This window comes from Pseudomonas putida (genome assembly GCF_028682455.1).
Taxonomy (GTDB): Bacteria; Pseudomonadota; Gammaproteobacteria; order Pseudomonadales; family Pseudomonadaceae; genus Aquipseudomonas; species Aquipseudomonas putida_AA.
Genome location: NZ_JANHLD010000001.1, coordinates 56,327 through 170,471, shown reverse-complemented (window position 1 = coordinate 170,471; position 114,145 = coordinate 56,327). Strand labels below are relative to the sequence as shown.

111 protein-coding genes and 1 tRNA gene (2 of these 112 cut by a window edge) are annotated in these 114,145 nt (G+C 59.5%); 44 read left to right on the top strand and 68 right to left on the bottom strand.

What is annotated here, in order from left to right; translation table 11 throughout:
• A protein-coding gene (locus NPS58_RS00820; protein ID WP_274112785.1) for a 3-oxoacyl-ACP reductase family protein crosses the window boundary here: on the top strand, nt 1-546 show its 3' portion. The gene continues 204 nt to the left of window position 1, outside the view; the window shows 546 of its 750 coding nt (coding positions 205-750); its start codon lies off the left edge, out of view; the stop codon is at nt 544-546.
• A gap of 5 nt (nt 547-551) precedes the next feature.
• Here NPS58_RS00820 and NPS58_RS00815 read toward each other — a convergent pair whose 3' ends face one another.
• On the bottom strand, nt 552-1,439 hold the full coding sequence (locus NPS58_RS00815) for a LysR family transcriptional regulator (RefSeq protein ID WP_274112783.1): 888 nt from the start codon (nt 1,437-1,439) through the stop codon (nt 552-554).
• 106 nt (nt 1,440-1,545) lie between these two features.
• Between NPS58_RS00815 and NPS58_RS00810 the strand changes: the two genes are divergently transcribed.
• The 3 genes from NPS58_RS00810 to NPS58_RS00800 all read left to right on the top strand — a co-directional run bounded on the left by NPS58_RS00810 (nt 1,546) and on the right by NPS58_RS00800 (nt 5,559).
• Nucleotides 1,546-2,739: an MFS transporter gene (locus NPS58_RS00810; RefSeq protein WP_274112781.1), complete on the top strand. Its 1,194-nt coding sequence runs from the start codon at nt 1,546-1,548 to the stop codon at nt 2,737-2,739.
• 103 nt (nt 2,740-2,842) lie between these two features.
• On the top strand, nt 2,843-3,223 hold the full coding sequence (locus NPS58_RS00805) for a hypothetical protein (RefSeq protein ID WP_274112779.1): 381 nt from the start codon (nt 2,843-2,845) through the stop codon (nt 3,221-3,223).
• Nucleotides 3,224-3,429: 206 nt separating this feature from the next.
• A complete protein-coding gene (locus NPS58_RS00800) occupies nt 3,430-5,559 on the top strand; it encodes a TonB-dependent siderophore receptor (protein ID WP_274112777.1) in 2,130 nt (709 codons plus the stop codon).
• 157 nt (nt 5,560-5,716) lie between these two features.
• On the opposite strand, the gene ltrA (NPS58_RS00795) is transcribed toward NPS58_RS00800, so the two are convergent.
• Both ltrA (NPS58_RS00795) and NPS58_RS00790 read right to left on the bottom strand, forming a co-directional pair.
• Complete coding sequence (gene ltrA, locus NPS58_RS00795; RefSeq protein ID WP_003253430.1) at nt 5,717-7,138, bottom strand: group II intron reverse transcriptase/maturase; 1,422 nt, start codon at nt 7,136-7,138, stop codon at nt 5,717-5,719.
• 471 nt (nt 7,139-7,609) lie between these two features.
• Nucleotides 7,610-7,699: transfer RNA gene (locus tag NPS58_RS00790), tRNA-Ser, on the bottom strand.
• Between the two features lie 288 nt (nt 7,700-7,987).
• On the opposite strand from NPS58_RS00790, the gene NPS58_RS00785 reads away from it, so the two are divergent.
• The 3 genes from NPS58_RS00785 (at nt 7,988) to NPS58_RS00775 (ending at nt 10,560) form a co-directional block, all read left to right on the top strand.
• The gene (locus tag NPS58_RS00785) at nt 7,988-8,677 is read left to right on the top strand and encodes a crotonase/enoyl-CoA hydratase family protein (RefSeq protein ID WP_274112775.1); all 690 of its coding nucleotides are present in this window, start codon (nt 7,988-7,990) and stop codon (nt 8,675-8,677) included.
• Nucleotides 8,678-8,800: 123 nt separating this feature from the next.
• A complete protein-coding gene (locus NPS58_RS00780) occupies nt 8,801-9,523 on the top strand; it encodes a lysophospholipid acyltransferase family protein (protein ID WP_274112773.1) in 723 nt (240 codons plus the stop codon).
• Between the two features lie 65 nt (nt 9,524-9,588).
• Entirely contained in the window at nt 9,589-10,560 is a 972-nt protein-coding gene (locus NPS58_RS00775) for a magnesium and cobalt transport protein CorA (RefSeq protein ID WP_274112771.1), read from the top strand.
• A 9-nt stretch (nt 10,561-10,569) separates the two neighbouring features.
• On the opposite strand, the gene NPS58_RS00770 is transcribed toward NPS58_RS00775, so the two are convergent.
• The gene (locus tag NPS58_RS00770) at nt 10,570-11,298 is read right to left on the bottom strand and encodes an amidotransferase (protein WP_274112769.1); all 729 of its coding nucleotides are present in this window, start codon (nt 11,296-11,298) and stop codon (nt 10,570-10,572) included.
• Nucleotides 11,299-11,822: 524 nt separating this feature from the next.
• Between NPS58_RS00770 and NPS58_RS00765 the strand changes: the two genes are divergently transcribed.
• Entirely contained in the window at nt 11,823-12,626 is an 804-nt protein-coding gene (locus NPS58_RS00765; protein WP_274112767.1) for a cytochrome c, read from the top strand.
• A 3-nt stretch (nt 12,627-12,629) separates the two neighbouring features.
• Here the strand turns inward: NPS58_RS00765 and NPS58_RS00760 are convergent, their stop codons facing one another.
• The 6 genes from NPS58_RS00760 to NPS58_RS00735 all read right to left on the bottom strand — a co-directional run bounded on the left by NPS58_RS00760 (nt 12,630) and on the right by NPS58_RS00735 (nt 18,937).
• A complete protein-coding gene (locus NPS58_RS00760) occupies nt 12,630-13,427 on the bottom strand; it encodes a transglutaminase family protein (protein WP_274112765.1) in 798 nt (265 codons plus the stop codon).
• Entirely contained in the window at nt 13,424-14,374 is a 951-nt protein-coding gene (locus NPS58_RS00755) for an alpha-E domain-containing protein (protein ID WP_274112763.1), read from the bottom strand. Before NPS58_RS00755 ends, NPS58_RS00760 begins: the two co-directional genes overlap by 4 nt.
• Nucleotides 14,375-14,377: 3 nt before the next feature.
• The gene (locus tag NPS58_RS00750) at nt 14,378-15,787 is read right to left on the bottom strand and encodes a circularly permuted type 2 ATP-grasp protein (protein ID WP_274112761.1); all 1,410 of its coding nucleotides are present in this window, start codon (nt 15,785-15,787) and stop codon (nt 14,378-14,380) included.
• A 164-nt stretch (nt 15,788-15,951) separates the two neighbouring features.
• On the bottom strand, nt 15,952-16,284 hold the full coding sequence (locus tag NPS58_RS00745; protein WP_274112759.1) for a ribonuclease E inhibitor RraB: 333 nt from the start codon (nt 16,282-16,284) through the stop codon (nt 15,952-15,954).
• Nucleotides 16,285-16,473: 189 nt separating this feature from the next.
• Complete coding sequence (locus NPS58_RS00740; protein ID WP_274112757.1) at nt 16,474-16,710, bottom strand: hypothetical protein; 237 nt, start codon at nt 16,708-16,710, stop codon at nt 16,474-16,476.
• Between the two features lie 142 nt (nt 16,711-16,852).
• The gene (locus tag NPS58_RS00735) at nt 16,853-18,937 is read right to left on the bottom strand and encodes an LTA synthase family protein (RefSeq protein ID WP_274112755.1); all 2,085 of its coding nucleotides are present in this window, start codon (nt 18,935-18,937) and stop codon (nt 16,853-16,855) included.
• Between the two features lie 231 nt (nt 18,938-19,168).
• On the opposite strand from NPS58_RS00735, the gene NPS58_RS00730 reads away from it, so the two are divergent.
• Nucleotides 19,169-19,642, top strand: coding sequence for a methylated-DNA--[protein]-cysteine S-methyltransferase (locus NPS58_RS00730; protein WP_274112753.1), 474 nt, complete (start codon nt 19,169-19,171; stop codon nt 19,640-19,642).
• Nucleotides 19,643-19,710: 68 nt separating this feature from the next.
• Here NPS58_RS00730 and NPS58_RS00725 read toward each other — a convergent pair whose 3' ends face one another.
• Nucleotides 19,711-19,902: a PLDc N-terminal domain-containing protein gene (locus NPS58_RS00725; RefSeq protein ID WP_274112751.1), complete on the bottom strand. Its 192-nt coding sequence runs from the start codon at nt 19,900-19,902 to the stop codon at nt 19,711-19,713.
• Nucleotides 19,903-20,032: 130 nt separating this feature from the next.
• Between NPS58_RS00725 and NPS58_RS00720 the strand changes: the two genes are divergently transcribed.
• A complete protein-coding gene (locus NPS58_RS00720; protein WP_274112749.1) occupies nt 20,033-20,974 on the top strand; it encodes a ZIP family metal transporter in 942 nt (313 codons plus the stop codon).
• Here NPS58_RS00720 and NPS58_RS00715 read toward each other — a convergent pair.
• Nucleotides 20,971-21,501 (bottom strand): hypothetical protein, encoded by a 531-nt coding sequence (locus NPS58_RS00715; protein WP_274112747.1) that lies wholly within the window; start codon nt 21,499-21,501, stop codon nt 20,971-20,973. The two genes, NPS58_RS00720 and NPS58_RS00715, sit on opposite strands and share 4 nt — an antisense overlap.
• Nucleotides 21,502-21,559: 58 nt before the next feature.
• Entirely contained in the window at nt 21,560-22,084 is a 525-nt protein-coding gene (locus tag NPS58_RS00710) for an ankyrin repeat domain-containing protein (protein ID WP_274112745.1), read from the bottom strand.
• A 274-nt stretch (nt 22,085-22,358) separates the two neighbouring features.
• Between NPS58_RS00710 and NPS58_RS00705 the strand changes: the two genes are divergently transcribed.
• Nucleotides 22,359-22,631 carry a DUF3509 domain-containing protein gene (locus NPS58_RS00705; protein ID WP_274112743.1) on the top strand — a complete coding sequence of 91 codons (273 nt, stop codon included), beginning with the start codon at nt 22,359-22,361 and terminating at the stop codon, nt 22,629-22,631.
• A 66-nt stretch (nt 22,632-22,697) separates the two neighbouring features.
• On the opposite strand, the gene NPS58_RS00700 is transcribed toward NPS58_RS00705, so the two are convergent.
• From NPS58_RS00700 to aroC, 3 genes are read right to left on the bottom strand one after another with little or no spacing between them, the layout of a single operon-like run.
• On the bottom strand, nt 22,698-23,216 hold the full coding sequence (locus tag NPS58_RS00700; protein WP_274112741.1) for a 1,2-dihydroxy-3-keto-5-methylthiopentene dioxygenase: 519 nt from the start codon (nt 23,214-23,216) through the stop codon (nt 22,698-22,700).
• Between the two features lie 41 nt (nt 23,217-23,257).
• Nucleotides 23,258-24,406: an MFS transporter gene (locus NPS58_RS00695; protein WP_274112739.1), complete on the bottom strand. Its 1,149-nt coding sequence runs from the start codon at nt 24,404-24,406 to the stop codon at nt 23,258-23,260.
• 38 nt (nt 24,407-24,444) lie between these two features.
• Entirely contained in the window at nt 24,445-25,536 is a 1,092-nt protein-coding gene (aroC, locus tag NPS58_RS00690) for a chorismate synthase (RefSeq protein ID WP_274112737.1), read from the bottom strand.
• 133 nt (nt 25,537-25,669) lie between these two features.
• On the opposite strand from aroC, the gene NPS58_RS00685 reads away from it, so the two are divergent.
• Nucleotides 25,670-26,632 (top strand): alpha/beta hydrolase, encoded by a 963-nt coding sequence (locus NPS58_RS00685; protein ID WP_274112735.1) that lies wholly within the window; start codon nt 25,670-25,672, stop codon nt 26,630-26,632.
• A 107-nt stretch (nt 26,633-26,739) separates the two neighbouring features.
• Nucleotides 26,740-27,531, top strand: coding sequence for a hypothetical protein (locus NPS58_RS00680; RefSeq protein ID WP_274112734.1), 792 nt, complete (start codon nt 26,740-26,742; stop codon nt 27,529-27,531).
• Between the two features lie 66 nt (nt 27,532-27,597).
• Here NPS58_RS00680 and prmB read toward each other — a convergent pair whose 3' ends face one another.
• Nucleotides 27,598-28,506 carry a 50S ribosomal protein L3 N(5)-glutamine methyltransferase gene (gene prmB / locus NPS58_RS00675; protein ID WP_274112733.1) on the bottom strand — a complete coding sequence of 303 codons (909 nt, stop codon included), beginning with the start codon at nt 28,504-28,506 and terminating at the stop codon, nt 27,598-27,600.
• Nucleotides 28,507-28,695: 189 nt separating this feature from the next.
• Here prmB and NPS58_RS00670 point away from each other — a divergent pair, with 189 nt between their 5' ends.
• The 5 genes from NPS58_RS00670 to NPS58_RS00650 all read left to right on the top strand — a co-directional run bounded on the left by NPS58_RS00670 (nt 28,696) and on the right by NPS58_RS00650 (nt 31,335).
• Nucleotides 28,696-29,286, top strand: coding sequence for a cysteine hydrolase family protein (locus NPS58_RS00670; RefSeq protein ID WP_028943704.1), 591 nt, complete (start codon nt 28,696-28,698; stop codon nt 29,284-29,286).
• 75 nt (nt 29,287-29,361) lie between these two features.
• Nucleotides 29,362-29,682 (top strand): hypothetical protein, encoded by a 321-nt coding sequence (locus NPS58_RS00665; RefSeq protein WP_274112732.1) that lies wholly within the window; start codon nt 29,362-29,364, stop codon nt 29,680-29,682.
• Nucleotides 29,683-29,734: 52 nt separating this feature from the next.
• Nucleotides 29,735-30,292, top strand: coding sequence for a Smr/MutS family protein (locus tag NPS58_RS00660; protein ID WP_274112730.1), 558 nt, complete (start codon nt 29,735-29,737; stop codon nt 30,290-30,292).
• A gap of 69 nt (nt 30,293-30,361) precedes the next feature.
• Nucleotides 30,362-30,907 (top strand): GTP cyclohydrolase I FolE, encoded by a 546-nt coding sequence (gene folE, locus NPS58_RS00655; protein ID WP_028943701.1) that lies wholly within the window; start codon nt 30,362-30,364, stop codon nt 30,905-30,907.
• Between the two features lie 59 nt (nt 30,908-30,966).
• Nucleotides 30,967-31,335 (top strand): glutathione S-transferase N-terminal domain-containing protein, encoded by a 369-nt coding sequence (locus NPS58_RS00650; protein WP_274112728.1) that lies wholly within the window; start codon nt 30,967-30,969, stop codon nt 31,333-31,335.
• A 4-nt stretch (nt 31,336-31,339) separates the two neighbouring features.
• On the opposite strand, the gene NPS58_RS00645 is transcribed toward NPS58_RS00650, so the two are convergent.
• Nucleotides 31,340-31,942: a glutathione S-transferase family protein gene (locus NPS58_RS00645; protein ID WP_274112726.1), complete on the bottom strand. Its 603-nt coding sequence runs from the start codon at nt 31,940-31,942 to the stop codon at nt 31,340-31,342.
• Between the two features lie 145 nt (nt 31,943-32,087).
• On the opposite strand from NPS58_RS00645, the gene NPS58_RS00640 reads away from it, so the two are divergent.
• On the top strand, nt 32,088-33,281 hold the full coding sequence (locus tag NPS58_RS00640; RefSeq protein WP_274112724.1) for a benzoate/H(+) symporter BenE family transporter: 1,194 nt from the start codon (nt 32,088-32,090) through the stop codon (nt 33,279-33,281).
• Between the two features lie 60 nt (nt 33,282-33,341).
• On the opposite strand, the gene NPS58_RS00635 is transcribed toward NPS58_RS00640, so the two are convergent.
• Nucleotides 33,342-34,730: a PLP-dependent aminotransferase family protein gene (locus NPS58_RS00635; RefSeq protein WP_274112722.1), complete on the bottom strand. Its 1,389-nt coding sequence runs from the start codon at nt 34,728-34,730 to the stop codon at nt 33,342-33,344.
• A gap of 74 nt (nt 34,731-34,804) precedes the next feature.
• On the opposite strand from NPS58_RS00635, the gene NPS58_RS00630 reads away from it, so the two are divergent.
• On the top strand, nt 34,805-36,013 hold the full coding sequence (locus NPS58_RS00630; protein ID WP_337994253.1) for an MFS transporter: 1,209 nt from the start codon (nt 34,805-34,807) through the stop codon (nt 36,011-36,013).
• Here NPS58_RS00630 and NPS58_RS00625 read toward each other — a convergent pair.
• Nucleotides 36,006-36,767, bottom strand: coding sequence for an SDR family oxidoreductase (locus NPS58_RS00625; RefSeq protein ID WP_274112718.1), 762 nt, complete (start codon nt 36,765-36,767; stop codon nt 36,006-36,008). The two genes, NPS58_RS00630 and NPS58_RS00625, sit on opposite strands and share 8 nt — an antisense overlap.
• Before the next feature lie 229 nt (nt 36,768-36,996).
• Here NPS58_RS00625 and NPS58_RS00620 point away from each other — a divergent pair, with 229 nt between their 5' ends.
• Nucleotides 36,997-38,001 (top strand): NADP-dependent oxidoreductase, encoded by a 1,005-nt coding sequence (locus tag NPS58_RS00620; protein WP_274112717.1) that lies wholly within the window; start codon nt 36,997-36,999, stop codon nt 37,999-38,001.
• Here NPS58_RS00620 and pyrF read toward each other — a convergent pair.
• The gene (gene pyrF / locus NPS58_RS00615; RefSeq protein WP_274112715.1) at nt 37,991-38,692 is read right to left on the bottom strand and encodes an orotidine-5'-phosphate decarboxylase; all 702 of its coding nucleotides are present in this window, start codon (nt 38,690-38,692) and stop codon (nt 37,991-37,993) included. The two genes, NPS58_RS00620 and pyrF, sit on opposite strands and share 11 nt — an antisense overlap.
• Before the next feature lie 178 nt (nt 38,693-38,870).
• On the opposite strand from pyrF, the gene NPS58_RS00610 reads away from it, so the two are divergent.
• The gene (locus tag NPS58_RS00610) at nt 38,871-39,038 is read left to right on the top strand and encodes a DUF2897 family protein (protein ID WP_010224101.1); all 168 of its coding nucleotides are present in this window, start codon (nt 38,871-38,873) and stop codon (nt 39,036-39,038) included.
• 24 nt (nt 39,039-39,062) lie between these two features.
• Here NPS58_RS00610 and NPS58_RS00605 read toward each other — a convergent pair whose 3' ends face one another.
• From NPS58_RS00605 to rfbC, 6 genes are all read right to left on the bottom strand, one after another.
• Entirely contained in the window at nt 39,063-39,860 is a 798-nt protein-coding gene (locus NPS58_RS00605) for an SDR family NAD(P)-dependent oxidoreductase (protein ID WP_274115330.1), read from the bottom strand.
• A 143-nt stretch (nt 39,861-40,003) separates the two neighbouring features.
• Entirely contained in the window at nt 40,004-40,330 is a 327-nt protein-coding gene (locus NPS58_RS00600; protein ID WP_274112713.1) for a ComEA family DNA-binding protein, read from the bottom strand.
• A gap of 216 nt (nt 40,331-40,546) precedes the next feature.
• Nucleotides 40,547-41,428 carry a glucose-1-phosphate thymidylyltransferase RfbA gene (gene rfbA, locus NPS58_RS00595; RefSeq protein ID WP_274112711.1) on the bottom strand — a complete coding sequence of 294 codons (882 nt, stop codon included), beginning with the start codon at nt 41,426-41,428 and terminating at the stop codon, nt 40,547-40,549.
• 5 nt (nt 41,429-41,433) lie between these two features.
• Complete coding sequence (gene rfbD / locus NPS58_RS00590; protein ID WP_274112709.1) at nt 41,434-42,330, bottom strand: dTDP-4-dehydrorhamnose reductase; 897 nt, start codon at nt 42,328-42,330, stop codon at nt 41,434-41,436.
• Entirely contained in the window at nt 42,330-43,400 is a 1,071-nt protein-coding gene (gene rfbB, locus NPS58_RS00585) for a dTDP-glucose 4,6-dehydratase (RefSeq protein ID WP_274112707.1), read from the bottom strand. The genes rfbD and rfbB overlap by 1 nt, the downstream gene beginning before the upstream one ends.
• Before the next feature lie 198 nt (nt 43,401-43,598).
• Nucleotides 43,599-44,144, bottom strand: coding sequence for a dTDP-4-dehydrorhamnose 3,5-epimerase (gene rfbC, locus NPS58_RS00580; protein WP_274112705.1), 546 nt, complete (start codon nt 44,142-44,144; stop codon nt 43,599-43,601).
• A gap of 443 nt (nt 44,145-44,587) precedes the next feature.
• Between rfbC and NPS58_RS00575 the strand changes: the two genes are divergently transcribed.
• Nucleotides 44,588-46,294 carry an LTA synthase family protein gene (locus NPS58_RS00575; RefSeq protein ID WP_274112704.1) on the top strand — a complete coding sequence of 569 codons (1,707 nt, stop codon included), beginning with the start codon at nt 44,588-44,590 and terminating at the stop codon, nt 46,292-46,294.
• Nucleotides 46,295-46,765: 471 nt separating this feature from the next.
• Here NPS58_RS00575 and NPS58_RS00570 read toward each other — a convergent pair whose 3' ends face one another.
• The 22 genes from NPS58_RS00570 to mtnA all read right to left on the bottom strand — a co-directional run bounded on the left by NPS58_RS00570 (nt 46,766) and on the right by mtnA (nt 72,783).
• Entirely contained in the window at nt 46,766-47,983 is a 1,218-nt protein-coding gene (locus NPS58_RS00570) for an O-antigen ligase family protein (protein ID WP_274112702.1), read from the bottom strand.
• Nucleotides 47,984-48,016: 33 nt separating this feature from the next.
• Entirely contained in the window at nt 48,017-49,396 is a 1,380-nt protein-coding gene (locus tag NPS58_RS00565) for an undecaprenyl-phosphate glucose phosphotransferase (protein ID WP_274112700.1), read from the bottom strand.
• 194 nt (nt 49,397-49,590) lie between these two features.
• Nucleotides 49,591-50,505, bottom strand: a complete 915-nt coding sequence (locus tag NPS58_RS00560; protein WP_274112698.1) for a glycosyltransferase — start codon at nt 50,503-50,505, stop codon at nt 49,591-49,593.
• Between the two features lie 78 nt (nt 50,506-50,583).
• Nucleotides 50,584-51,663: an acyltransferase family protein gene (locus NPS58_RS00555; protein WP_274112697.1), complete on the bottom strand. Its 1,080-nt coding sequence runs from the start codon at nt 51,661-51,663 to the stop codon at nt 50,584-50,586.
• A 37-nt stretch (nt 51,664-51,700) separates the two neighbouring features.
• A complete protein-coding gene (locus NPS58_RS00550; RefSeq protein WP_274112695.1) occupies nt 51,701-52,870 on the bottom strand; it encodes a hypothetical protein in 1,170 nt (389 codons plus the stop codon).
• Nucleotides 52,867-53,997, bottom strand: coding sequence for a glycosyltransferase (locus tag NPS58_RS00545; RefSeq protein ID WP_274112692.1), 1,131 nt, complete (start codon nt 53,995-53,997; stop codon nt 52,867-52,869). The genes NPS58_RS00550 and NPS58_RS00545 overlap by 4 nt, the downstream gene beginning before the upstream one ends.
• Before the next feature lie 72 nt (nt 53,998-54,069).
• Nucleotides 54,070-55,302 (bottom strand): oligosaccharide flippase family protein, encoded by a 1,233-nt coding sequence (locus NPS58_RS00540; RefSeq protein WP_274112690.1) that lies wholly within the window; start codon nt 55,300-55,302, stop codon nt 54,070-54,072.
• An 18-nt stretch (nt 55,303-55,320) separates the two neighbouring features.
• Complete coding sequence (wecB, locus tag NPS58_RS00535; protein ID WP_274112688.1) at nt 55,321-56,490, bottom strand: non-hydrolyzing UDP-N-acetylglucosamine 2-epimerase; 1,170 nt, start codon at nt 56,488-56,490, stop codon at nt 55,321-55,323.
• A 277-nt stretch (nt 56,491-56,767) separates the two neighbouring features.
• Nucleotides 56,768-57,463, bottom strand: coding sequence for a hypothetical protein (locus NPS58_RS00530; protein ID WP_274112686.1), 696 nt, complete (start codon nt 57,461-57,463; stop codon nt 56,768-56,770).
• Nucleotides 57,464-57,607: 144 nt separating this feature from the next.
• Nucleotides 57,608-58,978 (bottom strand): ISL3 family transposase, encoded by a 1,371-nt coding sequence (locus NPS58_RS00525; protein WP_274112684.1) that lies wholly within the window; start codon nt 58,976-58,978, stop codon nt 57,608-57,610.
• Nucleotides 58,975-59,340, bottom strand: coding sequence for a hypothetical protein (locus tag NPS58_RS00520; protein WP_274112682.1), 366 nt, complete (start codon nt 59,338-59,340; stop codon nt 58,975-58,977). The genes NPS58_RS00525 and NPS58_RS00520 overlap by 4 nt, the downstream gene beginning before the upstream one ends.
• A gap of 14 nt (nt 59,341-59,354) precedes the next feature.
• The gene (locus NPS58_RS00515) at nt 59,355-59,750 is read right to left on the bottom strand and encodes a BRO-N domain-containing protein (RefSeq protein WP_274112680.1); all 396 of its coding nucleotides are present in this window, start codon (nt 59,748-59,750) and stop codon (nt 59,355-59,357) included.
• Nucleotides 59,751-60,075: 325 nt separating this feature from the next.
• Complete coding sequence (locus NPS58_RS00510) at nt 60,076-60,501, bottom strand: Wzz/FepE/Etk N-terminal domain-containing protein (RefSeq protein WP_274112678.1); 426 nt, start codon at nt 60,499-60,501, stop codon at nt 60,076-60,078.
• Nucleotides 60,502-60,944: 443 nt separating this feature from the next.
• Nucleotides 60,945-61,166, bottom strand: a complete 222-nt coding sequence (locus NPS58_RS00505) for a lipopolysaccharide assembly protein LapA domain-containing protein (RefSeq protein ID WP_274112676.1) — start codon at nt 61,164-61,166, stop codon at nt 60,945-60,947.
• Between the two features lie 24 nt (nt 61,167-61,190).
• Entirely contained in the window at nt 61,191-61,487 is a 297-nt protein-coding gene (ihfB, locus tag NPS58_RS00500; RefSeq protein ID WP_274112674.1) for an integration host factor subunit beta, read from the bottom strand.
• Nucleotides 61,488-61,746: 259 nt separating this feature from the next.
• Nucleotides 61,747-63,426: a 30S ribosomal protein S1 gene (gene rpsA / locus NPS58_RS00495; RefSeq protein ID WP_028943677.1), complete on the bottom strand. Its 1,680-nt coding sequence runs from the start codon at nt 63,424-63,426 to the stop codon at nt 61,747-61,749.
• Nucleotides 63,427-63,552: 126 nt separating this feature from the next.
• A complete protein-coding gene (gene cmk, locus NPS58_RS00490; protein ID WP_274112671.1) occupies nt 63,553-64,239 on the bottom strand; it encodes a (d)CMP kinase in 687 nt (228 codons plus the stop codon).
• A complete protein-coding gene (locus NPS58_RS00485; RefSeq protein WP_274112670.1) occupies nt 64,236-66,476 on the bottom strand; it encodes a bifunctional prephenate dehydrogenase/3-phosphoshikimate 1-carboxyvinyltransferase in 2,241 nt (746 codons plus the stop codon). The genes cmk and NPS58_RS00485 overlap by 4 nt, the downstream gene beginning before the upstream one ends.
• Nucleotides 66,477-66,520: 44 nt before the next feature.
• On the bottom strand, nt 66,521-67,615 hold the full coding sequence (gene pheA, locus NPS58_RS00480) for a prephenate dehydratase (protein WP_274112669.1): 1,095 nt from the start codon (nt 67,613-67,615) through the stop codon (nt 66,521-66,523).
• Nucleotides 67,615-68,700 carry a 3-phosphoserine/phosphohydroxythreonine transaminase gene (gene serC / locus NPS58_RS00475; RefSeq protein ID WP_274112668.1) on the bottom strand — a complete coding sequence of 362 codons (1,086 nt, stop codon included), beginning with the start codon at nt 68,698-68,700 and terminating at the stop codon, nt 67,615-67,617. Before serC ends, pheA begins: the two co-directional genes overlap by 1 nt.
• A 99-nt stretch (nt 68,701-68,799) precedes the next feature.
• Complete coding sequence (gene gyrA / locus NPS58_RS00470) at nt 68,800-71,427, bottom strand: DNA gyrase subunit A (RefSeq protein WP_274112667.1); 2,628 nt, start codon at nt 71,425-71,427, stop codon at nt 68,800-68,802.
• 279 nt (nt 71,428-71,706) lie between these two features.
• The gene (gene mtnA, locus NPS58_RS00465; protein ID WP_274112666.1) at nt 71,707-72,783 is read right to left on the bottom strand and encodes an S-methyl-5-thioribose-1-phosphate isomerase; all 1,077 of its coding nucleotides are present in this window, start codon (nt 72,781-72,783) and stop codon (nt 71,707-71,709) included.
• A 109-nt stretch (nt 72,784-72,892) separates the two neighbouring features.
• Between mtnA and NPS58_RS00460 the strand changes: the two genes are divergently transcribed.
• The 4 genes from NPS58_RS00460 to NPS58_RS00445 all read left to right on the top strand — a co-directional run bounded on the left by NPS58_RS00460 (nt 72,893) and on the right by NPS58_RS00445 (nt 76,487).
• Nucleotides 72,893-74,224 (top strand): TRZ/ATZ family hydrolase, encoded by a 1,332-nt coding sequence (locus tag NPS58_RS00460; protein WP_274112664.1) that lies wholly within the window; start codon nt 72,893-72,895, stop codon nt 74,222-74,224.
• A 61-nt stretch (nt 74,225-74,285) separates the two neighbouring features.
• Nucleotides 74,286-74,984, top strand: coding sequence for a bifunctional 2-polyprenyl-6-hydroxyphenol methylase/3-demethylubiquinol 3-O-methyltransferase UbiG (ubiG, locus tag NPS58_RS00455; protein ID WP_274112663.1), 699 nt, complete (start codon nt 74,286-74,288; stop codon nt 74,982-74,984).
• A 2-nt stretch (nt 74,985-74,986) separates the two neighbouring features.
• Nucleotides 74,987-75,658 carry an N-acetylmuramic acid 6-phosphate phosphatase MupP gene (gene mupP / locus NPS58_RS00450; RefSeq protein WP_274112661.1) on the top strand — a complete coding sequence of 224 codons (672 nt, stop codon included), beginning with the start codon at nt 74,987-74,989 and terminating at the stop codon, nt 75,656-75,658.
• A gap of 88 nt (nt 75,659-75,746) precedes the next feature.
• Nucleotides 75,747-76,487, top strand: a complete 741-nt coding sequence (locus tag NPS58_RS00445) for a YciK family oxidoreductase (RefSeq protein WP_274112659.1) — start codon at nt 75,747-75,749, stop codon at nt 76,485-76,487.
• Nucleotides 76,488-76,489: 2 nt separating this feature from the next.
• Here the strand turns inward: NPS58_RS00445 and NPS58_RS00440 are convergent, their stop codons facing one another.
• The 8 genes from NPS58_RS00440 to NPS58_RS00405 form a co-directional block, all read right to left on the bottom strand.
• The gene (locus tag NPS58_RS00440; protein ID WP_425313042.1) at nt 76,490-77,242 is read right to left on the bottom strand and encodes a TenA family transcriptional regulator; all 753 of its coding nucleotides are present in this window, start codon (nt 77,240-77,242) and stop codon (nt 76,490-76,492) included.
• A 70-nt stretch (nt 77,243-77,312) separates the two neighbouring features.
• Nucleotides 77,313-79,769, bottom strand: a complete 2,457-nt coding sequence (locus NPS58_RS00435) for an EAL domain-containing protein (protein WP_274112655.1) — start codon at nt 79,767-79,769, stop codon at nt 77,313-77,315.
• A gap of 107 nt (nt 79,770-79,876) precedes the next feature.
• Complete coding sequence (locus tag NPS58_RS00430) at nt 79,877-81,709, bottom strand: ABC transporter ATP-binding protein (protein WP_274112653.1); 1,833 nt, start codon at nt 81,707-81,709, stop codon at nt 79,877-79,879.
• Nucleotides 81,702-82,334 (bottom strand): DsbA family protein, encoded by a 633-nt coding sequence (locus tag NPS58_RS00425; RefSeq protein ID WP_274112651.1) that lies wholly within the window; start codon nt 82,332-82,334, stop codon nt 81,702-81,704. Before NPS58_RS00425 ends, NPS58_RS00430 begins: the two co-directional genes overlap by 8 nt.
• A gap of 3 nt (nt 82,335-82,337) precedes the next feature.
• On the bottom strand, nt 82,338-83,276 hold the full coding sequence (locus NPS58_RS00420) for a rhodanese-related sulfurtransferase (protein WP_274112649.1): 939 nt from the start codon (nt 83,274-83,276) through the stop codon (nt 82,338-82,340).
• 117 nt (nt 83,277-83,393) lie between these two features.
• Nucleotides 83,394-84,815, bottom strand: coding sequence for a group II intron reverse transcriptase/maturase (gene ltrA / locus NPS58_RS00415; protein WP_003253430.1), 1,422 nt, complete (start codon nt 84,813-84,815; stop codon nt 83,394-83,396).
• Between the two features lie 488 nt (nt 84,816-85,303).
• Nucleotides 85,304-85,603 carry a BolA family protein gene (locus NPS58_RS00410; RefSeq protein WP_274112646.1) on the bottom strand — a complete coding sequence of 100 codons (300 nt, stop codon included), beginning with the start codon at nt 85,601-85,603 and terminating at the stop codon, nt 85,304-85,306.
• Between the two features lie 15 nt (nt 85,604-85,618).
• Nucleotides 85,619-86,143: a DUF2059 domain-containing protein gene (locus tag NPS58_RS00405; protein ID WP_274112644.1), complete on the bottom strand. Its 525-nt coding sequence runs from the start codon at nt 86,141-86,143 to the stop codon at nt 85,619-85,621.
• Between the two features lie 155 nt (nt 86,144-86,298).
• Between NPS58_RS00405 and NPS58_RS00400 the strand changes: the two genes are divergently transcribed.
• Nucleotides 86,299-87,693, top strand: coding sequence for a class II fumarate hydratase (locus NPS58_RS00400; protein WP_274112642.1), 1,395 nt, complete (start codon nt 86,299-86,301; stop codon nt 87,691-87,693).
• Nucleotide 87,694: 1 nt separating this feature from the next.
• Here NPS58_RS00400 and NPS58_RS00395 read toward each other — a convergent pair whose 3' ends face one another.
• On the bottom strand, nt 87,695-88,651 hold the full coding sequence (locus NPS58_RS00395) for a DMT family transporter (protein ID WP_274112640.1): 957 nt from the start codon (nt 88,649-88,651) through the stop codon (nt 87,695-87,697).
• Nucleotides 88,652-88,823: 172 nt separating this feature from the next.
• The gene (gene pap / locus NPS58_RS00390) at nt 88,824-90,317 is read right to left on the bottom strand and encodes a polyphosphate:AMP phosphotransferase (RefSeq protein ID WP_274112638.1); all 1,494 of its coding nucleotides are present in this window, start codon (nt 90,315-90,317) and stop codon (nt 88,824-88,826) included.
• Nucleotides 90,318-90,455: 138 nt separating this feature from the next.
• On the opposite strand from pap, the gene mnmC reads away from it, so the two are divergent.
• The 5 genes from mnmC (at nt 90,456) to NPS58_RS00365 (ending at nt 97,646) form a co-directional block, all read left to right on the top strand.
• Nucleotides 90,456-92,456, top strand: a complete 2,001-nt coding sequence (gene mnmC, locus NPS58_RS00385; RefSeq protein ID WP_274112636.1) for a bifunctional tRNA (5-methylaminomethyl-2-thiouridine)(34)-methyltransferase MnmD/FAD-dependent 5-carboxymethylaminomethyl-2-thiouridine(34) oxidoreductase MnmC — start codon at nt 90,456-90,458, stop codon at nt 92,454-92,456.
• A gap of 161 nt (nt 92,457-92,617) precedes the next feature.
• Nucleotides 92,618-94,405: an N-acetylglutaminylglutamine amidotransferase gene (locus tag NPS58_RS00380; protein WP_274112634.1), complete on the top strand. Its 1,788-nt coding sequence runs from the start codon at nt 92,618-92,620 to the stop codon at nt 94,403-94,405.
• Nucleotides 94,406-94,408: 3 nt separating this feature from the next.
• Nucleotides 94,409-96,154, top strand: coding sequence for an N-acetylglutaminylglutamine synthetase (gene ngg / locus NPS58_RS00375; RefSeq protein ID WP_274112632.1), 1,746 nt, complete (start codon nt 94,409-94,411; stop codon nt 96,152-96,154).
• A 14-nt stretch (nt 96,155-96,168) separates the two neighbouring features.
• Nucleotides 96,169-97,353, top strand: a complete 1,185-nt coding sequence (locus tag NPS58_RS00370) for an osmoprotectant NAGGN system M42 family peptidase (protein WP_274112630.1) — start codon at nt 96,169-96,171, stop codon at nt 97,351-97,353.
• A gap of 65 nt (nt 97,354-97,418) precedes the next feature.
• Nucleotides 97,419-97,646 carry a YheU family protein gene (locus NPS58_RS00365; protein WP_028943652.1) on the top strand — a complete coding sequence of 76 codons (228 nt, stop codon included), beginning with the start codon at nt 97,419-97,421 and terminating at the stop codon, nt 97,644-97,646.
• On the opposite strand, the gene csrA is transcribed toward NPS58_RS00365, so the two are convergent.
• From csrA to NPS58_RS00350, 3 genes are all read right to left on the bottom strand, one after another.
• Nucleotides 97,647-97,829, bottom strand: a complete 183-nt coding sequence (gene csrA, locus NPS58_RS00360; protein ID WP_274112627.1) for a carbon storage regulator CsrA — start codon at nt 97,827-97,829, stop codon at nt 97,647-97,649. It abuts the gene before it with no gap.
• 135 nt (nt 97,830-97,964) lie between these two features.
• Nucleotides 97,965-98,297 carry a YnfA family protein gene (locus NPS58_RS00355; protein WP_274112625.1) on the bottom strand — a complete coding sequence of 111 codons (333 nt, stop codon included), beginning with the start codon at nt 98,295-98,297 and terminating at the stop codon, nt 97,965-97,967.
• Nucleotides 98,298-98,350: 53 nt separating this feature from the next.
• Entirely contained in the window at nt 98,351-99,160 is an 810-nt protein-coding gene (locus NPS58_RS00350) for an SDR family oxidoreductase (RefSeq protein ID WP_274112623.1), read from the bottom strand.
• A 231-nt stretch (nt 99,161-99,391) separates the two neighbouring features.
• On the opposite strand from NPS58_RS00350, the gene NPS58_RS00345 reads away from it, so the two are divergent.
• Nucleotides 99,392-99,544, top strand: a complete 153-nt coding sequence (locus NPS58_RS00345) for a DUF3309 family protein (RefSeq protein WP_010224169.1) — start codon at nt 99,392-99,394, stop codon at nt 99,542-99,544.
• 51 nt (nt 99,545-99,595) lie between these two features.
• Here NPS58_RS00345 and NPS58_RS00340 read toward each other — a convergent pair whose 3' ends face one another.
• The 3 genes from NPS58_RS00340 to NPS58_RS00330 form a co-directional block, all read right to left on the bottom strand.
• Nucleotides 99,596-101,254: a cation acetate symporter gene (locus tag NPS58_RS00340; RefSeq protein WP_274112621.1), complete on the bottom strand. Its 1,659-nt coding sequence runs from the start codon at nt 101,252-101,254 to the stop codon at nt 99,596-99,598.
• Nucleotides 101,251-101,562, bottom strand: coding sequence for a DUF485 domain-containing protein (locus NPS58_RS00335; protein WP_274112619.1), 312 nt, complete (start codon nt 101,560-101,562; stop codon nt 101,251-101,253). Before NPS58_RS00335 ends, NPS58_RS00340 begins: the two co-directional genes overlap by 4 nt.
• Before the next feature lie 192 nt (nt 101,563-101,754).
• Nucleotides 101,755-102,603, bottom strand: coding sequence for a glycine betaine ABC transporter substrate-binding protein (locus tag NPS58_RS00330; RefSeq protein WP_274112618.1), 849 nt, complete (start codon nt 102,601-102,603; stop codon nt 101,755-101,757).
• Nucleotides 102,604-102,826: 223 nt separating this feature from the next.
• Here NPS58_RS00330 and NPS58_RS00325 point away from each other — a divergent pair, with 223 nt between their 5' ends.
• Nucleotides 102,827-104,383, top strand: a complete 1,557-nt coding sequence (locus NPS58_RS00325) for a beta (1-6) glucans synthase (RefSeq protein WP_274112616.1) — start codon at nt 102,827-102,829, stop codon at nt 104,381-104,383.
• A gap of 29 nt (nt 104,384-104,412) precedes the next feature.
• On the opposite strand, the gene NPS58_RS00320 is transcribed toward NPS58_RS00325, so the two are convergent.
• A complete protein-coding gene (locus NPS58_RS00320; protein WP_274112614.1) occupies nt 104,413-104,769 on the bottom strand; it encodes a hypothetical protein in 357 nt (118 codons plus the stop codon).
• A 243-nt stretch (nt 104,770-105,012) separates the two neighbouring features.
• Here NPS58_RS00320 and NPS58_RS00315 point away from each other — a divergent pair, with 243 nt between their 5' ends.
• Both NPS58_RS00315 and NPS58_RS00310 read left to right on the top strand, forming a co-directional pair.
• A complete protein-coding gene (locus tag NPS58_RS00315) occupies nt 105,013-106,311 on the top strand; it encodes a serine/threonine protein kinase (RefSeq protein WP_274112612.1) in 1,299 nt (432 codons plus the stop codon).
• A complete protein-coding gene (locus tag NPS58_RS00310) occupies nt 106,304-107,089 on the top strand; it encodes an MlaA family lipoprotein (protein WP_274112611.1) in 786 nt (261 codons plus the stop codon). Before NPS58_RS00315 ends, NPS58_RS00310 begins: the two co-directional genes overlap by 8 nt.
• 54 nt (nt 107,090-107,143) lie before the next feature.
• Here NPS58_RS00310 and NPS58_RS00305 read toward each other — a convergent pair whose 3' ends face one another.
• Complete coding sequence (locus tag NPS58_RS00305; protein ID WP_274112608.1) at nt 107,144-108,289, bottom strand: patatin-like phospholipase family protein; 1,146 nt, start codon at nt 108,287-108,289, stop codon at nt 107,144-107,146.
• Nucleotides 108,290-108,383: 94 nt separating this feature from the next.
• A complete protein-coding gene (locus tag NPS58_RS00300) occupies nt 108,384-109,316 on the bottom strand; it encodes a lipid A biosynthesis lauroyl acyltransferase (protein WP_274112606.1) in 933 nt (310 codons plus the stop codon).
• A gap of 111 nt (nt 109,317-109,427) precedes the next feature.
• Between NPS58_RS00300 and minC the strand changes: the two genes are divergently transcribed.
• From minC to NPS58_RS00265, 7 genes are all read left to right on the top strand, one after another.
• Entirely contained in the window at nt 109,428-110,186 is a 759-nt protein-coding gene (gene minC / locus NPS58_RS00295) for a septum site-determining protein MinC (RefSeq protein WP_274112604.1), read from the top strand.
• 95 nt (nt 110,187-110,281) lie between these two features.
• Nucleotides 110,282-111,094 (top strand): septum site-determining protein MinD, encoded by an 813-nt coding sequence (gene minD, locus NPS58_RS00290; RefSeq protein WP_028943638.1) that lies wholly within the window; start codon nt 110,282-110,284, stop codon nt 111,092-111,094.
• A 3-nt stretch (nt 111,095-111,097) separates the two neighbouring features.
• On the top strand, nt 111,098-111,352 hold the full coding sequence (minE, locus tag NPS58_RS00285; RefSeq protein WP_010224188.1) for a cell division topological specificity factor MinE: 255 nt from the start codon (nt 111,098-111,100) through the stop codon (nt 111,350-111,352).
• Between the two features lie 104 nt (nt 111,353-111,456).
• Nucleotides 111,457-112,092: an RluA family pseudouridine synthase gene (locus tag NPS58_RS00280; protein WP_274112600.1), complete on the top strand. Its 636-nt coding sequence runs from the start codon at nt 111,457-111,459 to the stop codon at nt 112,090-112,092.
• Nucleotides 112,093-112,200: 108 nt separating this feature from the next.
• Nucleotides 112,201-113,490, top strand: a complete 1,290-nt coding sequence (locus NPS58_RS00275; protein ID WP_274112598.1) for a M18 family aminopeptidase — start codon at nt 112,201-112,203, stop codon at nt 113,488-113,490.
• 164 nt (nt 113,491-113,654) lie between these two features.
• A complete protein-coding gene (locus NPS58_RS00270) occupies nt 113,655-113,819 on the top strand; it encodes a hypothetical protein (RefSeq protein WP_167332108.1) in 165 nt (54 codons plus the stop codon).
• 47 nt (nt 113,820-113,866) lie between these two features.
• On the top strand, nt 113,867-114,145 hold the 5' end (the start) of the coding sequence (locus NPS58_RS00265; protein ID WP_274112596.1) for a mechanosensitive ion channel family protein. It continues 1,878 nt past the right edge of the window; only the first 279 of its 2,157 coding nucleotides appear in the window; the start codon lies at nt 113,867-113,869; its stop codon lies beyond the right edge, outside the window.

Sequence of the window (114,145 nt, the reverse complement as noted above, 5' to 3'; positions counted from 1 at the left end):
GCCGATGCCAGCGCCGTGCAACACGCGGTGCAAACCACGGTCGATGCCTTTGGCGGGCTGGACATCCTGGTCAACAACGCGGGTGTGCTGGCCGTCGCCCCCCTGCTGGAGTTCGACCTGGATGACTTCGACCGCACCTTGGCGGTAAACGTACGCAGTGTGTTCGTTGCCACGCAAGCTGCGGCCCGGCACATGGGCCAAGGCGGTCGCATCATCAATATCGGCAGCACCAACGCCGAACGCATGCCCTTTGCCGGCGGCGGCCCCTATGCCATGAGCAAGTCCGCCCTGGTCGGCCTGACCCGTGGCCTGGCAAGGGACCTCGGCCCGCTGGGCATCACCATCAACAATGTGCAACCCGGCCCTGTGGACACCGAGATGAACCCGGCCAAGGGCGAGTTCGCCGAAAGCCTGATGGGCTACATGGCCGTGGGACGCTACGGTGAAGTCGAAGAGATCGCCAGCTTCGTTGCCTACCTGGCCAGCCCGGAAGCCGCCTACATCACGGGTGCCAGCCTGACCATCGACGGCGGTTTCGCGGCCTGATGCGATCAGTCTGCTGCCCTGGCGTCCAGGTTGTGTTCAATCATCTGAACGAATGCCCTGGCCGCCGGGGTCGGGTTTTTCGACCAGATCGCATAGAGGTGACGTCGCGGCGCATCACGCACGGCCACCACGGCAACCTCAGTGAACCCGCAGGCAATACGCGCGGGCACCAGTCCAACGGCCAGCTCACGCTGGACGAATTTCTCGACCAGGCGAATGTTGGTGACCTCGAACTGCACCCGATGGCGCAAGCCTGCCGCGGCAAACGCCTCGTCGGTCTGGCGCCGGGCGCCGGTGCCGGCCGGAAAATCCACCAGCGGCTGGTTTTCCAGGTGCGCCAGCGACAGCTCCTCGACCGCCACCAGTGGATGGCCCAGAGGCAGCACCGCCACCAGTTCCTCTTCGGCCAGGAGGCGGCATTCGACGCCTTCCGGACGGCCTCCGGGCCATACCCCGATGAAGCCCACATCCAGTCGCCGCTCAAGCACGTCGGCGATCAACAGCTCACTCTTGGCCATCAGCCAGCGGATATCCACGTGCGGATACCGGCGATGAAAGCCGGCCAGCAAGTCGACCAGGTCCAGCTCGGTCAGCGAGGTGATCTCGCCAATGGACAACTGCCCACGCACTTCGCCACAGGCGGCCGCTACGTCCTCGGCAATGCGCCGGGTGGCTTCCAGCGCAGGCCGCGCACTCTGCACGAACGCCTCACCCGCAGCGGTCAGGCGCACTCGCCGCGAGCTACGTTCGAACAGGCTGACCCCCAGAGTTTCCTCCAACCGGGCAATCTGGTGACTGAGCGCCGACTGAACGACGTGGCAACGTTCCGCAGCCCGAGTGAAACTACCGGTATCGACGACCGCCAGGGCATATTCGATTTGCTTGAGGTTCATGGATCAATCTGTTTTCAAGATGGATAGAATGAAAACGATACATTGGCGTCATGCTAGCGCATTTCCGATACTGTCACTTCCCATCTGCCACTGATCGAGACGGTCCATGACCACCTCCACCTCCCCCTTGAGTCGCGGCCTGATCCTGCTGATGGCGATAGCCACCGGTCTCGCCGTAGCCAGCAACTATTACGCGCAGCCGCTGTTGCACAGCATCGCCGAACACTTCGGCCTGACCACCGCCAGCGCCGGCGCCATCGTGATTGCCGCGCAGTTGAGTTATGGCGCGGGCCTGCTGTTGCTGGCACCCTTGGGCGACCTGTTCGAACAACGCCGGCTGATTGTCAGCATGATCGGCATCAGTACCCTCGGGCTGTTGATCAGCGCCTTCTCTGCGAGCCTGCCGTGGTTGCTGCTGGGCACCACGCTGACCGGCCTGTTCTCGGTGGTAGCCCAGGTCCTTGTGCCCATGGCGGCCGGCCTGAGCGACCCGAGCCAGCGCGGTCGGGTGGTCGGCACACTGATGAGTGGGCTGCTGCTGGGCATCCTGCTGGCGCGAACCGCCGCAGGCTTCATGGCCGAGCTCGGCGGCTGGCGCAGCATCTACCTGCTGGCGGCCGCCTTGATGGCGGTGTGTGCCATTGCGTTGTATCGCGCCCTGCCCGAACGCCACCAGCACGCCGGGCTCAACTATCCGGCGCTGATCGGCTCGGTGTTCCGCTTGTTCGTCGATGAGCCGGTGCTGCGCCTGCGCTCGCTGCTCGGCCTGCTGGCCTTCAGCTTGTTCGCCTTGTTCTGGACACCACTGGCGTTTCTCCTGGCTGCCGAGCCCTATCACTACTCCGACGCGATAATCGGCCTCTTCGGCCTGGCCGGTGCCGCCGGTGCGCTCTCGGCCAACTGGGCCGGCCGCCTGGCCGACCGCGGCAAGGGGCCGCTGGGGACGACGGTCGGGCTGCTGGCCTTGTTGTTGTCGTGGATTCCCCTGGGCTTTGCCCAATCCTCCCTGCTGGCCTTGCTGGCTGGCGTGCTGCTGCTGGACCTCGCCGTGCAACTGGTACATGTGAGCAACCAGAACGCAGTCATTGCGCTGCGCCCGGAGGCGCGCAACCGTCTGAATGCCGGCTACATCACCTGCTATTTCATCGGCGGGGCGTTGGGTTCGCTGCTCGGCACCCAACTGTTCCAGTCCCACGGCTGGAACGCCATCGTCATCGCCGGCCTTGCCATCGGCAGCCTGGCCTTGCTGGTCTGGAGCCTGGCGGAGCGCCAGCGCAGCCTGCGCGCACGCACGGTTTGACTTGCGCCGCCCAGGCGACCCTCCGTCGCCTGGGCATTGACTTGCAGTAGCCCGAGCGTTGAGTACGGGTTGGTCGAAAGCCCCTTCAAATTGGATTGACACAATGACAAGACTCACGGTCCAGTCCGGCGATTTCTTGCAAGGTGAGGGCGAATATCGCAATGGATCGCTCACACTCAAGACCTGCCGCAGCCCCAACCCTGGGGAAAAAATCGCCCTTACCCGCATCAGCGACCTGATCGTCGCCAACCAGGAGTCCAGCCGCAGCCTAGGCAGTGCCTTGGGTTGGGGCATGGCAGGCGCGCTCGTCGCAGGCCCCGTCGGCCTGATTGCCGGCCTGTGGCTGGGTGGCAAGGAAGAGGAGGTGACCTTTCTCGCCACCTTCAAGGATGGCCGCAAGCTGATGGCCGTCACCGACAGCAAGACCTGGTCGAAAATCAATGGCCATTGGCGTCGACAGGCGTTGCCCGCCGCCAATCGCTGAACCGGCTTTCGTACCTCCCTCGCTCATTGCTGTTAAGCGGTCAAAACAGGTGCTCCGCAATCCGGCGCCCCCTGCTAAGATGCGCGCCCGCCTGCCCGGCGCAATGCCGGCAGGCCTGTCCCCTCTTCAACTCATCAGATCCACGCCCCCGGACCGCGACGGTGCATAACGGCGCGTCTGCTGCATGCCTTCAAGGAGCTTTCTGCATGTCCCTGCCCCGCCCCCACCTGCCCCTGGGCCTGCTCGGCTTGAGCCTGGCCTTGCCCGCCGCCCACAGCCTGGCGCAGGACAGCATCACACTGGCACCAGTGAAGGTGTCCGAGGTGTACAGCGAGGGCTATAAGGTCGATGAAGCGTCGGTGACAGGTTTTATGCCCGCCCCATTGCTGGAGACCCCCGCGTCGGTTGCCGTATTCAGCGAGCAGTTGATCGCCGATCGGCAGGTGCGAAAGCTCAGCGAACTGCTGCAAAGCGATGCCTCGGTGGGCGAAAGCTATGCGCCGATCGGCTACTACGAGAACTTCAACGTGCGCGGCTTCGAGCTCAATGCCGCCAGCAGTTACAAGATCAACGGCCAGACCATTGCTGGCGAGCAGAACGTGGCGCTGGAGAACAAGCAGCAGGTCGAATTGCTCAAGGGCCTGTCCGGCTTGCAAAGCGGCGTCGCCGAACCCGGAGGGCTGATCAACTACGTCACCAAGCGGCCTGAAGACGTGCGCTCGGTGACGGTGTCGAGCAACGAGCAAGGTGAGCGCTACATCGCCACCGACCTGGGCGGCTGGTTCGGCAGCGAGCGGCAGTTCGGCCTGCGCGCCAACCTAGCCCATGAAGATATCCGCTCTTATGTCGAGCATGCCGATGGCAAGCGCGATTTCGCCGCCCTGGCCTTCGACTGGCAGATAAACCCCGACGCGTTGCTGCAAGTGGATGCCGAGTACCAACACCGTGAACAGCGTTCGGTGCCGGGCTATCAACTGCTCGGGGGCAACAGCCTGCCCCATGACATCGACCCTCACGACCGCCTTGCCTATCAGCAGTGGGCGAACCCGGTGAGCATCGACTCGCTGAACCTGGGCACACGGTTCGAGTACCGATTCAACGACACCTGGACCGGCAGCCTCAGCGCCTCGCACAGCAAGGTAGTGATCGACGACTACAGCTCATTTGCCTGGGGTTCCAGCGAAGGCGCGTACTTCAGCAGTGCGGGTGACTATGACATCTACGACTACCGCAGCCCCGACGATACCCGCCGCACCGATGAAGCACAGGCAGCGCTCAATGGCCGCTTCGATACCCTGGGCCTGGGCCACGAACTGACCATGGGTGCCAGCGCCCAACGGCGCACCCTGGATCAGCGCCCGTATTTCAACGAATGGATCGGCAGCGGCAATATCTACCAGGAAACACCGGCGCTCCAACCCTCCGACAAAACGCCAGGCCACAGCACCCGCCGCCTGGACAGCCGCCAGTACGGACTGTTTGCCAGCGATCGGATCAGCTTCAACGAACAGTGGCAGACCGTGCTCGGCGCACGCCTGGTGCGGCTGGATGAAAAGACCTTCGCCGAAGATGGCACCCCCGGCAGACATACCCGCGACTATCAGTTGCTGCCCAACGCGGCACTGATCTACAAGCCACGCCCGGACATTTCCCTGTACACCAGCTACAGCAAGGGCATTTCCTCGGGCGGCACCGCCCCGTGGTTTGCCGGCAACAGTGGCGAAATCCTTGCCCCGACCCTGTCCCATCAACTGGAAGTGGGCGTCAAGCGCGACTGGCAGCGCCTGAGCCTGAGCGCCGCGCTGTTCCAGCTGCGCCAGGCTTATCAATACTCACGACCGGAGGGCGACGGCAACTTCACCTACGTGCAACAAGGGCAACAGAAAAACGTGGGCCTGGAGCTGGGCGCCAGCGGCTGGCTGACCGAGCGCCTGCAGATCAACGCCAGCGCTGCGGCGATCCGCGCGCGGGTGAAAAACAGCGACACGGCCGACTTCGAAGGTCACCAGGCGATCAACGTGCCCAACTTTCGCGCCGCCGTACAGGCCGACTACAGTCTGCCGGTGCAGGGCCTGGCCCTGCTGGGCGGGGCACGCTACAGCGCCAGCAAGTACGCCAACCAGGCCGGTACGGTGGAAGTGGGCAGCTACGCGGTGTTCGACCTGGGCAGCCGATACAGCACGCGGATCGCAGGCTACGACACTGTGGTGCGCCTGATGGTGGATAACGTCTTCGACAAGCGCTACTGGCGGGACGCCGGGGAATACCTGGGCGATGGCTATCTGTTCCAGGGCGCGCCGAGGACGGCGCGGGTATCGGCGACGGTAAGCTTTTAAACACGCATGTAGGAGCGGGCTTGCCCCGCGATAGCGGTGTGTCAGCCACACTGCATCGCGGGGCAAGCCCGCTCCTACAGCTGAAAATCGAGTAGGAGGCGGATTCACACCCGCCGTCCTCTCACACCACCGTGCGTACGGTTCCGTACACGGCGGTTCAGGTTACGCGGCTAAGCCGGTTAATCGTATCCAGTATCGAGACCAGCCCGAGCCGGTCCCACAGTTTCTTTGGCAGCGCGTAGTTCATATGTTGCGCTCCCGAATTCCACCATGGACCTCGGCCATTGAAGGCTGACTTGTTGGCACGCTCCTCGCTCAACCCCAGGCGCATCAAGTTTCTCAGCCTCGTGGGAGGCTGCTTCCATTGACGCCAGATGACGCAGCGGAGTTTGTGCCTGACCCAACCATCCAGTTCCTCAAGCGGCCGCTTGCTCTGGCTGAGCTTGAAGTAGCTAGCCCAGCCTCTCAGGACGGGGTTGATCCGCTCGATGACAGTCGCCATTTTGCGAGCCCGTACGCTGCGCAGCAGCATTCTGAGCCGGTCGCGTAAGCGGTCTAGGCTCATCCTTGCCACGCGCAGCCTTGGCTGCTGGTGCCAGCTTATCCCATAGCCTAGGTAGTCGCACTTCCACGCCCTTGCCACTTGGCTTTTCTTCCTGTTCACCGTCAGCTTCAGACGTTCTCTCAGGAAGCGCTCGACGCTGACCAACACCCGTTCGCCGGCCCGGGGACTGCGTACATAGATGTTCGCATCATCGGCATAACGTACGAAGCGATGGCCCCGTCGCTCCAGCTCGCGGTCGAGTTCGTCGAGCAGGATGTTCGACAGCAACGGCGAAAGCGGGCCGCCTTGCGGCGTCCCCTCCTGCCGTGGGCTGACGACACCGCCCGACATGATCCCGGCTTCAAGGTAGCGGCGGATAAGCCTGAGTACGCACTTGTCTTTGATCCGACGTTCGATGCAGGCCATGAGGATGTCGTGATTGACCCGATCGAAAAACTTCTCCAGATCGAGTTCCACGCACCAGCGGTGTCCCGCTGTCACATGAGCACGAGCCATCTCGATGGCTTGATGCGTACTTCTGCCCGGACGAAAACCATAGCTGTAGTCCGAGAACAGTGGGTCGAAGATAGGTGTGAGCTGCTGCTGCAGTGCTTGCTGGATCAGGCGATCCACGACGCTGGGGATTCCCAGTTGCCGTGTGCCGCCCTGCGGCTTGGGAATTTCAACCGCTCGCACTGCTTGGGGCTGGTATTCACCGGCCAGTAACCTGGCCTTGAGGGTTGGCCAATACTGTCTCACGTAGCCCGCCAAGTCAGCAACCGTCATGCCATCGGCACCCGGTGCTCCCTTGTTGCTGACCACGCGTTGATACGCACGTCTGAGGTTGGCCGGTGCAAGCACCCGCTCCATCAGCGTGTCCGGCTCCGCGTTCGTCCACGTCACGGACGCCGTCGATACCTTTGCACTGTCAGGCGTCACCCTCGGCTTCTGGCCGGAGCTCGGGATGACAGTTTCCGCTGTGGGAAATTTCTGCATTACGGTTACCAACGAGACGGCGACGCCTACTGGCGGCATAACCTGTTCGGCCCTTGGTGGCGCGGTTAACCGCCACTTACTACGGCTTCGGCTGACTTCTGCACGCTCATCCCGTCGCCTTTCGACGCGCGGTAGCACAATGGCAAACGTACAGATCTCCCAGGGTAATTCGCGCGACCTTCCTGCTTATGCCTGTCGGATCTACGTCACAGCGTTCCGTGCAAGTATTGGGCTTTGGCGATTTGTGCCACCTCACCCCGCTGTGCCGCCTCTATCCGCTTCCTGTTCGTCAGGCCAGCATTTTGCCTCGGGCTTCCTTCAGATTCGCGGTCACCCGCGACACCCTTGCCTCCGGCTAACACTTCCCCTTGCCGGGTGTGTAGAGGACTTTCACCTCCAAGTCACCCGCTTGGCCACCACAGCCAAGCGGGTTGCGCTTACGCGCAACGCGCCATGCCTGGCGCACACAAAAAGCCCCCGGTCTTTTCAGACCGGGGGCTTTTCTAAAAGTGGCGGTGAAGAAGGGATTCGAACCCTTGATACAGTTTCCTGTATACACACTTTCCAGGCGTGCTCCTTCAACCGCTCGGACACTTCACCGGGTATCTTCAGGCCGTTCAGCCCGTCGAGGTGCGCTAATGTAGTCGAAAGTGCTGCGCTTGGCAAAGGTTTTTTTCAGAATATTCATGCGCTTAAGCCGGATAACCAAAAAGCCCGAGGCAGATGGCATAGCTGCCAATCTCTGGCGTGCTTCGGCATCCCTTGCCTTGGCCCTCCCGCAGCTCAAGGCAACCGGCAGCATGGCTGACTGGTCAGTCAGTCACGGCGCTTTACCTCGCTGCCCGGCCTGAGTAACGTCTGCCCCACTCCCCCTTTAGGAACCCTGTCATGAGTGAGCTGATTTCCTACCACCTCGAAGACGGTATCGCGACCCTGACCTTGAACAACGGCAAGGTCAACGCCATCTCGCCTGATGTCATCGCCGCCTTCAACAGTGCCCTGGACCAGGCTGTACAAGACCGCGCAGTGGTGATCATCACCGGCCAGCCCGGCATTCTCTCCGGTGGCTATGACCTCAAGGTGATGACAGCCGGTCCCAAGCAAGCCGTCAGCCTGGTGACCGCAGGCTCTACACTGGCCCGTCGCATGCTTTCGCACCCGTTCCCGATCATCGTCGCCTGCCCTGGCCACGCCGTGGCCAAAGGGGCTTTCCTGCTGCTGTCGGCCGACTACCGTATCGGCGTCGAAGGCCCCTTCAGCATCGGCCTGAACGAAGTGCAGATCGGCATGACCATGCACCATGCCGGCATCGAACTGGCCCGCGACCGCCTGCGTCGCTCGGCATTCCACCGCTCGGTCATCAACGCCGAGATGTTCGACCCCGCCAGCGCCGTGGATGCCGGCTTCCTCGATAAAGTCGTTCCGGCCGAACAACTGCAGGAGGCTGCCCTGAGCGCCGCGCGCCAGTTGAAGAAAATCAACATGAATGCGCACAAGCACACCAAACTCAAGGTGCGCAAGGCGTTGCTCGACAGCCTCGACGACGCGATCATCCGCGATCAGGAGCACATGGGCTAAGCCCCCTACCAAGGCCTGATTGCATTTGGTTACGCAATCAGGCCGTCACGACTTCATTGAGCGTTTGCCCGCGCAAGTGCACACCCGTACACTGCGCCGCGTTTGCCTGGTGTGAGTCGTAAAATGCTTTTTCTTGTACGCATGCTCCTGTTGGGGCTGCATTTTGTTGTCATTGGAATTGTCGGTGTACTGATCGGCCTGTGCCGGCCATTCAACCCGGACAACAGCCGTATCTATGCACGCCTGTACGGGCTGCCCGCCACCTGGCTGATGCACCTTGATGTCAAGGCAGAGGTCGGCCCGCTGTTCGACCAGCCGCCTGGCTGTGTGATCATTGCCAACCACCAATCCAACCATGACCTGTTCGTGCTCGGTCACGTGGTGCCGCCGCGTACCGTGTGCATCGGCAAGAAAAGCCTGAAATGGGTTCCGCTGTTCGGCCAATTGTTCTGGCTGGGCGGCAACGTCCTGATCGATCGCGGCAACGCCTACCAGGCCCGCCGCGCCATGCAGACCACCACCCGCACCTTGTGCGAGAACAACACATCTATCTGGGTATTCCCCGAAGGCACTCGCAACGCCGACGATCAGTTGATCCCGTTCAAGAAAGGCGCCTTCCACATGGCCGTGGAAGCCGGTGTGCCGATCGTGCCTGTCTGCGTCAGCCGATATGCCCGGCGCCTGAGCCTGAACAGCTGGCGCCGCAGCAAAGTCATCATCCGCTCCCTGCCGCCCATCGCCACCAGTGGCCTGACCCAGCAGGACGTACCTGCCCTGGCCGAGCAGTGCCGGATGCAGATGCAGCGCTGCATCGACCTGATGGAAGCTGAATTGCAAAAGGCCTGAGTGGTTGCTCAATTCTGTGTGTCAGACCAAGCTACTGGCACGAAAATCAGAAGAAGCGAACCACCATGGGACGAGTCGTTGCGGCGGCGGTGTACAGCGCCGGCAGAAAGGTCACCAACATCAGCCTTGATGAAGGCAGTCAGTGGGCCAGCAAACCTGGGCACTTCGTCTGGATCGGACTGGAGGAGCCCAACGCCCAGGAGCTGGCCAACCTGCAATGCCAGTTCAACCTGCATGAACTGGCAATCGAGGACGCGCTGGAGAAACACAGCCGCCCCAAGCTCGAGACCTTCGGCGATGCGCTGTTCATCGTCACCTACTCGCCCGTGCGCCACGAAGGCAAGCTGGAGTTCATCGAAACCCATATCTTCGCCGGCAACGGCTACATCATCACCTGCCGCAATGGCCATTCAAAATCCTACGCCCTGGTTCGCCAACGCTGCGAAGCGCGACCGCTGCTGCTGGAGCATGGCGAGGATTTCGTGCTCTACGCCCTGCTCGACTTCGTCACCGAGAACTATCAACCGATCGGCGAAGCCATCCACGGCGAGATTGAAGAGCTGGAACAGAACGTACTGAGCAATTCGCTCCAGGAAGAAGACATCCGCCGCCTGCACAGCTTGCGTCGCGACATTCTTCGCCTGCGTCGCTACGTGGCGCCCATGGTTGAAGTCAGCGAAGAATTGCAGCGCCTGACCTTCCCGTTCATCGACAAGAACATGCGCCCGTATTTTCGCGATGTGCAGATTCACGTCACCCGGCAGATGGAAGACCTGGCCGGGATTCGTGATATCGCCAGCCAGACCATCGAGATCGGCATGCTGCTGGAGTCATCGCGCCAGAGCATCGTGCAACGCAAGTTCGCCGCCTGGGCAGCGATCCTGGCGTTTCCCACCGCTGTGGCGGGCATCTACGGGATGAACTTCCAGAACATGCCGGAACTGAGCTGGCACTACGGCTATTTCGCCGTACTGGGCGGGATCGCCGTGGGCTGCACGGCGCTGTTTGCCAGCTTCAAACGTTCCGGCTGGTTGTAACGGACAGCCTCAGGCCGAGGTGCCCTGGGGCTTGTGGGCAACGAAACGCATCATCCATTCGGCGACCGTGCTGCCCTGGTGCTCGTACGCCAGGCTGTCGATGCCCTTGCGGTACACCTCCTGGCCGAGGTTGTCCTGGCGCAGCTCCAGCAACGCTCGCGAATAGTCGTGGATGAACTCCGGGTGGCCCTGGAAACACAGCACCTGGTCGCCGATGTGATAGGCCGCGTTCGGACAGAAATCGCTGGAGGCGATCACCGTGGCGTTCTCCGGCAGGCGCGTCACCTGGTCCTGGTGGCTGATCAGCAGGGTCAGCTCTTCGACCTGCGGGCTCATCCACGGCGCCTTGGCGTTCATGACATAGCGATGGGTGCCCACGCCCCAGCCCTGCACGGCACGTTCGCTATTGCCGCCCAGCAGCAGGGCCAGCAACTGATGGCCAAAACACACACCCAGCAACTTGTCGCCACGCTGATAGCGATCGAGCAGGAACGTCTTGAGTTTTTCGATCCAGGGATCATCGCCGAACGAGTCGGCCTTGCTGCCCGTCACCAGGTAGGCATCAAATACCTGGTCATCTTCCGGGTATTCGCCGTTCAACACGTTATAGACGCGAAACTCTGCGGCGATCGGCTGGCGGGTGAACAGTTGCTCGAACATCCGTCCGTAGCCCTGATACTGATCGACCAGCTCGGGTCGCAGGACGTCGGTTTCCAGGATGCAGATGCGTAACGACATAGATTTAGTCCTGAACGACAAAAGGCGGGATTGCCCCCTAGAGCCTGCCCCGAATAAGGCCTGCAAGCAAGTAGGATGCACTGACGAACGGTCACCGGTGGTGGATCCAGGCGCTGACTGCTCGCAGGCGTCTAGCAAGGGCAAATGTTGCTGGATGGCACTTGGCCTCATAGCCAAAAGAAACAGTAATTTATAAAAACATATGAAAGCGTTCTAAAACACAACTGACGTTGACCCTAAGGTTAGTTGTATACCCATCAGCAAAGGTTCGCGTCTGGACGTCAAACCGCGTTACCCGTTTGCCGGATCGACGACAAGGAAGCCACTGGGCACTCAGGAATAACAACAAGAAGGCGGTCAGCCATGTTCAAACAACCCAAAGTACGCCAAGCCGGGCTCATTCTCTTCGCCACGACATTACTGTTGATTCTGCCGAACTTGTCACGCCTGTTCGGCTGACCTCTCTATGGCCTTTTGCGGTGGCGCGCAGGTACTCTGCCAGCCCTGATGGTTGGAGTCTGCCCATGCGCCGCTGCCTCGTCCTGCTGTTGACCCTGCTCTGCCTGCCGCTGCAGGCGGCGCAATTGACCCTGGAGCTGGGTAACGGTACTCGCCAGTGGCAAAGCGCCGAACTGCTCGCCCATCCCCAGGCGCAGAACATCGAGATCCCGGACGATGTGTCCTACAAGAAAACCATGCACTACCGTGCCGTGCCGCTGGCAGCGCTGCTTGAAGGCATAGCCCCCGAAGATCACCTGCAAGCCGTGGCCGATGACGGCTTTGCCGCCGAAATGCCCGCCGCGCCCCTGCTGAAAAAAGGGCCCGCGCGTGCCTGGCTGGCCATTGAAGACCCCGCCCACCCCTGGCCCCCGCTGGGCAAGGACAAACACAGCGCAGGCCCTTTCTACCTGGTCTGGACCCAACCACAAGCCGGGCGTATCAGCCCGGAACAGTGGCCCTTCCGGGTTGCCAGCATTCGGCGCTTGGCCCCGGTGGTCGAGCGCTTCCCCGCTTTGTTGCCTGCAAAGGATCTCGCCAGTAACGACCCGATCAACCTGGGATTCACCCTGTTCCAGAAAAACTGCCTGGCCTGTCACCGCCTCAACGGTGCGGGCGACGCGCAGTTCGGTCCCGACCTCAACGTGCCCCACAACCCCACCGAATACTTCCAGCCAGCATTCCTGCGTCGCTACATCCGCGATCCACAGAGCCTGCGCCAATGGCCACAGGCAAAAATGCCCGGATTCGGCAGCGCGGTGCTCAGCGACGCCGAGCTGGACGCCCTGCTCGCCTACCTCTCACACATGGCCACGCGCAAGCACCCCTGACGCTCATTGTTGCTGGGCAGTAAAGCTCGGCGTCACCAGCACCTTGGCGTGCATCTGCTCGCAACCTCCACCCCGGCGCATGCCACGCACCGGGCAGGCGTCCAGGTAGTCCAGGCCGACCGCCAGCTTCAGATGCCGCTCGGGGCGGGCCAGCTGGTTCGTCACATCAAAGCTGTACCAGGCATCATCGAGCCAGGCTTCGGCCCAGGCATGGCTGGCCATCTGTTGGCTCTCGCTGTCGAACAGGTAGCCCGAGACATAGCGCGCCGGCACCCCCAGGCTGCGTGCACAGGCCAGAAAAGCATGGGTATGGTCCTGGCACACACCGGCACCGCCGGCAAAAGCCTGCGCAGCACTGGTATCCACCGCAGTACTGCCAGGTCGATAGGCCATGCGCTGGTTCAGCGCATTCATCAGGTCGATCAGGGCCGAACGGTCCCGGCGCTTGCGACATTGCTGGCTGGCGAACGCGCGCATGGCGTCATCGGCTTCGGTCAGGCGAGTGAAGCGCAGAAACGGCAAAGGTGACTGCTCTTCATGCTCGGCTTCGCGACTTTCGTCGATTTCCACGAGGCCGCGTGCGCCGATGATCAGGTCCGAATGCGGTTCTTCCAGGCTCAATACGTGGAGGATATTGCCGAAGGGATCGAGCTGCGCCCGCACCGGGCGCGGCAGGTCCAACTGCCAGGCGAGCACCTGCTGGCGCTCGCTGTCGTGGGGTGTCAGGCGCAAATACTGGATGCTGGCACGCACCTGATCTTCATAGTGATAGGCGGTTTCGTGGCTTATGGTCAGTCTCATACGGCCTCCAGGTACGCGCTGTGAATGGCATTGCCCAACTGGCGCACCAGCGGGATGTAATGGCTCAGCCAGGGGTGCAGACCTTCGGCGAGGATCTCGTCGATGCCGGTGTAGCGCAGCCGTGCATCCACTTCGGCGGCCAGACGCTGTGCCGCACGGCCGTTGCTGCCCGGCAGGCTGGCCAGGATCAGATCGATCTCCTCGGTGCAGGCGCGCAGCGAACGCGGTACATCGGCGCGCAGCAGCAACAGTTCGGCCACATGCCGTGCCGCCGGGGCATCGCGGTAGATCTCGGTGTAGGCCTCGAATGAAGACAGCGCCCGCAACAAGGCACTCCACTGGTAGTAGCCCCGTGCGGAGCTGTCGCTGACCGCCTCGGCCTCCTCGCCGAGCATCTCGTAGCGAGCGTCCAGCAGGCGCAGGGTGTTGTCGGCGCGTTCGATGAAGGTACCCAGGCGGATGAAGCGGAACGCGTCATTACGCATGATGGTGCCGTAGGTGGCACCGCGAAACAGGTGCGAGCGCTCCTTGATCCACTCGCAGAAGCGGCTCAGGCCATAGCGCCCCAGGCCCTGCTCGGCAACGCCGCGAATCTCGAGCCAGGTGGCATTGATGTTTTCCCACATGTCGGCGGTGATCCGCCCCCGCACGGCATGGGCAGACGCCCGGGCCGCCCCCAGGCAACTGTAGATGCTGGCCGGATTGTCCGGGTCCAGGGCGAAGAAGTGCAGTAGGCGTTCGGCATGCAACTGGCCATGGCGCTCCAGGTAGTCGTCCAGTGTGCCGGTGATCAAAAGCGGCATGGCCACTTCATCCAGGCCATCGCCACGGCCATCCTGGGGCATCAGCGACAGCGAATAGCTCACATCGAGCATCCGCGCGAGGTTTTCCGCGCGTTCCAGGTAACGCGACATCCAGTACAAATCAGAGGCAGTTCTACTCAACATGACTTAATCCTCGACCACCCAGGTGTCCTTGGTACCGCCGCCCTGGGACGAGTTGACCACCAGCGACCCTTCACGCAGCGCGACCCGGGTCAGGCCGCCGGGCACCACGCGGGTTTCCCGGCCCGACAGCACGAAGGGACGCAGGTCGATATGGCGCGGCGCAATGCCGTTCTCGACGAAGGTCGGGCAAGTCGACAACGACAGGGTTGGCTGGGCGATATAGGCCGCGGGCCGTGCCTTGATCCGCGCGGCGAAGGCCTCGATCTCGGCCCGGGTCGCCGCAGGCCCCACCAGCATGCCGTAGCCACCCGACCCCTGGGTTTCCTTGACCACCAGCTCCGGCAGATGCGCCAGCACATGGGACAGTTCTTCGGGTTTGCGGCACTGCCAGGTCGGTACGTTCTTGAGGATGGGCTCTTCATCCAGGTAGAAGCGGATCATGTCGGTGACATAGGGGTAGATCGACTTGTCGTCAGCCACCCCGGTGCCGATGGCATTGGCCAGCACCACGTTGCCGCAGCGATAGGCCGAGAGCAGCCCGGGCACCCCGAGCATCGACTCGGGGTTGAAAGCCAGCGGATCCAGGAAGGCGTCGTCCAGGCGCCGGTAGATCACGTCCACCGCCTTTGGGCCGTCGGTGGTACGCATGAACACGCGCTCGTCGCGCACGAACAGATCCGCCCCTTCGACCAGTTCGACGCCCATTTCCCGGGCAAGGAAGGCATGCTCGAAGAATGCGCTGTTGAATCGCCCTGGCGTGAGCACCACAACGCTTGGGTTGTCCAGCGGACTGGCGCTCTTGAGGGTATCGAGCAACAGGTTGGGATAGTGGTCGATTGGCGCGATGCGTTGGGCTGCGAACAGCTCGGGGAACAGCCGCATCATCATCTTGCGGTCTTCGAGCATGTAGCTGACGCCACTGGGAGTGCGCAGGTTGTCTTCAAGTACGTAGTAACTGCCGTCGCCATCACGCACCAGGTCGACCCCGGAGATGTGCGCATATATGTCGCGATGCAGGTCCAGCCCCTGCATTGCCAGTTGGTATTGCTCGTTGGCGAGCACCTGCTCGGCAGGAATGATCCCGGCGCGCAGGATCCGCTGGCCATGATAGAGGTCGGCCAGGAACAGGTTCAGGGCCTTGACCCGCTGGATACAGCCACGCTCCACCACCCGCCACTCACTGGCCGGGATACTGCGGGGAATCGTGTCGAAGGGAATCAGGCGCTCGGTACCCTGCTCGTCGCCATACAGGGTGAAAGTGATGCCGGCGCGATGAAACAACAGGTCGGCCTCGCGCCGACGTTGCGCCAGCAGTTCAGGCGGGGTGTCGGCCAACCAACGGGCGAATTCCCGGTAGTGCGGACGGACCTGACCGTCTGCGCTGTACATCTCGTCATAAAAGGTGCGGATCATGCCGAACTCCTTGTCACCCGTGCACCCGAGCCATCGCAAGCCTCGTGCCAGCGGCATAATTCCTTACATTTCAATAGGTTGTATTTAAAACGCAAAGCGGTTGCACCAGATGCGTGCAACCGCTTCGTTTACGTTGCGTTCAACGCTCCATTGCGAAGCGTCGTTCAGGCCAGCGGGCGCTCATGTTTCACGCCCCAGCCTTCGATTTCCCCACCCAACGGCGCAATCACCGCTTCGAAATCCTGTTCGAATTCGCCGATACCGCCATAGGTGGCATACATCACTTTGCTCAATTCCAGGTGCCAGGCACCATCATCGCGCTCGCGCACCTGCGCACTGAGCGACTCCCCACGAAACTGTCCTGCTGCCCGTCGTGCCCGTGCCTCATCGGGAAAAACCGCATAAAACTCGATGGGATGAATCTGGGCGAAGTTGAAGCCGCCCTCTTTCATCTGTCGCAATACGGTGCTGCTGATGTCCTCGTATTGGCTGCTCATGAATCGTCCTCCTAACTACCGATGGATAGACTTTCAGTGCAAAACGCACCTGCCCGCCACACAAGCCGTGCGGGGGCAATTCGAGCTGATGCATGACGTGGATCGGCAAGTCCGGACTGTCGCAAAAAACGGCCCGAGCTTGATTGCAGCGTAGCGGCAAGTTGACCGCCGTGCCAGAAAACAGCGGATTCAGGGCTTTTCCGTGATCGCGGTGATCTCGACACCACTCTGCTCTTTCAGCCATTTGGCCGTGGGAGAACTGGCGCGATCCTGGAAATCATTGAGGTCCAGCTCGTCCATGACCGGATAGAGGTGGGAGCGAATCAGCCGCGCGGCCTCTTCGACACTGGGCTGTTGCTCGCAAGTGACAGGCAGCGAAGTACGCTCGCCTTTTTGATCGACAAAGGTAATTTCCCACGCTTTCATTGGATTCTCCTCAGTACGGACACTCAGGGTGAATCGGCCTACCTTCCGTTGACCCACTGCGCAGGTGAATGTTCAGCCGCAGCGCGCCACCGGCAAAAAAAAGAGGCCCGACGGGCCTCTTTTTCCAGCACATGGCTACCGCTTATTGCGGCGTGCCATGGACGACACCTGCCGTGTTGTCCAGCAAGCTCTTGGTTGCGGTCTGGATGAACGACTCGAGCTTGTGGGTCAGGTCCTTCTGGTCCGGGCTCTCGATCAGCTCGGCCTTGAAGTCGGCACCCAACTGGTAGCGATACATCCGCGGCGACATGTCCTTGGACTCGATCAGGATGCGATCACCCTTGACCAGGCCGACAATCTGCTCGCTACCCGATGGCTTGATCATGCCGAAGCCCTCGTCGCCCGCCGGCAGGTTGAGCAGGTCGCGGCCCCAGCACTGGTGACGGGTTTCGCCGCCCAGGCGCCCCATGATGGTCGGTACGATGTCGATCTGGGTGCCCACGGTGTGGTTCACCGCGCCGAACTTCTCCTGAATGCCGGGGGCAATCAGCAGCAGCGGCACGTTGAAACGGCCCAGGTCCAACTCGGTGACCTGCTGGTGGTTACCGAAGCCGTGGTCGCCGACGATGACGAACAGGGTTTCGTTGAAGTACGGCTCCTTGCGCGCCTTCTCGAAGAACTGGCCCAGGGCCCAGTCGGAGTAGCGCATGGCGGTCAGGTGCTGGTCCAGGCGCCCCTGGCCGGTCACAGGCTCTACCGGCAGATCCTTGGGCAGCGCGTACGGGGTGTGGTTGGACAAGGTCTGCAGCAGCGCATAGAACGGCTTCTTGCCATAGTTCTTGGCCAACTCTTCGGCGCCACGGTCGAACATGTCCTGATCGGACACACCCCAGGTCGGGTCGGAGAACACCGGATTGACGAAGTCGTTGCGGCCGATGAACGTGGTCATGCCCTGGTTGCCGAAGAAGCCCGACTGGTTGTCCCAGGCAAAGTCGCCGTTGTAGACATAGACGTCGTCATAGTCGCGGGCACTGAGCAATGCCGGCAGGCCGGAGAGCTTGTGGCCGCCCTCGGGGGTCTGCATCAAGTACTCGAAACCTGGCAGGTTCGGGTAGCAGGCCATGGTGGCGAACATGCCCTGGTGGGTATGGGTGCCGTTGGAGAAGAAGCGGTCGAACAGCAGGCCTTCTTTGGCCAGCTTGTCGAAGTACGGGGTGATGTTGTTCGGACTGCCCAGAGCGCCCACCGAGTGACCGGCGAAGCTCTCCATCAGGATCACCACGACGTTCTTGATCGGCAGGGTGTTGTCGGCTGGCGGGGTGAAGTCACGGCGAACGGCGGCGCTGTCGGCATCGACCAGTTTGTCGTTGTCGGTCAGCAGCATGTCGCGCACGGTCTGGGTGGCCAGGCCTTGCTCGATGGTCGACTTCCAGATATTGGCGCGGTCTTCGCCGAAACGGCTCTTGGCAGCATCGATCAGGGTCAGGGTGCCATTGAGGCCCAACTGGTTGACGAAGTTCGAGTCGGTGGTGAAGGCATCGCCCCAACGCATGGGCGGGCCCTGGCGCAGGGTGCCGCGGGCTGCGATGACGGCGACCAGCAGAATCATGAAGAACACCACGCCACGCACATACCAAGGCGCCACGCTGCGACTTCCGGCAACTTTGTTCTCATAGCTGCCACGCGGACGGGTCAGGCGGTCGATGCCCTTGAACACAAGGCTCAGCAACCAGGTACCGAAAATCCACGCCAACAGGTAGCGCACCACCGGGAAGCCGTACCAGAGCATGCTCAATACGGTCTTGGGATCTTCCTTCACGTACTGGAACACCAGGCCGTTGAGGCGCTGGTGGAACTCACGGTAGAAGTCCAGTTCCATCAGGCCCAGGAACATCACGATGCTCGAGGCGATGGTCAGCCACGCCCGGAACAGGCCGCGCGCGGCCATGGCACGGGCACTGAGAATGGCCAGCAACAGCGGGATACTCAGGTAGACCACGACCCGCAGGTCGAAGCGCAAACCATTGAGAAAGCCCTCGGCGACGGTCGACATCGGCGTGTCGCCTATCATGTCGCTGTTGTAGATCAGCAGCGCCAGGCGTACCAGGCTGAGCATCAGCATGATCACCAGGCCGCACAGCAGCGTGTAGGCCAGGTGCGATTTTAGCGTTGGTTGCAGCGGGCGCGACGCAGCCCGCTGATCACTCAAGGCGTCCGTGTTAGCCATGGATTGGAAGATCCCTAGGATTGATTCAAGAAGGCGAAAAAACGAATCGGCAAATGTGCACTAAACCCGAGGGCAATGCACGGCCATTCGGCGAACGGATAATTGCGCGCGCGGATTTTCCATAATCGAATGTGAAAATTTCGTTGTCCGCCAGGTTGCCGACATGATCGGTGATGACCTGCGCAGGGTGCGGTATCTTTGCCTATCACTTACCGACCAGAGCCTCCTGTCATGTATTACCGCTACCTGCCCAGCCCGCTCGGCCCTCTGTTGCTGGCGGGTGACGAACATGGGCTGCACCTTGTCCACATGGACGCTGCACAGCCTTGGGAACTGCCCACCCAATGGCAGCCTGCAGGCAGTCAGCTGGATGAGGTGGCGCGTCAGTTGGATGAGTACTTTGCCGGTACGCGCGAGCAATTCCAGCTCAAGCTGGCACCGCAGGGCACGGCGTTTCAGCGCGAGGTGTGGGCGGCATTGCAGCGTATTCCCTATGGTACGACCTGCAGCTACGGCGACCTGGCGCAGCAGATCAACCGTCCGCGGGCCGTTCGCGCGGTGGGTACTGCCAATGGCGCCAATCCGATTTCGATCATCGTGCCGTGCCACCGGGTGATCGGCAGCAACGGAACGTTGACGGGGTATGCCGGGGGAGTGGAGCGCAAGCAATTGTTGCTGGAGCTTGAAGGGGCGTGGTTGATTTGAAGGATAGGAATCGCGGGGCAAACTCGCTCCCACCAGCTCTGTGTGAGCGGGCTTGCCCCGCAAATTCGTTACAGCCGCACATTCCCCCGCGGCCCGGCAATCGCCCAGATAATCAAGCCCAGCACCGGCAGCAGCAGGATCAACAGGATCCAGAGGATCTTGGCGCCCATGCCGGCACTGCTTTTGACCACATTGATGATCGCCCAGATATCCAGTGCGAGGATAATCAGGCCTACCAGGCCGTTGAAGGTGGAACCCATGATGTCGCTCCCTTTGTTCGCGTTTGCCCAGAAGGATAGCTGGCTATAAGCCTCATAGACGCGAATCGTTGGCTGCGCCGCCGCCACGCTGGTTACACTCGCTCCATCGATTTGTTTCAGAGAGGTCTTTATGCCCCCCGCCCAAAGCTCCAGCAGCCCTTCTCCAGTCTCCCTCTGGAGCGCCTGGGTGCAACAGGCGCAATCCACGCCCTGGCTGAGCGCCGGATTGGGCATGAGCCTGCTGGCGGTGCTTGGCCTGTTGATGGCCAGCGCCTGGAACGCCGTGCACGGTGATCACCAGGAAAACCTTCACATGGCCATGCTCGGCGGATTGGCCGGGTTTGCCGCTACCGCCCTGGGCGCGATCATGGCTGTGGTACTGCGTGACGTGAGTGCCCGCAGCCAGGACGTGATGCTTGGCTTTGCCGCCGGCATGATGCTCGCGGCCAGTTCGTTCTCATTGATTTTGCCGGGCCTGGACGCCGCGCGCGAAATCACCGGCAACGGCCCCTATGCGGCCCTGACCGTCGTGGTGGGCATGGGCCTTGGGGTGCTGCTCATGCTGGGGCTGGACCGCTTCACCCCGCACGAACACGAAAGCACCGGCCCCTGCGGGCCGCAAGCCGAACGGATCAACCGGGTATGGCTGTTCGTGCTGGCAATCACCCTGCACAACTTGCCCGAAGGCATGGCCATCGGGGTGAGTTTTGCCAATGGGGATCTGAATGTCGGCCTGCCGCTGACCAGCGCCATCGCCATCCAGGACATTCCCGAAGGCCTCGCCGTAGCCCTGGCCCTGCGCGCCACCGGGCTTTCGAACCTGAAGGCGGCGCTGGTAGCCATCGGTTCCGGCCTCATGGAGCCCATTGGCGCGGTCATTGGCCTGGGCATTTCCACCGGCTTTGCCATTGCCTACCCCGTGAGCATGGGCCTGGCTGCCGGGGCGATGATCTTCGTGGTGTCCCACGAGGTGATTCCGGAAACCCACCGCAATGGCCATCAGACCTCAGCCACCCTCGGCCTGATGGGCGGCTTTGCAGTGATGATGTTCCTCGATACCGCGCTGGGTTAAACGTGTACCGCCACCCGCAGCGCCTCCAGTGCAGGCGCTGCGGCAATCCCCACCTCGGCGCACAGCTCCAGCACCCGCGCCAGATCTTCATTGCCGACCATCACCATCTGCAGCTCATCATCGAGCAACTGGCTGAAGTTCATCAGCACATAGCCGCCCGCCTCCTTGTTCATCGCGCCCATCTGCACCTGGATGCGGTTGAGTGCTGTCAACGGTTCGACCTTGGCCAGTTGCTTGGGCTTGAGGTTGAACGGGACGCTCTTGTCGAAGGAGTCGACGATCTGGGCGAACAGGTCCTGGTAGGTGTCGGCCTGGAACAACACGGTATCTGGCAGGCTGCCGACGATGATCCATTCACCCAGGGGGAAGGGAAAACTATCGTCGTAGTTGATATCCGGGTTGGCGGCGAGGAAGGCGTGGGGGTCGGCGTAGGCCTGGGCGGCTTCGTCGGCGATACGCTCGATATCGTCTTCGCGCATGCAGCCAGCGCTGATTTTGCCGATGAGTTCGACCAGTTGGGATTTCATGAGGGGCCCTGCGACGATAAAAAAGTCGCCAAGGATAGCCGCAAAAGGCCCCTGGGGGTTAGCCGGCCAGCGCCTGCAGCTGCGCGGCGGTATCGGCGGCGCCCATGGTCTGGGCCGCTGCGAGTGCCGTGGTGCCCTGGGCATCGCGGTGCGCAGGGTTGGCGCCTTTGCCCAGCAGGTACTCGACGATACTTGTGCGGTTGAACATGGCGGCCAGCATCAAGGCGGTACGGCCGTCAGCAGAGGTTGCATCAACCTGTGCGCCCTGCTCCAGCAACAGCTGGATCATTTCCAGATTGCCCTTGAATGCCGCGCCAGCAATAGGCAGCTGCCCTTTGTCGTTGGCGATCTGCGGGTCGGCGCCATGCTTCAGCAGCACCCGCACCGCATCCAGGTGGCCGTGATAACTGGCGAGCATCAGCAAGGTATCGCCGTTGCCATTGCGCAGGTTCACCGGCAGGTCTTTTTCCAGCAGGCGGTCGAGCATGGTGGCGTCACCCTGCCGGGCACGATCGAATACCTGCTCGGCAAATTCCACAGCTTCGTCATCATTCATCTGCACGGGTGTACGTGGGTCGGACATGGGGAACCTCCTGGTAGCCGGTAAAGCCCAAGTCTTTGTCACAGGCGGCCCCAGGTCAATGTCAGATAAGTCATTGCCCCGACAGCGTAAATCTATTGGCCAGGGCATCATGCAAAATGCACTGTGCAAACTGCACGACCCTGCAGAATGCACGGCACGGTGCACCAAGAATTATTTTAACTAGTTGTTTTTAAAGGATTTTTTGATAACTGCAAATCTGGCACAGTCGCTGCACTCATCACTCCATGTCTGCCATCTACAGTCAGGAGCTGATATGGACCTCATCCAGGAAAAATTCGCCTCGGTATTCTCCGCCTACGACGTCTCCACCCAGGCGCGCCCCGATGGCGGCATTCTGCTGACATTGCGTGCAGCCGATGGCAAGCAAATCAAGCGCTCGCTCTCCTACGGCCAGTTGCACTGCGCAGAGCAATTGTCCTGGGCGATCAGTGCGATTCGCCGCGACCTGGCCGAGCAGGCCAGTGAGTTGCCGGTGATTTCCATGCTGCAGAGCCAGCAGCGGTTTGCGTTGCCGACTTATCGGTGAATGAATGCATCGCGGGGCAAGCCCGCTCCTACACGATGTGCAGGAGCGGGCTTGCCCCGCGAACGCTCAATCGTCAAGGCGCGGGAACTGTTCTGCAATCTTCTCACCCGTCGATGTGACCACCCCAGCCTCGCGGCTGGTGCCCAGCCCAATCGCGACAAATCGCGGGTCATCCCCCATATCGACCCAATGGCGTACGCCCGCAGGCACACAAATCAGGTCGTTTTTCTCACACAGCACCGCATAGAGGTAGTCGTCGATATGCAGGCTGAACAGGCCACGGCCTGCGGCGAAAAATCGCACCAGGTCTTGGTCCCGCGTGTGCTCGTCGAGCAAGCGGGTATCCGTCGCGCGGATAACATCGACGCAGGTGTACCCGCGTTCGCTCATCACGCTGTCGATGTCTTGCCGATAGGCCGCAATCACCTCTTCATCGCTTGCCCCCGACTGGAGCGGCGCCAGGGCGTGCCAGCGCTCGAAGCGCACGCCCTGCTCGGCCAAGGTGGCAGCGATATCTTCCAGATGGGTCAGGACTTTGTTGGGGATATCCGGGGTGGACTGGTGATACACGGTCAGGCTGCTCATCAGGGCAACTCCTTATTCCGGCCAATGGTCACGGCCAAGGCTCAAGCCCTGTCCTCTTTCATTCGAGTCGCAATGATAACGGCTGCCGCCAGGGCGGCGACGCTGGCAATACTAAAGGTGGTAGCCGCGCCCAGCAGGTTCCAGCTGTAGCCCGCATACAATGCACCCAGCGCGCCACCGGTACCGGCCAGGGCGGCATACAAGGCCTGCCCCTGCCCCTGCTGGCGCGCGCCAAAACTGCGCTGCACAAAGGCGATAGCGGCGGCATGAAAACTGCCGAACGTGGCCGCGTGAAGTACCTGGGCAAACAGCAGCACGCCCAGGTGTTCGGCAAAATTGCCCAGTAGCAGCCAGCGCAGGGCGGCCAGGGCAAAGCTCGCCATCAGTACCCGGCGCAGCGACATGCGGGCCAGGATCCAGCTCATGGCCAGGAACATCAGTACCTCGGCCACTACCCCCAGCGCCCAGAGCATGCCGATGATGCCGCGACTGTAGCCCAGATGTTCAAGGTGCAAGGTCAGGAAGGTGTAGTACGGGCCGTGACTGAGCTGCATCAGCGCCACACACACATAAAATGCCGCCACACCGGGACTGGCCAATTGCTTGAGGAAGCCTCCCCCGCTGCTGCGCTCGTTCTGGCCAGGTGGCTGGGCGTTGGGCACCCAGAGACTGGCCAGCACAATGCCGGCCATGATGATCACCAGCGCCAGCGGATAGACATCCAGGCTCAAACCCTCGAACAAGCGCCCCAAACCGACCACGGTGAGGATGAAGCCGATCGAGCCCCACAACCGGACCTGGCTGTAGCGCGCGGTCTGGCCCTGGAGGTGGGCCAGGGTTATCACTTCGAACTGCGGCAACACCGCATGCCAGAAAAAGGCATGCAACGCCATCACCAGCGCCAGCCAGGCATAGCTCTTGTCGAAGAAGATCAGCGAGAACGTCGCCAGCGTCGCCAGCGCTCCCAGGCGCACGATCAGCAGGCGTTGGCCAGTGCGATCGCCGAGCCAGCCCCAGAGGTTTGGCGCAATGCAGCGCATCAGCATGGGAATGGCCACCAGCTCACCGATACGCGCACTGGAAAAACCCAGGTGATCGAAATACAGCGCCAGAAAAGGCGCTGTAGAACCGAGCAAGGCGAAATAGAACAGGTAGAAACTGGACAACCGCCAGTAGGGAATCGGCGCCACGGCTCAGCAGGCCGCAGCGCGCTTGGCAGATGCCAGCATTACAGCTGGCCCAGCACCGGAGTGGTGACTTTCACGTCGGCGTTCTGTCCGCGATGACGCAGCAGGTGATCCACCAGCACGATGGCCATCATCGCTTCAGCGATGGGCGTGGCACGGATACCGACGCACGGGTCGTGACGGCCCTTGGTGATCACCTCGACCGGATTGCCATGGATGTCGATGGAGCGGCCGGGCGTGGTGATGCTCGACGTCGGCTTCAAGGCCAGGTGGGCGACAATCGGCTGGCCGGATGAAATCCCGCCGAGAATGCCGCCGGCATTGTTGCTGAGAAAACCTTCAGGGGTCATCTCGTCACGGTGCTCGGTGCCACGCTGGGCGACACTGGCGAAACCGGCGCCGATCTCCACGCCCTTGACCGCGTTGATGCTCATCAGGGCATGGGCGAGCTCGGCGTCCAGGCGGTCGAAGATCGGCTCGCCCAGGCCTGGCATGACGCCTTCGGCTACCACGGTGATCTTGGCACCGACGGAATCCTGGTCACGGCGCAGCTGGTCCATGTACGCCTCCAGCTCCGGAACCTTGTCGGGGTCCGGGCTGAAGAAGGCATTCTGCTCGACCGAATCCCAGGTCTTGAACGGGATTTCGATCGGGCCGAGCTGGCTCATGTAGCCGCGAATCTGGATGCCCTGGGTCGCCAGGTATTTCTTGGCGATGGCACCGGCCGCGACACGCATGGCCGTTTCTCGCGCCGAACTGCGACCGCCACCACGGTAGTCGCGCTCACCGTATTTGTGGTGGTAGGTGTAGTCGGCGTGGGCCGGGCGGAACAAGTCCTTGATCGCCGAGTAATCCTTGGACTTCTGGTCGGTGTTGCGGATCAACAGGCCGATGGAGCAACCCGTGGTACGCCCCTCGAACACGCCCGACAGGATCTCGACCTCATCGGCTTCCTGGCGCTGGGTGGTGTGCCGGCTGGTGCCCGGCTTGCGCCGGTCGAGGTCGTGCTGCAGATCGGCGAGCGAGATTTCCAGGCCCGGCGGACAGCCGTCGACTATGGCGACCAACGCCGGACCATGGCTCTCGCCAGCGGTGGTGACAGTGAACAGCTTGCCGTAGGTATTGCCGGACATGCAGGACGCTCCGCGAATCAGCCTGATTTGAACAAGGACGCCAGTATACGCAGGCTAACCATTCAGTTCATCCCTGACGGCGAACCTTCTGCCGCGCCCCCGGTCCAAACTCCACCTTCCCGATAGTGGCCTCATGATGTTGCGCGTTCTCGCGGTAGTCGCTCTGTTGTTCGGCGGTCTGGTCCAGGCCGCTACCCCCACGGTGCTGCAACGCCCGATCAGCCTTGATACCGGTAGCGGTACGCTGTATGGCAGCTTGCTGCTGCCGCGCACCGAACAACCGCCGCCGGTGGTGTTGATCATCGCCGGCTCCGGCCCCACCGATCGCAATGGCAACAACCCCGACGGCGCCAATACCGACAACCTCAGGCAACTGGCCCTGGTGCTGGCGAACAACCGCATCGCCAGTGTTCGCTACGATAAACGCGGCGTAGCTGCCAGCCAGGCGGCGGCGCCGGACGAGCGCACCCTCACGGTTGAAGGCTATGTGGCCGACGCCGTGGCCTGGAGTCGCAAGCTCAGCGCCGACCCTCGTTTCGGCCCCTTGATCCTGCTCGGTCACAGCGAAGGTGCGTTGATCGCCAGCCTGGCGGCGGAACCCGGTGGTGCCAGCGCCCTGATCAGCGTGGCGGGCAGCGGCCGGCCGGTTGACGAAGTGATGCGCGCGCAACTGGTTGACCGGCTGGCTGCCCGTTACAAACCCGGCGCAGCACAGGCACTGGATGCACTCAAGGCCGGCCTTACCCCCCCCAATGTCCCGCCGCCCTTGCGCAACCTGTTGCGGCCTTCGGTACAGCCTTACTTGATCTCACTCTTCCACCAGGATCCTGCCGCGGCGTTCGCGAAGGTCGAAGTCCCGGCATTGATCGTCCAGGGTACCCATGATGTCCAGGTCGATGTCAGCAATGCCGAACGCCTCAAGGCCGCCAAGCCGGATGCCGAACTGGCACTGATCCAGGGCATGAACCACATGCTGCGCATTGCCCCGGCAGACGCCAGCCAGCAACGTGACAGCTACCTGAATCCGAAATTGCCACAGGCCAGCGAACTGGGAGAGCGGATCGTCGACTTTATCCACAGGCTGCCCGCGGCCTGAGCGGCGTTCACCGAAATTGTGCCTCCAGTCCCGAAGAATCCTGCCGATAAAGCCGATGCTGGCATCGTGATTGTGTCCAGCCTGCTGTGCACAAGAGGATCGCCGTGATGACTGAAGCCGCCCACCAGGACGCCCCCGACACCCAAGAGGACGCGCCGGAACCCGCCCCACTGCCTTGGGCAGAAGTTACCCCGGAGCATTTCCAGATGCTGCGCCTGGCACCCCTGCCGACCGACCGCAACAGCGGCGCCCGGCCGCTGCGCTTCGTGCAGTACGGGTATGCCGAGCGGCACAACAAGGACATCAGCCTGTTGCGCATGGCAATCCAGTTGCCCGGGCAAAAAGTGCGCAAGGAGCAGAACCACCTGGACATCTGGGTCGACCACCAGGAAAAGAGCGTGCGCATTGGCCCTGACAGCGGCCTGCAGATCGAACCGCTCAACCGTGGCCTGGGTCGTTTTCTACTGGCCCACGCGGTGAGCTGGGCCCAACGCAAGTGGTCGCACTACCGGGTCGAAGGCGGCGCGCTGGCGAACAAGGATGCGCTGAACGAAGACACTCGCCTGCGCCGCGATCACGTGCTCGACAGCCATGGCCTGGAAGTGGAATATGCCGACGCCCAGCACCTGAAGGGGCGCTACGTCGAACTGCAGGTCGGTGAACTCAAGGGCGGCTGGAACACCGAAAAGGTGCAGCGGGTGGAGATACTCGAGGCCGCGCAGATGCTTCAGCAGGCCGAGCAGACCCTGCAGGAAAAAGAAGCGCAATTGCGCGAACGCGATGAGCGGGTAAACAAGTACCGTCGTGAAGACAGCGGCCTGCGATTTACCATTACTTGCCTGGTGGCGTTCGCTGTGTTCCAGGCCGGGCTGCTGATCTGGATTGCGACGCACCGCTGAATGTAGCGCGGGGCAAGTCCACTCCCACAGACAACCTGCAGGAGCGGGCTTGCCCCGCGAAAAATCCTACACCTTGGAAGCAAACAGCTTCTGATGCTGCCGGCACTGATCCGCCGTGAGCATGAACACCCCGTGCCCACCACGCTCGAACTCCAGCCAGGCAAAATCCACTTCCGGGTAAAGCGCCTCGACGTGAACCTGGCTGTTGCCCACTTCAACGATCAGCAGGCCTTTTTCAGTCAGATGGTCGGCGGCCTCGGCCAGCATGCGCCGCACCAGGTCCAGGCCATCGTTGCCACAGGCCAGGCCCAGCTCCGGCTCGTGGTGGTACTCCTCCGGCATGTCGGCGAAATCCTCGGCATCGACATACGGCGGGTTGGACAGGATCAGGTCGAAACGCTGCCCCGGCAAACCTTCGAAGCCATCGCCCTGGACGGTGAACACCCGTTCCTCGAGACCATGGCGCTCGATGTTCTGATTGGCCACTTCCAGCGCTTCGAACGACAAGTCGGCCAGCACCACTTCGGCGTCCGGGAACACTTCGGCACTGACGATACCAATGCAGCCGGAGCCGGTGCACAAGTCGAGAATGCGCGCAGGCTCGCTGGCCAGCCACGGTTCGAAGCGCTTTTCGATCAGCTCACCAATGGGCGAGCGCGGAATCAACACACGCTCGTCGACGATGAAGGACATGCCACAGAACCACGCCTCCCCCAACAGGTAGGCAGTAGGCACACGGTCTTCGATCCGGCGCTTGAGCAGACGCTGCAGGTGCACCAACTCGTCGTCCTCCAACTGGCAGTCCAGGTAGCTGTCGGCGACTTCCCAGGGCAAGTGGACCGAACCCAGCACCAGCAGCCGCGCCTCGTCCCAGGCGTTGTCGGCACCATGCCCGAAAAACAGGCCACGCTCATGGAAACGGCTGACAGCCCAACGGATATGATCGCGCAGGGTGCGCAGGCGAGAAGTGATCACGACAGACTCCTTGAAAGACGACCCGCAATTCTAACAGCCCGGTCGCAGAAAAGGTCGCCCAAAACGCCGCGTAAGAGAATTGCCGGGGTGGCTGCAGGCCACTAACCACGCCGCTTGTACGCGAAGCGATTCACATAAGTGCTCAGGCAGGGGACAATAGGTGAAAAGCCCTATCCAAAGGAGCCCTTGATGTCTGTTCCAACGACGATGTTCCACCTCAGCGGCCGCGGCTATCCGCCAGCCAAACTGAGCAATGCCAGCCTGGTCATTATCGACGCGCAAAAAGAGTACCTCAGCGGTCCGCTGGCACTCTCCGGCATGGACGAGGCTGTGAAGAACATCGCTAAAATGCTCGAGGCTGCCCGCAAGGCCGGTCGTCCGATCATCCACGTGCGCCACCTGGGTACCGTCGGTGGCCTGTTCGACCCTCAAGGTTCGCGCGGCGAATTCATCCCGGGCCTTGAGCCCCAGGGTGACGAGGTGATCATCGAGAAGCGCATGCCCAACGCCTTCAAGAACACCAAGCTGCACGAAACCCTGCAGAGTTACGGCCACCTGGACCTGATCGTCTGTGGTTTCATGAGCCATTCGAGCGTCAGCACCACCGTGCGCCGGGCGAAGGACTATGGTTACCGTTGCACCCTGATCGAGGATGCATGTGCCACCCGCGACCTGCCGTTCAAGGACGGTGTCATTGCTGCTGCGCAAATCCAGCAGAGCGAGATGGCGATCATGGCCGACAACTTCGCCTGCGTGGCGCCGACCAGCAGCCTGATCTGACAGGTCGGCCGACGGGCTGGCGGAACCACCCGGCGGCGTTTCAGTCCAACTGCGGATATCCATAGAGGAATCGGCATGAAGTTGAACGACGGTTTCGATGCCAAGCGCTTGCGCCAGCGTCAACCACGTAACTGGGGCGCTCGCCTGGCGGCGGCATTCTCGGCGCTGCTGGCCACCGCAGGTATTCTGCTGGCCATGGCTGGCGCCGCCAGCCTGCTGGGCAACCCTGAAGCGCTGGCCGAGCTCAATGCCAATCGGGCCGGTGCCGCGGTGATTCTCGCCGCGGGCCTGGTGCTGCTGTACCTGGGTATCTGGTTCTGGCGCCGCAGCCGTCTTCGTCTGCGGCGCAGCCGCGAACTGAACCTGTCGCCCCACCTGATGAAAAAACACGATTGACTGCAACCTGCGGGGGAGTCGCGTAAACTACGCCGCCCAGGCGGAGGCTTACATGCAAGACGACGATTTTTCCCTGTTCAAAAGCGAAATGCGCGGCGTCAAGCCGATCAAGCATGATCGCGCCGAAGTCGGCAAACCCAAGGCCGACCGCAAGCAGTTGGCCGGCCTGCGTCAGGCCGCCACCGTGCGCAGCGACCAGACTGTGGTCGACGGCCTTTCTGACCAGTTTGTCATCGATGTTGGCCCCGAGGATGACCTGCACTGGAGCCGTGACGGTGTCCAGGAAAGCCAGATGCGCAAGCTCAAGCTTGGCCAGGTCGGTTTTGAAGGCAGTCTCGACCTGCACGGCATGAACGTTGAAAAAGCCCGTGAAACCCTGTGGGCGTTTCTCGCCGAGGCGACCCGCTTCGAAGTCCGTTGCGTGCGCGTCACCCACGGCAAGGCTGTACGCCTGGATGGCAAGAGGCCGATGATCAAGAGCCACGTCAACACCTGGCTGCGCCAGCACCCTCAGGTACTGGGCTTTACCTCCTGCCAGGCCCGCCATGGCGGCACCGGAGCAGTGTATGTGATGCTCAAACGAACCATGCTCGAAGGCCGTGACGAGTAACGCCGTACTTGCAGCGCCGCCACAGCCGCCGTACCCTTCGCGTTTGCGATAATTCCCACAGGTAGATCCATGTCCCTGGAACAGAACTACACCGCTATCCTCGGCCAGCTCGGCGAGGACGTCTCCCGCGAGGGCCTGCTCGACACGCCCAAGCGGGCTGCGAAGGCCATGCAGTACCTTTGCCGCGGTTATGAACAAACGCTCGAAGAAGTGACCAACGGCGCCCTGTTCAGCTCCGACAACAGCGAAATGGTCCTGGTCAAGGACATCGAGCTGTACTCGCTGTGCGAGCACCATATGCTGCCGTTCATCGGCAAGGCCCATGTGGCCTACATTCCCGATGGCAAGGTCCTGGGTTTGTCGAAGGTAGCGCGTATCGTCGATATGTACGCCCGTCGTCTGCAGATCCAGGAAAACCTCAGCCGCCAGGTCGCCGAAGCGATCCAGAAGGTCACTGGCGCACTGGGCGTGGCTGTGGTTATCGAAGCCAAGCACATGTGCATGATGATGCGCGGTGTGGAAAAACAGAATTCGACCATGATCACTTCGGTGATGCTCGGCGAATTCCGCGAAAACGCCGCGACCCGCAGCGAGTTTCTCAGCCTGATCAAGTAATCGGGCGTGCCTGCGAGCCGACCCTCGGGGGTCGGCTTTTTTCATTCCGAGGAGTTGCCATGATCGTCAAAGCACTGCGTGTGGGCCTTGGCCAGTTAATTGTATTCGCCGACTGGATCAGCCGCCCGGCCAAGCTCAAGCGTGACCCGGCTGCCCAGGCCCTGATCGAGCAACAGGCCAAGGGCCTTAGCCTGTATCAGTTCCACGCCTGCCCATTCTGCGTGAAAACCCGTCGCACCCTGCATCGCCTGAACGTGCCGGTGAGCCTGCGCGATGCCAAGAACAACGAACAGGATCGCCAGACCCTGCTCAGCGAAGGTGGCAAAATCAAAGTGCCGTGCCTGCGCATCGAAGAAGACGGTAAGACCACCTGGATGTACGAATCCAAGGTGATCATCGACTACCTCAACAAGCGTTTCGCCGCCTGATCGATCAACCGATCATGGTCACATGACGGGGATGGCTGGCCACGCGTTCCAGCCATGCCTGGATGCCCGGGTACGCATCCAGGTCAAACCCGCCCTGATGGGCGACATGGGTGTACGCATACAAGGCAACGTCGGCGATCGAGTAGCGATCACCCACCAGATACGGCGTTAGTTGCAGCTGTTTCTCCATGACCCGCAGGGCCTTGTAGCCGCCCTTGTGCAAGGTCTTGTATTCCTCCAGGCGCTCTTGTGGCAACCCCAGGTAATACTGGATGAAGCGCGCCACGGCTATGTACGGCTCATGGCTGTACTGCTCGAAGAACTGCCACTGCAGCACCTGGGTACGCAGACGCGGCTCGGTGGGCAGGTACTCGCTGCCATCGGCGAGGAAGTTCAGGATCGCGTTGGATTCCCACAGGTAAGTGCCGTCCTCGAGCTCAAGCACGGGCACTTTGCCATTGGGGTTCATGGCCAGGAACGCCGGGGTTTCTGTCTCACCCTTGAGGATATCCACCGAGTGCCATTCGTAGGGCAGGTCAAGCAAATGCAGCATCAACTTGACCTTGTAGCAGTTGCCCGACTGGTAATCACCGTAAACCTTGTACATCACTTCCCCCATTCAATGGCTGAAACGTGCCCGCCCACATAGTTGGCGACTGTACGGCTAAATGCAATGGTTGCTGTATGGCAAAGATCAAGGAGCTGCACGGTAGTCTGAAAAATCTGCTTACACCCAGAACAAGGATTGCCCCATGCCCGACGCCACCTCCGCGCAATTGCGCCCGCTGGCCGACTCCTCCCCCTCGGCCGTGGTCGCAGGTTTCATCGCCATGATGACCGGCTACACCAGCTCCCTGGTGCTGATGTTCCAGGCTGGACAAGCTGCCGGCCTGACCAGCGCCCAGATTTCCTCGTGGATCTGGGCCCTGTCGATCGGCATGGCCGTGTGCAGCATCGGCCTCTCGTTGCGATATCGCACCCCCATCACCGTCGCCTGGTCGACCCCGGGTGCCGCCCTGTTGATCACAAGCCTGGGCGGTGTCAGTTATGGCGAAGCCATCGGGGCTTACATCACCTGCGCCGTGCTGGTCGTGATCTGCGGTCTCACCGGTAGCTTCGAGCGCCTGGTCAAGCGTATCCCCGCCTCACTGGCGTCCGCATTGCTGGCGGGTATCCTGTTCAAGATCGGCAGTGAAATCTTCATTGCCGCCCAGCATCGCACCACGCTGGTACTGGGAATGTTCTTCAGCTACCTGATCATCAAGCGCCTGTCGCCGCGTTATGCCGTGCTCGCCGCATTGCTGGTCGGCACTGCATTGTCGGGGGCGATGGGCCTGCTCGACTTCAGCGGCTTCAGCCTGGAGGTGGCCACGCCGGTGTGGACCACACCGAGCTTTTCCCTGGCAGCCACCATCAGCATCGGTATCCCCTTGTTCGTGGTCGCCATGACCTCGCAGAACATGCCCGGCGTGGCCGTACTGCGCGCCGACGGCTACCAGGTACCCGCCTCGCCACTCATCTCGGTGACGGGCCTGGCCTCACTGGTACTGGCGCCCTTCGGCTCCCACGGGATCAACCTGGCCGCCATCAGCGCGGCGATCTGCACCGGCCCCCACGCCCACGAAGACCCGAGCAAGCGCTACACAGCAGCCGTCTGGTGCGGAATTTTCTATGGTATTGCCGGCATCTTTGGCGCCACCCTCGCCGCCCTGTTCGCCGCCCTGCCCAAGGAACTGGTGCTCTCGATCGCCGCGCTGGCCCTGTTCGGTTCGATCATGAACGGCCTGACGGTAGCCATGAACGAGGCCAAGGAACGAGAAGCGGCGCTGATCACCTTCATGGTGACCGCATCGGGCTTTACCTTGTTCTCGATTGGCTCGGCGTTCTGGGGAATCGTGGCGGGCGTACTGACGCTGCTGATACTCAACTGGCGCAAAGCCGCGTAGGCGGGCTTGCCTCGCGATAGCGATCTAGCTGTCACATCGCATCGCGGGGCAAACCCACTCCTACAAGGGGCGTCCTGCACGCAGAAGGAACGCCTGCGCCCGCTGGTCCTGAGCGTAGGCGACGTTTATCCGCAACCAGTCACTGGCAGCACCCTGGGGGTCGAATGCACTGCCCGACGCCAGCAGCACCGAACAGGCCTGCGCCTCACGGGCAAGCGAAGCAAAATCACGGCCCGGGCAGCGGGCCCAGACGAACATGCCGCCATAAGGCTCGGTGAATACCTCCCACCCATACGCCTCCAGTTGCGCCAGCGCCTTGGCCATGTGCTGGGCCAGGCGCAGGCGCAGGCGTGCCACACTTTTTCGGTAAGTTCCGGTGGCCAGCATCTGCGCTACTACCTGCTCAGCAAAACGGGAGGTTCCAAGCCCGGTGACCATCTTGAGCTCTGCCAGCCGGGCGATCAGCGCAGGGGGCGCCACCAGGTAACCGACCCGCAGCGAACTGCTCAATGTCTTGGAGAAACTGGCCAGGTAAATCACCCGTTGCTCGGCGTCCAAGGTAGCCAGGCGTGTCACCGTGCCTTCCTGGAAGTCGGCATAAATATCGTCCTCGATAATCTGTACATCGTATTCACGGGCCAGCTCCAGCAGGCGATAGGCAACCTTGGGCGCCAGGCTGCTGCCGGTAGGGTTTTGATACAAGCTGTTGATATACAGGCAGCGTGGGCGATGATGCTTGAGCAGCGCTTCGAGCACCTGCAAGTCCGGGCCACTGGTGGTACGTGGCATCTCCAGCATTTCGACCTGGTGCTGGCGTAACAGTCGATACAGGTTGTAATAACCCGGGCTTTCCACCAACACCTTGTCACCCGGCTTGAGCAAGGTCCTGACCAACAGGTCGAGGGCATGACTGGCGCCCAGGGTCGTCAGTATCTGCTCCGGGCCAACTTGAATCCCGATCTGGGCAAGCCCCTTGTGCAATTGCATGCGCAGGCTGGCCAGACCCATTGGCGGGCAATAGTCGATCAGCTCTTCAACAGCGCCTCGGCTTACCTGCCGTACGGCTTGAGCAATGGCTTCGCTGGCACGCCACGTGGACGGCACCCAGCCACAGCAGAGGTTGAGCAACACGGCGTCATCACTGAACTGCTGCCAGCGGCTGTCGAACATTTCATCGCGCAATGGCTGGTCGAGCAGCGGCTCATGGAGCTTGTGCTCGGCGACAAAAAAGCCCGCGCCGTGACGCGCCTGTAGCCAGCCGGCCGCCACCAGCCGGTCATAGGCCTCGATCACGCACGACTGGCTAAGCCCCTGCTCGCGTGCCAACTGGCGGATCGACGGCAAGCGACTGCCAGGACGCAGCCGCTTGTGCTCGATCCATGCCTGCAGTTGATCAGCCACCTGTTGCACCAGAGGCGTGGATGAGTGGCGGTCGAGGGTAAGGTGCATAGGCAAAGTGTTCGTTTATTTTGTCCGAACAGTTAATCACAAAACCCCATGCGGTGTGCCTTGTGAGGGAACAGTTGCCAGCGGATAGTCGCCTCGACAACAAGGAGTTGCCCATGTCCACCTCGCGTTCCCCGGCCCTGCTGGCCTTTGCCCTGTGCCTTATCACCTTTGCAGTCAACCTGCAGGCCCCGCTGTACACCGCCTATGCCGAACTCTCCGGCTATGGTGCCGGCGCCACCGCGATTGCGTTCTCTGGATATGTGCTGGGTGTTTTGCCTGTGCTGCTGTTACTCGGCGGCCTTGCCGACCGCGTCGGTCGGCGACCGCTGATCCTCGCCGCCCTGGGACTTTCCATGCTTGCCACCCTGACGATGTTGATCGCGCCCAGCCTGCAAACCCTGGGCTTTGCCAGGCTGCTGCTCGGCATCGGTACAGCACTGGCATCAGCCACCGGTACCGCCTACATGAGCGAGCTGATACACAGCCACGACAACCAGCGCGCCGCAACCTGGGTCACGGCCAGCACTTCGCTGGGATTCGGCCTGGGTGCGGCGCTGACGAGCGTGTTCCTGCTTGACGGCCCAAGCCTGCGGCCGGGCAGTTTCTACCTGCACTTGCTGCTCGCATTGCTGGCCTTGCTGGCAGTCTGGCGCTTACCCGATCAACGCCCGGGGCAGTCGGCGCAACTGCTGCGTTTGCCCTTCTACCCCACCGGCAGCCTGGCTTATGGCCTGGCCATCCTGTTGGCATGGGCCTGCGTGGGCCTGGTGATCGCGTTGCTGCCATCGATCCTCAAGCAGCACGGCTTGGCCAACTGGTCGGGGTTCTCGACCTTTTGCGTGATCAGTTGCGGCTTACTGTTCCAACCCTTTGCGCGTCGACTGTCGCCAGCCAGGGCCACCGCAATCGGCTTGATCGTATTGCCCTGCAGCTATGCGCTACTGGCCTGGGGCGCGGATAGCGGCGCCTTGAGCGCGGTGCTGTTCGGCTCCGTCGCCGCCAGCAGTGCCTGCTACGGCTTCATCTATCTGGGCGGCCTGTCAGCGGTGAATAACCTGGCCGGCGCAGAAAAAACCCGCGCAAGCGCGGGCTTTTTCCTGTTGGCTTACCTGGGGTTCAGCCTGCCGGTGATCTTGACCGGCATGCTGGTTGACCGACTTGGCGCAAGCACTGCCCTGCTGGTGTTCGGCCTGGCGCTACTGGGCGGCTGCCTGATGGTCGGCGTGGCCCTGCTACGCAGCCCAAAAGGCCAGCTGGCCGCGATTACTGCGTCCGTCAAATAGCGGTGGCGCCACCGTCGACCGCCAACGCCTGGCCCGTTGTAAACGCCGCGCCATCGCTGCACAGGTACAACACTGCGCTGGCAATCTCCTCGACCTTGCCGATCCGGCCCACCGGGTGCATGGCCGCGGCAAACTCGCCCTTGCGAGGGTCTGCCTCGTAGGCGCGGCGGAACATATCGGTATCAATCACCGCCGGGCACACGGCGTTGACGCGGACTTTCTTCTTGGCGTACTCGATAGCAGCAGATTTGGTCAGGCCGATCACCGCATGCTTGGAGGCGCTGTAGATGCTCATCCTCGGTGCCGCACCAAGACCAGCCACCGATGCCGTGTTGACAATAGCGCCGCCGCCCTGGGCGAGCATCAGCGGCAGTTGATACTTCATGCACAGCCAGACACCTTTAACATTGACCCCCATGATCGCATCGAACTCGGCCTCGCTACCTTCAGCGAGTCGCCCCTGCTCGATCTCGATACCGGCGTTGTTGAAGGCGTAGTCCAGCCGCCCGTACACCTCGACCGTACGCGCCAGCAACTGCTGGACATCGGCGTCGCGCGTTACATTGCACGTCACGAACAGCGCCTCGCCCCCAGCTGCGCGTATCAATTGGACCGTACCTTCGCCACCTTCGCGGTCCAGGTCAGCCACGACCACCTTCAAGCCTTCGGCGGCGAACGCCAGTGCTGTCGCCCGGCCGATACCTGCAGCGCCACCGGTGACCAGGGCAACCTGGCCGGTAAAAGTCATGCTCATCGCTCGCTCCTGCAACAAATTGGGTCAGTGGCCAGGAGTCTAGTCAGCGACAGGCCTCGTTTGGCAGCATCATCAGGGCGCCGGTTGAAGGGTTATCTGCACGGGTGATTATCGAGAGAAACTGGAATCACTCCGGTGGATCACAATGCATTCGCCAAGCGGAAATACCTTGCCGCAATGGCGGTCAGGGTCTATCAACAAACTTTGCCCTTCACGCGAGAACCCTGCCATGACCTCCCAGACCAATCGCCGTTTCCTGCTTGCCAAGCGCCCTGTCGGCGCAGTCAGCCGTGACGACTTCACTTTCGAGCAGGTTCCGGTCGGTGAACCCGGCGAAGGCCAGGTTCTGGTCAAGAACCTCTACCTGTCGCTGGATCCGGCCATGCGTGGCTGGATGAACGAAGGCAAGTCTTACATTCCACCGGTGGCACTCGGTCAGGTCATGCGCGCGCTGGGCGTGGGCGAAGTGATCGCCTCCAAACATCCAGGCTTTGCCGTTGGCGATCACGTCAATGGTCCGCTGGGGGTGCAGGATTACTTCCTCGGTGAACCTCAAGGCTTCTACAAGATCGATCCGAAGCTGGCGCCGCTGCCCCGCTACCTCTCGGCCCTGGGCATGACTGGTATGACTGCCTATTTCGCCCTGCTAGACGTCGGCGCTCCGAAAGCCGGTGAAACCGTGGTGGTCTCCGGGGCTGCCGGTGCAGTGGGGAGCATTGCCGGACAAATCGCCAAGATCAAAGGCTGCCGTGTGGTCGGCATCGCTGGCGGAGAACAAAAATGCCAGTACCTGAAGGACGAGTTGGGCTTTGACGGCGTGATCGACTACAAGGCGGAGGACGTGCTGGAGGGCCTCAAGCGCGAGTGCCCGAAAGGCGTGGATGTCTACTTCGACAACGTTGGCGGCGACATCCTCGATGCCGTTCTCAGCCGCCTGAACTTCAAGGCGCGAGTAGTGATCTGCGGCGCGATCAGCCAATACAACAACAAGCAGGCCGTCAAAGGACCGGCCAATTACCTGTCACTACTGGTGAACCGTGCACGAATGGAAGGCTTTGTGGTGATGGATCATGCCGCCAACTACGGCAAGGCGGCACAAGAGATTGCCGGCTGGCTCGCAACCGGCAAACTGAAAAGCAAGGAAGATGTGATCGAAGGCCTGGAAACCTTCCCCGAAACACTGCTCAAGCTGTTCAGCGGGGAAAACTTCGGCAAGCTGGTACTCAAGCCCTGATCTGGGCAACCACGTCAGCCAAGGCCTGAGCCGGATTCGCTGCCTGGCTGATCGGGCGACCGATCACCAGGTAGTCGGAGCCCGCGTCCAGTGCCTGGCGCGGCGTAAGAATACGGCGCTGGTCATCCTGGGCGCTGCCAGCCGGGCGAATACCTGGGGTCACCAACTGCAGCGATGGGTGCGCCGCCTTCAGCGCTGGCGCTTCCAGGGCCGAGCACACCAACCCGTCCATACCGGCTTTTTCGGCCAGGGCAGCCAGGCGTAATACCTGCTCCTGCGGCTCGATATCCAGACCGATACCGGCCAGATCCTCACGTTCCATGCTGGTCAGTACGGTCACGCCAATCAACAACGGCTGCGGCCCGCTACGCTTGGCCAACTCTTCACGACAGGCTGCCATCATGCGCAGGCCACCGGAACAGTGCACATTGACCATCCAAACGCCCATCTCCGCGGCGGCTTTGACGGCCATCGCGGTGGTGTTGGGAATGTCGTGGAATTTAAGGTCGAGGAAAACCTCGAAGCCCTTTGCGCACAGTGTTTCGACGATACCCGATGCGCTGCTGGTGAACAGCTCTTTACCGACCTTTACCCGGCACAAAGCAGGATCAAGTTGGTCGGCCAACTTCAGGGCGGCTTCACGGGTAGGGAAATCCAGGGCGACAATGATGGGCGTCTGGCAGGCGGACATGGGCTGGTCTCTTGGCAAGTCTTGAACGGCGCGCATTGTAAACGAAGCGACGCGCCATAGGGGGCCGATGATCGCTAATTGGCCCGGTTGCGGACATCTCCCTATAATTGAACCAATGAATGATGCATTCGCTCATACGTGAAGGAGCGGCGTCATTCGCCGCTCATAGGAGAACTACATGCCCTGGTATGCCTGGTTGATTCTGGTACTGGCAATCGGCTCCATCGTCGGTGGCTTGATGCTACTGCGCGACACCGCCAAAAAGCTGCCCCTTACCGAGGAACAGCTCAAGCGCGTGCATGAGCGCAACGCCGAAATGGACGCAAAGGATGCACAGGACCGCTGAGCCAACGCGCGGACCCGACACGCCTCACTGCAGATAGCGCGCTGCGGCAGAACTGCGCGACAAATTTGGCCGCAGCGCATCACGGGCCTTGATGAACGCCTGCCACTGGGCGACATCAGGTAACGAAGGAATCGTCACCGACTCCTGGCTGTCCAGGCCGCTCAACGCGGCATCGACCATGTCCCCGACTTCCATCACCATCTGTGGGTCGATATGGGCAACATCCAGCCCGGAGCGCTCCCAGATTTCCGTGCGGGTGATCCCGGGCAGCACGGCCTGAACCTGCACACCCTTGTCCTTGAGCTCGCCATTGAGCGTCTGAGTCAGACTCAATACATACGCCTTGCTGGCGCTGTAGACGGCGTTGAACATCTCGGGGGCCAAGGCGACGACCGAGGCAAGATTGATGATAGTGCCGCGACCGGCATTGCCAAATTGAACCGCAGCCGCGGATGCCAGGCGCGTCAGCGCAACAATATTGAGTGCGACCAGCGACTCGATCTGCGCGGCTGTCGCTTCGGCCAAGGTACCGTGCATGGCTATGCCCGCATTATTGACCAATACACCGATGGCCTTGTCGATACGCAAGCGTTCATCGACCCGATCGACGTCCGCTGATTTCGCAAGGTCCGCCGGTAAAACCTCAACATTCACACCATGACGGGCCTGCAAATCTGCGGCCAGCGCCTCGAGTCGCTGCCGGTCCCGAGCGACCAGGATCAAGTCATGGCCACGGGCAGCGATTCGTTCGGCGTAAACCGCGCCGATACCTGAAGAAGCGCCCGTAACAAGGGCGGTGGGCAAATTCGAAAGACCTGACATAGCGGTGATCTCCAAGGCTTGCGGAGGAAGAACTGGCCTGCGAAGACAAAATATTATTACCATAATATTTATACAAGCCCGGCCGACCAAAGGTGCCCCTCACAAACAAGAAGGCCGGTCACTGACCGGCCTTTCTGGAGACGCTAGTTGATGGTGAGCTTGTCGCGATTGCGGTCGAGCAGCGCCTTGCCGATCCCTTTGATCTCAAGCAACTCATCCACCGAGGCAAACGCACCATGCTCTTCGCGATAGGCGACGATGGCTTCGGCCTTGGTTTTTCCGATACCGGAGAGGTTGGTTTGTAGGGTGAGGGCGTCGGCGGTGTTCAGATTGATTAGAGCGGCAACCGGCTGGGTTGCGACAACTGGCACCGGCGTGTTGGCTGGAGTTGCGACCGACGCAGCGCTGGACGAAAAGGAAATGCTCGCGAACAACGGAAGTAGCAGGTAGGACAGAACGGTATTACGCATACTTTAATACTCCTTGGTAGTTTCAGAGGCAGCGTTTCCTTGGCTGCTTCTGAAATCTAGACCCAAGGCCCGAAGATTCAAACCAGTCAGGGTAGAAAGTCGTTTCCAAATCAATCTGATACCACTTTATGAAGATTTGTTACAACCCCTGATCCCTGACTCATATTAAGCTGGGCAGAACCGCCGCCCTATTCAACAGAGTACCGATCGCGCCAATCAGTAAACTTTGTCTTGCAACAAACGCTTCAGATACTGCCCATAGCCGTTCTTCGAGAGCGGTGCTGCAAGTCTCTCGAGTTGCTCAGCACTTATCCAGCCCTGGCGAAACGAAACCTCTTCCGGGCACGCAACCTTCAACCCTTGACGGCGCTCAATAGTAGCAATGTACTGGCTCGCTTCAAGTAACGAGTCATGAGTGCCGGTATCCAGCCATGCATACCCGCGCCCCATGATTTCGACTGATAGGCTGTTGTTCTCAAGGTAGGCCTGATTCACATCGGTTATTTCTAGTTCACCCCGTGCCGATGGTTTAATGCCTTTAGCAATTTCGACCACATCCTGGTCGTAAAAATAAAGTCCGGTTACTGCATAGCTGGACTTCGGTTGTACTGGCTTCTCTTCCAAGCTAATTGCTGAACCTTGTGCATTGAATTCGACTACGCCATAACGCTCAGGATCGTGCACGTGGTACGCAAATACGCTTGCCCCTACAGTCCGGCTATTTGCATTGCTCAGCAACAATTGGAAATCGTGGCCGTAGAAGATGTTATCGCCTAGCACCAGCGCTGAAGGATCGTTGCCAATAAATTGCTCGCCAATGATGAAAGCTTGTGCCAAACCGTCGGGAGACGGCTGAACGGCGTAGGAAATATTCAGACCCCACTGGTGACCATCTCCCAGCAACTGCTCGAAACGTGGCGTGTCCTGCGGAGTTGAAATGATCAGGATATCGCGGATACCTGACAGCATGAGCGTCGTCAGAGGGTAGTAAATCATCGGCTTGTCGTAAACCGGCAAGAGCTGTTTGGAGATCGCCAACGTTGCAGGATGCAGCCGGGTACCCGAGCCACCTGCCAGAATAATGCCTTTACGTTTCATTGCCGTTATTTCCCTTGTATTTCCGTCAGCATCCTTGCGACGCCCAAGCGCCAGTTCGGAAGCTGTAGCCCGAAAACCTGTTCAAGTTTATGGGTGTCTAATCGTGAGTTCGCCGGGCGGCTCGCCGGAGTTGGGTAGTCGTCAGTAGTCAACGCCTTGATTGCGTCGGCCTTCACCTTAAGAGACACACCCGCTTCCTCTGCCAGCTCAAGGACGAAACGAGCATATCCACACCACGTGGTTTCTCCCCCTGCCGCAAGATTATAAAGCCCACTTAACTCTGGCTTGGCACACCATGCAACAATTGCATGAGCGGTGACGTCAGCAATCAGTTCTGCGCCTGTCGGCGCACCAAACTGATCATTTATCACCCCTAGCGTGTCACGCTCGGTCGCTAAACGCAGCATGGTTTTAGCGAAGTTATTGCCGCGTGCCGCGTATACCCAGGAAGTGCGAAATATAAGGTGTGGGCATCCGGATGACTGGACAGCACGCTCACCGGCCAGTTTTGTCCGACCGTAGACATTCAACGGTCCAACAACGTCCTCTTCCCGCCAAGGGGCACAACCGTTACCAGGGAAAACGTAGTCTGTGGAGTAATGGACCAACAGCGCACCAGAGCGTGCCGCTGCTTGTGCCAGCACTTCAACCGCTTGCGCATTGACTCTTTCGGCTTGATGTTGCTCGGACTCAGCCTTGTCGACCGCAGTATAAGCGGCTGCATTGACAATTACATCGGGCTCCCAAGACCGGACCGTCTCAGCCAATCCTTGTAGATCCGTCAGATCACCACAATAATCTTTGCTTTTGGAGCTCAGGGCCAAAAGCTCACCCAGTGGCGCAAGGCTGCGCTGCAGCTCCCAGCCTACCTGGCCGTTCTTGCCGAGCAGGAGTATCTTCATTATTCGGTACGCTCACCGTAGTTTTTCTCGACCCAATCCCGATAACCTCCGGATTGGACATTTTCCACCCACTGCCAGTTACTCAGGTACCACTCAACGGTTTTGCGAATGCCCGTTTCGAACGTTTCCGCCGGCTTCCAACCCAACTCTCTCTCCAACTTACGAGCGTCGATCGCATAGCGGCGATCGTGACCTGGGCGATCCGTTACGAACGTAATCTGATCACAGTAGGATTTGCCATCCGCGCGCGGACGCAGTTCGTCCAGTAACGCGCAAATACGATTGACGATTTCCAGGTTTGGCTTCTCGTTCCAACCGCCAACGTTGTAGACCTCGCCGACCCTACCTGCCTCAAGCACGCGTCGGATAGCACTGCAGTGGTCCTTGACGTAAAGCCAGTCGCGAATCTGTTGGCCATCACCGTAGACCGGCAGCCCCTTATTCCCCAAGGCGTTGACGATCATCAACGGTATTAGCTTTTCCGGGAAATGATACGGCCCATAGTTATTGGAACAATTGGTGGTGAGCACCGGCAAGCCGTAGGTATGGTGGTACGAGCGAACGAGATGGTCACTTGCCGCCTTGCTTGCCGAGTAAGGGCTGTTGGGTTCGTACTGATGGGTCTCGGTGAATGCGGGCTCATTGGCAGCCAAAGAGCCATAGACTTCATCAGTGGATACATGCAGAAAGCGGAAAACCCGCTGTGCGTCATCTGCTAGTGCTTTCCAGTAGGCTCGCACTGCTTCCAACAGTCGGAACGTACCGACAATGTTGGTCTCGATAAAATCTTCGGGACCATGAATCGAACGGTCCACATGCGACTCAGCGGCGAAGTTTATCACTGCGCGAGGTTGGTGTTCAGCCAGCACCCGCTCCACAAGCGCAGTATCACCAATATCGCCGTGAACGAAGAGATGCTTGGGGTTACCATCGATGGAAGCCAAGCTTTGGAGATTCCCGGCATAGGTCAGTTTGTCTAGATTGATGACGAGCTCATCCTTCTGAGCTACCCAGTCCAGAACAAAATTGGCGCCGATAAAGCCGGCTCCGCCAGTTACTAAGATAGTCATTTTTCTGATCTTTTCAGTGGTTTCGTAAGAATGATGGCGGAACATCCTGGCCAAGCATGACCTGCGACACTGAAAGACCTTGAAAGGAATCGTAACAGGCCAGCCACACTTCACTTGGAAAAACCAGGAATTCAGCACTTACCAGTGCATTAAGCATCGTGAGCGGCATTCATTGTACCGTCTATTTTCAGGAGCCACTCAGTCAAAACACTCAGCCTCTACCAACAGTTTGCCCAATTTATCTTTATCTGATAGCAATGGCGGCTCGCTCAATGGCCACTGGATCGCGGAGTGCGGATCATTCCACGCAAGGCAACGTTCGCGGCTAGGCGCATAAAAATCGGTCGTTTTGTAGAGGAACTCCGCGCGCTCACTGAGCACCAAAAAGCCATGAGCAAACCCCTCTGGAACCCAAAGCTGATGTTTGTTCTGCGCCGAGAGATAGGCGCCTACCCACTTGCCGAAAGTAGCTGACGAACGCCGTAGATCGACAGCGACGTCGAAGACTTCACCCTCAACCACCCTCACCAGCTTGCCTTGTGGCTGATGAATCTGGTAGTGCAAGCCTCGCAATACGCCTTTGACCGATGCGGAATGGTTGTCCTGGACAAAATCTACGCGCCGTCCGACAGCATCCTCGAAAACCCGCTGATTGAAGCTTTCGAAGAAAAATCCTCGATCATCGCCAAATACACGAGGCTCGAAAAGAATGACATCGGAAATTGCTAGCGGGGTGGCTTTCACAAAAATCACCAAAGTGGATTGAGTATTGATTTGAACAGGGGGCGGGCTGCCGCTGGTTAGACCACACCCTCAAACGCATGAGCATTGGAAAATACCACACATCATATCCACACACACTGACTCAAGACCTTTCCTGGATAGCCACCCAGGGGGCACATCAGCTGTGCGGCCGGTGCAGCGCATGGTTACGCTGGCTGGCATGCCTCGCCAACATGAGGGTTATGATTGAGATCCTGCTCAAGCGAGGAGGATTATCGACACATAATTTCAAGCACGCCGGGCACCTCGATGAAAATTTGCAAAAAATTGTAGGCGACTGAACATTAGAGTAATGTTAAGACAGAGGCAGCTAAACCAAGTACAGTCGGGTATCGCTTCCATCACATGCCGTTAAACTCTTTGTTCACAAAAATAATGACCCTTTAACCAGCACACGACAGCTTATGAATTCTGTGAAAATCCCATCAAACAAATGCGTAGAGAGTATCAGCATTCTGTCCATCTGCGCAGCTCAGCTTGCTTCTGGATTGTACCTGCAAAATTTCATGTTCTATGTTGACGAAAATTTAAGGTCACTTCCAATTTTACTTTCAGTTACACCTGTCATTTTATTTTATTTACTTCTCAGATTTTTCTTTGCACCCTTACTCTCGGCACTCACAACCAGCGCGACCCTTTGGGTATTATCCATTGCCAATCGTATCAAGTTATCGCTTACTAATGACCCCTTGTCGTGGAGCGATTTATCCTCAACCGCCAACGCCTCGGTGATAACGCACTACTTGACACTGCAACACTGCTTGTTACTACTTGCCATCTTACTTACTCTTTTGTTTGCCTGGAAAATAAATCCGCGAAAAAAAACTTCTCTAAAGAGCACTATTTCTCGATTGATCGCCTGCCTGTTGCTGGCGCCGATTCCATTCTATCTCTATGGGGACATAATTGGCCGTGTGACAGCCGCTGAGGGATTAAAACTTGCCGAAAAACTTGAAGCAACGTATATATCATGGGACTGGGAATTAAACATTGAACGTCATGGTCTTCCATTGCACCTGGCGCACACCAGCCGACGCAGAATTCCTGACACCCCAACCTCACAAGATGTCTTGGCATTTGAAAATCTGCGCCACGCTCCTGAGAGAATTGAGGAGCTCCCGAGAAATATCATCTACATTCTCTGTGAAGCATGCTGGCATGATGAACATCACTTTGCAGCCCCCTTCGCTAAACTGGAGGCACTCGGTTTCAAGCAAACTCGCGCCATCTCCCCGGTCTATGGCGGATCAACGGTGAACGCTACCTTTGAACTGCTAACCGGCCTGCCTGCAAACGGAGCATTGAGTGGTGTCATTTACCAGGAATATGCGTCCTTGATCTCCCCCGCCGCGCATACGCTGCCGCGCTACCTCAGAGACATAGGCTACCGAACACTTGAAGAACATAATCATGGGCGACGATTCTGGCGTCGCGATATAGTAGCACCAAAGTTTGGTTTTGATCAGTTCATAAGCCTGGAGGATATGGGCGAAAAAGTTGGCATTCTTTGGGCGGATGACAAAATCCTCTTCGACCGGGCTCTCAGCGATATTCAGAAAAACAAAGGCAATAACTTTCTGTTCCTAACTACCGTTTCCACACACGGCCCTTATTTTTTTGATAATGACTACGGCCAGAAAAACTACAGTGAGCGACTTGCTAATGCGTTGGATCGGATCGCAACATTTGTAACTCAAGTAAAACTACTGAATCCGAGCACGTTGATCGTCGTCATGGGAGACCACAAACCCGCGCTCAACAAGTTTTTTTACGAAGAAGGCATACTACCTCGGGATCAGTTCGACACCATCGGGGCGACCAATGAAGACTTTTCATTTTCAGCACAATCTTCAGAAGAACTACGCGGAGATGTCCCTGTCTACATCTATTATGATGAAAAAGCCCAAGTGGACACGCTGGTGAGGAATGCAATGGGTCGGCCTTTCTTTTGCCTCAGTCAAGTAATAAACGATGAATTATTAGGCACACGCCTCCCCGCTTTTGAATATGCTAGACAGAATAGCATCTGTAGCGACTTTAAACCTGGCGAATATAAAACTGCAATATTAAAATATCCCGACTGGCTGTACTCGCTCTCTATTCTGAAATAGAACTCTAGGCTTTCCCCTATACCCGTGACCCCGGCATCACGAAGGCGTCAATCCTGTCTATCTGACATCCCAGCATACTTGGCAGTTCAAAGAATGAAGCTCTGAAAACCCTTTACCCAACACATATACACGACGCTGGCAGGCCGTCATAGGACGCCAAGCCAAGGGCCGATCAGCCTCCCAACTATCCAGATAGCCCCACCCTTAAAGTCAACACAGGCAGGTAAAGTGCCTGGAAGGAAAGCAAAAGAAATGTCAGCGTCACGATACTTATCCCGAAACCCTCGACCTTTACCGTCACCGCTGTAAAAAATAAACGCTGGAATATGGATAATGTAAATACCGGTCGAAATGACACTGAGCAGAATGCCACTTCAGCTGCCTGCGAAATCGACGGAATGCCTGAACACAACGAAAAAAATCAACACACCCTTGGTGCTGGACAATCTTGAGTCCCGCACAGAACTCCCCTTATCGAGAATGATCTCGGCTAACCACAGCCAACAAGATGGCGACCGGCATCCAAAATACAGTCCAGAAATCACCGGGCCGAGTGAACAACCGCTCGACATCGGTCAACATAACAATCAAAGAAAAGATGTAGGCAGGATAAGCCAAGCGAACCCAGCCCTCATCTTTCTGTTGCCACCCTTTAAAAAGCAGCCAGCATACTCCGGAAAGTAGAAATAACAGTGAGATCAAACCACTATCGTATACCTGTTGCAGATACAAACTGTGTGCATGGGGTGATACCGTGACGCCATTCTCCCACAGGTACTCAAAAGGCGTCCCCAAACCATGCCCGAACAACCAATGACCGGGCATCACCTCAAGATAGTAATCCCAAATAGCACCCCGCCCCGACAACTTGTTTTGTTGGAACTCGATAACGAGCTGTGGCCAGAAACTGCCGATTGCAACGAGTGCCGCCCCCCCAGCCAGGACCAGGGACCACCAACCGCGGCGCGTCCTTTGTATGAAAACCGCAACAATGACTGCGATCACCAACCCTATCCAGGCGCCTCGGGTATAGGTCAACAAAACATAAAGCGAGATAATCATAAAACAGCCAAAAAACCACACCGACGCCCAGCGGCCCGTGGTCCTGTCGATAGCAATGCCGAATGCCCATGTCGCCATGGCACCATAGAAAATACCTGCAGCCACAGGCCATCTGAAATCGGCAAAATCACGCCATCCGAGGCGGTCTATACGAAAGGCACGATAAGCGAGCGGTCGATCAAGTACAACGTACTGATAGATCAAACTTGCCAACGCCCCGAACGCTACGATGCCAATGCCTGCCAGCAAAGCACGACGCAGGTAGCGATCATCTTGCATGAGTAGCGCGACTGCCACCAGAAACAATCCAATGAACAATCCGCGCTTGGCTAATGAGAGGGCGCTGTCATCGCTGCCCGATGCCCATATCGTCGTCAGCGCTACCCACGCCAGATACAGAATCCACGGAAGATAAATCGCACGAAGCTGGACTGCGCGACGCACGACGACACGGTAAAGAACTACGCAAAGGGCAGGAAAGAGCAGGAAAAGGTAAACTTGTGTGTTACGCGCACTACTGGACTCAATAAAAATCTTTCCAGCCATTTGGATAAAAAAACCCAGCGCCATAATAAACAATGCGACGCTGCTAAACCTCCCCCTACTAACCAGTTCAACCACTCTCATCACTGATACTCGCCCAAAGCAAAACCCACTTAATCAAAATGCGTTTTTATTAATAAAACCTTTGAAAAAGGTCAAAATTATAATTTTTAAATCGAGCCACAGAGACCAGTTATCAATATACCAAAGGTCATATTCGACACGCTTCTGCATTTTTTCCAAGGTATCAGTCTCGCCGCGATAACCACTGACCTGAGCCCAACCGGTGATGCCAGGCTTTACCTTATGACGCTTCATGTAAGACTCAACCAGCTCTTTGTAATACTCATTATGTGCGAGCGCGTGAGGACGAGGCCCAACAATGGACATGCGCCCTTGCAACACATTAAAAAACTGAGGAAGCTCATCGAGGCTGGACTTACGCAAAAACGCGCCTACTCGGGTGACTCGTACATCACCGCGCGTCGCTTGTTTCACCGAAGTATCCGCGTGAACCACCATGGAACGAAATTTGTAAACCTTGAATCGCTTTCCATTAATCCCGGTACGATACTGCTTGAATAGCACAGGCCCTGGTGAAGAAAACTTGATAGCTGCCGCAATAACGGCACAGACCGGTAGTATGAGTAGCGAGATCAAGCCTCCCAAAAGAATATCTTCGACTCGCTTGAGCACACGAGCAGGTCCATCCATTGGACTACAACTCAAATCCAGCGAATAGAGCCCGGCAATATGGCTGACTTTGTGATTCAGTAGGCGGATGTCATCCCATTCAGGGATGAATCGAACCGCGACAGTATGGTGACGAAGTGCATACAGGATAGAACGAACGAGACCGCCTTCGCTCAACGGCAGACAAAGCCATACTTCATGAACGTTTGCCTCATCGGCAGCGGCAATAAGTTCATCCAACCACACGTCGCCATGACCCAATGGAATTTCACGAACTAACTTGAACCCATCTTCCCTGAGCGAATCTTGGTCACGCAACTGATCACTAGCACTACCGCCAGTGCCGACTAGCAAGACGCTCTTTAGATTATGGACCGAGCTCCGTATCTTCCGAAGGAAATAATACAAACCAACTCTGAATGCTAAGCTTACCCCCCATCCGATGCTAAGCATGGCAACAAACCAGATACGAGAATAATTATCTGACAGCTTCAACAGAAAAGGAAGTGAAAACAGTATGCCCGCAGCCGCCATCCAACAGACAACCAGAGTGCCGATTTGTCGCCAGAGAGACAGCCCACGTTGTGAGCCGTAGACACCACCTATAGCCAAGCAGGTCACAGTGATAATAGCCGTAACCATAGTCGCTGAGTTGTAACGTCCGCTCATATCGAAACTATCGAATCGATATCCGTATGCCAATATCCCAGCAGCAATTACGACTAACATATCTAACAACGCAACCAGGAAGGGAACTGGGTAACGTTCCGCAAATATCGGTTGGTGTCGGTGTATAGCTCGCATTTAAATTTACTTCCTCCAGTACTCTAGCATTCCTACAGGCAGTCATAAAATCTAAACTGCTTCGATCAACTCACGTCTGCCTGTGCAGAACACAGTGTCAGGCGAAACATTCAACGCTCTTGGCACGGCGAACGATTTACCACAATTCATCGTCAAGCTCCAGAGAAACCAGCGTGCGCCTCCCTCTAGGCCTACTACGCCCAGGTATCCCAGTACCGCTTATGCATGCTGAGTTTTTTCTTCAGTGCTAGCGGCAGACTCTGCTCGCGCATACCGAGCTTGAAGCCAAGCAGCTTGATGGCGTTACGAAAAAATGCCTCAGGCCAAAGGTACGAATGCCTCAACGACAAGAATCGGAGCTCCGACTTAACATAGCGCAAGCCTTCACCACCCGCCCCGCCAAAAGCCTGACGAATCCAAGGTTCTCTTGCATGGAAGACACCTTGATCAAAATAACGACAAAACTCTTGTTTGATCGAATAATTGTGAGAGTGTCGGCATACCGCCTCACTGGCGTAGGCGACTTTCCAGCCCTTTAAAAGCATCTTGGCTGCTACATACATATCCTCAGAAAGTATGACATGCGTAGGAAACCCCCCCACATCGCGCAACGCGTCACCGCGATATGCTGAAAAAGAGTTAGACATAAAAGGAGTTTTAATCCCTAACTCAGAAGAATCCGAAAGGCTTTTCACACGGGAATGATCAGGATAATTGAACAAACGTGCGTGCTTGGCCAGCAACGTTGCGTCGAGATGACCAAGCTGCCGACCGCATACAGCTCCCACCTCCGGATCATTGAAGGGCTTGACCAGATTACAGATGGCATTTGTATTTTCAAGAAAGGCATCTTGGGTAAGAAACACATACACATCGTAGCCCGCATTGACGTCTACCATCATCTGGCGTGTGCCACCATGATTAAACTCAGAACCTGAAATGACTTTCAGGTTCAAGCCATACTCAATAGACGCCTCTTGGGTTCCGTCACTAGAACTGGAGTCAACAATAAACACATCCATCTCAGCGGTTTGTTTGGCCAAAGAGCCAATCAACCTGAGAAAGTCATTCCGTCCGTTATAGGTTGGAACAATACAAGCCACTTTCAAGTCGAGTACCTTCTGTAAGAGTCAGCGAAAAGCGCGAGAGCAATAGATAACAAACTCGCGCGTGCAATACCCGAGGGCTCACACGCGACCTGATTGACTGTTACTCACCCGAGATAAGGATTCATTGATCAACTTTGCCAAATTTGAGCCGTAACGAATGAACCTAAATTCGATCAGGTGCCAGGAAAGGAAACCTAGCAATAGACAGATCAAGATACCGGCCATTTGATTGAAGTGGACTCCCAAATCCAAGAAGTGGTGCGCCAAAATCTGCTGAACCGGGAAGCCCCAAAGGTACACCCCGTAAGAAATATCTACTCGCGTCTTGAGCAACAACATGAGCCGAAGGCCCGAGACATACAACAACGTGATAAAAATTGAGACATAGAGGAAGTATTTTGATAGCGCCAGATCTTTCGTCACAATGTAGGCGAGCCAGCTAAGTGCCAGAACACCGAAGTGCAAATCAAACAGATCTTTGTAGAGCGCGATCAATGCGCCAAATGCGAAACACTGCATCAAAAGAGGCTGATGCATAACAGGATGGAGCCCGTCCGGCTGTAAAAAATGGAGGCTAGTTATTACCAACAGGAGTGCCAACGTTCCGACAAACCGATCTCTGAATATACCTAAAACAAAAAAAAGTAAAAGCGCCAGATAGGCCGCCACCTCGTAATATAGCGTCCACAAAGAGCCGTTTACGGCAGCCTCGTATGGCAAGTCAAAGAAAACGCCTGGCAGGTAATACCTGATATCAAGAACAAAATTTGACCAAATGTAATCAATCACATTGAACTGGGAACTTTTAAAGTAATCAACAACCCCAAGCGTGCTATACAAAGGCCCTATAATTAATGCACTCACCAACACTACAAACATGAAGGCAGGCCAAATTCGAAAAAATCGAGAAATCGCAAATGAAACGATATCTTTTTTTACCAGCAAGCTGTTGGTGACTACCAACCCACTTATGAAAAAGAAAATCTTGACCGCTAGCGATCCCGTATAATCAAATCCTAACAGGTTTTGTATAAAATCCGAATACCCTGCTTCAGGTGCAATAGAATACGCGTGACCATAAATCACCATGCATGCAGCAACAACCCGAATCACATCGAGATTGCTGGCGTTACGCCTCAATAGATTCTGAACAAGCAATTAATGTCACCTACGAAATAATTATTTAATGACACCCTCAAGGATATCGCCACGCTGCACTATTTGGAGATACAACTAACGATCTCAAAAACATCACACCCAGGATAAAAGGCAGAACCTCCGTCGACTGATACACCAACGACTGCAACAGCACAGAGACCAGAAAAAATTTAAAGTATCTTTCTGGACTTATCTGATACATGTAAATAAAAAACCCAAAAAACACCAAAGAGCCTACGAACCCAAAGTTGACCATGTTTTGCAATACACTCGATTCTACTACGTAGGACTTCGCGCCAGCCAGGTTAGCAGTCAAGTTGGTAGCCATCCCGAAATTACTACCAAACAGTAAATTCGACTCAGAGATGACTTTCATTCCGAATGCCCAAGCGGCAATCCGATCGTCGTTCCCTATGCCCTGCGTATCAAGCGCAGAGACCGCACGCGCCCACAAGATATCGGCCAACCCGGTAATTATCAAAATAACTACTACAACCACAAGCATCAATAGCGCGTATATCAATCGCCTGTAACTCAACCGAAGCCTTCCGGTAAGCAGAACATGTGCCATCATAAGCGCAATGTACGCCAACACCAGCATCATTCCTGATCGCGAAAACGCCAGAAACACACTCGCGAACGCAATAAGTGTAACGAAACTCAAACGCTGTTTTAACACCTGAAGGAACACCCCCAGCATCACCATGATGAGCGGGTAATGAAGGTAGCTGCCAGTAATTGAAGAGGGGCGCGCTAGGTTGCCTGGAATTCCATATGCCGGTGTTGCACCTGGGAGATCAATCAATCTGAATTCCTGCAGTGTAGCCAGGATAAACAGAAGGAGTATCAAAACTGCAATTGAACGCTCAATCTCTCGCAGCACCAAACCTTCACATCGCACAGAATAAAAAACAAAAAATGAAAATGCGATAGCAACGGGGTAGACGACATAAACTGCGTAAAGGAGATCAGGCGTGCTACTTAGCGTAATGGAGAGTGAAATGAATGAAGTGAAAATAAAAGCCAATGACAGGAACAGCACAGGCATCCGCGCCCTGAAAGTTATTCCATTACCCAAGTAAAAACAAAGAACACCAACATAGAATCCAAGGAGCGAGGCCAAATACGCCAACGGCTTTGGCATTACTATCTCAAGACCACCTCTTGAGCAAATGGAGAGCAGAGCGAAAAAAAGCGCCCAGTTCACTTCTTTGACTCCAGTATCACACCGCGAAGACGCTCGGCGACATCTTCATAGTACGTGGTACACTGCTGATCCCAATACTCATTCAATGCCCTGCCCGGTTTGAAACCTTTCAATCTGGCCACCAGTGCATTGCTAATCACATCATCGACTATCAACTCTTCTCCCAGCTTGTCGAGTACGACACCCGTGTGGTTTTCGTCCACGAACCGGGCCTGTGGGATAATTGAGTTAGTCAGCACTGGAACCTTGAAACACAAATGCTCATAAAATTTGTTCGGCGCAGCATAACGATGCAAACTGACACTAGGGTCATAATACATCCAAGAAAAGTCAACGTTCTTATAAAGAGCCCCTAATTGGTCAGGCGCATAACGCCCCAAAAAGCTAATATTTTCAGCCTGATCAGATAAATTCTTGACGTACGATTTTAATGGACCATCTCCAGCCACCGACACCTGAATGCTATCGGCATTGGAGCGCGCAAAATCCATCAATAGATTAAGCCCCCGGCTACCATCCAACGTTCCGAAGTAACCAATGACCACTCTATTGGATTCATGGAGCGAACCACAGTTGGTCGCATCTTTCTGCTTCCGAATGAAAGATGGCATATTTTCAATTACAAAAGCATTAACCCTATCAAGGTTCACGCCAATCGAATCTTCATAGTATTGAACTCTGCACGCGTGTGGAAAAGTTGCCAACGTAGCCCTTATGATGAAAAAAAACTCAATCTTATCGATCAAGCGGCTGAAGGGTAGCTTTTTAAATCTTGCTTGAGACGCAGGATCCACAACATCAAAGATTAACGTTGTGCGCTTGAAAAAACTTCCCAACCAGACAGGCACAAACGTATCCAGATCCATGCACATGCAGGTATCGCGCCCCTTGATCTTTAACAAAGAAAACAGAAAAAGGTAGATCAAATATAGTGGGTACTTCAATATCATCCACCCACCATCCTTAGCAAATGGATAACTTACTACATCCCTACCTGCATAATCGCTTTTATCTTTTTTTTCCCACGTATGAAACTGAACTTGATCAAAAAAACTTCCATTCCGTACTGTGCGAGAGTCCGCAACCAGTGGAAGCCCTCTAAATATGAAGACCTTATTTTCGTCCAAACCTTGCTCCCCATCAATGCCCGTACTCTTGTTGGTTTTATAGTAAGCCAACTTAATAAATCACAATCAAGGTCAACCAACAAAACGTCTGCGTCTTACCAAGTGAAAGATGTTTCCCAGAAGCAAGACCACCAACGAGCTTTCAGCCAGCACTAGAGCAAGCACGACAGCGTTGACAGGAGAGCTTGCACTACCAAAAAACAAGACAGCAACAAAAACTAACGCAGAAACTTTAAAACTTATTGCATAACGGACTGCAGCACCGCTCGCGCTAAGGGTTTGGATCCCGGCCACGTTATTGAAGATACTCAAAAACGCCCACAACAACAGCAGAGGAACGAGGCTCTTAGCTTCCTCCGGAATAGTGAACACATCGAACCAAATTCCTTGCGTCAAGGCCACGAAGGATACTGCAAGCACAGCTAATGTAAGCATTACTGCTCCTGACAACAGAACGCTACGCAACCCAGACTCAAATGAAGTCGCAAATTTTTTGCTGTTGAGTGGGTAGAGTGCCTGACTGATCGGTGTAAACATACCCAAAACTGCTTTCACAACCCGCTCGACCGCAGCGTACACACCTACTACTTGAGGCGTTGCCGTAGCGCCCAGCCAAAGTATCCCTCCATTGCTAATAACCATCGAGAGCATGGACGTCGAAAACAATGGCCAACCTGCCCTCAACTGTTGAAAAATATCTTTTGCACGCATTTCGCGTGGGCGACACAATTGTCGACAGGCAAGGTAGTTGCCAACAAACAACAAGGGCAATAGCGACAGCAACTGAAGGAAGAGAACCTGTTTCACCGTGGAACTACCATCGATCAAAATATACACAGATATAATGAATACAACCCGGAGCGCCACACCTAGGATAGTGATACCACGTAATTTTTGTAAGCCTTGAAAATACCAGTTCGGGATCAACGCCAGCGCTATACCTGCGAGAACCGCGAAAATTGCAGTTATCGGGACAATATTCAAGATCAAGCAAAACAACGCCACAAAAAGCACAACAAACGCCATGAGTAACTTGGCAACAGTGACCTGAAAAAAGATATTTGATAGCCGACCTGAATCATTGTTGGCGGTCGCCACTTCCCGTGTTCCGGAAAATGAAAACCCATATTCAACGATGGCTTGGACATATAAAAGAACCGAGTACCAGAATGCGTACTCGCCAAAGCCAGAAACACCTAAATATTTGATCAAATGAAACATAAGGAACAAAGGGACGAGATAGTTCATCCCCTGAACCATAATCAGATAAATGGCATTTACTGCGCTTTGGCGATAGTCCTGCATTCTACTTCCAGCCCAACACTAAATTTTCAGCAACGCTTCGCATATGCGATTACATGCTTTGCCATCACCATAGGGGTTATGCGAATGACTCATCGCCCCGTAATACTCTTCGTCTATCAAGAGTCGAGTTAGTTCGTTTACGATACTGTGGGTCTCTGTACCAACCAACTTTACCGTTCCCGCAGCAACTGCTTCCGGTCGTTCCGTGGTATCACGCATCACCAACACCGGTTTGCCCAAGGAGGGGGCCTCTTCCTGGATGCCACCTGAATCGGTCAGGATAATATACGAGCGACTCATCAGGTAGACGAACGGCAAATAATCTAACGGCTCAATCAGGTGAACGTTTTCAATATTGCTGAGTAGCCTATTGACAGGCTCTCGTACATTAGGGTTCAAATGCACAGGATAGACAATCTGCACTTCAGGATTGGCTCGGGCCACCTCTGCCAAGGCGTTGCAAATACGCTCGAAACCATCGCCGAAACTTTCTCTGCGATGGCCGGTAACCAAAATAACCTTACGGGCGGGGTCAAGGAACTCAGTAGGACGTGCCGCAACCTTTCTGAGCTCTGAGTTACTCTCGAGCTTATTAACAACATCCAACAAGGCGTCAATTACGGTATTACCAGTAACAAGAATTCGACTGTCTAGCACGCCTTCAGCGATCAAATTGCTCCTAGAGTTTTCGGTAGGAGCAAAATGCAGACTTGCTAGAGCACCGGTTAATTTCCGGTTAGCTTCTTCTGGCCAAGGCGAATACAAATTACCTGTACGCAGTCCAGCTTCGATATGTGCGATTGGAATTTTATGATAGTAAGCAGCCAGACTAGCAGAGAGCGTTGTTGCTGTATCGCCGTGAACCAACACTACATCTGGCCTGTATTTTGAGAAGACAGACTTCAGCCCCTGCATAATGCTGGTAGTGACATCGGTCAAATCCTGTCCTGGCTTCATGATATCGAGGTCGAACTCAGGATCTAACCCAAAGAGATTCATTACTTGATCAAGCATTTCGCGGTGCTGACCGGTCACACACACCTTAGCTTCAAAGCGTGGGTCGCTTTTGAGAGCGAGAGCTAGGGGAGCCATTTTAATGGCTTCTGGTCGGGTCCCAAAAATGCACAACGTTTTCACATTAAACTCCAACTTTCTCTGACGCGGGCTCAAGTCCAGTTTCTGCGGCATCGGGGCTCGCGACCAGTTTGCTCACACGCTGCTTAATCGAGTTACCGAAACAACCCGACGACTAAATTCACTATCACGCGCTGAAAACCTTATACACAAGTTAAGCATTATAACTATACGCAGGGCCATAAATCGGATCGACGGATCTGAGGTTAAAACACAGTGACCAATAGCTTTCCCTCAAAAACCAAAGCACCCGGCAGTCGCGACGTCGCATGATAATCTATACTTCTTACGTCGAAAGCATAGCCGGACATTTTCTGAGACGCATTTTTGTCTAAGACATTCCCAGCTCTGCCTCTCGTCGAACGACAAAGTTTCGCATCAATGCCAACAGAACCCCCAAGGTCAGACCCGCCAATGCCCCTACCCCAATAATAATGGCCTTTTGGGGCTTTACGGGCTCATCAGGTAGTTGGACGGCCCCATCCTGGCGGTACACTTCGATCGACGCTGGATCAACTTCCAAAGATCGATAGAAGTTCAAAGACTCTTGTTGTTTACGGAGGTTTTCGATAAATGGGTCATCGGATGGTCTATTTCTCAGGTTTTCAACCTCAGCCATGAGAGCTTTGCTACCACGCATGTAAGTTAGCACCCCCCCCATCCCTGCGGACACTTCGGACGCTAAAGCACTATCGATGATAGGGGGCTTTTCCAAACCAATAGAGTTGGCGATCCTAATCGCTTCCGTCAGTTGAATGATCTGGTCCTCCCGATGCTTCCGTGTACTCTCACGTGCTTGGCGGATCTGCTGCTCAAGATTCTTCGCCTTGACCTTAGCGTCAGCTCTTACGTCCTTAATCAACTCCCGCTTGGCCCGCTCGCCTGCCTGCTGAGTGTACAATTCCACCCAATGAGCAGCCTGCTCTGGATCAGCCAAGCTAACCTGAACATAGATTTGATCAGGTGTTTCCTTGACCGAAACGATAGTCAAGGTGTGATTGAAGCGCTCGAACAGCTCCCCCTTCATTCCTCTCCGCTTATTCTCTGCCAGACTTGGCAAATAGACTTCTTCGAAGAAATCACGTCGTAGTGACTCTGACTGCAAGTTACGAACATAGGTGGCAAAGATTTTTTTGGGGTATTCATAAAAGCCTGTTGATGCAGGAGCTTCCTAACCCTCAGCCGAAGGCATCGGGTTGATGTTGATGGGAGGCTCCAGCAGGAACTCCAGCAGAGGACGAATGGGCGCCCCCATGTCGCGCATAGAGGGCGCCCGCCCTGCAAGGTTGGCATCTGTCGGGAGGCCGTAGCCCATAGTGAATGGCGATTCCCGGCGGGGCTTTTCCTTGCGCTTCATCTTGTGCTCGACCGAGAACAGAATCTTGGCGCGGAACATCTCGAAGGACATGCTGCGCGTGAGCCTATTCAGGTCTTTCATTTGCCGGTTCATCGATTCGGTGAAGGCATTGGTGTTGCGCTGCCCGTTACCGAAGTAGGCGAAGATTTCCGCCTCCCAATTGCTCATTGCTGTGGTCAGTGGTGCCCACTGCGGACGCTCCTCCGGCGTTAGGCTGGAATGCCAGCGCCGGTATTCTTCTTTGGCGTCAGACTCATTTTCCAAATTCCAGATGTTCAGGAACTCCTCCTTGAGACGGTAGGCCGCGCCCAGCTCCGGGAATTGGTTGAGCCAGGTATCGACCACCATCCTGTTCATCGGGTTCAGGTCGTGCTCGCGCATTAGCATCAGCTTTCGGTCGCCCTTGAGCGCCCTGCGGCGATGCTGTGACAGCCCGGCCTTCAGGCTTTTCCTGATCTTCTCCATGGCTTCATTGGCCATGCGCTGAATGTGGAACTTGTCCACCACGATGGTGGCCTGTGGCATCAGTGCCTTTGTCACCTCGCGGTAGGGGTTCCACATGTCCATGCACACAATCTCAATGTCCTTGCGGTCTTTGAGACGCGACAGGTAGGCCGTCACCTGTGGCTTGGTGCGTGATTCCAGCAGGTCGATGATGGTCTCCTCCTCGATGTTGGTAAGCACGCAGCGATAGGTGCGCTGCAGGTACAGCTCATCAATGCCCAGCACGCGGGGTGCGGTAGGCTTGTAGCGGTCTTTCTGCGCCTCGAAGTGGTCGCGGAACAAGGTACGGATGACCGACTCATTCACACCCACTTCACGGCCCACGTCACTATTGGTGCGGCCCACCGTGGCCTTGATGATGTAGTCGGCCAGCCGCCGGGTCATCCGGTTGCTCTCGGCCATCTCCGGCAGCGCCGGGCTGAACGTGGTGTTGCAGGCCCGGCACATGAAGCGGCGGCGAACCAGCCAGAGCGTGACCCACCGCCCGTGCAGCGGCAGGTCACGGAACTTCACCTGCTTCTTGCCGAATCTGACCACCTCGCCGCACGTCCCGCAGTTAGGGCAAACCTCGGGGTCGGGATATTCCACCTGGAAGCTGTATTCGTTCTCTTCCTCATGGAAGCCCACTACCGTAGCTTTGAGCGGGTGCAAAAGCGTTTGCGGGATGGCCAGATCACTCACGCCAGTTTCCTCGAAGAGTCGCGGCGCAAGCGCTCGCTAAAAGCGCCAAGATGGCAGGCTACGCGCTTGTTCAGCGCATCCAACATGTCAGGCAGTCGCTCCATCGGGACATGCTGGGCAATGTCGAAGTAGTCATCCTTGGCAAAGCTCACAACAGATGCATCACCAGGAATCAGGCGGCAGTTCATTTGACCGATGGAATTGAAGGACACCAACATGCGCTGACTCATCAGCGCATGGGCCAAGATGGCCTGGAGTACTTCGGTCTGCACGCCATCAATGTGGTGGCGTGTTTTGCCTGCCTTGATCGCCTCGTAGTAGGCATTGAGGTAGTCGTCGGCTACCTCACGCATAACTTTCATGGACGGGGCGTCTGTCACGTCCAAAGCGGGCGCGGCTTCGAATTTCTGGTAACCCCTGTCTTACGGATGGCTGGAAGAACTTCGTGGGTGATCCACCGCTTGAACCGCTTGGCCTCTTCCTTGCGGCTGGTCAGAATCAGGCTGTACAGGCCCGATTCGCTGACGATCATCACTTCCTGTGAGCCTCCAGGGGTGTAAACATTACTTACACCCTTTTCGTCATCATCCAGCCTTGACACTGCCATCCGTGGGTTGGTGTGTGCAAGTGCCGCGCACACATCAGCGGCAACAAACCAGATTTCGCCATCACGGTTGACCGTGCGAACTGGCAAGTGGTCAAAGTTGAAGGTCTGGTGCGGGGTGTCGTCAGTAGCGACGCCCTGAGGGAGCAGATTGGATTGAGCAGCCACGATGGCCTCCTAGAGATCGTTCAATTTCGCCTCCTGTTCAGAGAGGCGGCCGGGCGCTTGAACACCGCTCTAGGACGGCCCGCAGATTTCCCCCGAAGGGTCTTGTATAGCTGCGCGCCACCCGGCCATAAGCATGCATTGTCCCGCATTGGAAGGCAGCGCAAAACCTACGGACGTGAAAAAGCCGCTTTGACTTTCGGGAGCGGCTTCCGCCTAGAGAGGTGTGTTCAGCACCTGAGATGAACTCTAACGCCTTGCCCCATGACTGTCAACATCTTTTCTCGAAATCAAAAAGCAGTTGTAGCAACGGAGAGTCGGGAGACCATCAACAACCTTTTATGAATACCCTTTTTTTGGAGGTCAGCTTCTCGAAACCACTGTCCCCACCCCGACCGTAGTTTAGTTGCGAAATGTCATCCTGAGTGGGAGGCTGGACAAGGACTCGAGCCTGATAGATTGGCGTAGTCAGGAAGGCATAAGCCATCGCCAGCCCAGTTATGAGCAAAGCCGTCGATAAGATCAGCACTCTATACTTCCAGAGCCCCTCAGCCAGCTCCAGGAAACTCACCTCGTCACTGCCATTCAGGCGCTCAAGCTCGTTGGGCATAGATTCTTCTTTTCCTTTTCCCGTCAGTTTTTCTACATTTCTGGTCGTCTCACTCAGCCCCGCTAGCAGGCAATAACCGGCACAGGGTAAAGCATCGTCATTAACCAGTAAGCGCGCGGAGCTTCGCCCGAAGGCTTTGACCATGTGTAGAGGGGGACTTGCTCTATGAGTTCCTCCCTTCCCGACCAACCTACGCAGCTCTTTCGGCTGGCCAGCATGGAACTGTACCACAGGCGCCCATTGCACGTTCTGCAATCCGCTATGGACAATGACTGCTGCCGCCCCCCTGTGCTATTGAGCTCTTGAGCAGCCGCGCTTGCTCGGCACGCTCATTGAGAATCAGCTACTGCAGCTCAATCGTTTGCGACCTGGTCGAATGCTTGCTCGCCTTTTATCTTCACTCAGCTTATCGACTACCGACTGGAGATTGTCGTCGATGGCGCACCAGATCAGAACAAATCGCTCAGCACGACGGACAACCCACAGGGCACCAACCAAAGAGCTGATTACGCTGAGCCAGTTCGCTAGCAGGTGTCTTTTTAGCCAAGATCAGTCGACCAATGGCACCGACATCGCGCGCCCGACATTTATATGAGACGTCGCTTCGACGCAATCAGACCTAAAATCGGCCCAATCGCCAACCCAACCAGCAGCGCCAACAGCACGAACACCGAAACAGGAAGCTGTGGCAGTGACCAACCTAGGAAAACCAATGTCACTAACTGTTGATTTTCCAAAACAAATACCAAGCCCCCAACAACAATAACTATTAAGAACAAGGCAAGCAAAAACCGCTTAAAACTCTTCACAAACCCCTCCTATACACAACGCTATCAAGCCTTGTGTTCTTCATCTTCATTCACCCGATCCCGCAACTCCTTCCCCGGCTTGAAGTGCGGTACAAACTTGCCATCCAGGCTAACTGACTGGCCGGTCTTCGGGTTGCGCCCTACGCGCGGAGCCCGATAGTGCAGCGAAAAACTGCCAAAACCACGGATCTCGATGCGATCTCCGGTCGCAAGGCACTGCGACATTTGTTCAAGCATAGTCTTGATGGCTAGCTCCACATCCTTGGACGAGAGCAACCCTTGATGGGTGACAATACGTTCGATCAGCTCTGACTTCGTCATATTTTTCCCTTCTTTATCAAGCAGCTAGATCATTGCTTCCTTGTTTTTAGCATGGCTTGAGGGATTTGAACAGGGCGGTTATTGGCTTAGCCAAGGATGCTTGCTTCACCCTCCAACAGGGAGTTCATGCCCTACAGCATGATTTGCCATCAAACCCAGCCACCACAAGGGTTACAGCCTGGACCTCAAACCTGGCGCAGCCAAATGCCAGGCACAAAAAAGGGCGACCGAAGTCGCCCTTTTTTTATCCAAGCAGAACTTAGTTCTGTTTGGCCATTGCCTGACGCAGCAGCGCGGCCATGGTGGTGTCAGCAGCAGCTTCCGGAGCAGTTTCTTTCAGGCTCTGGATAGCTTCACGCTCTTCAGCATCGTCTTTCGACTTGATGGAGAGGCTGATCACGCGGCTCTTGCGGTCGACGCTGATGATCTTGGCTTCGATCTCTTCGCCTTCCTTCAGGACGTTACGCGCGTCTTCAACGCGGTCACGGCTGATTTCGGAAGCTTTCAGAGTGGCTTCGATGTCGTCGGCCAGGGTGATGATGGCGCCTTTGGCGTCAACTTCTTTTACAACACCCTTAACGATTGCACCCTTGTCGTTCGCTTGAACGTACTCGGAGAACGGATCGCTTTCCAGCTGCTTGATGCCCAGCGAGATACGCTCACGCTCTGGATCAACAGACAGGATGACGGTGTCCAGCTCGTCGCCCTTCTTGAAGCGACGTACGGCTTCTTCGCCGACTTCGTTCCAGGAGATGTCCGACAGGTGAACCAGGCCGTCGATGCCGCCGTCCAGACCAATGAAGATACCGAAATCGGTGATCGACTTGATGGTGCCGGAGATCTTGTCGCCCTTGTTGAACTGGCCAGAGAAGTCTTCCCATGGGTTCGACTTGCACTGCTTGATGCCCAGGGAGATACGACGACGCTCTTCGTCGATGTCCAGAACCATGACTTCCACTTCGTCGCCGACTTGTACGACTTTCGAAGGATGGATGTTCTTGTTGGTCCAGTCCATTTCGGAAACGTGTACCAGGCCTTCCACGCCTTCTTCCAGCTCTGCGAAGCAGCCGTAGTCGGTCAGGTTGGTTACACGCGCCATTACGCGGGTGCTTTCTGGGTAACGAGCCTTGATAGCAACCCATGGGTCTTCACCCAGTTGCTTCAGACCCAGGGATACACGGTTACGCTCGCGATCGTACTTCAGAACCTTGACATCGATCTCATCGCCAACGTTGACGATTTCCGATGGATGCTTGATACGCTTCCAGGCCATGTCGGTGATGTGCAGCAGGCCATCGACGCCGCCCAGGTCCACGAATGCGCCGTAGTCGGTGAGGTTCTTGACGATACCCTTGACTTGCTGGCCTTCCTGCAGCGATTCCAGCAGAGCTTCGCGCTCGGCGCTGTTTTCGGCTTCCAGGACGCTGCGACGGGAAACGACAACGTTGTTGCGCTTCTGGTCCAGCTTGATGACCTTGAATTCCAGCTCTTTGCCTTCCAGGTGGGTGGTGTCGCGCACTGGGCGGACATCAACCAGGGAGCCCGGCAGGAACGCACGGATACCGTTAACGTCGACAGTGAAGCCGCCTTTAACCTTACCGTTGATAACGCCCTTGACCACTTCTTCGGCGGCGAAAGCTGCTTCCAGAACAATCCAGCACTCGGCGCGCTTGGCTTTTTCACGGGACAGTTTGGTTTCGCCAAAGCCGTCTTCGACCGCGTCCAGCGCAACGTGAACTTCGTCACCGACCTTGATGGTCAGCTCGCCAGCTTCGTTGTAGAACTGCTCGAGCGGGATGACGCCCTCGGACTTCAGGCCAGCGTGTACGGTAACCCAGTCGCCGTCGATGTCGACAACGATACCGGTGATGATCGCACCCGGCTGAAGATTGAGGGTTTTCAGGCTTTCTTCAAAGAGTTCTGCAAAGCTTTCGCTCATTTTAATTCCTGTAGATTAGGGCGAGACATACGCCCATCAGCCACATTCCAGACAATGTGGGTTTCGTTCATTTAAAAGGAAAGCCAGCAGGACGTTGACTGGTGCCCCTGCTTGCTTCCCTGGTTATCAGGCGATATCGCGCAGTGCGATCTCGCTCTTGATACGTTCCAGCACCTGCTCGATGGACAACTCCGTGGAATCCAGCTGGATTGCATCGGCCGCCGGCTTGAGCGGGGCCACTGCACGCTGGGTGTCGCGCTCATCGCGCGCACGAATCTCATCTAGCAGACTCGACAGACTAACATCTTCGCCTTTGCCCTTCAACTGCAAGTAACGGCGACGGGCACGCTCCTCGGCGCTGGCGGTCAGAAATACCTTCAGCGGCGCATCCGGGAAGACAACCGTCCCCATGTCCCGGCCGTCGGCAATCAGACCCGGCGCTTCCTGGAATGCCCGCTGGCGCTGCAGCAAGGCATCGCGCACCGCAGGCAGCGCGGCAACCTGAGAAGCACCGGCCCCTACCGTCTCAGTGCGAATGACGTTGCTGACATCCTCACCCTCAAGAATGATCTGCTGCAACTTGCCGGGCTCTGCGGCGATGAACTGCACATCCAGGTGCGCAGCCAGTTTCACCAGCAGCTCTTCGTTGGTCAGATCGACGCCATGGTTGCTGGCAGCAAAGGCCAGCAAACGATACAGCGCTCCCGAGTCCAGCAATCGCCAGCCCAGCTCACGTGCCAAAAGACCAGCGACGGTACCCTTGCCCGAACCACTTGGACCGTCGATGGTAATGACTGGCGCTTTCAGGTTCACGACTTGCCCTCTTCTGCAACACGAATCCCGACCTCGGCACACAAAGCCAGGAAGTTCGGGAAGGAAGTAGCGACATTGGCGCAGTCGTGGATGCGGATCGGCGCAGTAGCGCGCAGCGAGGCCACGCTGAACGCCATGGCGATTCGATGGTCGCCATGCCCGTGCACTTCGCCGCCACCGATTGGGCCGCCGTCAATGATAATACCGTCCGGAGTCGGCTCGCACTTCACACCCAGGGTCAGCAGGCCATCAGCCATGACCTGGATCCGATCGGACTCCTTGACCCGCAGCTCTTCTGCACCACGCAGCACGGTACGGCCTTCAGCGCACGCAGCAGCCACGAACAATACTGGGAACTCGTCGATGGCCAACGGCACCAGGTGCTCGGGAATCTCGATACCCTTGAGCTTGGCTCCCCGCACACGCAGGTCGGCAACCGGCTCACCGCCCACTTCGCGCTGGTTCTCCAGGGTGATATCACCGCCCATCAGGCGCAGGATATCAATCACACCGGTACGCGTCGGGTTGATACCCACGTGCTCCAGCACCAGCTCCGAGCCCTGGGCAATCGACGCCGCAACAAGGAAGAACGCCGCGGAGGAGATATCTGCCGGTACTTCGATATGGGTTGCAGTCAACTTGCCGCCCGACTCGAGAGAGGCGGTAGGACCATCAACTTTCACGCTGTAACCGAAGCCGCGCAGCATACGCTCGGTATGATCGCGAGTCGGCGCAGGCTCTGTGACGGTGGTCTTGCCTTCGGCGTACAGCCCCGCCAGCAGCAGGCAGGACTTCACCTGGGCACTGGCCATCGGCAGCGTATAGGTCAGCGCCTTGAGCGCGTGACCACCGCGGATGGTCATCGGCGGACGACCCTCGGCCGCCGTTTCGATGACTGCGCCCATCTCCCGCAGCGGGTTGGCAACGCGGTTCATCGGCCGCTTGGACAGCGACGCATCGCCAGTCATCACGGTATCGAACGGTTGGGCAGCCAGCAAGCCGGACAGCAGGCGCATGGAGGTACCGGAGTTACCCAGGTAGATCGGGCCCGGCGGCGGCTTGAGGCCATTGAGGCCTACACCGTGAATGGTCACGCGACCATGATGCGGCCCCTCGATGACCACACCCATGTCACGGAACGCTTGCAGGGTCGCCAGGGCGTCTTCACCTTCAAGGAAACCTTCGACTTCGGTAGTGCCTTCGGCCAGGGAGCCCAGCATGATCGAGCGATGTGAAATCGATTTGTCGCCTGGTACGCGAATACGGCCAGACAGTTGGCCACCAGGATTTGCCAGGAAAATCAGGTCGTTGGAGTTCATAGCGTCCACATAGGCCCGACGGGCCAGGATTTTGCTGAAATGCTCGCGGGCAACCCGGGCGCGCGTAAAGACGCCCAGCAATTGGTGCCCATCCCCTGCATCGACCGCGTCGCGCAAGGCGTCGAGGTCACTGCGAAATGTATCCAGTGTGCGCAGGACAGCTTCGCGGTTGGCGAGAAAGATGTCATGCCACATGACCGGGTCGCTTCCAGCGATTCTTGTAAAATCGCGGAACCCCCCGGCAGCGTAACGGAAGATATCCAGGTTTTCATTGCGCTTGGCCAACGAGTCGACCAAGCCAAAGGCCAGCAGGTGCGGCAGATGACTGGTCGCCGCCAGCACTTCGTCGTGGCGCTCGACCTGCATGTGCTCGACATCCGCCTCCAGGGCGCGCCAAAGTCGGTCGACCAGGGCCAGGGCCGACGGATCGGTTTCCGCCAACGGGGTAAGAATGACTTTGTGGCGACGGAACAATGCGGTATTGGAAGCTTCCACCCCGCTCTGCTCGGAGCCGGCAATCGGATGGCCGGGCACGAAGCAAGCCAGTCGCTCGGCAAAGGCCTCGCGAGCGGCGCGCACCACATTGCCCTTGGCGCTCCCGACATCCGTCAGCACCGCACGCCCCAGATCAAGCTGGGCCAGGCGAGCCAGCAGCTTTTCCATGGCCAGGATCGGCACTGCCAACTGGATGACGTCGGCCCCCTCGCAGGCAGCGGCAAGGTCTTCTTCGCAGCGATCGACCACACCCAGCTCCACCGCCGCCTTGCGCGACTGCGGATCCAGGTCTACACCGACCACCTCACGGCACAAGCCGCTCTCTCGCAGCCCCTTGGCGAAGGAGCCACCGATGAGCCCCAGCCCGACTACCACCAGCCTGCCAATGATCGGCTCGACCTTGCTTACCACATGTTCAACCACGGAGCTGGACCCTGTTCAAAACTGCTTGTTCACCACGCATTGCCTCAAAGCACCGCTTTGGGATACGAGCCCAACACCTTGAGGGCCACGGCTTCCTGGCTGATTTGCTCCAGCACGGCCTTGATCAGCGGATCACGGTAATGCCCCATGAAGTCGATGAAGAACACATAGGTCCATTTGCCGCTGCGCGAAGGACGAGTTTCGATACGCGTCAGGTCGATGCCATTCTGGTGAAACGGCACCAGCAACTCGTGCAAGGCACCTGGCTTGTTGCTCATCGAAACGATGATCGACGTCTTGTCGTCACCGGTCGGCGGTACTTCCTGGTTACCAATCATCAAGAAGCGCGTGGAGTTGTCGGGGCGGTCTTCGATCTTCTCGGCCAGACGGGTCAAGCCATACAGGCCTGCTGCCATATCGCCGGCGATCGCCGCCGAATTCCACTCACCCTTGACGCGCTTGGCAGCCTCGGCATTGCTCGACACAGCAACACGCTCGACGTTGGGATAGTGCGCGTCCAGCCACTTGCGGCACTGGGCCAACGACTGGGCGTGGGAGTAGATACGGCTGATGCTGTCGGTCTTGGTGTTCTCGCCCACCAACAGGTGGTGGTGAATACGCAGCTCGACTTCGCCGCAGATGACCATGTCGTGCTCAAGGAAGCTGTCCAGGGTGTGGTTGACCGCACCTTCAGTAGAGTTCTCTACCGGGACCACGCCAAAGTTGACAGCACCGGCCGCCACTTCACGGAACACTTCGTCGATCGCTGCCATCGGCTTGCTGATCACAGCGTGACCGAAGTGTTTCATCGCCGCAGCCTGGGTGAAGGTACCCTCGGGCCCCAAGTAAGCGACCTTGAGCGGCTGCTCAAGGGCCAGGCACGAAGACATGATTTCACGGAACAACCGCGCCATCTCTTCATTGCCCAGCGGCCCCTGATTGCGCTGCATGACTCGCTTGAGCACCTGAGCTTCACGCTCAGGCCGATAGAAAATCGGCTCTTCACCGGCTGGCAGCTCGGCCATTTTGACCCGCGCCACTTCCTGGGCGCAGCGGGCACGGTCACTGATCAGCTCGAGAATCTTCTCGTCGAGGCTGTCAATGCGCACCCGCAGCGCCTTGAGTTCCTGCTCCGACATCAGCCGTGCTCCTTCTCGAATTCAGCCATGTAGGCAACCAGCGCCTCCACGGCATCCAGGCCCAGCGCGTTATAGATGGAGGCACGCATGCCACCCACCGAGCGATGGCCCTTGAGGTTGAGCAGGCCGCGGGCATCGGCACCAGCGAGGAAGGCCTTGTCCAGGCGCTCATCGGCCAGGCGGAACGGCACGTTCATCCACGAACGGGCATTGACGCTGATCGGGTTGGTGTAGAAATCGCTGCTGTCGATGAAACCGTACAGGCGGTCTTTCTTGGCGCGGTTGCGCTGCTCCATCGCCTCGACACCACCCTGCTCCTTCAGCCACTCGAAAACGAGGCCCGAGAGGTACCAGGAATAGGTAGCCGGGGTGTTGTACATCGAACCATTGTCGGCGGCGACCTTGTAGTCGAGCATGGTCGGGCAACTGCTGCGCGCGCGGCCGAGAAGGTCTTCGCGAACAATGACTACCACCAGGCCGCTCGGACCGATGTTCTTCTGCGCGCCAGCATAGATCAAGCCGAAATCGGAAACGTCGATCGGGCGAGACAGGATGTCCGACGACATATCGACCACCAGCGGTACGTCACCGGTCTGCGGTACCCAGTCGAACTCCAGGCCACCGATCGTCTCGTTCGAGGCGTAGTGTACGTAGGCTGCGTTGGGGGTGAGGTTCCACTCGTTCTGACCAGGGATAGCCAGGTAGTCATACGCCTTGGCGCTGGCGGCGACGTTGATGTTGCCGAAGCGACGGGCTTCCTCGATGGCTTTTTTCGACCAGATACCGGTTTCGATATAGTCGGCAGTGCCATTCTCAGGCAGCAGGTTCAACGGAATTTCAGCGAACTGTTGGCTCGCCCCGCCCTGCAGGAACAACACTTTGTAGTTGGCGGGAACGGACAACAGGTCACGCAGGTCCTGCTCGGCCTTTTCGGCGATCGCCACGTAGTCGTCGCTACGGTGGCTCATCTCCATCACGGACAAGCCCTTGCCATGCCAGTCCAGCATTTCGGCCTGGGCACGCTGCAGTACAGCGTCAGGGAGCGCAGCAGGGCCTGCGCAGAAGTTAAAGGCTCGTTTGCTCACATCCACTCTCGCTCTGCTCTTGATGTCCGTGGAGCAGGCCGGACGGCGCTATTGCGGCGCCATCACGACCACCCCACCAGGGTTGCGCTACTGCGTTGTTTATTCCTGCGGCGCCTCTTCGTCGCCAGCGGCCTGAGCCTCTGGTGCCTCGACGGTGTCGGCATCGCCTTCGTAATCCTCGTCGCCTTCCTCTTCGGATGGCTCCTGGACACGCTCCAGACCCACCAGGGTCTCGTCGCTGGCCAGCTTGATCAGGGTTACACCCTGGGTGTTGCGACCCAGGCTGGAGACCTCGCCGACGCGGGTACGAACCAGGGTGCCCTGGTCGGAAATCAGCATGATTTCCTCACCATCCTGCACCTGTACGGCACCGACCAGGCGACCGTTACGCTCGTTGCTGACCATGGCGATAACGCCCTGGCCACCACGTTTGTACTCGGGGAACTCGCCGATTTCGGTACGCTTGCCGTAGCCACGCTCGGACGCGGTGAGGATCTGGCTACCCTCTTCCGGAATGATCATGGAGATCAGCTTTTGGCCTTCGGCCAGGCGCATGCCGCGTACACCGCGGGCTGTACGGCCCATGGCGCGAACGTCGGACTCCTTGAAGCGGGTGACCTTGCCGGCGTCGGAGAACAACATGACCTCACGCTCGCCATCGGTGATGGCGGCAGAAATCAATACGTCGCCTTCATCCAGCTCCAGGGCGATCAGGCCGACGCTGCGCTGGCGACTGAAGGACTCCAGCGGAGTCTTCTTCACGGTACCGTTGGCTGTCGCCATGAAGATGAAGTGACCTTCGGTGTATTCCTCGACCGGCAACATGGTCGAGATGTACTCGCCCTCGTCCAGCGGCAACAGGTTGACCAGCGGTCGTCCACGCGCGGCACGGGAGGCTTCGGGAATTTCATAGGTCTTGAGCCAGTACACCTTGCCCTTGCTGGAGAACAGCAGCAGCGTGGTGTGGCTGTTGGCTACCAGCAGGTGCGAAATGTAGTCCTCGTCCTTGACGCCAGTGGCCGACTTGCCTTTACCGCCGCGACGCTGGGCCTGGTAGGCGGCCAGCGGCTGGGTCTTGGCGTAACCGCCGTGGGAGATGGTCACGACCCGGTCTTCTTCCGGAATCATGTCACCCAGGGTCAGGTCCAGGCGCGCATCGAGAATCTCGGTGCGACGCACATCGCCGTACTCGGCACGAATCAGTTCCAGCTCTTCGCGGATCACTTCCATCAGGCGCTCGGCGCTGCTTAGGATGCGAATCAGCTCGCCGATCTGGTTGAGGATCTCCTGGTACTCGGCCAGCAGCTTCTCGTGCTCAAGACCGGTCAGGCGGTGCAGGCGCAGGTCAAGGATGGCCTGGGCCTGTTCCGGCGAAAGGAAGTACTTGCCATTGCGCAGGCCGTACTGCTCGTCGAGGTTTTCCGGACGGCAGGAGTCGGCACCGGCGCGCTCGACCATCACCTGCACGGCGCTGGATTCCCAAGGCGTGCTGATCAGCGCTTCCTTGGCTTCGGACGGTGTCGGCGAGGCCTTGATCAGGGCGATGACCGGATCGATGTTGGACAGGGCTACCGCCTGGCCTTCAAGGATATGGCCACGCTCACGGGCCTTGCGCAGCTCGAATACGGTACGGCGGGTGACCACTTCACGGCGGTGACGAACGAACGCCTCGAGCAGGTCCTTGAGGTTCAGCACCCGCGGACGCCCATCGATCAGGGCAACGATGTTGATGCCGAAGACGCTCTGCAGCTGGGTCTGGGCGTAGAGGTTGTTGAGGATGACCTCAGGAACCTCGCCACGACGCAGCTCGATGACTATGCGCATGCCATCTTTGTCGGACTCGTCGCGCAGCTCGGTGATACCTTCGAGTTTCTTTTCCTTGACCAGCTCGGCGATCTTCTCGATCAAGCGCGCCTTGTTCAGCTGGTAAGGCAGCTCGGTGACGACGATCTGCTGGCGGCCACCGACCTTGTCGATGTCTTCGACGGTGGAGCGAGCGCGCATGTAGATGCGGCCACGACCGGTGCGATAAGCCTCGATGATGCCCTGGCGACCGTTGATGATGGCGGCCGTCGGGAAGTCCGGTCCCGGGATGAACTGCATCAGTTCATCGACCGTGATGTCGGCGTTGTCGATCAGCGCCAGGCAACCATCGATGACCTCACCGAGGTTGTGCGGCGGAATATTGGTCGCCATGCCCACGGCAATACCGCTGGAGCCGTTGACCAGCAGGTTGGGGATCTTGGTTGGCATGACCGCCGGGATCTGCTCGGTGCCGTCGTAGTTGGGCACCCAGTCGACGGTTTCCTTGTGCAGGTCAGCCAGCAACTCATGGGCCAGCTTGGTCATGCGCACTTCGGTGTATCGCATGGCCGCGGCGTTGTCGCCGTCCACCGAACCGAAGTTGCCCTGGCCGTCGACCAGCAGATAGCGCAGCGAGAACGGCTGCGCCATACGGACGATGGTGTCGTAGACCGCGGTATCACCGTGCGGGTGGTACTTACCGATCACGTCACCGACCACACGGGCGGATTTCTTGTACGGTTTGTTCCAGTCGTTACCCAGTTCACTCATCGCATACAGAACGCGGCGATGCACGGGCTTCAAGCCATCACGCGCATCGGGCAGTGCACGCCCGACAATGACGCTCATCGCGTAGTCGAGGTAGGACTGTCTCAGTTCGTCTTCGATATTGACCGGGAGGATTTCTTTGGCCAGTTCGCCCATGAGAAGCCTGATTCCTTTTTCTGGTGAAACCTCGTCACATCCATATGGGACGAACGAAGCTCGCCGCTGCAAAGTGTCTCCTTGCAACGACTTACGACAAATCAACGAGTTAAGCCATGGATCTGCGCAGTAAAGACGGCCCCGCGGGGCCACCTTGGAAACCGTCGGATGTTACCACAATCGCCCAGACGGTGGGAGTAGGGTGCGGCACTACTACCCTACTGCTCGTCAGTAACGCCCGTTAGCCGCCACAACAGGGCCGCAAGCGAAGGAAAAGACTCAATGCAAACGCTTGCGACACATCAACTGCGCCATCTTCACCGTATCTGGACGCTCGACGACACCCTTCTCGGTCACGATCACATCGATAAGGTCTGCTGGCGTCACATCGAATACCGGATTGAAGGCATCCACATCGGCCCCTACCTGCTTGCCATCGACCTCCAGCAGCTCACTGCCACTGCGCTCTTCCAGCAAGATGTCCTCGCCACTTTCCAGGTTCATGTCGATGCTCGAACTCGACGCCACGACCATGAAGCGAACCCCGTGGTGCATGGCATTGACGGCCAGTTGGTAGGTGCCAATCTTGTTGGCTACGTCGCCGTTGGCGGCAATGCGATCGGCGCCGACGATGACCCAGGTGATGCCCTTGGTCTTCATCAGGTGAGCCGCGGCGGAGTCGGCATTGACCGTCACTGCAATGCCCTCACCGGCCAACTCCCAGGCCGTCAGGCGCGAACCTTGCAGCCAGGGTCGGGTTTCGTTGACGTAGACCCGCTCGACCATGCCTTCCATAAAGGCGGCTCGAATGACGCCCAGCGCGGTGCCGAAGCCACCGGTTGCCAGCGCCCCCGTGTTGCAATGGGTCAGCAAGGCCTGTTCGTTGCCCTGGTGCTTGCGAATCAGATCGACGCCCATCTGGGCCATGGTCAGGTTGGCCTCGCGATCACTGTCATGGATAGCAACTGCTTCGGCTGCCATGATCGCCGCCACATCGTCACCCGCCTTGATGCGCAACAAGCGCTCGCGCATGCGGTTGAGGGCCCAGAACAGGTTGGCGCCAGTGGGGCGCGCCTGCACCAGTAGCTCGAAATCCTCTTCCAGGGCCATCTCCCAGTCATCGCCTTCCGTCAGGCGCTGGCGCACGGCCATGGCAAGCCCATAAGCCGCGCTGATACCAATGGCGGGGGCACCACGCACCGTCATGGAACGAATGGCCTGGGCCACCTCGGCAGCATCGGTACAGGCCTGCCAGGTCTGCTCGAACGGCAACGCGCGCTGATCAAGCAGGTACAGGACGCCATCACGCCAATCGATAGCGCTCACCTTCTCTGCCGCCAGTAGTCGATCGCGCATGCCTCACCCCGTCATTCGGACATCAAAAGCGGACGATTATAGCGAGCCCCAGGCGCAGACGCTCGGGTATACTTCGCCCTCAGCTCAAGCCCCCCAGGGAAACCTTGCCATGCCCAAACCCGCTACGCCGCTCGACTTGCTGCTCCTGCCTACCTGGCTGGTGCCTGTCGAACCTGCCGGAGTGGTTTTGAAGGATCACGGCCTGGGCATCCGCGAGGGGCAGATTGTGTTCATCGGCCCCAGGGCCGAGGCCGAGCGCCTGGTCGCCAGCGAAACCCGAGAGCTGCCAGGCTGTCTGCTCAGCCCCGGCCTGATCAACGCCCACGGCCATGCGGCCATGACCCTGTTCCGCGGCCTGGCCGATGACCTGCCACTGATGACCTGGCTCGAAGAGCACATCTGGCCGGCCGAAGGTCGCTGGGTCGACGAAGCGTTCGTTCGCGACGGTACCGACCTGGCCATCGCCGAGCAGATCAAGGGTGGCATCACCTGTTTCTCCGATATGTACTTCTTCCCCAAGATTGCCAGCGAGCGCGTGCACAACAGCGGCATTCGCGCGCAAATCGCCGTGCCGTTGCTGGATTTTCCGATACCCGGCGCACGCAGTACCGAAGAAGGCCTGCACCTGGGCGTCGAGCTGTTCGGCGACCTGCGCCACCACCCCCGCATCACCGTCGCCCTGGGCCCACATGCCCCCTATACGGTGAGCGACGAGAACCTGGAAAAAATCCGGGTCATCGCCGAGGAGCTGGACGCGCCGATCCACATGCACATCCACGAAACCGCCTTCGAAGTGGAGCAATCCCTGGCCACCCGTGGCGAGCGCCCGCTGGCACGCCTCGCCCGCCTGGGCTTGCTGGGGCCGCGCCTGCAGGCGGTACACATGACCCAGGTCAGCGACGAAGACCTCGCCCTGCTGGTAGAAAGCAACACCAGCGTGGTGCATTGCCCAGAATCCAACCTCAAGCTGGCCAGCGGCTTTTGCCCTGTCGAGCGCTTGTGGCAAGCGGGTGTGAATGTCGCGGTGGGGACCGATGGCGCGGCCAGCAACAACGACCTCGACCTGCTCGGCGAAACCCGTACCGCAGCCTTGCTGGCCAAAGCCGTGGCCGGGTCGGCGAGCGCCCTTGATGCCCACAGGGCATTGCGCATGGCCACCCTCAATGGTGCCCGTGCACTGGGACTCGACGAAGTCACTGGCTCCCTGGAAACAGGCAAGGCCGCCGATCTGGTCGCCTTCGACCTGTCGGGCCTGGCCCAACAGCCGATCTACGATCCGGTCTCACAACTGATTTATGCCAGTGACCGCGACTGCGTGAAGCATGTCTGGGTCGCTGGCAAGCAACTGCTTGACGAGCGCCGCCTGACCCGCCTGGACGAACAGGTCCTGCATGCCAAGGCATGCGCCTGGGGCCAGCGGATCGGCGAACGTACCGAATAACCGGCTGGCAGCAGGACTGCCAGCCCGTAGCACCTTTATCAGAGTTTCAGAGGACTGTTCCATGAGCAACGTCGACCACGCCGAAATCGCCAAGTTCGAAGCCCTGGCCCACCGCTGGTGGGACCGCGAAAGCGAGTTCAAGCCGCTGCACGACATCAACCCGCTGCGGGTCAACTGGATCGACGAGCGGGTCAAGCTGGCCGGCAAGAAGGTGCTCGACGTCGGCTGCGGCGGCGGCATCCTCAGTGAAGCCATGGCCCTGCGCGGCGCCACCGTGACCGGTATCGACATGGGTGAAGCGCCCCTGGCCGTCGCCCAGTTGCACCAGCTCGAATCCGGGGTACAGGTCGAGTACCGCCAGACCACCGCCGAAGCCCTGGCCGAAGAAATGCCCGAGCAGTTCGACGTGGTCACCTGCCTCGAAATGCTCGAGCACGTGCCCGACCCTTCCTCGGTCATCCGCGCCTGCTACCGCATGGTCAAGCCGGGCGGCCAGGTGTTCTTCTCGACCATCAACCGCAACCCCAAGGCCTACCTGTTCGCGATCATCGGCGCCGAATACATCATGAAGCTGCTGCCGCGTGGCACCCATGACTTCAAGAAGTTCATCCGCCCTTCGGAGCTGGGCGCCTGGAGCCGCGAGGCCGGGCTGAACGTCAAAGACATCATCGGCCTGACCTACAACCCGCTCACCAAGCACTACAAGCTCAACAGCGACGTTGACGTCAACTACATGATCCAGACCCTGCGCGAGGAATGAACATGCGTTTGCGAGCAGTACTTTTCGACATGGACGGCACCCTGCTCGACACGGCGCCGGACTTCATCGCCATTTGCCAGGCCATGCTCGCCGATCGCGGCCTGCCTGCCATCGACGACCAGCGGATCCGCGACGTGATCTCGGGCGGTGCCCGCGCCATGGTCGAAGTCACCTTCGGCATCAAGCCAGAAGCGGCAGAATTCGAAGCCTTGCGCCTGGAGTTCCTGGAGCGCTACCAGCGCGACTGCGCGGTACACAGCAAACTGTTCGACGGCATGGCGGAGCTTCTGGCCGACATCGAGAAAGGCAACCTGCTGTGGGGCGTGGTGACCAACAAGCCGGTACGCTTTGCCGAGCCGATCATGCAGCGCCTGGGCCTGGCCGAACGCTCGGCCCTGCTGATCTGCCCGGATCACGTGAAGAACAGCAAGCCGGACCCGGAGCCGCTGATCCTCGCCTGCAAGACCCTCAACCTGGACCCGGCCAGCGTCCTGTTCGTCGGCGACGACCTGCGCGACATCGAGTCGGGCCGCGATGCCGGCACCCGTACCGCGGCGGTGCGCTACGGCTATATTCATCCAGAAGACAACCCCAACAACTGGGGCGCGGATGTGGTGGTCGATCATCCGCTGGAGCTGCGCAAGGTGCTTGATAGCGCACTGTGCGGCTGCTGACTCATAAAAGCATCGCGGGACAAGCCCGCTCCCACATACAGGAGCGGGCTTGTCCCGCGATGGGCACCACAATTCAAGAGGTAACCCCATGTTCGATTACTCCGCCCGCCCCGACCTGCTCAAGGGCCGGACCATCCTGGTCACCGGCGCCGGTCGCGGAATCGGCGCTGCTGCCGCCAAGGCCTATGCCGCGCATGGCGCAACCGTCCTGCTGCTGGGCAAGACCGAAGGCAACCTGGCCGAGGTCTATGACCAGATCGAAGCCGCCGGCCACCCCAAGCCTGCCGTAATTCCCTTCAACCTGGAAACGGCCCTGCCGCACCAGTACGACGAACTGGCGGCCATGATCGAAAGCGAGTTCGGCCATATCGACGGCCTGCTGCACAATGCCTCGATCATCGGTCCGCGCACGCCGCTGGAGCAGCTGTCGGGCGACAACTTCATGCGCGTCATGCAAATCAACGTAAATGCCATGTTCATGCTCACCAGCACCCTGCTGCCGCTGCTCAAGCTGTCCCAGGATGCCTCGGTGATCTTCACCTCGAGCAGCGTCGGACGCAAAGGTCGCGCCTACTGGGGGGCCTATGGAGTATCGAAGTTCGCCACCGAAGGCCTGATGCAGACCCTCGCCGACGAGCTCGAAGGCGTGGCGCCGGTGCGTGCCAACAGCGTCAACCCGGGCGCCACCCGCACCAGCATGCGCGCCCAGGCTTATCCAGGTGAAAACCCGGAGAACAACCCGCTGCCAGAGCAGATCATGCCGGTCTACCTGTACCTGATGGGCCCGGACAGCACTGGCATCAACGGCCAGGCGTTCAACGCCCAGTAAGCTCAGCCCTCTGCCAGCTCCGCCTGGATCCGGGCGGGCTGGCGCTGTTCCTGCTGCATGCAGCGCTCAAGGAACAAATACATATAGTCGTAGCTCTTGCAGATCGCCCGGCGCAGCTCGACCTGCAATGCCTGCGGCGGATTGTTGCCCGCCAGGGTACAGACGATTTCCAGTGCTTCCCACGGGTGGGAGTCGTCGTACTGGGCATGCATCTTCAGCCACTTCATTGCGCGCTTGCGCCCCTCCTCCGGGAAACCCTGGGCATAGACACCTGTCGAGCAGACCACCGCCGACCACTCACCGGTCGCCCCTTCGATGGCATAGTTGGTCGCGGCGATAGCCACAACCAGCGAGTCGGCAGCGCAGGTATGCCAGCACCAGTCGCTCAAGGCGTTGAGCTCGGTAGGCACCTCCTGGGCCTGCAGGTCCTGCAGGCTGACGCCATGCGCCTGGCTCCAGTACAGCCAGTAGTCGGCATGGTTGAGCTCGACGCGAATGTTGCGCATCAGCCAACGCCGCGCCATATCCTCTCCAGGATGGCGGGCGTAGCGGGTCTTGGTCAGGTTCTTGGCCATGTACAGGGAAAACTGCTCCACCACCGGCCAGCCACCGATCAGGTACTGGCGCATGGTGCGACTACTGAGCCGGCCGTCGCGCATGCGCTGGTACAGCTCGTGCTCCACCACCCGCTGCTTGCTCTGATGACAATCCCTGATCAACTGTTGAGCCCAGAGCGGATAGCTGGAGGCCTCCATCAATGGACCGGTTCGAATAAACGCATCAATCACTGTCAGCTCCTTGTTCCTTGTGATTATTGGCAGATGCTCAGCGAAAGGCCCCTGGTGCCCGAGACAACAGGGGCCTTGCCGCAATCCGTTGGCGCCGAAGACTATCGCAGGTAAACACCTGTGGCCGCTCGATCAGGTAACCCTGGGCGTAATCGACGCCTATTTCCTGCAGGGCCTGTTCGATCAGCGGGGTTTCGACGAATTCGGCGATGGTGCGCTTGCCCATGACATGGCCGATATGGTTGATCACCTCCACCATGGCCCGGTTGACCGGATCATCGAGCATGTCCTTGACGAAACTGCCGTCGATCTTCAAGTAGTCGACAGGCAAGTGCTTCAAGTAAGCGAAGGAAGACATTCCGGCGCAGAAGTCATCCAGCGAGAAACGACAGCCCAGTCCCTTGAGCTCGTTGATAAAGCGAATGGCACTGCCCAGGTTGGCAATGGCACTGGTTTCGGTGATTTCGAAGCAGATCAGATGCGGCGGAATGGCAAACTCTCCAAACAGACGCCGGAGGTACTCGAGGAATTTGTCGTCGCCGATGCTACTGCCCGACAGGTTGATCGCGCACATGGCCAACGGGCCTTCCCGGCGCTCATCGAGGCATTGGCGGATAACCTGGAACACACTGCGCACCACCCAGCGATCCAGCGCAGTCATCAACCCGTAGCGTTCGGCTGCCGGGATGAAGCTGTCGGGCAGAATGATCCGCCCGCTTTCATCGTGCAGGCGCAATAGGATCTCCAGGTGGCCAGCCCCGCCATGGGAGCCGAGCGCGGCGATTTCCTGGGCATACAGGCAAAAGCGGTTCTCTTCCAGCGCCACATGCAGGCGCTGGATCCAGGCCATCTCGCCAAAGCGCATGGACAGCTCGCTGTCATCGGCATGATAGACCTGCACCCGATTGCGGCCTTTCTCCTTGGCCATGTAGCAAGCCATGTCGGCGGCGCGCAGGGAGGCCTCCAGTGTGGTCGGCGCCTGGGTGATATGCACCAGTCCCATGCTCACCGTGGTCATGAACGGGCGCCCCTTCCACACAAAATGCAGGCTCTGCACTGCCAGGCGCAGGCTTTCGGCGATACGCTCGGCCTGCTCCTGCGGGCAATTTTCAAGCAGGATGCCGAACTCGTCGCCACCGAGCCTGGCCAGGGTGTCGCCCTCACGCAGCCCTGCCTGCAACACGGCGCAGATGTGCCGCAGCAGCTCGTCACCCGCGGCATGCCCACAGGTGTCGTTCACCAGCTTGAACTGATCCAGGTCCAGGAAGATCAAGGCATGGCGCGCCGGCTTGCGAGCCAGGGCATTGAGCGCCAGCTCCAGGCGGTACTCGAACTCTCGGCGGTTGGCCAACCCGGTCAGGGCATCATGGGTTGCCTGCCAGGACAGATTGGCGATGTACTGGCGCTCCTGGGTCATGTCATGCAATACCAGCACAATGCCGCTGACCTTGCCTTCTGCCATGATCGGCGCCCCCACCAACGCCACCGACACGGTGCTGCCATCGAGCCGCTGGATCAGCTTGATGTGCTCGCTCCCACCCTTCAGGCCGCCGCTGAGCACATGCTCGAGCAGCGTCCGACCATCTTTCTCGGCATTTTCATCGAGCAGACTGAACAGCGCTGCCAACGGCAGCCCCTGGGCCTGGGCGGCGTGCCAGTGAGTCAATTGCTCGGCCGCCGGGTTCATGTAGGCGATGCAGCCGTCGACATCGGTGGTAATCACACCGTCGCCAATCGACTCGAGGGTGACCTGCGCCCGCTCTTTCTCAACCTCCAGGGCCCTGGCAAATGCCTGGCGCTGGGCAAGCAACTTGCTGGAGCGCATCCAGGCCAGGGCGATCAGGAACAGCGCGGTCGCCAGGTTGGTCAGCAGCAACACCCGCAAAAGCATGCGCGAGCCTTCGCCCAAGGCGTCGCTGAATGCCCGGGCTGCCGGGGCCACCCCCTCGTTGATCTCGGCAATGCGCGCCTTCCACTGGGCCACCGCGGGCGCATCGGCCAGGCCCGAACGGAAGCCCTCGTGCATTTGCCTGGCGACTTCGTCCAGCTGGTTGAGAAAGCCGTCACCCTCCGCCCACAGCGCTATGGCCTTTTTCAGGTAGCTGACTTGACCAAAATTCAGATACAACCAGATCAGGCTGGAGACGTCGTCGGGATGGTTCCCTCCCTGCAGAATACCGCGCCGCGCCGCATACAGGTCCGGGGTAGGCAAATCCAGGGCCACCCGCAGCTCGTGCCCGCCCTGCGGCACGGCAATCGCTCTGCGGTATTTACGAAAATCAGACTCGTCACGGCTGTCGGCGTACAGCGTGAGGTAGTAGATGGCGTCCTTCTGCCCCTTGGACCAGAGGCTTTCCCCTGCCACATAGCCGCGCACTGCCGACAAGGCGTAAAGGCTGATGCTCCCCAGCAATGCCTGAAACAGCACCACGGCAACGAATGGCCAAATAATGCCCAACAACCGTGGTGCTTCGAGAGTCCGATTTCGCTTCATGAGGTCCCTTGCACATAGAGCCGAATGAATCTCTACCTACAACCCCACAGCCTAGGCTATTTGCCATTGAATCTGGAGAGCTTTTCTCAATTACATACCGCGCACTCTCAACTCTGTTGCAAATGCCCATACAGCTTGGCGTATAAGCCGCCACCGGCGATCAACTGCTGGTGATCGCCATCCTCGGCCACATGCCCACCGTCGAATACCAGGACACGGTCGGCCTGCTTCACCGCCGACAATCGGTGGGCAATGATCAACGTGGTGCGCGCACTGAGAAAACGTGTCAGTGCCAGGTGCAGGTTGTATTCGGTGGCAGCATCCAGGGCCGAGGTGGCCTCGTCGAGAATCACCACCTTGGGCTCCGCCAGCACCATCCGCGCAATTGCCAGGCGCTGGCGCTGGCCACCCGACAGCCGCACGCCGGAGCGGCCGACCACGGTATCGAGCCCATGGGGCAAGGCCGCGATGGTGGTATCGAGTTGGGCGATATTGAGTGCCTGCCAGCAGGCTTCGTCGCTGCTGTCGCGCCCCATGGTCAGGTTGGCGCGAACGGTGTCGTTGAACAGCGACGGATGCTGCAGCACCACCGCCACATGTTCACGCAGGGTTTCCAGGCCGATGTCCTGCAGAGTCGAGCCGCCAAAGCGAATGGTGCCTGCCTGGGCGCTGTACAGGCCGAGCAACAGTTGCACAAGGGTACTCTTGCCGCCGCCGCTGGCGCCGACGATGGCCACCTTCTCCCCTGGCGCGATCGACAGGTTCAACTGGTCGAGCACCGGCTCATCGGCATAGGCAAAGCGCAAGCCCTGAACCTCGATACCCACCGTGTCGCGCCCTTTGAAGGGGTCTACCCCTCCTGGATACTGCGGTTCATCGGCGCGTGCCAGCAGCTCGTTGAGCCGGCTCAGGGCACCCCCGGCGGCATAATAGGCGTACTGCAGGTTTAGCAATTGCTCGACCGGGCCGATCATGAACCACAGGTAGCTGAACACCGCCAGCATCTGGCCAATGGACAGGTCGGAGAACAACACGGTGAGCATTGCCGCAGCGCGGAAGATATCGATACCGAACTGGAAGAGCAGGCCACTGGCCCGGCCACTGGCATCGCTTTTCCACTGCGAGGCGACCGCATAGTTGCGTACTTCCTGGGCACGCATGCCCAGGCGCCCAAGAAAATAGCCCTGGCGATTGCTGGCACGGATTTCCTGGATGGCATCCAGGGTTTCCGTGAGGGCCTGGGTGAAGCGCGAAGTACTGTCGTTTTCCAGCTTCTTCAGGTGCTTGACCCGCTTGCCCAACTGCACCGTGGCGAAGATCACCAGGGGGTTGAACAACAGGATCAGCAACGCCAGTTGCCAGTGCATCCAGATCAGGATCCCGGCGGTGCCGGTCAGGGTCAGCATCGCTACCAGGAAGCGGCTCAGGGTTTCGCCAACGAATTTGTCGAGGGTATCCAGGTCGGTAACCAGGTGCGTGGTTACCGTACCGCTGCCCAGGCTTTCATATTCCTTGAGGGAAATTCGCTTGAGCCGCTCGATCAGGCGAATACGCAGGCGATAGACGATGTCCTTGGCAAGACCCGCGAACAACTTGGCCTGGACCACGTTGAAGGCCAGCGCGGCGCACCGCAGCCCCAGGGTCACCACCAACATCAGGCCAATGTAGCCCGCCGCCACCTGCCAGTTGTCCGGGAGGAACTGGTTCATCCACTTGAGCGCGGCGTCGCCATGCCCCAGCAGGACTTCATCCACCAACAGGGGCAACAGCAAGGGAATGGGCACACTGCACAGTGCCGCCAATACGGCGACGCCATTGGCGATCCACAGGGCTTTTTTATGGTGCAGGGCCAGACGGCGGATTTCCGCCCAGCTCAAACGATCGGCAACGGCGGGGGCAGGCCCCGGCACAGGGTCGGGCGACCCTGGCAGGTCAAGCACAGGCGGCCTGCTGTAGCCAGCGTCCGAGCAGTGGGCTCAGGGAGTCCAGGGGCTGGTAGCCATTGGTCAGCAAGGCCAGTTGCCCGTTACGCTCGGCAAGCAAGGTGGGAAAGCCGGCGATTCCCAGATCCTGCACCCAGGTGAAGTCGGCGGCAGTGGCTGCCCGCACTTCGGTGCTGGTAAAACGCTCGGCAAACGCCGAGCGCTCGAAACCGGCCTGCACGGCCAGCTCAACCAGCTTCGGGGCAAGGGTGACGTCTTCGCCACCCTGGTAGAACGCTCGCTGGATCGCGCCAAGCAAGGCCCAGGTGCGCTGCGGGTCAAGGCCGCGGGCCGCCACCAAGGCACGGCAGGCAGGTTCGGTGTCGTAGACAAAGCCGTCCGGCATCGCGCCCTCAAGGGTGAAGGGTTGGCCCGTTGCCTCGTTGACCGCCTGCCAATGCTCCAGGATGTAGCCCCGGGTCGATGCATCCAACGCGCTGCTGCCTGTGCGCAATCCACCTGGCACCAGGTGGGTTTCGACCCCGGCGTCACGCGCCTGGGCGATCAGGGCCTGGGCCACGGGGGCGAACCCCCAGCACCAGGAGCACATCGGATCCATCACATAGAGCAGGCGTGCAGACATCAATCAGGCCTCGGCAGCTTTACGGTAATTGTGGCCGATCGGGTGCGGCATGTTGCGGGCCTTGGCCAACTCGATCTGCTTCTGCCGGTCAATGGCGCTGCGTCGGGTCTTCTCGCTCAAGGTGTCCCAGCAATGTGGGCAGCTGATACCCGGCGAATAGTGCTCGGACGCACGGTCTTGCACGCTGATCGGGGTACGGCAGGCATGGCACTGGTCGTAATCGCCTTCGGTCAGGTCGTGACGCACGGTGACCCGGTTGTCGAACACGAAGCAGTCGCCCTGCCAGCGGCTATCATCCTGCGGAACCTCTTCGAGGTACTTCAGGATCCCGCCTTTAAGATGATAGACCTCTTCGAAACCTTCACCGAGCATGTAGCTGGAGGCTTTTTCGCAACGGATGCCACCAGTGCAGAACATCGCCACTTTCTTGTGCCGCGACGGGTCGAAGTTGGCCTTGATGTACTCGGGGAACTCGCGGAAGGTGGTGGTTTTCGGATCGATCGCGCCCTCGAAGGTGCCGATGGACACCTCGTAGTCGTTGCGGGTGTCGATCAACAGCACTTCCGGATCGCTGATCAGCGCGTTCCAGTCCTTGGGCTCGACGTAGGTGCCGACCTTTTGGTTCGGATCCACGCCCTCGACGCCCAGGGTGACGATCTCTTTCTTGAGCTTGACCTTGGTGCGATAGAACGGTTGTTCGTCGCAGTAGGATTCCTTGTGGTCGATATCCACAAGGCGGGCATCGCTGCGCAGCCACGCCAGCAGGCCGTCGATACCTTCACGGGTACCGGAAACCGTGCCGTTGATCCCTTCTTCGGCCAGCAGCAAGGTGCCCTTGATGCCATTGGCGGTCATGCTGTCGAGCAGCGGCTCACGCAGCTCGACGTAATCTTTCAGGGTGACGAATTTGTACAGCGCCGCCACGACGATAGCTTGGGTCATGCAAAGACTCTCCAGGTGGTCGCCCTCGCAAAGGGCGGACCGGATGATCGAGTAGGAGGCGGATTCACACCCGCCGTCCTCTCACACCACCGTGCGTACGGTTCCGTACACGGCGGTTCAGGTTACGCGGCTAAGCCGGTTAATCGTATCCAGTATCGAGACCAGCCCGAGCCGGTCCCACAGTTTCTTTGGCAGCGCGTAGTTCATATGTTGCGCTCCCGAATTCCACCATGGACCTCGGCCATTGAAGGCTGACTTGTTGGCACGCTCCTCGCTCAACCCCAGGCGCATCAAGTTTCTCAGCCTCGTGGGAGGCTGCTTCCATTGACGCCAGATGACGCAGCGGAGTTTGTGCCTGACCCAACCATCCAGTTCCTCAAGCGGCCGCTTGCTCTGGCTGAGCTTGAAGTAGCTAGCCCAGCCTCTCAGGACGGGGTTGATCCGCTCGATGACAGTCGCCATTTTGCGAGCCCGTACGCTGCGCAGCAGCATTCTGAGCCGGTCGCGTAAGCGGTCTAGGCTCATCCTTGCCACGCGCAGCCTTGGCTGCTGGTGCCAGCTTATCCCATAGCCTAGGTAGTCGCACTTCCACGCCCTTGCCACTTGGCTTTTCTTCCTGTTCACCGTCAGCTTCAGACGTTCTCTCAGGAAGCGCTCGACGCTGACCAACACCCGTTCGCCGGCCCGGGGACTGCGTACATAGATGTTCGCATCATCGGCATAACGTACGAAGCGATGGCCCCGTCGCTCCAGCTCGCGGTCGAGTTCGTCGAGCAGGATGTTCGACAGCAACGGCGAAAGCGGGCCGCCTTGCGGCGTCCCCTCCTGCCGTGGGCTGACGACACCGCCCGACATGATCCCGGCTTCAAGGTAGCGGCGGATAAGCCTGAGTACGCACTTGTCTTTGATCCGACGTTCGATGCAGGCCATGAGGATGTCGTGATTGACCCGATCGAAAAACTTCTCCAGATCGAGTTCCACGCACCAGCGGTGTCCCGCTGTCACATGAGCACGAGCCATCTCGATGGCTTGATGCGTACTTCTGCCCGGACGAAAACCATAGCTGTAGTCCGAGAACAGTGGGTCGAAGATAGGTGTGAGCTGCTGCTGCAGTGCTTGCTGGATCAGGCGATCCACGACGCTGGGGATTCCCAGTTGCCGTGTGCCGCCCTGCGGCTTGGGAATTTCAACCGCTCGCACTGCTTGGGGCTGGTATTCACCGGCCAGTAACCTGGCCTTGAGGGTTGGCCAATACTGTCTCACGTAGCCCGCCAAGTCAGCAACCGTCATGCCATCGGCACCCGGTGCTCCCTTGTTGCTGACCACGCGTTGATACGCACGTCTGAGGTTGGCCGGTGCAAGCACCCGCTCCATCAGCGTGTCCGGCTCCGCGTTCGTCCACGTCACGGACGCCGTCGATACCTTTGCACTGTCAGGCGTCACCCTCGGCTTCTGGCCGGAGCTCGGGATGACAGTTTCCGCTGTGGGAAATTTCTGCATTACGGTTACCAACGAGACGGCGACGCCTACTGGCGGCATAACCTGTTCGGCCCTTGGTGGCGCGGTTAACCGCCACTTACTACGGCTTCGGCTGACTTCTGCACGCTCATCCCGTCGCCTTTCGACGCGCGGTAGCACAATGGCAAACGTACAGATCTCCCAGGGTAATTCGCGCGACCTTCCTGCTTATGCCTGTCGGATCTACGTCACAGCGTTCCGTGCAAGTATTGGGCTTTGGCGATTTGTGCCACCTCACCCCGCTGTGCCGCCTCTATCCGCTTCCTGTTCGTCAGGCCAGCATTTTGCCTCGGGCTTCCTTCAGATTCGCGGTCACCCGCGACACCCTTGCCTCCGGCTAACACTTCCCCTTGCCGGGTGTGTAGAGGACTTTCACCTCCAAGTCACCCGCTTGGCCACCACAGCCAAGCGGGTTGCGCTTACGCGCAACGCGCCATGCCTGGCGCACACAAAAAAAACGCGCCGACGAGCGGCGCGTTGCACATTCTAGCAAAAACCTGACGATGAAATCAGTGTTTGCTACCACCTGCACAGGTGGGTGAAGCCGGTGCTGCGCCGACCTTCAGCCATTCCTCAGGGGTATAGGTGTGCAGGGCCAGTGCATGAAACTGCCCCATCAATTCACCCAGGGTGGCGTAGACCTTCTGGTGGCGCTTGACGCTGTTCAGGCCTTCAAACTGCTCGCTGACCAGCACGGCCTTGTAGTGGGTTTCTTGCCCACGGCTGTGCATGTGGCTTTCGTCGAGCACCGAAAGGTGCTGCGGCGCGAGCGCGGCCAGGCTCTGTTCGATCTTCTGCTGCATGGACATGGGCGGCTCCGCGACTTACTTCTTCGCCGGAGCGGCGGCCTTGCCGGCGTTCGGGTCGAGTTCTTTGGTCATGTCAGCCAGCAGCTTGTTGACCACCGGCACGGCGCTCTCCAGTTTCTGCTGGGTCAGCTGGGCCGACTGCTGGGTAACCTGGGGCATTTTTTCCAGCACTTTCTTGCCCAGGGGCGACTGGTAGAAGGCAACCAGGTCCTTGAGCTCGCTTTCGGTAAAGGTGTTGGTGTACAGCTTGACCATGTCCGGCTTCAGCTTGTTCCAGCCGATGGCCTGGTCCAGGGCGGCATTGGCCTTGGCCTGGTAGCTGTCGAGCACGGCTTTTTTCGAGGCTGGGGCCTTGGTCTGTTCGAAACGCTGGGCAAACATCTGTTGCACCTGCATGTAGACCGGGGTGCCGAGCTTGTCAGCGTGCGCCATCATGAGGAATTTTTCGGCACTGGCGTTGTGGCTGGCGGTATCGGCAAGCACCTGGCCGCTGGCGCAGACCAGCGCAACAGCGGTGCAAAGGGCGCGAAGACGGGTCATCGGAATTCCTTCATTAGCAGAGGAGGTAGTACCCCAGAGTAGAGCATTCTGCGCCGACTCGGGCACGTCGCTCAAGTGGGTCGACGAGCAATGGAACCGCTGCGACGAAAAGGGACCTAAACTGCGAATTCAGACCACAAGGGAGTGAGCGCAGTATGAGCCGTATCGAAACTGACAGCCTGGGTCAGGTCGAAGTTCCTGACCAGGCCTATTGGGGTGCCCAGACGCAACGCTCGCTGATCAACTTCGCCATCGGCAAGGAGCGCATGCCGCTGGCCGTCCTGCACGCGCTGGCACTGATCAAGAAAGCCGCCGCACGGGTCAACGACCGCAACGGAGACCTGCCGGCCGACATTGCCCGGCTGATCGAACAGGCCGCCGACGAAGTGCTCGACGGCCAGCTCGACGACCAGTTCCCGCTCGTCGTCTGGCAGACCGGTAGCGGTACGCAGAGCAACATGAACGTCAATGAAGTGATCGCCGGACGCGCCAACGAGCTGGCCGGCAAAGGCCGGGGTGGCAAGATTCCAGTCCATCCCAACGATCACGTCAATCGCTCCCAGAGTTCCAACGACTGCTTCCCCACCGCCATGCACATTGCCGCCGCCCAGGCGGTCCAGCACAAGCTGCTGCCGGCGATCATCGAGCTGTCGTCCGGGCTTGCGGAGCTGGCAGCGCGCCACCAGCACCTGGTGAAGACCGGCCGCACCCACATGATGGACGCCACGCCGATCACCTTCGGCCAGGAAATCTCGGCTTATGTCGCCCAGCTCGACTATGCCCAGCGGGCGATCCGCTCGGCCTTGCCGGCCGTGTGCGAGTTGGCCCAGGGTGGCACCGCAGTCGGCACCGGGCTCAATGCCCCGCACGGTTTCGCCGAGGCCATTGCCGCCGAACTCGCCGCCCTCTCCGGCCTGCCCTTCGTCACTGCACCGAACAAGTTTGCTGCGCTGGCAGGCCACGAGCCGTTGACCACCCTGGCTGGCGGCCTGAAAACCCTGGCGGTGGCACTGATGAAGCTGGCCAACGACCTGCGCCTGCTCGGCTCCGGCCCCCGTGGCGGTATCGCCGAAGTGCGCTTGCCGGCGAACGAACCGGGCAGCTCGATCATGCCAGGCAAGGTCAACCCGACCCAGTGCGAAGCCCTGTCGATGCTGGCCTGCCAGGTACTGGGCAACGACACCGCCATCGGGTTTGCCGCAAGCCAGGGGCACCTGCAGTTGAATGTGTTCAAGCCGGTAATCATCCACAACCTGCTGCAGTCCATCGAACTGCTGGCCGACGGCTGCAGCAATTTCCAGCAGCACTGCGTGGCCGGTATCGAACCGGATGCCGAGCAGATGGCCGCGCACCTGGAGCGCGGGTTGATGCTGGTGACGGCCCTGAACCCGCATATCGGCTACGACAAAGCGGCCGAAATCGCCAAGAAGGCCTACAGCGAAGGCACCACCCTGCGTGAGGCAGCCCTCACCCTGGGCTACCTGACCAACCAGCAGTTCGACCAGTGGGTCCGCCCGCAGGATATGCTCGAACCCGGCAAGAAAGGCTGAATCACCGGGCCAGGCGTACGCGCCTGGCTCGCCAGCCGGCCATCAGCGACGGCCCCAGCGCGGTCAGCGCCGAGCCCAGCACTACCACCATCGCACCGATATAGCCCAGGGTATTGATCTGCTCGGCCTGCACATAATCAGGCCAGAACCAGGCCGCCAGCGCCACGGCGATAAAGGTCACCAACGGCGTGAGCGCCAGGGTGGCACTGACTTTCGAGGCTTCCCAATGAGCCAGCGCTTCAGCGAATGCGCCATAGGCCACCAGGGTATTGAGACAACAGGCAAGCAACAGCCAGCCTTGCAACGGGCTCAACTGCAGCGCTTCAAGCGGATGTACCCACGGAGTGAGCAATGCAGCGCAGCAGAGGTAGATCACCATCATCACCTGCAGCGAATTCCACACCGTCAACAACTGCTTCTGGCTCAGGGCGTAGAACACCCAGATGGTGGTTGCCAGCACAATGGTCAGCACCCCCGTGGTGTAGACACTCAAGGAGGTCAACAGCTCATCCAGGCGCTGATTGAAAAACAGACCGAAGCCCGTGAGCAGGATGACCAGGCCCATGCCTTGACCGAAGGTGAAGCGCTCCTTGAACAGGAACACACTGGCAACCAGCAGCAAAACCGGCCCCAATTGCACCACCAGTTGCGCAGTGCCGGGGCTGAGCAGGTTGAGCCCCATCAGGTACAGCACGTAGTTGCCAACCAACCCACAGGTGGCCAGCGCCACCAGCCCCCAGCCCTTGCGACCGAGGCCGTTGAACGAAGGCAGCCGCCTGCTTGCCGCCAACCAGGCGAATAGCAGGCCACCGGATACCAAAAGACGAAACCAGGTCACGGTGATCGGGTCCATCACCTGCAGTACCTGCTTGAGCTTGATCGGCAGAATGCCCCAGAGCAAGGCCGTCAATAGCGATAACGACAGGCCATAGACCCAGCGTCCGGAAGAAATGTGCATACCAGCCTCAATTACCCGGTGGTGGGGAAGGCTGAATTCTACGGGGAGGGTACGGAGGACCGACAGGTACAATTGCGGAAAAGATTTCAGTACTTCATTCCCTCAGTTCAGCTTCGCAGGGCAAGCCCACTCCAACTGTGGAGGCAGGCCCCCACAGTTTTCTCCCACCTTGCTACTTCTTGTCGCGCTTGAACGCCGCCTCCAGCGCATCATTGATGGTGCGCAGCACCTTCACCCGCGCCCAGCGCTTGTCATTGGCCTCTACCAGGGTCCAAGGTGCGATCTCGGTGCTGGTACGGTCGACCATATCCCCCACCGCCTCGGCGTACTGATCCCACTTGTCGCGGTTACGCCAGTCTTCCTCAGTGATCTTGAAGCGCTTGAACGGCGTCAGTTCACGTTCCTGGAAGCGCTCCAGCTGGGTCTGCTGGTCGATCGACAGCCAGAACTTGACCACCACCACACCGGCGCTGACCAACTGCTCTTCAAAATCGTTGATCTCGCCATAGGCCCGCATCCAGTCGGCTTGACTGCAAAACCCTTCGACCCGCTCCACCAGCACCCGGCCGTACCAGGAGCGGTCGAACACGGTGAACTTGCCCCGAGCCGGAAGGTGTCGCCAAAAACGCCACAAGTAAGGTTGCGCACGTTCCTCCTCGGTCGGCGCCGCGATCGGCACGATGCGGTACTGGCGCGGGTCCAGCGCGTCCGCCACACGGCGAATGGCGCCGCCCTTGCCTGCTGCGTCGTTGCCTTCGAAAACCGCTATCAGCGCGTGACGGCGCATGCGCTTGTCGCGCAGCAGCCCTGCCAGCCGGGCCTGCTCGACAATCAGCTGTTCCTGGTAGTCGCTCTTGCTCAGTTGCAGGGTCAGGTCCAGGCTGGCGAGCAGGCTGCGCTCGTCGATGGCGTGGCTCAACGGGGCAATGTTGGCCATGTGCACCGGGGCATGCTTGACCTTGAGTGCGGTCTGCAGCCCGTCAAGCAGAATGCGACCTACCGCCAGGCTGCGGTAATGAGGATCGACCCCTTCGATGACATGCCAGGGTGCATAGTCGCGACTGGTCTGGCGCAACACCCGCTCGCCGAAGCGCACGAAGCGATCGTAGGTTTCCGACTGCTGCCAATCCAGGGGGCTGATGCGCCAACTGTGCAGCGGATCGTCCCGCAGCGCCTTGAGCCGGGCTTTCATCTGCTTCTTGGACAGGTGGAACCAGAACTTGAAGATCAGGGCGCCTTCATCGCAGAGCATTTCTTCCAGGCGCTCGGCGCCGCGAATGGCCTGGTCGAGCACGGCATCCTTGAAGTGGCCATGAACGCGACCCTGCAGCATCTGGCTATACCAGTTGCCGAAAAATATACCCATGCGCCCCTTCGCCGGCAGGGCGCGCCAGTAGCGCCAGGCCGGTGGACGGGCAAGTTCTTCATCGGTCTGCTGGTCAAAGGTGCGCACTTCGATCAGGCGCGGGTCCATCCACTCATTGAGCAGCTTTACCGTTTCACCCTTGCCGGCGCCTTCAATGCCATTGATCAAAACGATCACTGGAAAACGCGACTGCTGCTTGAGCTCGAACTGCGCTTCGAGCAAGGCTTCACGCAGCGCCGGTACCTCGGCCTCGTACGTCTCTTTGTCGATGGTGTGACCAATTTCAGCGGATTCGAACATACCAGGCTCCCTACTTGGATAAGCAAGGTTAGCGGATCTGTGCCTGCTTTGTCGGGGAGCGCAAAGATTGCCCAGGGTCAAATCAACAGCGGGCTGTCGATCAGCTAAAATGCCGCTCTAGCCTGACCTGAGCCGACCATGACCGATGTAATCCACTACGCCCAGATCGACTGGGACGACCAGGGCCGCCCCCATTCGCGCCAGTTCGATGACATCTACTTTTCCAAGGACCAGAGCCTGGAGGAGACTCGCCATGTGTTCATCGAACAGAATGACCTGCGTGCGCGCTTCAGCGCGCTGGCGCCGGGCCAGTGCCTGGTGATCGGTGAAACCGGGTTCGGCACCGGGCTCAATTTCTTCTGCGCCTGGCAGCTGTTTGCCGACTGCGCAACCGCCGACGCCCGCCTGCATTTCATCAGTGTGGAGAAGTACCCGCTCAGTCGCGCCGACCTGACCCGCGCCCTGGCGCTGTGGCCGGAACTGGCGCCGTTCAGCACCCAGTTGCTGGCCCAGTACGTGGCGGTGCACGAAGGTTTCCAGACCTTTTGCTTCGATCACGGCCGGGTCCAACTGACCCTGATGATCGGCGATGCCCTGGAACAACTACCGCAACTCGACGCCCAGGTCGATGCCTGGTTCCTCGACGGTTTCGCCCCGGCAAAAAACCCGCAGATGTGGACGCCGGAGTTGTTTGCCCAGGTCGGACGCCTGTCGGCCGCCAATGCCACCCTGGGCACCTTCACCAGCACCGGCTGGGTACGCCGCGGACTGATCGCGGTGGGCTTCGAGATGAAGCGCATCCCGGGCATCGGCAAGAAGTGGGAGATCCTGCGTGGCGCATTTCATGGCCAGCCAACCGACCTCGAAGCCCCCGCTCCCGCCCCCTGGTTCAGACGCCCAGCTCCCCTGCCTGGCCCCCGCCATGCGCTGGTGGTGGGTGCCGGGCTTGCCGGTTGCGCAACAGCGGCGAGCCTGGCGCGCCGGGGCTGGAAGGTCACGGTGCTGGAACGCCACGCAACGCCCGCGGCCGAGGCCTCCGGCAATCCACAAGGGGTGCTTTATCTCAAGCTCTCGGCCCACGGCACTGCGTTGTCACGGCTGATTCTGAGCGGTTTCGGCTACACCCGACGCCAGCTTGAATCCCTGCAACGCGGCCTCGACTGGGATGACTGCGGGGTCTTGCAACTGGCTTTCGATACCAAGGAAGACCAGCGCCAGGCCGTGCTGGCCGATGCCTTCGACCCGCAGTTGCTGCAGCGCCTGGACCGTGAACACGCCGAAGCGGTGGCGGGAGTGACCCTGGCCAGTGGCGGGCTGTTCTACCCCGAGGGAGGCTGGGTTCATCCGCCTGCCTTGTGCCTGGCACAACTGCAGCACCCAAACACCACCTTGCTGACCCACCATCAGGTGCTGCAATTGCGCAAGGTCGACGGCCTCTGGCAAGCCTGGGAGAGTGACAAGCTGCTGGCCTGCGCGCCACTGGTGGTGCTGGCGACTGCCGCCGACATCCACCAGTTCGAACCCTGCGCAACGCTGCCGCTCAAGCGCATTCGCGGCCAGATCACCCGCCTGCCGGCCACCACGCAAAGCCAGTCACTTACCACCGTGGTCTGCGCCGACGGCTACGTAGCGCCGCCTCGCGAGGGCGAACACACCCTGGGTGCCAGCTTCGACTTCCACAATACCGACCTGACACCCACCGCTGGCGAACATATCGGCAATCTGGCCTTGCTGGAAGAAATCTCCAGCGACCTGGCCGAGCGCCTCGGCGCCCATCACCTTGATCCGCACACGCTGCAAGGCCGGGCCGCGTTCCGCTGCACCAGCCCCGACTACCTGCCAATCGTCGGACCGCTGGCCGATCGGCAAGGGTTCGACCAGCACTACGCGGTACTGGCCAAGGACGCCCGCCAGGTACCCGACACCCCATGCCCCTGGCTTGATGGCCTGTACGTCAACAGCGGCCATGGCTCGCGCGGCCTGATCACCGCGCCCCTGTCGGGCGAACTGATCGCCGCCTGGGCCGACAACGCCCCGCTGCCGGTCCCGCGCAGCGTCGCTGAAGCCTGCCACCCCAACCGCTTCATGCTCCGTGATCTGATCAGGGGGAAAAAGACCGCTGCAAGCGGCAAGCTATAAGCAGCAAGTTAAGGCAAGAGCGGTTCGCTTGCAGCTTGCCGCTTAAAGCTTGTCGCTCCCGCTTATAACGTATTGATATAAAACTCTCGCTATCCGCCCCGGTCAGTTTCCATGTGCCTGGGTTCAGGCACCTTCCCCAACGGCAAAACCGGTAAGGACTTATGTGCGGATTAGCTGGAGAGTTTCGTTTCACCCCTGTTGCCCACCCACCACGCCCGGCGGACCTCGCCGCGGTCGAGCGGATCACCCATCACCTGGCACCTCGCGGCCCCGACGCCTGGGGCTTTCATAGCCAGGGGCCGATCGCCCTGGGCCATCGCCGCCTGAAGATCATGGACCTGTCCGACGGCTCGGCCCAACCCATGGTCGATAACCAGCTGGGCCTTTCGCTGGCCTTCAACGGCGCCATCTACAACTTCCCCGAACTGCGCAGCGAGCTGGAAAGTCTCGGCTACGCCTTCTACTCCGACGGCGACACCGAGGTGCTGCTCAAGGGCTATCACGCCTGGGGCGCCGAGCTGCTGCCACGCCTGAATGGCATGTTCGCCCTGGCGATCTGGGAGCGCGATACCCAGCAACTGTTCCTGGCCCGCGACCGACTCGGGGTCAAGCCGTTGTACCTGTCGCGCAATGGCGAGCGGCTGCGCTTCGCCTCGAGCCTGCCCGCCCTGCTACAAGGCGGCGACATCGATCCGATGCTCGATCCGGTGGCCCTGAACCACTACCTCAATTTCCACGCCGTGGTGCCAGCACCGCGCACCTTGCTGGCCAATGTCGAGAAACTGCCGCCGGCGACCTGGATGCGTATCGACGCCCAGGGCCGTACCGAACAGCAGGTCTGGTGGCAACTGCACTATGGCCCGCACACCGACGAGCAACAGCTGACCCTGGAAGACTGGCGCGAGCGAGTGCTGGACAGCACCCGTGAAGCCGTGGCGATTCGTCAGCGGGCGGCGGTGGATGTCGGCGTGCTGCTTTCCGGCGGCGTCGATTCGAGCCTGCTGGTGGGACTGCTGCGCGAAGTGGGCGTCGAGGACCTGTCGACCTTCTCCATTGGTTTTGAAGATGCCGGCGGCGAGCGCGGTGACGAGTTCCAGTATTCGGACCTCATCGCCCGTCACTACGGCACTCGCCATCATCAATTGCGCATCGACGAGCGGGAAATCATCGAGCAATTGCCTGCAGCCTTTCGTGCCATGAGCGAGCCGATGGTCAGCCACGACTGCATTGCCTTCTACCTGCTCTCGCGGGAAGTGGCCAAGCACTGCAAGGTGGTGCAAAGCGGCCAGGGTGCCGACGAATTGTTCGCCGGTTATCATTGGTACCCGCAGGTGGATGGCGCCCAGAATCCCTATGCCGCTTACCGTAATGCCTTCTTCGACCGCAGCTACGACGACTACGCCGCCACCGTGCAGCAACCCTGGCGGCTCGAGCACGACGCCGCCGGCGACTTCGTCCGCCAGCATTTTGCCCAACCGGGCGCCGCTGACGCCGTAGACAAGGCGCTGCGCCTGGACAGCACGGTGATGCTGGTCGATGACCCGGTCAAGCGGGTCGACAACATGACCATGGCCTGGGGCCTGGAAGCACGCACGCCGTTCCTCGACTATCGCCTGGTGGAGCTGTCGGCGCGCATTCCCGCGCGCTTCAAGCTGCCCGACGGCGGCAAGCAGGTGCTCAAGGAAGCGGCTCGCCTGGTCATTCCCAGCGAAGTCATCGACCGCAAGAAGGGGTACTTCCCGGTGCCCGGGCTCAAGCACCTGCAGGGTGCGACCCTCGACTGGGTGCGTGAACTTCTGCTTGACCCAAGCCAGGACCGCGGCCTGTTCGAGCCCGCCGCCCTGGACCGCCTGCTCAGCGACCCGCATGGCCAACTGACGCCGCTGCGCGGGTCGAAACTGTGGCAACTGGCAGCCTTGAACCTGTGGCTCAGCGAACAAGGAATCTGACCGATGAAAGCCCATGCCTCACCCTATGGCCAGCGCCTGGTACGCGGCCAGGTGCCAACCTATGAGCGTTTACAGGCGCAGCTGGCCGGCGACGGCAGCGACCCCCACGATCAGCCGCGCTCGCTGCATTGCGGCTGGGGTCGCCTGTTGATCGGCCACACCTACCCGGACCCCGCCAGCCTGGCCAGCGCCTTGCAGGACGAGCGTCCCGGTGAGCGCGATATCGCCTTGTACGTGGCGGCGCCGCAACAAGTGCTGGCCCAGGCGCCTCATCAACTGTTCCTCGACCCTTCCGACACCCTGCGCCTGTGGTTCAGCGACTACCGCCAGGCCCAGCGCGTGTTTCGCGGCTTTGGTATCCGTCGCGCCCAGAGCGACAGCGACTGGCAAGCGATCAACGCGTTGTACCTGGCCCGCGGCATGCTGCCCATCGATCCTGCGCGGCTCACCCCGCATCACCTTGGCGGGCCGGTGTATTGGCTGGCCGAAGACGAAGACAGCGGCGCAGTCATCGGCAGCGTCATGGGCCTGAACCATGAAAAGGCCTTTGCCGATCCCGAGCACGGCAGCAGCCTGTGGTGCCTGGCGGTGGACCCGCAGTGCACCCGCCCTGGCGTTGGCGAGGTGCTGGTGCGCCACCTGATCGAGCATTTCATGAGCCGCGGCCTGAGCTGCCTGGACCTCTCGGTGCTGCACGACAACCGCCAGGCCAAGCGCCTGTACGCCAAACTGGGGTTTCGCACCCTGCCGACCTTCGCGGTCAAGCGCAAGAACGGCATCAATCAGCCGTTGTTCCTGGGGCCGGGGCCCCAGGCCGGGCTAAATCCCTATGCGCGAATCATTGTCGAGGAAGCCTACCGACGCGGTATTGATGTGCAGGTCGATGATGCCGATGCCGGACTGTTCACCCTCAGCCTGGGCGGCCGGCGGATACGCTGTCGTGAATCGCTGAGCGATTTGACCAGCGCTGTGAGCATGATCTTGTGCCAGGACAAGAGCCTGACCCACCGGACGCTCAAGCAGGCAGGCCTGCGCCTGCCGGCCCAACAGTTGGTGGGCAGTGCCGACGATAACCTGGCCTTTCTGGAGGACCATGGCGCGGTGGTGGTCAAGCCACTGGATGGCGAACAGGGCCAGGGAGTGGCAGTCAACCTGACTACTCTTGAGGAAATCAACCGGGCGGTGGAAAACGCCCGGCGCTTCGACAGCCGCGTGTTGCTCGAAAGCTTTCACCAGGGCCTGGACCTGCGCATCGTGGTCATCGGCTTTGAAGTGGTGGCCGCTGCCATTCGCCATCCGGCGCAGGTGGTCGGCGACGGGCAACAGGCGGTGGGCGCGCTGATCGAGGCGCAAAGCCGCAGGCGCCAGGCCGCCACCGGCGGTGAGAGCCGTATTCCGCTGGACGACGAAACCCATCGCACCCTGCAGGCCGCCGGCGTCGATTACGACACGGTATTGCCCGCGGGCAAGCGCCTGGCCGTGCGCCGCACCGCCAACCTGCACACCGGTGGATGCCTGGAAGACGTCACCGATCGCCTCCACCCGGTGCTGGTAGACGCTGCCGTGCGCGCTGCCCGTGCCCTGGACATCCCGGTGGTCGGCCTGGACCTGATGGTCGCGGCGGCCGATCAGCCCGAGCACGTTTTCATCGAAGCCAACGAACGGGTCGGCCTGGCCAACCATGAACCGCAACCCACCGCCGAACGTTTCGTCGACCTGCTGTTTCCCCACAGCCGGCCGGCCCCATGATCACAGGAGGCCGCATGACCGAACAACTTCCGGAACCAGACCTCAACTACCTGCAAAAGGTGCTGCTGGAGATGCTCGCCATTCCCAGCCCCACCGGCTTTACCGACACCATCGTGCGCTATGTGGCCGAGCGCCTCGAAGAGCTCGGCATTCCCTTCGAACTGACGCGCCGCGGCACCATTCGCGCCACTCTCAAGGGCCTTAAAAGCTCGCCCGACCGGGCCGTTTCCGCCCACCTGGACACCATTGGCGCCAGCGTCCGCGCCATCCAGGAAAACGGTCGCCTGTCGTTGGCGCCGGTGGGCTGCTGGTCGAGCCGGTTTGCCGAAGGCAGCCGGGTCAGCGTGTTTACCGACAACGGCGTGTTGCGCGGCAGCGTACTGCCCTTGATGGCCAGCGGGCATGCCTACAACACCGCCATCGACCAGATGCCGGTGAGCTGGGAACATATTGAATTGCGCCTGGACGCCTACTGCACCACCCGGGCTGATTGCCAGTCCCTGGGTATCGATATCGGTGACTTCGTGGCATTCGACCCGCTGCCGGAGTTCACCGAAAGCGGCCATATCAGTGCCCGTCACCTGGACGACAAGGCCGGCGTGGCCGCTTTGCTGGCCTCGCTCAAGGCGGTGGTCGACAGCGGTGCGCAACCGTTGATCGACTGCCATCCGCTGTTCACCATCACCGAGGAAACCGGCTCCGGTGCCGCGGCGGCCCTCCCCTGGGATGTCAGTGAGTTCGTCGGTATCGACATCGCCCCGGTCGCCCCGGGCCAGCACTCCAGCGAGCACGCGGTGAGCGTGGCAATGCAGGACTCGGCCGGCCCCTACGACTATCACCTGTCTCGCCACTTGCTGAAGCTGGCCCGCGAAAACGAACTGCCGGCTCGCCGTGACCTGTTTCGCTATTACTTCAGCGATGCCCATTCAGCGATCACCGCAGGCCACGACATTCGTACCGCGTTGCTGGCCTTCGGCTGCGATGCCACCCACGGCTACGAGCGCACCCATATCGACAGCCTGGCCGCCTTGAGCCGCTTGTTGACCGCCTACCTGCTGAGTCCACCGGTATTTGCCAGCGACTCGCAGGCCGCCGGGAGCTCACTGGAAAGCTTCAGCCATCAGTTGGAACATGACGCACAGATGGAAACCGAAACCCGCGTGCCTACAGTCGACAGCCTGATCGGCAACAAGCACTAGCGCCTACACAGTCAGGGCAGCTTTGGCGTAGCATACCGTCACATTTCGCCAAACCTGCCCTGCCCATGCTGATTCCCTACGAACAACTGGAAGCCGAAACCCTCACCCGCCTGATCGAGGATTTCGTCACCCGCGACGGCACTGACAACGGTGACGACACCCCACTGGAAACCCGCGTACTGCGGGTGCGACAGGCGCTGGCGAAAAAGCAGGCGTTCATCCTGTTCGACCTCGAAAGCCAGCAATGCCAACTGTTGGCCAAGCACGACGTGCCCAAGGAACTGTTCGACTGACTACGGCTCGGACTTGACCTTTTGCGCGGCGATCTGTTGGTGGACTTCCGCCCGGTGCACTTCGATGTGACGAGGTGCGCTGACCCCAAAGCGCACCACGTTTCCGTCGACCGACAACACCTTGACCTTGATGTGATCGTCAATGGCGATGACTTCGCCTATTTCGCGGCCTATGACCAACATGCTCCGATCCTCCACTGTGCTGAGAGTTCGGAGACTGCACGGGGCGCTTGCCCCCTTCAATACTCTGACGATTAATTAGCCTATTCCTACCAGAATCAGCGAATTAACCTACAAACTACCCGATTTTCTACGCACTCAAGCACTTTGCAGTCGGGGGCCCAGCACAATAATGCTGGCGCCCAGTACACAGAGCAGCGCGCCTATCCAGTCACTGCCCAAGGGCCGTGCCCGTTCGACGAATGCCAGCCAGAGCAACGACGTGACAATGTAGATGCCGCCATAAGCTGCATAGGCGCGTCCAGCATAGGCGGCCTCGACGCGGGTAAGGATCAGTGCAAACAGGGTCAGGCTGACCAGCGCGGGGGCGATCCACCAGGCACTCTTGCCCAGCCGCAGCCACATGTAGAAGCCATAGCAACCGGCGATCTCGAAAATCGCCGCGAGGAAAAACCACAGGTAATTGATCACTTCAGCAATCCTGGCCCAGTTGAAAAACGGCCTAGGGTAACTGATTCCCGCTCCTACACGGGTTTCGCCTTGGCGCGCATCTTCTCGGCCATGACGGCCATTTCGTCATAGAGCCGTTGGGGGTCGCGCTGCTTGAGCTTCCAGGCTTCGCGGCCCAGTTCGTGAGGCAGGATCATGAACTCGCCAGCGGCGACCTGCTGATAGATGTAGTCGGCGATGTCGGCAGCAGTGATCGGCGAGCTTTCCAGCAACTTGCCCACCTGGGCCTTCATTGCCGGGGTCGGGCCGCGGAACGAATCGAGCAGGTTGGTCTGGAAGAACGACGGGCACACCACATGCACCGCCACTTCCTGCTGGCGCAACTCGATGAGCAGGCTTTCAGAGAGGGCCAGCACTCCCGCCTTGGCCACGTTGTAGTTGCTCATGGCCGGCCCTTGCATCAGCGCCGCCATCGAGGCGATGTTGATGATCCGCCCCTTGCTGCGCTCGAGCAGCGGCAGGAAGGCCTTGCAGCCCTTGACCACACCCATGAGGTTGATCGCGATCTGCCAGTCCCAGTCTTCCAGCGACAGCTCCGAGAAAAAGCCGCCAGCGGCAACCCCGGCATTGTTGACGATCACATCGATGCCGCCGAACTTCTCCTCGCACGCCTGCGCCAAGGCGGTCAGCTGGCTGTAGTCACGCACATCGCAGCGCTGCACGAAGCCTTGCCCACCCACCTCCCGGACCAACGCCAGGGTTTCCTTGAGGCCGGCCTCGTTGACATCGGCCAATGCCAGCTGCCATCCCTCGCGCGCCCAGCGCAATGCGATCTCACGACCGAGCCCCGAGCCTGCGCCAGTAATCATCATGCGGTTCTGCATAGCGGGACGCCTTGTACTGTTCTGGAAAGTTAGCGCCAGTGTAGCGAAGGCAAGGCCCTCACCCACGCTGTATCAGGATGCTGAATGGCCGGTGCAAACGGTGGTGAAACCGCTTTATTAAACTTTTCAGTGATGGCGGGAGTCGGAATTTACAGGCGGGCATGAAACGCATGACCGAACAGATGGATCAAGTGATACGCCTACCCTCTCCAGCCAAACAAGGACACTGCCATGGGCACCATACTCATCATCATTCTGATACTGCTGTTGATCGGTGGTTTACCTGTCTTCCCGCACTCCAGAAGTTGGGGTTATGGCCCCTCCGGCATCATTGGTACGGTATTGATCATCCTGTTGATCCTGCTCTTGCTAGGCAAAATCTAGGCAATAAAAAAGGCAGCCTGCGGGCTGCCTTTTTCATCGTGCCGAACTCAATCAGTGCGATACCGCACCGCTGGCGCCCAGGCCCGTCTGCGAACGAACGAACTGCGGGAAGAACAGCGCACGTTCTTCATCAGCCGCCTTGGACTTGTCAGTGATCGAGAAGAACCAGATCCCTGCGAAGGCGATGATCATCGAGAACAGCGCCGGGTACTCGTACGGGTAGATGGCTTTCTCGTGGCCGAGGATCTGCACCCAGATGGTCGGGCCAAGGATCATCAGCGCCACGGCACTGACCAGGCCCATCCAGCCGCCAATCATGGCGCCACGGGTGGTCAGCTTCTTCCAGTACATCGAGAGCAGCAGGACCGGGAAGTTGCAGCTGGCAGCGATCGAGAACGCCAGGCCCACCATGAAGGCGATGTTCTGGCTTTCGAACAAAATGCCCAAGCCGATCGCCAACACGCCCAGGGCGACAGTGGTGATCTTCGAGACGCGGATTTCATCCTTCTCGTTGGCCTTGCCCTTCTTGATCACGCTGGCATACAGGTCGTGGGACACCGCCGAGGCACCAGCCAGGGTCAGGCCTGCAACCACCGCCAGGATGGTCGCGAACGCCACCGCCGAGATGAAGCCCAGGAACACACTGCCACCCACGGCATCGGCCAGGTGCACCGCCGCCATGTTGTTGCCACCGATCAGGGCGCCTGCAGCGTCCTTGAATTCCGGGTTGGTGCTGACCAGCAGGATCGCGCCGAAGCCGATGATGAAGGTCAGGATGTAGAAGTAGCCGATGAAACCGGTGGCATACAGGACGCTCTTGCGTGCTTCCTTGGCGTCGCTGACGGTGAAGAAGCGCATCAGGATGTGCGGCAGGCCAGCGGTACCGAACATCAGTGCCAGGCCGAGGGAGAATGCCGAGATCGGATCTTTGACCAGGCCGCCCGGGCTCATGATCGCTTCACCCTTGGGGTGGACCTTGATGGCTTCGGAGAACAGGGCATTGAAGTCGAAGTTGACGTGTTTCATCACCATCAGCGCCATGAAGCTGGCACCGGAGAGCAGCAACACTGCCTTGATGATCTGTACCCAGGTGGTCGCGAGCATGCCGCCGAACAGCACGTACATGCACATCAGGATACCCACCAGGATGACCGCCACGTGGTAGTCCAGGCCGAACAGCAGCTGGATCAGCTTGCCGGCACCGACCATCTGCGCGATCAGGTAGAACGCCACCACCACCAGCGAGCCGGAGGCCGACAGGGTGCGGATTTCTTTTTGCCCGAGGCGGTAGGAGGCCACGTCGGCAAAGGTGTATTTACCCAGGTTGCGCAGGCGTTCGGCGATCAGGAACAGAATGATCGGCCAGCCGACCAGGAAGCCGATCGAGTAGATCAGGCCGTCGTAGCCAGAGGTGAACACCAGGGCGGAAATACCCAGGAAGGACGCTGCCGACATGTAGTCGCCGGCGATTGCCAGACCGTTCTGGAAACCGGTGATGCGTCCGCCAGCGGCATAGTAGTCGGAGGCAGACTTGTTACGCTTGGAAGCCCAGTAGGTGATGCACAGGGTGGCACCGACGAAAGCGACGAACATCAGGATCGCCGCAACGTTCAAGGGTTGCTTGTGCACCTCGCCGGTAAGGGCGTCGGCGGCCCAGACGGCGGGTGCGAAAATGCCGAAGGCCAGAGTTGCCAGAAGACGCCGGATCATTGCTGTGCCTCCTTGAGGATCGCTTTGTTCATCTCGTCGAACTCACCGTTGGCGCGACGTACGTAGATCGCGGTAAGCACGAAGGCAGAGAGGATCAAACCGACACCCAGGGGAATTCCCCACGTCACGGAAGAGTCGGGGCTGAGCTTGGCACCCAGGATTTGCGGGCCATAGGCGATCAACAGGATGAAAGCGGAGTAGAGACCGAGCATGATCGCCGAGAGAATCCAGGCGAAACGTTCGCGTTTTGAAACCAGCTCCTTGAACCGCGGGCTGTTTTGTATCGAGAGGTAAATGCTGTCGTTCATTGTTTTTGTCCTCGCAGCACAGATTAGGTAGAACCCACTCCACTTTATGCTGCCTTCGGACGCGCTCCAGACGACCTTAGTCTTAGATGCAACAGTGTTTTACCAAATCGGTAACAGCCTTGAACGACAAGGGCCGCAGCATCATTTGCGATGCTGCGGCCCTGGAAGGTGCCAGATAGAGGCCTTAAGCCATTATTTAGCGGTCCACTCGGCGACGCGCTCAGGGTGCTTGGCCACCCAGTCCTTGGCGGCCGCTTCGGGTTTTGCGCCCTCTTGAATGGCCAACATGACCTCTCCGATTTCGTCCTTGGACTGCCACTGGAACTTCTTCAGGAATTCGGCGACCTCCGGTGCCTTGGTTGCCAGTTCCTTGCTACCGATGCTGTTGACGGTTTCGGCGGCGCCATAAACGCCTTTCGGGTCTTCGAGGAAACGCAACTTCCACTTGGCGAACATCCAGTGCGGCACCCAGCCGGTGACGGCGATGGACTGTTGCTTGGCATAGGCGCGGCCCAATTCCGAGGTCATGGCTGCACCGGAGCTGGCCTGGAGCTTGTAGCCGGTCAGGTCGTAGTCCTTGATGGCCTGGTCAGTCTTGAGCATGACGCCGGAGCCGGCATCGATACCGACGATCTTTTTCTTGAAGCTGTCGTCGGCCTTGAGGTCGGCCAGCGACTGCGCCTTGACGTATTCGGGGACGATCAGGCCGATCTTGGCATCCTTGAAGTTGGGGCCGTAGTCGACCACGTTGGATTTGTTCTTGGTCCAGTAGTCGCCATGAGTCACCGGCAGCCAGGCCGAGAGCATGGCATCGAGCTTGCCGGTGGCGACCCCCTGCCACATGATCCCGGTGGCCACGGCCTGCAGCTTGACGTCGTAACCGAGCTTCTGCCTGATCACTTCGGCCGCTACGTTGGTGGTCGCCACACTGTCGGACCAGCCATCGACGTAGCCGATGCTTACTTCCTTGGCCATCGCCTGCCCCACACCGATAGCCATTGCCAGGGCGGTACCCACCCCCAGGAGTCGTCGCATTTTCATCAAAGCTTCCCCTCATCACGTCACGGAAGCTTCATCATCAACCTCGGGTGCCTGCCGACCTGCTCTGACAACGACGTCGAAACACCGAGAAACGACATCACATGGCCAGTAACGTTTATCGCTATATCGCGCACCATCAGCCCCGGGATCTTTGCACGCCAAGGCTTTAGCTGGCGCCAATTGCAGGTAGTATTGCCGGCTTTGCTTCCTGACGGTTCGATCCATGTCCTCGACTGCCCGCTTTGCGCTGCTGCCTTATCTGTTCGCCTGCCTGCTTGGCCTCCTGGCGCTGGGCGGGCTGTGGTACGGCCTGGGCAAGCCGGTGGTGCTGCCGGATGCGGCCAGTGCCACGCACAAACTGCAGTGCGCGTCCTACACCCCGTTCGACAAGGACCAGTCGCCCTTCGATCAGCCTTTCCAGCTGCGACCGGCACGCATGGATGCGGATTTCGCCTTGCTGGCCCAGCGCTTCGAGTGCGTGCGGACCTACTCCATGACAGGCCTCGAGGCCATTCCAGAACTTGCCCGCAAGCACGGCCTGAAAGTCATGCTCGGCGCCTGGGTCAACGCCAATCCGGTCGATACCCAGAAAGAGGTCAAGGCCCTGATCGCTGCCGCCAATGCCAACCCGGATGTAGTCAAGGCAGTGATCGTCGGTAACGAAGCCCTGCTGCGCAAGGAAGTCACCGGCCCGCAACTGGCCAGCCTGATCGCACAGGTCAAGCGCGAGGTCAGTGTGCCGGTGACCTATGCCGACGTCTGGGAGTTCTGGCTGCAGTATCCGCAAATCGCCCCGGCCGTGGACTTCCTGACCATTCACCTGCTGCCCTACTGGGAAGATGATCCGCGAGGTATCGACGATGCCCTGCGCCATGTCGGCGAGATTCGCCAAGTGTTCGGCAACCGCTTTGCCCCCAAGGATATCGTCATAGGCGAAACCGGCTGGCCGAGCGAAGGCCGCCAGCGCGAAACCGCCCTGCCCAGCCCGGTCAACGAAGCGCGTTTTATCCGCGGCTTTGTCGCCATGGCCGAACGGAACGGTTGGCACTACAACCTGATCGAAGCCTTCGACCAGCCCTGGAAGCGCGCCAGCGAGGGCGCAGTGGGCGGCTACTGGGGGCTGTACGATGCCGACCGCCAGGACAAGGGCATTCTCGAAGGCCCGGTGAGCAACCTGGCGCTGTGGCCGCAATGGCTGGCCGCTAGTGTCGTGCTGTTTTTCGTCACCCTGCTGCTGGCCGGTCGCGTGCGCAGCACCCGGGCCGCCCTGCTCCTGCCGTTGCTGGCCGCCCTGGGCGCCGCCAGCCTGGGGTTGTGGGGCGAGCTGGTACGCATCAACAGCCGCTTTGCCGGCGAATGGGTCTGGGCCATCCTGCTGGCCGGGCTGAACCTGATCGTGCTGGCCCATGGTGTGCTGGCGCTGTCCGCACGCGATGGCTGGCGCGAACGGACCTTCGCCTGGCTCCAGGCGCGTGCCGGCTGGTGGCTGGCCGCCGCCGGCTTTGCCGCGGCCGTGAGCATGCTGGCGCTGGTGTTCGACCCGCGCTATCGCACCTTCCCGAGCGCGGCACTGGTGGTGCCGGCCGTGGTCTACCTGTTGCGCCCGGTAAGAGGGCCGCGGGCGGAGATCGGCTTGCTGGCGTTTATCGTCGGTACCGGGATTGCGCCACAGCTGTTCCAGGAAGGGTTGAGCAACCAGCAGGCGCTGGCATGGGCAGGCGTGAGTGTATTGATGGTCGGGGCGTTGTGGCGCAGTTTGCGGATGCGTCTGGCGTCCTGAAATGTTCGCGGGGCATGCCCGCGATCGCTCTAGCGGCGAACCAACCGCAACCCCGCGAGTACCACCGCAAATACCGCGATACTGGCGCTATACAACACCAGCGCCGGAATCCCGAACACAAGCGCCAGCACCGCGACGCGCCAGCCACCCCGCGCAGGGATCACCTGGGCCAGCAACGCCAGCACCAGTGCGGTCCAGGCAATCACCCTGAAGTGAATCAACAAGCCCAGCGTCGAACGGGCCTGGCATTGCCACAGTTGCGCCTGCTCGACACAGGTACCCACCCACTGGGCGTCTTCCATCAGCACGTAGCGCACCCCATAGCTTGCCGCCAGCCATATCGGCAGGCACAGCAGCAACAAGATCAGCGGCAAGCGGCGGGACATGAGACACTCCGGAATCGTCGAAATCGGCGCCCAGCATAAAGGCCCAAGCCGTCTATGCAAGGCAAAAGCGCGAACCTCGGCTACTTTGAACTGAAGATACACGGAACCAATTGTTGCCGTACCACGGTCGCAAACGGCACCATCTGGGACGATAAATGCCGGAGCGCCAGGCAACTTTGCAAGGGACACGATGGTCCTAGCCTGCGTAACGCACTTTGCTGCTGCTTTTTTGGGGATTCGTTGATGCTTCGATTACTGCGCCTTGCTGCCCTCTCGGGCGGCCTATTCTTGAGTGCGTCCGCTTCGGCACTGGATATCGACGCTGCCAGCTACGGGTACCCACTTACCAATCCGTTCGAAGCCACCATCGCCACGACACCGCCGCAGCTGCGCCCGGAGCTGCCCAGCGACGATGACATCGATCAGTCCGACTACAGCCTGAACATGCGCCCCGAGCGTGGGTTCACCCTGCCGGACAACTTCTGGGCGGTGAAGCAGCTCAAGTACCGCCTGGCCAAACAAGATCACCCGGCGCCGCTGATTTTCCTGATTGCCGGCACCGGGGCGCCCTACTCCAGCAGCATCAACGAATACCTCAAGAAGCTGTTCTACAAGGCCGGCTACCACGTGGTGCAGTTGTCGTCGCCCACCAGCTTCGACTTCATCATTTCGGCATCACGCTTCGCCACGCCGGGCGTGAGCCGCGAAGATGCCGAAGACCTGTACCGGGTCATGCAGGGCGTACGCGCCCAGCACCCGCGCCTGCCGGTGACCGAGTACTACCTCAGCGGCTATAGCCTCGGTGCCCTTGACGCGGCGTTCGTCAGCCACCTGGACGAAACCCGGCGCAGCTTCAACTTCAAGCGTGTGCTGCTGCTCAACCCACCGGTCAACCTCTACACCTCGATCAGCAACCTCGACAAGCTCGTGCAGACCGAGGTCAAGGGCGTCAACAGCAGCACTACCTTCTACGAGCTGGTGCTGACCAAGCTGACCCGTTATTTCCAGCAGAAGGGTTATATCGACCTCAACGACGCCCTGCTTTATGACTTCCAGCAATCACGCCAGCACCTGACCAACGAACAGATGGCCATGGTCATCGGCACCTCGTTCCGTTTCTCGTCGGCCGACATCGCCTTTACCTCCGATCTGGTCAACCGCCGTGGGCTGATCACGCCACCCAAGTACCCGATCAGCGAAAGCAGCAGCCTCACGCCATTCTTCAAACGTGCACTGCAGTGCGATTTCGATTGCTACCTGACCGAACAGGTCATTCCTATGTGGCGTGCCCGTACCGACGGCGGCAGCCTGTTGCAACTGGTCGACCAGGTCAGCTTGTACGCGCTCAAGGACTACCTTCAGACCAGCTCGAAGATTGCCGTCATGCACAACGCCGACGACGTCATCCTCGGGCCGGGCGACCTTGGTTTCCTTCGTAGCACCTTTGGCGATCGCTTGACCGTTTACCCTCACGGCGGCCATTGCGGCAACCTCAACTACCGCGTCAACAGCGACGCCATGCTGGAGTTCTTCCGTGGTTAAACGTCTTCTGCTTGTTTCTGCTTTTCTGGCCAGCGGTCTGGCCCAGGCGGACGAAACCGCACCGCGCGCCAGTGTGGTCGAGGCCGACGGCTTCACCGAGCCACTCAAGGAACTCAAGTTCAACCCCGGCCTCAACCAGCGCGAGTTCGAACGCTCGACCCTCGCCGCGCTCAACGTCTACGACCCGTTCGAGCCGATGAACCGCAGGCTGTATCACTTCAACTACCGCTTCGACCAATGGGTGTTCCTGCCGGTGGTCAACGGCTATCGCTACATCACCCCAAGCTTCGTGCGCACCGGGGTCAGTAATTTCTTCAGCAACCTGGGCGATGTGCCTAACCTGCTCAACAGCCTGTTGCAGCTCAAGGGCCAGCGCTCGATGGAGATCACCGCACGCTTGCTGCTCAACACCACCATCGGCGTGGCCGGCTTGTGGGACCCGGCGACCAAGATGGGCCTTCCGTATCAAAGCGAAGACTTCGGCCAGACCCTGGGCTTCTATGGCGTGCCTGAGGGGCCGTACTTGATGCTGCCGATCCTGGGGCCGTCGAACCTGCGCGATACCGGCGGGCTGGCGGTGGACTTTGTCGCCGAGGACCAGATCAACTTCCTCAACGTCGCCGAAGTGAGCCGCGATCATCCGGAAATCGTCGTGCTGCGGGCGGTAGACAAGCGCTACACCACCCGCTTCCGCTACGGCCAGCTGAACTCACCGTTCGAGTACGAGAAGGTGCGCTACGTCTATACCGAGGCACGCAAGCTGCAGATCGCCGAGTAAAAAAACGCGGGGCAAGCCCGCTCCTGTAGGAGCGGGCTTGCCCCGCGATGGGTACTACACCCCCAAAAAACCACACAACTCCCGTCGCTTGGCCAAGGCATCACGCCGCCCCAGCTCGATCAACTCGCTGCAATAACCCGCCTCGAACAACAAATAGCTAAGTACCCCCGCACCACTGGTCTTGGTCGCCCCCGGGCCGCGCAGAAACAGACGCAAGGCCGCGGGCAGGTCACGCCGATGACGGGCAGCGATCTCGTCCAGCGGCTGGCTTGGCGCAACCACCAGCACCTCCACCGGCGTCAGGCCCAGGCGCCGACGCTCCAGGTGCTCCGGCATCAAGTGGCTCAAGTGATTGAGGCGCTGCAGCAGCTCGATATCGTCTTCCAGGCTGTCGATGAACGTGCTGTTGAGCATGTGCCCGCCGATCTGCGCCAGGCTCGGTTGCTGGCCGCTGTAAATGCGCGGTCGCGGCCCGCCCTCGGTGGGTCGCTGCGGGTTGCCACTGACACCGACCACCAGGACCCGGCTGGCGCCCAGGTGCAACGCCGGGCTGATCGGTGCCGACTGCCGCACAGCGCCATCACCGAAGTACTCATCTCCCAGCTTGATGGGGGCAAACAGCAACGGAATCGCCGAACTGGCCAACAGGTGCTCGACGCTCAAGCGAGTGGGCAGGCCGATGCGCCGGTGGCGTAGCCAGGGGTCGATGGCGCCCTTGCCCTGAAAGAACGTCACCGCCTGGCCAGACTCGTAGCCAAAGGCAGTCACCGCCACAGCGTGCAGGCAGCGCTGCTCGATGGCGTGGGCAATGCCGCTCAATTCCAGGTGCTCATTGAGCAGGTGGCGCAAAGGGGAGCTGTCGAGTAGCGCCACCGGAACCGGAGCGCCCAGCCCCAGCAGGCTGTGGCCAACGAAGCGACTGGCCTGGCGAATCACCCCGGGCCAGTCGCTGCGCAGCACCTGATGGCTGCGAAAGCCCTGCCAGAAGCCGGTCAGGCGGCGGACCGCGTCGCCAAAGTGCAGGGCACCACTGGCCAGGGTCACCGCATTGATGGCCCCGGCCGAGGTACCGACGATCACCGGAAAAGGATTCGCCGCGCCAGGGGGCAGCAGGTCGGCAATGCCGGCGAGCACGCCGACCTGGTAGGCGGCGCGGGCGCCGCCGCCAGAAAGGATCAATCCGGTGATCGGTGCTGACATCTGGCAGGCCCCTTCCTGAGAGTTGTGACGGTTTCTTCGCTGGCAAGCCAGCACCCACACGGTCCTGGTGGGAGCTGGCTTGCCAGCGATCGCTTCAGCGCCGTTTAGCGTACAGCTTCGGCGCCCCCGGCGGCCTCGACTTGAAGCGCCGATGCGCCCACAAGTACTGCTCCGGGCACTCGCGCAGGGCCCCTTCGATCCATTGGTTGATCCGCAGGCAGTCGGCTTCTTCGGTTTCACCGGGAAAATCCTGCAGCGGCGGATGGATCACCAGCCGATAACCGCTGCCGTCCGCCAGGCGCTGTTGGGTGAACGGAATCACCCGGGCCTTGCCAAGGCGCGCGAACTTGGTGGTGGCGGTCACCGTGGCGGCCTGGATGCCGAACAGCGGCACGAACAGGCTCTGCTTGGCGCCATAGTCCTGGTCGGGCGCATACCAGATGGCACGTCCGCTGCGCAGCAGCTTGAGCATGCCGCGTACGTCCTCACGCTCCACCGCCAGCGAATCGAGGTTGTGGCGCTCGCGGCCACGGCGCTGGATGAAGTCGAACACCGGGTTGCCATGCTCGCGGTACATGCCGTCGATGGTGTGTTCCTGCCCGAGCAAGGCGGCGCCGATTTCCAGGGTGGTGAAATGCAGCGCCATGAGGATGGCCCCCTGGCCATCACGCTGGGCGGCCTGCAGGTGCTCCAGCCCTTCGATGTGCGCCAGGCGCGCCAGGCGGGCCTTTGGCCACCACCAGCTCATGGCCATTTCGAAGAAGGCGATGCCGGTGGAGGCGAAATTTTCCTTGAGCAAACACTTTCGCTCGACGGACGGTAGTTCAGGGAAGCACAGCTCCAGGTTGCGCGCGGCAATGTAGCGGCGCTCACCGGCCACGCGGTACATCAGGGCACCCAGGACACGGCCGATCACCAGCAATACCCGGTACGGCAGCTGCACGATCAGCCACAGCAGCCCAAGGCCCAGCCACAGCGGCCAGAAGCGTGGGTGCAGAAAATAAGGACGAAAACGCGGGCGATCCATTAAAGATTCCGGAAAGACAAGGGCCGGGCATTCTACAACGGTTCGGCACGGGTTGCGGCTAACCGGCGTTCTCGTTATAAGTCTGGGCACTTTTTCGTAACAAGCCGCCTAATGCAGACCATGAGCCCAACTCAATCGCCAGACTCCGCCCCCGTGTTCCAGCTCAAGGGCAGCATGCTTGCCATTACCGTGCTCGAGCTCGCGCAGAACAACCTTGAAGGCCTCGACCGACAGTTGGCGGCCAAGGTCGCCCAGGCACCCAACTTCTTCAGCAACACCCCGCTGGTACTGGCCCTGGACAAGCTCCCGGCCGGTGAAGGTGCGGTCGACCTGCCCGGGCTGATGCGCATCTGCCGCCATCACGGCCTGCGCACCCTGGCCATCCGCGCCAGCCGTATCGAAGACATCGCCGCGGCCATTGCCATCGACCTGCCCGTGCTGCCGCCCTCCGGCGCCCGCGAGCGCCCGGTGGAGCCGGAACCCGAGGTCAAGAAGCCCGAGCCTGCCCCCGCCCCGCCGCCACCGCCTGAACCTGCAATCAAGCCGACCAAGATCATTACCACCCCGGTACGCGGCGGCCAGCAGATCTACGCCCAGGGCGGCGACCTGGTGGTGGTGTCGTCGGTCAGCCCGGGCGCGGAACTTCTCGCCGATGGCAACATCCATGTGTACGGTGCAATGCGTGGACGAGCGCTGGCCGGAATCAAGGGCAATACCCGGGCACGGATCTTCTGCCAGCAACTCACCGCCGAAATGGTCTCGATCGCCGGGCAATACAAGGTCTCCGAAGACCTGCGCCGCGATCCACTGTGGGGCACCGGGGTGCAGATCAGCCTGTCCGGTGACGTGTTGAACATCACCCGTCTTTAACGGATACTGCCGCCATTTTCCGCGCAATTTTTTCACGATTGCCGATTTTTGTATTTTTGGGACTCGATGTCCTTTTTCATTAGGGGTGAAACACCTTGGCCAAGATTCTCGTGGTTACATCCGGCAAGGGTGGTGTGGGTAAGACCACCACCAGCGCCGCTATTGGTACCGGCCTCGCTCTGCGCGGCCACAAGACTGTCATCGTCGACTTCGACGTCGGCCTGCGTAACCTCGACCTGATCATGGGCTGCGAACGCCGCGTGGTGTACGACTTCGTCAACGTGGTCAACGGCGAAGCCAACCTGCAGCAGGCCCTGATCAAGGACAAGCGCCTCGAGAACCTGTACGTGCTGGCCGCCAGCCAGACCCGCGACAAAGACGCGCTGACCCAGGAAGGCGTGGAAAAAGTCCTGATGCAGTTGAAGGAAGACTTCGAATTCGTGGTCTGCGACTCCCCGGCCGGCATCGAGAAAGGTGCTCACCTGGCGATGTACTTCGCCGACGAAGCCATCGTCGTGACCAACCCTGAAGTGTCCTCGGTACGTGACTCGGACCGTATGCTGGGCCTGCTGGCGAGCAAATCGCGCCGCGCCGAACGCAACGAAGACCCGATCAAGGAACACCTGCTGATCACCCGCTACCATCCAGAGCGCGTGAGCCAGGGCGAAATGCTCGGCGTTGAAGACGTCAAGGAAATCCTCTCGGTCGCCCTGCTGGGCGTGATCCCTGAGTCCCAGGCGGTGCTCAAGGCATCCAACCAGGGTGTCCCGGTGATCCTCGACGACCAGAGTGACGCAGGCCAGGCCTATAGCGACACCGTTGACCGCCTTCTGGGCAAAAATGTGGAACATCGGTTCCTTGATGTGAAGAAGAAGGGATTCTTCGAGCGCCTGTTTGGAGGCAACTGACCAATGAACCTTTTTGACTTCTTTCGTGCCAGCAAAAAAGTAAGCACCGCGTCGGTCGCGAAAGAGCGTCTACAGATCATCGTGGCGCACGAACGCGGCCAACGCAGTACGCCGGACTACCTGCCAGCCTTGCAGAAGGAACTGGTGGAGGTAATCCGCAAGTATGTGAACATCGGCTCCGATGATGTGCAGGTCGCTCTGGAAAACCAGGGCAGCTGCTCGATCCTGGAACTCAATATCACCCTGCCCGATCGTTGATCGGCGCCTACGGGTAACCCAGTGGGAGCGGGCTTGCTCCGCGATAGCGAAACCCCATCGCATCGCGGGGCAAGCCCGCTCCCACCTATTTTTCGGAACACGCAATGCCGCTGTCCAATGTTCATATCCTGTATGAGGATGACGCCATCCTCGTGATCAACAAGCCGACCCTGCTGCTCTCGGTGCCCGGCCGTGCCGACGACAACAAGGACTGCCTGATCACTCGACTGCAGGAAAACGGCTATCCCGACGCGTTGATCGTCCATCGACTGGATTGGGAAACCTCGGGGATCATCCTCCTGGCCCGTGATGCCGACAGTCACCGCGAACTGTCCCGGCAGTTCCACGACCGCGAAACCGAGAAGGCCTACACTGCCCTGTGCTGGGGCCAGCCGGAACTGGACAGCGGCAGCATCGACCTGCCCCTGCGCTACGATCCGCCGACCAAGCCACGCCATGTGGTCGACCATGAGCAGGGCAAGCATGCCCTGACCTTCTGGCGCATCCTGGAGCGCTGTGGGAACCATTGCCGGGTGGAACTGACGCCGATCACCGGGCGCTCGCACCAGTTGCGCGTGCACATGCTGTCGATCGGTCACCCGCTGCTGGGCGATCGTTTATATGCCTACCCCGATGCGCTGGCCGCCCATGAGCGCCTGTGCCTGCATGCGAGCATGCTCAGCTTTACCCACCCGGTTTCCGGTGAGCGTTTGCGCTTCGAGTGCCCGGCGCCGTTCTGACGGCGCAGCGGCAACTCATAAGCTGCAAGCTTCAAGCGTTGCGCCTCTTGCAGCTTGCGGCTTGTGGCTCACCCGCTAAAATGCCGCCACTGCTGTCTGGAGTGACCTATGCGCGATGCACTGAATCAAGGCCTGATCGACTTCCTCAAGGCTTCCCCCACGCCCTTCCATGCCACCGCTGCCCTGGCCCAGCGCCTGGAAGCTGCCGGTTACCAGCGCCTGGACGAGCGCGACAGTTGGGCCACCGTATCCGGCGGGCGCTACTACCTGACCCGTAACGACTCCTCGATCATTGCGTTCAAGCTCGGCCGTCATTCGCCGCTGCTCGATGGCATCCGCCTGGTCGGCGCCCACACCGACAGCCCCTGCCTGCGGGTCAAGCCGCAGCCCGAGCTGCAGCGCCATGGCTTCTGGCAGCTGGGCGTCGAAGTCTACGGCGGTGCGTTGCTCGCCCCGTGGTTCGATCGCGACCTGTCGCTGGCCGGACGCGTCACCTTCCGTCGCGACGGCAAGGTCGAAAGCCAACTGGTCGACTTCAAGCTGCCCATTGCGGTAATCCCGAACCTTGCGATCCACCTCAACCGTACCGCCAACGAAGGCTGGGCGATCAACCCGCAGACCGAGCTGCCGCCGATCCTGGCCCAGGTGGCCGGTGACGAGCGCGTCGACTTCCGCGCGCTGCTGACCGACCAGTTGGCCCGCGAGCACGGCCTGAACGCCGATGTGGTGCTCGATTACGAGCTGAGTTTCTACGACACCCAGAGCGCGGCCATGATCGGCCTGCACGGCGAGTTCATCGCCGGCGCGCGCCTGGACAACCTGCTGTCCTGCTATGCCGGCCTGCAGGCCCTGCTCAATGCCGACAGCGACGAAACCTGCGTGCTGGTGTGCAACGATCATGAAGAAGTCGGCTCCTGCTCGGCCTGCGGCGCCGATGGCCCGATGCTCGAACAGACCCTGCGCCGCCTGCTGCCCGACGGTGACGACTTCGTCCGCGCCATCCAGCGCTCGTTGCTGGTCTCGGCCGACAACGCCCATGGCGTTCACCCCAACTATGCCGACAAGCATGACGGCAACCACGGCCCCAAACTCAATGCCGGCCCGGTGATCAAGGTCAACAACAACCAGCGTTACGCCACCAACAGCGAAACCGCCGGTTTCTTCCGCCACCTGTGCATGGCCGAGGAAGTGCCGGTGCAGAGTTTCGTGGTACGCAGCGACATGGGCTGCGGCTCGACCATCGGCCCGATCACCGCCAGCCACCTGGGTGTGCGCACCGTGGACATCGGCCTGCCGACCTTCGCCATGCACTCGATCCGCGAGCTGTGCGGCAGCCATGACCTGGCGCATCTGGTCAAGGTGCTGACGGCGTTCTATCGCAGTCGCGATCTGCCTTGACAGATGGTGCCTGTATCGCTGGCAAGCCCGCTTCCACCAGGGCTGGGGTATACAATTCCTGTGGGAGCTGCCTTGCCGGCGATAAGGCCTGATCCCGGTCAAGCCGCCCCCTCCGTTTCCCGCTAAGCTTGCCTCATAACTGTCAGACCCAAGGACCTTGCCGCATGTCAGCTTTCCAATCCCTGTTCCTTCCCGTCATCGCCGGCCTGATCCTGCTGACCGTGGGTTTCAACATGCGCGACCGCAATATCGGCGTGTTCATGATGTGGATCGGTACCCTCGGGATGATCGGGATCATGTGCTGGAAGATCCTCGAGAAACTCAACTGACAAATACACTACACTCGGGCGATTGATCGTTTGAGGTTGATTGTCCGGTGCCTGTCTTTTTCCGCGTTCTAACCCTGTTCCTGGCGTTGTTCATCGTGGCGCCCTCGCACGCCGCCGGCCTGCCGAGCCTGCTCGGTGGCAGCAAGGCACAACCCGAGGCCACCGAGCCGCTGGCCCAGTCGCTGGACGAAGTGATCAAGTCGCTGGAAAACGACCAGCAACGGGCCAAGCTGCTGGCCGACCTCAAAAAGCTGCGCGACAGTACCAAGCAAGCACAACCCAGCGCCGAACAAGGCGTGCTAGGCCTGATCGGCACGACCTTCGGC

Excerpts from the sequence above, each read along its gene's own strand:
- NPS58_RS00815 (WP_274112783.1), bottom strand. The coding sequence starts at position 1,439 with ATGAACCTCAAGCAAATCGAATATGCCCTGGCGGTCGTCGATACCGGT.
- NPS58_RS00810 (WP_274112781.1), top strand. The coding sequence starts at position 1,546 with ATGACCACCTCCACCTCCCCCTTGAGTCGCGGCCTGATCCTGCTGATG.
- NPS58_RS00805 (WP_274112779.1), top strand. The coding sequence starts at position 2,843 with ATGACAAGACTCACGGTCCAGTCCGGCGATTTCTTGCAAGGTGAGGGC.
- NPS58_RS00800 (WP_274112777.1), top strand. The coding sequence starts at position 3,430 with ATGTCCCTGCCCCGCCCCCACCTGCCCCTGGGCCTGCTCGGCTTGAGC.
- ltrA (WP_003253430.1), bottom strand. The coding sequence starts at position 7,138 with ATGCCGCCAGTAGGCGTCGCCGTCTCGTTGGTAACCGTAATGCAGAAA.
- NPS58_RS00785 (WP_274112775.1), top strand. The coding sequence starts at position 7,988 with ATGAGTGAGCTGATTTCCTACCACCTCGAAGACGGTATCGCGACCCTG.
- NPS58_RS00780 (WP_274112773.1), top strand. The coding sequence starts at position 8,801 with ATGCTTTTTCTTGTACGCATGCTCCTGTTGGGGCTGCATTTTGTTGTC.
- NPS58_RS00775 (WP_274112771.1), top strand. The coding sequence starts at position 9,589 with ATGGGACGAGTCGTTGCGGCGGCGGTGTACAGCGCCGGCAGAAAGGTC.
- NPS58_RS00770 (WP_274112769.1), bottom strand. The coding sequence starts at position 11,298 with ATGTCGTTACGCATCTGCATCCTGGAAACCGACGTCCTGCGACCCGAG.
- NPS58_RS00765 (WP_274112767.1), top strand. The coding sequence starts at position 11,823 with ATGCGCCGCTGCCTCGTCCTGCTGTTGACCCTGCTCTGCCTGCCGCTG.
- NPS58_RS00760 (WP_274112765.1), bottom strand. The coding sequence starts at position 13,427 with ATGAGACTGACCATAAGCCACGAAACCGCCTATCACTATGAAGATCAG.
- NPS58_RS00755 (WP_274112763.1), bottom strand. The coding sequence starts at position 14,374 with ATGTTGAGTAGAACTGCCTCTGATTTGTACTGGATGTCGCGTTACCTG.
- NPS58_RS00750 (WP_274112761.1), bottom strand. The coding sequence starts at position 15,787 with ATGATCCGCACCTTTTATGACGAGATGTACAGCGCAGACGGTCAGGTC.
- NPS58_RS00745 (WP_274112759.1), bottom strand. The coding sequence starts at position 16,284 with ATGAGCAGCCAATACGAGGACATCAGCAGCACCGTATTGCGACAGATG.
- NPS58_RS00740 (WP_274112757.1), bottom strand. The coding sequence starts at position 16,710 with ATGAAAGCGTGGGAAATTACCTTTGTCGATCAAAAAGGCGAGCGTACT.
- NPS58_RS00735 (WP_274112755.1), bottom strand. The coding sequence starts at position 18,937 with ATGGCTAACACGGACGCCTTGAGTGATCAGCGGGCTGCGTCGCGCCCG.
- NPS58_RS00730 (WP_274112753.1), top strand. The coding sequence starts at position 19,169 with ATGTATTACCGCTACCTGCCCAGCCCGCTCGGCCCTCTGTTGCTGGCG.
- NPS58_RS00725 (WP_274112751.1), bottom strand. The coding sequence starts at position 19,902 with ATGGGTTCCACCTTCAACGGCCTGGTAGGCCTGATTATCCTCGCACTG.
- NPS58_RS00720 (WP_274112749.1), top strand. The coding sequence starts at position 20,033 with ATGCCCCCCGCCCAAAGCTCCAGCAGCCCTTCTCCAGTCTCCCTCTGG.
- NPS58_RS00715 (WP_274112747.1), bottom strand. The coding sequence starts at position 21,501 with ATGAAATCCCAACTGGTCGAACTCATCGGCAAAATCAGCGCTGGCTGC.
- NPS58_RS00710 (WP_274112745.1), bottom strand. The coding sequence starts at position 22,084 with ATGTCCGACCCACGTACACCCGTGCAGATGAATGATGACGAAGCTGTG.
- NPS58_RS00705 (WP_274112743.1), top strand. The coding sequence starts at position 22,359 with ATGGACCTCATCCAGGAAAAATTCGCCTCGGTATTCTCCGCCTACGAC.
- NPS58_RS00700 (WP_274112741.1), bottom strand. The coding sequence starts at position 23,216 with ATGAGCAGCCTGACCGTGTATCACCAGTCCACCCCGGATATCCCCAAC.
- aroC (WP_274112737.1), bottom strand. The coding sequence starts at position 25,536 with ATGTCCGGCAATACCTACGGCAAGCTGTTCACTGTCACCACCGCTGGC.
- NPS58_RS00685 (WP_274112735.1), top strand. The coding sequence starts at position 25,670 with ATGATGTTGCGCGTTCTCGCGGTAGTCGCTCTGTTGTTCGGCGGTCTG.
- NPS58_RS00680 (WP_274112734.1), top strand. The coding sequence starts at position 26,740 with ATGACTGAAGCCGCCCACCAGGACGCCCCCGACACCCAAGAGGACGCG.
- NPS58_RS00670 (WP_028943704.1), top strand. The coding sequence starts at position 28,696 with ATGTCTGTTCCAACGACGATGTTCCACCTCAGCGGCCGCGGCTATCCG.
- NPS58_RS00665 (WP_274112732.1), top strand. The coding sequence starts at position 29,362 with ATGAAGTTGAACGACGGTTTCGATGCCAAGCGCTTGCGCCAGCGTCAA.
- NPS58_RS00660 (WP_274112730.1), top strand. The coding sequence starts at position 29,735 with ATGCAAGACGACGATTTTTCCCTGTTCAAAAGCGAAATGCGCGGCGTC.
- folE (WP_028943701.1), top strand. The coding sequence starts at position 30,362 with ATGTCCCTGGAACAGAACTACACCGCTATCCTCGGCCAGCTCGGCGAG.
- NPS58_RS00650 (WP_274112728.1), top strand. The coding sequence starts at position 30,967 with ATGATCGTCAAAGCACTGCGTGTGGGCCTTGGCCAGTTAATTGTATTC.
- NPS58_RS00645 (WP_274112726.1), bottom strand. The coding sequence starts at position 31,942 with ATGTACAAGGTTTACGGTGATTACCAGTCGGGCAACTGCTACAAGGTC.
- NPS58_RS00640 (WP_274112724.1), top strand. The coding sequence starts at position 32,088 with ATGCCCGACGCCACCTCCGCGCAATTGCGCCCGCTGGCCGACTCCTCC.
- NPS58_RS00635 (WP_274112722.1), bottom strand. The coding sequence starts at position 34,730 with ATGCACCTTACCCTCGACCGCCACTCATCCACGCCTCTGGTGCAACAG.
- NPS58_RS00625 (WP_274112718.1), bottom strand. The coding sequence starts at position 36,767 with ATGAGCATGACTTTTACCGGCCAGGTTGCCCTGGTCACCGGTGGCGCT.
- NPS58_RS00620 (WP_274112717.1), top strand. The coding sequence starts at position 36,997 with ATGACCTCCCAGACCAATCGCCGTTTCCTGCTTGCCAAGCGCCCTGTC.
- pyrF (WP_274112715.1), bottom strand. The coding sequence starts at position 38,692 with ATGTCCGCCTGCCAGACGCCCATCATTGTCGCCCTGGATTTCCCTACC.
- NPS58_RS00610 (WP_010224101.1), top strand. The coding sequence starts at position 38,871 with ATGCCCTGGTATGCCTGGTTGATTCTGGTACTGGCAATCGGCTCCATC.
- NPS58_RS00605 (WP_274115330.1), bottom strand. The coding sequence starts at position 39,860 with ATGTCAGGTCTTTCGAATTTGCCCACCGCCCTTGTTACGGGCGCTTCT.
- NPS58_RS00600 (WP_274112713.1), bottom strand. The coding sequence starts at position 40,330 with ATGCGTAATACCGTTCTGTCCTACCTGCTACTTCCGTTGTTCGCGAGC.
- rfbA (WP_274112711.1), bottom strand. The coding sequence starts at position 41,428 with ATGAAACGTAAAGGCATTATTCTGGCAGGTGGCTCGGGTACCCGGCTG.
- rfbD (WP_274112709.1), bottom strand. The coding sequence starts at position 42,330 with ATGAAGATACTCCTGCTCGGCAAGAACGGCCAGGTAGGCTGGGAGCTG.
- rfbB (WP_274112707.1), bottom strand. The coding sequence starts at position 43,400 with ATGACTATCTTAGTAACTGGCGGAGCCGGCTTTATCGGCGCCAATTTT.
- NPS58_RS00575 (WP_274112704.1), top strand. The coding sequence starts at position 44,588 with ATGAATTCTGTGAAAATCCCATCAAACAAATGCGTAGAGAGTATCAGC.
- NPS58_RS00570 (WP_274112702.1), bottom strand. The coding sequence starts at position 47,983 with ATGAGAGTGGTTGAACTGGTTAGTAGGGGGAGGTTTAGCAGCGTCGCA.
- NPS58_RS00565 (WP_274112700.1), bottom strand. The coding sequence starts at position 49,396 with ATGCGAGCTATACACCGACACCAACCGATATTTGCGGAACGTTACCCA.
- NPS58_RS00540 (WP_274112690.1), bottom strand. The coding sequence starts at position 55,302 with ATGCAGGACTATCGCCAAAGCGCAGTAAATGCCATTTATCTGATTATG.
- wecB (WP_274112688.1), bottom strand. The coding sequence starts at position 56,490 with ATGCCGCAGAAACTGGACTTGAGCCCGCGTCAGAGAAAGTTGGAGTTT.
- NPS58_RS00530 (WP_274112686.1), bottom strand. The coding sequence starts at position 57,463 with ATGAAGGGGGAGCTGTTCGAGCGCTTCAATCACACCTTGACTATCGTT.
- NPS58_RS00520 (WP_274112682.1), bottom strand. The coding sequence starts at position 59,340 with ATGAAAGTTATGCGTGAGGTAGCCGACGACTACCTCAATGCCTACTAC.
- NPS58_RS00510 (WP_274112678.1), bottom strand. The coding sequence starts at position 60,501 with ATGGTCAAAGCCTTCGGGCGAAGCTCCGCGCGCTTACTGGTTAATGAC.
- ihfB (WP_274112674.1), bottom strand. The coding sequence starts at position 61,487 with ATGACGAAGTCAGAGCTGATCGAACGTATTGTCACCCATCAAGGGTTG.
- rpsA (WP_028943677.1), bottom strand. The coding sequence starts at position 63,426 with ATGAGCGAAAGCTTTGCAGAACTCTTTGAAGAAAGCCTGAAAACCCTC.
- pheA (WP_274112669.1), bottom strand. The coding sequence starts at position 67,615 with ATGTCGGAGCAGGAACTCAAGGCGCTGCGGGTGCGCATTGACAGCCTC.
- gyrA (WP_274112667.1), bottom strand. The coding sequence starts at position 71,427 with ATGGGCGAACTGGCCAAAGAAATCCTCCCGGTCAATATCGAAGACGAA.
- mtnA (WP_274112666.1), bottom strand. The coding sequence starts at position 72,783 with ATGCGCGATCGACTACTGGCGGCAGAGAAGGTGAGCGCTATCGATTGG.
- NPS58_RS00460 (WP_274112664.1), top strand. The coding sequence starts at position 72,893 with ATGCCCAAACCCGCTACGCCGCTCGACTTGCTGCTCCTGCCTACCTGG.
- ubiG (WP_274112663.1), top strand. The coding sequence starts at position 74,286 with ATGAGCAACGTCGACCACGCCGAAATCGCCAAGTTCGAAGCCCTGGCC.
- mupP (WP_274112661.1), top strand. The coding sequence starts at position 74,987 with ATGCGTTTGCGAGCAGTACTTTTCGACATGGACGGCACCCTGCTCGAC.
- NPS58_RS00445 (WP_274112659.1), top strand. The coding sequence starts at position 75,747 with ATGTTCGATTACTCCGCCCGCCCCGACCTGCTCAAGGGCCGGACCATC.
- NPS58_RS00440 (WP_425313042.1), bottom strand. The coding sequence starts at position 77,242 with ATGGAGGCCTCCAGCTATCCGCTCTGGGCTCAACAGTTGATCAGGGAT.
- NPS58_RS00435 (WP_274112655.1), bottom strand. The coding sequence starts at position 79,769 with ATGAAGCGAAATCGGACTCTCGAAGCACCACGGTTGTTGGGCATTATT.
- NPS58_RS00425 (WP_274112651.1), bottom strand. The coding sequence starts at position 82,334 with ATGTCTGCACGCCTGCTCTATGTGATGGATCCGATGTGCTCCTGGTGC.
- NPS58_RS00420 (WP_274112649.1), bottom strand. The coding sequence starts at position 83,276 with ATGACCCAAGCTATCGTCGTGGCGGCGCTGTACAAATTCGTCACCCTG.
- ltrA (WP_003253430.1), bottom strand. The coding sequence starts at position 84,815 with ATGCCGCCAGTAGGCGTCGCCGTCTCGTTGGTAACCGTAATGCAGAAA.
- NPS58_RS00410 (WP_274112646.1), bottom strand. The coding sequence starts at position 85,603 with ATGTCCATGCAGCAGAAGATCGAACAGAGCCTGGCCGCGCTCGCGCCG.
- NPS58_RS00405 (WP_274112644.1), bottom strand. The coding sequence starts at position 86,143 with ATGACCCGTCTTCGCGCCCTTTGCACCGCTGTTGCGCTGGTCTGCGCC.
- NPS58_RS00400 (WP_274112642.1), top strand. The coding sequence starts at position 86,299 with ATGAGCCGTATCGAAACTGACAGCCTGGGTCAGGTCGAAGTTCCTGAC.
- NPS58_RS00395 (WP_274112640.1), bottom strand. The coding sequence starts at position 88,651 with ATGCACATTTCTTCCGGACGCTGGGTCTATGGCCTGTCGTTATCGCTA.
- pap (WP_274112638.1), bottom strand. The coding sequence starts at position 90,317 with ATGTTCGAATCCGCTGAAATTGGTCACACCATCGACAAAGAGACGTAC.
- mnmC (WP_274112636.1), top strand. The coding sequence starts at position 90,456 with ATGACCGATGTAATCCACTACGCCCAGATCGACTGGGACGACCAGGGC.
- NPS58_RS00380 (WP_274112634.1), top strand. The coding sequence starts at position 92,618 with ATGTGCGGATTAGCTGGAGAGTTTCGTTTCACCCCTGTTGCCCACCCA.
- ngg (WP_274112632.1), top strand. The coding sequence starts at position 94,409 with ATGAAAGCCCATGCCTCACCCTATGGCCAGCGCCTGGTACGCGGCCAG.
- NPS58_RS00370 (WP_274112630.1), top strand. The coding sequence starts at position 96,169 with ATGACCGAACAACTTCCGGAACCAGACCTCAACTACCTGCAAAAGGTG.
- NPS58_RS00365 (WP_028943652.1), top strand. The coding sequence starts at position 97,419 with ATGCTGATTCCCTACGAACAACTGGAAGCCGAAACCCTCACCCGCCTG.
- csrA (WP_274112627.1), bottom strand. The coding sequence starts at position 97,829 with ATGTTGGTCATAGGCCGCGAAATAGGCGAAGTCATCGCCATTGACGAT.
- NPS58_RS00350 (WP_274112623.1), bottom strand. The coding sequence starts at position 99,160 with ATGCAGAACCGCATGATGATTACTGGCGCAGGCTCGGGGCTCGGTCGT.
- NPS58_RS00345 (WP_010224169.1), top strand. The coding sequence starts at position 99,392 with ATGGGCACCATACTCATCATCATTCTGATACTGCTGTTGATCGGTGGT.
- NPS58_RS00340 (WP_274112621.1), bottom strand. The coding sequence starts at position 101,254 with ATGATCCGGCGTCTTCTGGCAACTCTGGCCTTCGGCATTTTCGCACCC.
- NPS58_RS00335 (WP_274112619.1), bottom strand. The coding sequence starts at position 101,562 with ATGAACGACAGCATTTACCTCTCGATACAAAACAGCCCGCGGTTCAAG.
- NPS58_RS00330 (WP_274112618.1), bottom strand. The coding sequence starts at position 102,603 with ATGAAAATGCGACGACTCCTGGGGGTGGGTACCGCCCTGGCAATGGCT.
- NPS58_RS00325 (WP_274112616.1), top strand. The coding sequence starts at position 102,827 with ATGTCCTCGACTGCCCGCTTTGCGCTGCTGCCTTATCTGTTCGCCTGC.
- NPS58_RS00320 (WP_274112614.1), bottom strand. The coding sequence starts at position 104,769 with ATGTCCCGCCGCTTGCCGCTGATCTTGTTGCTGCTGTGCCTGCCGATA.
- NPS58_RS00315 (WP_274112612.1), top strand. The coding sequence starts at position 105,013 with ATGCTTCGATTACTGCGCCTTGCTGCCCTCTCGGGCGGCCTATTCTTG.
- NPS58_RS00305 (WP_274112608.1), bottom strand. The coding sequence starts at position 108,289 with ATGTCAGCACCGATCACCGGATTGATCCTTTCTGGCGGCGGCGCCCGC.
- NPS58_RS00300 (WP_274112606.1), bottom strand. The coding sequence starts at position 109,316 with ATGGATCGCCCGCGTTTTCGTCCTTATTTTCTGCACCCACGCTTCTGG.
- minC (WP_274112604.1), top strand. The coding sequence starts at position 109,428 with ATGCAGACCATGAGCCCAACTCAATCGCCAGACTCCGCCCCCGTGTTC.
- minE (WP_010224188.1), top strand. The coding sequence starts at position 111,098 with ATGAACCTTTTTGACTTCTTTCGTGCCAGCAAAAAAGTAAGCACCGCG.
- NPS58_RS00280 (WP_274112600.1), top strand. The coding sequence starts at position 111,457 with ATGCCGCTGTCCAATGTTCATATCCTGTATGAGGATGACGCCATCCTC.
- NPS58_RS00275 (WP_274112598.1), top strand. The coding sequence starts at position 112,201 with ATGCGCGATGCACTGAATCAAGGCCTGATCGACTTCCTCAAGGCTTCC.
- NPS58_RS00270 (WP_167332108.1), top strand. The coding sequence starts at position 113,655 with ATGTCAGCTTTCCAATCCCTGTTCCTTCCCGTCATCGCCGGCCTGATC.